The following is a 111,829-nucleotide window of genomic DNA, read 5'->3' on the forward strand; positions in this document are numbered from 1 at the left end:
GGTACTGCAGGGGGGACCCTGTGGGAGAGTAGGACACCGCCGAACAAATATTGGAGAAAGCCCCCGCACTTCGGTGCGGGGGCTTTCTTGCGTTTAGGGTATTTGTCATGCGCTACGAACTGGTGATCTTCGACAATGACGGCGTCCTCGTGGACAGTGAGCCGATCTCCAACACGCTGCTGGCCGCCTATCTCACCGAGCTGGGGCATCCCACCTCGTACGAGGAGTCCCTGCGCGACTACATGGGCGCCGCCATGCATCGCGTACACGACATGGTCGAGGAGCGGACCGGGGAGCGGCTGCCTGCCGACTTCGACGATGTCTTTCATACGCGGGTGTTCGCTGCCTTCGAGCGGGAGTTGGAGCCGGTGACGGGGGCCGTGGAGGTCCTGGAGAAGCTGGCCGCGGACGGGGTTCCGTACTGTGTGGCGTCGTCGGGGAGTCATGAGCGGATCCGGGTCGGGCATCGCAAGACCGGTCTTGACCGGTGGTTTGACGACGGGCGGATCTTCAGTTCGCAGGACGTGGGGCGGGGCAAGCCGGCGCCGGATCTGTTCCTGCACGCGGCTGAGCGCATGGGTGTGCCGCCGGAGAAGTGCCTTGTCGTCGAGGACAGTCCGCTCGGGGTGCGGGCGGCCGTCGCGGCCGGGATGGATGTGTACGGGTTCACGGCGATGACGCCGGCCGAGCGGTTGGCGGGGGCGGACCGGCTCTTCGGGGACATGGGGGAGCTGATCGGCCTGCTTCAGGGCTGACTTTCCGCCCCGCCGGCCGCCAAGTTGATCTTCCAGGGCCGGAGTTGAACAAAATTCATCTTTGAACCGTCTACCCACGAGTAAGCCGGAGCCCTACGCTGAGCCGCCATGACAGATGTGCTGCGGCGTGGCCGGGCTTCATTGGCATTCAGCTTCTTCGCCCAGGGCATCGCCTTCGCGCTGCTCGTGACACGAATCCCGGCGATCCAGGACCGGTACGGGATATCCGACGCGTTGCTGCCCGCCTTCCTGGCCGCTGTGCCGATCCTCGCCGGGGTCGGCAGTGTCTGCACCGAGCAGCTGGTGAAGAGGGTGCCGCCCAGTCACGTACTGCGCTGGTCGCAGCCGGTCGTGCTGCTGGCGCTGCTCGGGGTGGGGGCCGGCGACGGGCTGTGGGCGATCGCGCTGTCTCTCGCCGCCTTCGGGCTGGCCGTCGGATCGCTCGACGCCTCCATGAACATGCTCGGGGTGAGCCTTCAGCACAGGTACGGGCGCAGCATCATGCTCGGGTTCCACGCGGCGTTCAGCCTCGGCGGGATCGTCGGGGCGTCGCTCGCGTGGGTGGGGGCGCACTGGGACCTGGCGCTGTTCGTGTCCTATCTGCCGGTGGTCGTGGTGTTGTTGCCCGCGGCGTTCGTGGGGAGCCGGTGGTACGTCGACGGGAGCGGGCCCGAGGCCGAGGCGAAGGCACAGGGCGAGGACGGGAGCGGTGGCGGCGTCGTCGGGTTCAAGTTGCTGCTGCCTCTGTGTCTGGTGATGGCCGTCGCGTACATCGGGGATTCGACCGTCTCCAACTGGAGCGCCAAGTATCTGCAGGACGTGCTCGGCAGTTCGGAGCAGCTGGCGACCGTTCCGTACAACGTCTATATGGTCACCACGCTCATCGGGCGGGCCGTCGGGGACTTCGGGGTGCGGCGGTTCGGGGCCGTGACGGTGGTGCGGGCCGGTGCGGTGGTCGCGGCGGTGGGGTTCGCGGTGGTGGCGGGGGCGCCGGGGGCCTGGGTCGGGATGCTCGGCTTCACGCTGCTGGGCTTCGGGTTGTGCGTGATCGTGCCGCAGACCTTCGCGGCCGCCGGACGGCTCTTCCCCGGGGCTGCGGATGCGGCCGTCGCTCGACTGAATATCTTCAACTATGTGGGGTTCTTGATCGGTTCGCCCTTGGTGGGAGCCCTGGGCGATGCGTGGAGTTATCGGGGGGCCATGCTCGTGCCGATGGTGTTGGTGCTGGTGACGTTGGTGTACGCCAAGTCGTTCGCTTCTGAACCTTCCCGATACGGTGACGGGCATGAGCGGCCGCGCACAGCTGATGTGGGACGAGGCAGTAACGGGCTATGACTTCGGCCCGGATCATCCGATGGATCCGGTCCGATTGGCGCTGACCCGGCGACTGGTCGACGCCTTCGGGCTCGACCGGGAGGTGGAGGTCGTCTCGGCCAAGCCGGCCGGGGACTCGACCCTGCGGCTCGTGCACCGGGAGGACTACATCGAGGCGGTCAAGGCCGCTTCCGCGGATCCGCGGGGTGCGGACGGGGCGTACGGGCTGGGGACCATGGACGATCCCGCCTTCGCCGGGATGCATGAGGTGTCCGCGCTGATCGCCGGGCAGTCGGTGGGAGCCGCCGAGGCCGTGTGGCGGGGTGAGGCGCTGCACGCGGTGAACTTCGCGGGTGGGTTGCACCATGCGATGCCTGGCGGTGCGTCGGGGTTCTGCATTTACAACGACGCTTCCTTGGCCATTGCCCGGTTGCTGGAGCTCGGGGCCGAGCGGGTCGTGTACGTGGATGTGGACGTGCATCACGGGGACGGGGTGCAGGCCGCGTTCTGGGAGGATCCGCGGGTGCTGACCGTGTCGTTGCACGAGCATCCTCGGACCCTGTTTCCGCAGACCGGGTGGCCGGAGGAGACCGGGGCCGCGTCCGCGGAGGGGTCCGCCGTGAATGTGGCGTTGCCGGCCGGGACCGGGGACGCGGGGTGGCTGCGGGCCTTTCACTCCGTCGTGCCGGAGCTGGTCGCGGACTTTCGGCCGCAGGTGCTGGTCACTCAGCACGGGGCCGATACGCACTTCGAGGATCCGCTCGCTCATCTTGCCGTGTCGTTGGATGCGCAGCGTGCTGTGCAGGTGGCCTGTCATGAGCTGGCGCACGAGTACGCCGAGGGGCGGTGGGTCGCTCTTGGTGGGGGCGGGTATGCCGTGGTGGATGTGGTGCCTCGGTCGTGGACGCATCTGGTGGCTGTTGCCGCGGGGCGGGAGATTGCGCCGGAGACGGTGGTTCCCGAGGGGTGGCGGCAGGAGGTTTTTGCTCGTACGCGGCAGCTCGCGCCTGCGCGGATGACTGATGGGCGGTGGCCTGTGTCGTGGAGGGGGTGGGAGTCGGGGTATGACCCCGCCGACCGTCTTGACCAGGCTGTGCTGGCTGCGCGGCGGGCCGTGTTTCCGTTGCGGGGGTTGTTGGCGTAGGGCTCCGCCGGGGGGCCTGGCTTTTTTCGCCCCCGCCGCCCCTACCCGTCCCATTCCTCTGGGGCTCCGCCCCAGACCCCGTGGGGTGTGTTGTCGGGTGCGGACCCGCTGTGGCTGGTCGCGCAGTTCCCCGCGCCCCTAAAAACCTAGGGGCGCGGGGAACTGCGCAGTCTTTTGGGGGTTCGGGGGCGGAGCCCCTGAGTAAGGGATGGGGATGGGTAGGGGCGGCGGGGGCGAAAGAAAGCCTCAGCCGTCCCCTCGCCCTAGACCCCGTTACGCCAACTGTGGGGTGTTTCAGGGGTTTTGGGGGTGGGGGGTGGGTGGATGCGTCAGCATCGGGGCGTGTTGAGTAGTGGAGCGTTGCGGGCGCATTTGCTGGCGGCGAGGCTGGCGGGGACGGTGGCCACCTCGCGGGAGGCGAGTCTCAGGAGCTATCGGTTGTTCGCCGCGCGGGATCCGCGGGTGACGATCGGGCTTGACCCCGAATGGACATGGGAACAACCGGATCTGATCGCTTTGATGGCGGACAAGTGCGGGGTGTCGGCCGATCCGCGGCACACATCTGGCTTCGATGTGATCGATCCTGAGCGAACCCTGGCGGCTCTTGATGCCTTCGCCGCCCGGCTTGCGGAAGCCGCACGGAACCGCTCCCCGGTGCTGCTCGGTACCGGACACCCGCACCGGCTGATCGGTTTCTACGCCGCGCTCGCGGACGCTCTGTCGGCGGCGGGGTGTACCGTCCTCACCCCCGCGCATGGTCACTCTGTCGACATAACGACCCGGTTCGGTCTACGCACGTACAACCTTGACTACGTACGAGGAGTCGCGCTGGTGCGCGAACCCGGGGCGTGGGACCCCGGTCGTGAGACCGGCGCGCACACGCACTCTCCCCTCCCGGTTCGTACCGCTCTGGCCGTCGCTGCGGAGGCCGGCCGACAGCTCCCGGAGCTCGTGGTGGGAGACCACGGCTGGGTCTGCGGAGCAGGTCAGCTGGGGTTCGAGGCCATCGGCCTGGGTGACACCGACGATCCCGCGCTGTTCGTCGGAGAGGCAGAGGGGCGGGTGTCCGTCGTCGTTCCACTTGATGACGCTGTGCGGTCTGATTACTACCGACCGCTTACTCGCTATGTACTCAATCGAGCGTGTCTGTCACAGTAGGCCGCCGATGGCCCCTCCTCTTCCCCACTCGCATCACACGCCCCTACTCTGGGGAGTGAGCACGCAACGACGAAGTGTCACCGGAAGGGGAAGCCGGTGACCGTCGAGTGCGGAAGGTTCAGGTGTGTCATGGCTGCTGGCGAGAGGCCTCTGAACGAGGTTCAGTTCCTTACCGTGGCGGAAGTCGCCTCGGTGATGCGAGTGTCGAAGATGACCGTGTACCGCTTGGTGCACAGCGGTCATCTGCCCGCGATCCGGGTCGGGAGGTCATTCCGAGTCCCGGAGCAAGCGGTTCACGAGTACCTTCGCGAGTCCTACGTGGGGGTGGAGACAGCCTGACGGCGGTCCGGGGAGGTCCCGGGACGGCTCGATCGCGTCCCCGGGGTCTCACCCGGAACTCCTCGATTACGACCTCGGCGCTCAGGCGGGTAGGCTGGCCCCTCATAAGTCGTGTGGGCCCATGCAGCCCAGCAACGAGTAAAGAGAAGTGAGCGAGGGTAGTCGTGGGCTCTGTTATCAAGAAGCGGCGCAAGCGGATGGCCAAGAAGAAGCACCGCAAGCTGCTCAAGCGCACTCGCGTTCAGCGTCGCAACAAGAAGTAAGTCGCGACGGACAGCGGTCACCCGCCACAAGCAGGGCAGACGGTGGGCGACGACGCTGTGACAGTGCGCTCTGTGGCCCCCCACCGGCTGGTGGGGGGCCACAGTCGTATTCGCTGTTCCCCTGCCGCGTTCCTCTGCCGTGCTGTCCGGCAGGACGAACGCCGTGCGTACGTCTGGGCCTACGACTGTGCGGCGAATGGCTGGGTCTGATCGTACGTACGGGGGTGCCGTCACTTCGTGCATCGGGCGGTCATCACAGCGCAACACCGACCCGCTAACGTGGCCGTCACGGGGAACACGGCAGAGTACGAACGGCACAGTACGAGCAGCATGTCGTCGACGGCTGGAAGGAAGGCGCTGATCTTGGGGAAGGTCGTGCTCGTGACCGGAGTGGCCCGTCAGCTGGGGGGCCGGTTCGTACGACGGATTCAGCGTGACCCCGAGGTGGACCGGGTGGTCGCCGTGGACGCGGTCCCGCCGGAGCATCACCTGGGCGGCGCCGACTTCGTACGGGCCGACATAAGGCAGCCCGCCATCGCCAGGGTGCTCGCGGAGCACTCCGTGGACACGGTGGTGCACCTGGACGTGACGGCCACCCCGCTGGGCGGCGGCAGCCGGACCACGGTCAAGGAGACCAACGTCATCGGCACCATGCAGCTGCTGGGCGCCTGCCAGAAGTCGCCGACGGTCAAGCGGCTCGTCGTGAAGTCCAGTACCAACGTGTACGGGTCGGCTCCGCGTGATCCGGCCGTCTTCACCGAGACGACCCCGCCCAAGTCGCTGCCCAGTGGCGGCTTCGCGAAGGACACGGTCGAGGTCGAGGGGTACGTGCGGGGGTTCGCGCGGCGGCGGCCCGACGTCGCCGTGTGTGTGCTGCGGTTCGCGAACATCCTCGGGCCGAGCGCGGACTCGCCGCTCGCCGCGTACTTCTCGCTGCCCGTGCTGCCGACCGTGCTCGGCTACGACCCGCGGCTGCAGTTCGTGCACGAGGACGACGTGATCGAGGTGCTGCGGATCGCCTCGCACGAGCCGCGGCGCGGCACGCTCAACAGCGGCACGTTCAACATCGCCGGCGACGGTGTCCTGCTGCTCTCGCAGTGCGCGCGGCGGCTGGGCCGGCCCACGGTTCCCGTGCTGATGCCCGCGGTGAGCTGGGTGGGCTCGGCGCTGCGTACGCTGGGCATGACGGACTTCTCGCCCGAGCAGCTGCGGCTGCTCACCCATGGCCGGGTCGTGGCGACCCGGCAGATGCGCGAGACGCTCGGCTACGGTCCCAGGTACACGACCGCGGAGACCTTCGCGGACTTCGCACGCAGCCGAGGGCCCGGACTCCTGCCCCCCGAGGCCCTTGCGGGGGCCGTCGACCGCATCGCGGCACTGCCTGTACTCGGCGGTGGCCACCTCCCGACGCAGAGCGCCAACTGAGGAGCGCATCAACGATGGCGGACGCCAAGGTCATTCCGTTCGACGACGACCGGTCCCGCGGGAGCGCCGTACAGCGGCCGCCGCGGCGCCGGGGCGCGGGGAGCAGGCGCAAGGGCGAGCCCGTGGTGGTTCGTGAGGTCCAGCCCCTGCCCGCACGAACGATTCCGCAGGATGATGTTCCTGTGACGCGTGAGGAACCGGCTGCTGTGGAGAAGCCGCAGGAGGATGGCTGGGACCGGCGTATCGCCGGCGGTCTGGCTTTCCTGCGGCGGCGACTGACGGGTGAGTACGAGGTCGACGACTTCGGTTACGACCAGGAGCTCACCGACCAGGTCCTGATGTCCATGCTGCGGCCCCTCTACGAGAAGTACTTCCGTGTCGAGGTGAAGGGCATCGAGAACATCCCGTCGGAGGGCGGGGCGCTGATCGTCGCCAACCACTCCGGGACACTGCCGCTGGACGGCCTGATGATGCAGGTCGCCGTCCACGACAACCACCCCGACGGCCGCCATCTGCGGCTCCTCGCGGCCGACCTGGTCTTCATGCTGCCGGTGGTCAACGAACTGGCCCGCAAGGCCGGTCACACGCTCGCCTGCGCGGAGGACGCCGAACGGCTCCTGGAGCGCGGCGAACTGGTGGGGGTGATGCCGGAGGGCTTCAAGGGCATCGGCAAGCCGTTCAGCGAGCGCTACAAGCTCCAGCGCTTCGGGCGCGGCGGCTTCGTGTCGACCGCTCTGCGCCAGGGCACCCCGATCATCCCGTGCTCCATCGTGGGCGCGGAGGAGATCTACCCGATGATCGGCAACTCCAAGACGCTGGCCCGTCTCCTCGGCTTCCCGTACTTCCCGATCACGCCCACCTTCCCGTGGCTGGGCCCGCTCGGCGGCGTCCCGCTCCCCACGAAGTGGACGATCCAGTTCGGCGAACCGATCCTGACCGACGGCTACCCGCCGGAGGCGGCAGAGGATCCGATGCTGATGTTCAACCTGACGGACCAGGTGAGAGAGCAGATCCAGCACACGCTCTACAAGCTTCTGGTGCAGCGCAGGTCGGTGTTCTTCTAAGGGTCCTGGATACGTCCAGGACTTCTGGATACGTCGGTGGGGGCGCCCCTTGTCACAAGGGGCGCCCCCACCGACGTATCCGAAGAAGCTAGTCGGCGTCCTCGCTGTCGATTCCCAGGCCCGGGAGCAGGCCCGGGAGGAGGGGTGGCAGGGTCACGTCCGGCTCTGCCGGTGGGGTGTTCTTGCCGGACGGGGAGGCGCTCGTCTCGTCCTCGGGCGGGTCCAGGAGGCCGCCGGTGTTGCCGCCGAGCAGGCCGTCGTCCTGGGTCTTGGAGGTGGACGGCTTGGGGTTGCCGCTGCTGGAACCGGTGCCGTCGGACGAGCCGCCGCCGGTGGCGCTGGGGGCGGTCGGCCGGTCCGTACGGGACGAGCCTGTGGTGTCCGAGCTCGCGCCGCGGTGGCGGCCGGTGCCCTCCGGGGAGGGCGGCTGCGGGAGCAGCGAGCGCAGCGGTTCGACCTCTTCGTCTATGGCGTCGAAGACCGAGCTGACCTGGCGGCTGACGTCGCCGAGCTGCACGGGCAGCCGGTCGCGCAGGGCGCCCCAGGCGTCGCGGTGCGACTGGGAGAAGGCGGAGAGGGCCTGGATGGGGCCCAGGGAGTCCGGGTCCCGCTCATAGGCCTCGTGCAGCAGGCGGTGGCCCTCGGAGGCGTCGTGCTGCATGCCGGACAGCGCACGCCGGATCTCGCCCAGGGACTCGTGGTCCAGGGGCCCCGAGCGGCCGCGCTCCATCAGGCGGCGCGCCTCGCTCAGCCGGGTGGAGGCCTGGTCGAGGTAGAGCCGGCCGCGGTCGCCCTCGCCGTCGGCCATGCCCAGCTTGAGGTCCTCCATGCCGCGCTTGAGCCCGTAGAGCGAGTCACCGGGCAGGGCGTCGGAACTGGCAGCGGCGACACCGCTGAAGGCTCCGGCGGCCACACCGACGGTGAGCCCGCCCGCGGCGAGCCCCTTCGACAGCCGGGAACGCGGTCGCAATTTCCCCAGCCCGGTCGCCCGGTGCGCGCCCCGGCCCCGGTGGGAGCGCTGCTCGGGCACCGAAGGGTCCGCCGCCCCGCCTCCCGCGGCCGTGCCCTCCTGGAGCATGGCCTCCATCGCGGCCACCAGCTGGGCCCGCTGGACGACCTTGACCTCGGGGTCCAGCTCCGGTTTGGGCAGTTCGCCGAGGCCGGTCGCCAGGGACAGCATCCGGCCGTGCTCGGGCCGGTCCACGACGGCCGGAGCGGGTCCTTCGGACTGCTCGGCCGCCGTGCCCCGGTCGGGCTGCTCATCCAGGGCCTGGGCGAAGGCGTTCGCCCGCCGGTGCGCCGATACGTTCGCGATCACTGGCGGCACCTCCTCTCGTCATCACGGTCGACTCCCCAGGGGGTCCTGAGGGTTGCACACCCTGACCACGATCACTCGATCGAGTGATCGAAGTCGGCCAGGGAGTGACCACAGGGAGCCTGTATCCCGCACAACGAGCGGCTCGGCACTTGGGTTACGGACGACGGATGATCGGACCGCGAAGTCAACGGACTTTCACGGACGGTGAGTTGGGCATCGCTGAGCGTATGGAGTCATACGGAGTCGTACGGAGAGGGGGCGGGGCAGGGCCCGCCGTGTACGGGGTCTCAGCGGGCGTCTTCCGGGAGGAGCCGGGCCAGTGTGCGCACCGCCCGGTACTGGAGGGTCTTGATCGCGCCCTCGTTCTTGCCCATCACGCGGGCGGTCTCGGCGACCGAGAGGCCCTGGAGGAAGCGCAGGGTCACGCACTCCTGCTGCTGCGGGTTGAGGCGGCGGACGGCATCCAGCAGCGCCGCGTTCGAGAGGGACTCCAGGACGGAGTCCTCGGGGGAGCGCTCGACCTCGTTGGCGTCGAGCATCTCGCCGGTGGTCACTTCGAGCCGGAAGCGGCTCGACTTGAAGTGGTCCGCGACGAGGTTGCGGGCGATGGTGACGAGCCAGGCGCCGAAGTCACGGCCCTGCCAGGTGAACGTGCCGATGCGGCGCAGGGCGCGCAGGAACGTCTCGCTTGTGAGGTCTTCCGCGGTCGCCTTCCCGCCGACGCGGTAATAGATATAGCGGTACACAGTGTCGCTGTACTGGTCGTAGAGCCGGCCGAAGGCCTCGGCCTCACCGGCCTGTGCGCGCTCCACGAGGTCCATCATCCGGGCGCTGTCACTGTCTGCGGCCGGGCGGCGTGCGGTGGTGGCCGACGCGCTCGAACGACCTCGTCTGCCCACCGCCGCGCTGCCGTCGGCCAGTGCGTAGCACGGGCCGACGGGCGCGGCGGAGACAGCGAGGGCGGGGACGGCGTACGCGGTGGGGACGAAGCCGCGCAGGCGGTCGATGACCGTTGCGCGCAGCGTAGCCAGGCCCGAGGCGTCAACCCCGACGTGTGGGTACACGGGACTCCCAGAGGCAGAGCTTCCATCACGTGCAGTACCGGACCGTTCACCCGTCGTAGCGAAGAGCGGGGCCCGTCATGCGTCTGAGGAGAATAACGCTTCGTACAGGCAGTGCTACACCCAGTTGCTCAAATCATCGATTACGTCGCTTCTGTTACCGAATGACGCCTCATCAAGTGCCGGAGAGTGACCGGTTGTTGATCGAATGATTCCGTGTTCCGTCTGAGTCCGGGGCGTGTTGTGGCCGGGTGCCGTTAACGGGACTGGCGGGGGCTCTGCGCGGGTAGGACAGCACGATTGCCCGCATGTCTGTGCCGGGGGGCCGCTGGTCAGCGGGTGTTCGAGGGGTGCCGGCGACGCTGTGTCAGCGGTGGCGTCGGTGTCAGCGACGGCGGCGGTGCAGGGCGATCGCGGCCGCCGTGCCGCCGGCGACCGCGCCGACGCCTGCCGCCGCGGGAATGCCGACCTTCGCCGCCTTGCGGCCCGTGCGGTAGTCGCGCAGCCGCCAGTCGAGCCTGCGGGCGTGCTTGCGGAGCTTGGCGTCCGGGTTGATCGCGTACGGGTGCCCGACCAGCGAGAGCATCGGGATGTCGTTGTGGGAGTCGCTGTACGCGGCACAGCGGCCGAGGTCCAGGCCCTCCGCCGCGGCCAGGGCGCGTACCGCCTCCGCCTTCGCGGGGCCGTGCAGCGGTTCGCCGACGAGCTTGCCGGTGTAGACGCCGTCGACCGACTCGGCGACCGTGCCGAGCGCGCCGGTCAGGCCCAGGCGGCGGGCGATCACCGTGGCGATCTCCACCGGGGCGGCCGTGACCAGCCACACCTTCTGGCCCGCGTCCAGGTGGGCCTGGGCGAGTGCGCGGGTGCCGGGCCAGATGCGCTCGGCCATGTACTCGTCGTAGATCTCCTCGCCGATCGACATCAGCTCGGAGACGCGGTGGCCCTTCACGATGGACAGCGCCGAGTCGCGGGCGTCCTGCATGTGCTCGGGGTCCTCGACGCCGGCCAGCCGGAACCAGGCCTGCTGCCAGGCGAACCGGTAGAGGTCGCGGGACTCGAAGAACTTCCGCTTGTAGAGGCCACGGCCGAAGTGGAAGATCGCGGCGCCCTGCATCACGGTGTTGTCGAGGTCGAAGAACGCGGCGGCCTTGTCGTCACCGATGACCGGGAACTCCGGTTCGGTGCCTGCGGGCGCGGCTTCGTGCGCGAGCTCCTCCAGCTCCTGGGAGGACTTGCGCGCTGCCTCAGCCGAGGCCTCGCCTGCCAGCACGCTCCGCGCGGTGGCGGAGCGCCTACGGGGGGTGAGCCATCCGAGAGCGGCCATGGCGTGAGCATAGCCAGTTTGTTCGGTGGTTCCGGAGTCGGGAGGTTTGGAGGCTGTGAACTCTCCGCGACCGTGTCGTTAAAGAACTCATCCCTTCGGGACCGTTCTTGGGCGCATCCCGCCCCGCGCCCTTACGGGCGCAGCCGACCGGGGCGGGACAATGGAGGGTATGAGTCCCATTTTTCGGCGTGGTGAGCGTCGGGCGGAGAACAAGGTGTCGCGGGAGCGGCTGGTCACGTTGATCGGGAAGCCCGACTGCCATTTGTGCGAAGACGCACAGGAAGTCGTGGAGAAGGTCTGTGCTGATCTCGGTGTCCGCTGGGAGAAGAAGGACATCACCCAGGACGGGGAACTGCACCGCGAGTACTGGGAGCAGATCCCGGTGGTGCTGGTGGACGGGGCCCAGCACACGTTCTGGCGGGTGGACGAGGAGCGGCTGCGCAGGGCGCTCAAGGCGTAGCCAAGGGGGCGGAGTAATGGAACCGTGGCCTGACCGAGACGTCCAAGGGGTCCGGAAAGTCACTTAGGATCGAGGGCGGTTCGGACTCGGGGGCGGGGATCGTAGAGGAGAGTGTGCGGTTTTGCCCCCAACATGTGAGGAACGAAGGTGCGCGTGCGCCGGTTCCGTACGGGTGCGCCAGGGGTGCGTGACCCCGGTCACGTTGGCCGGGCAAATCGGACACCATCTTTGTGCACGCGTTCACAAAGACATAGCCTGCATTCGACGGGGCGGTCTAGGTACGTGCGACCGCCTGAAGCCCCGCGCTACCCGCAGGAGCACCGTGGCAACTGGCCGAACTCACCGACCGGCGACCCGCAGCCGAGGGATTCCCGAGGCCACCGTCGCCAGGCTTCCGCTGTACCTCCGAGCCCTCACCGCTCTGTCGGAGCGCTCGGTACCCACGGTCTCCTCCGAGGAGCTCGCGGCCGCGGCGGGGGTCAACTCCGCCAAGCTGCGCAAGGACTTCTCGTACCTCGGGTCGTACGGGACGCGCGGTGTGGGCTACGACGTCGAGTACCTCGTCTACCAGATCTCGCGTGAGCTCGGCCTCACCCAGGACTGGCCGGTCGTGATCGTCGGTATCGGTAACCTCGGCGCGGCGCTGGCCAACTACGGTGGGTTCGCCTCGCGCGGGTTCCGCGTCGCGGCGTTGATCGACGCCGATCACGAGATGGCGGGCAAGCCCGTCGCCGGGATCCCCGTGCAGCACACCGACGAGCTGGAAAAGATCATCGACGACAACGGTGTGTCGATCGGTGTCATCGCCACCCCCGCGGGTGCCGCCCAGCAGGTCTGTGACCGGCTCGTCGCCGCGGGTGTGACCTCCATCCTGAACTTCGCGCCGACCGTGCTGACCGTCCCGGACGGTGTCGACGTACGCAAGGTCGATCTCTCCATCGAGCTGCAGATCCTCGCCTTCCACGAGCAGCGCAAGGCCGGCGAGGAGGCCGAGGCGCAGGCCGGGGCCGCGATGGAGGCGGAGGCCGAGGCGGCCGCCGCGGCCAAGGAGGCCGGGAAAGGACCCGACGGGGATGTCCCCGCCGTGATGCCGGCATGAGTCTTCTTGTCGTCGGACTGAGCCACCGCAGCGCTCCGGTCAGCGTCCTGGAGCGGGCCGCGCTGTCCGCGGACGCCCAGATCAAGCTGCTCCAGGACACGGTCGCCGCCGAGCCGGCCGCCGAGGCCGCGGTGCTCGCCACCTGCAACCGGATCGAGCTCTACGCCGACGTGGACAAGTTCCACGCGGGCGTCGCCGAGCTCTCCACGCTGCTCGCGCAGCACAGCGGGGTCGGGCTGGATGAGCTCACTCCCTATCTGTACGTGCACTACGAGGACCGGGCCGTCCACCACTTCTTCTCGGTGGCCTGCGGGCTCGACTCGATGGTCGTCGGCGAGGGGCAGATCCTCGGCCAGATCAAGGACGCCCTCGCCACCGCGCAGGAACTGCACACGGCCGGGCGGCTGCTGAACGACCTCTTCCAGCAGGCGCTGCGGGTCGGCAAGCGCGCCCACTCCGAGACCGGTATCGACCGGGCCGGGCAGTCCCTGGTGACCTTCGGCCTGGAGCAGCTGTCGTCCGGCGCCCCGGTCGACGCCTGGCTCAAGGGCAAGCGGGCCCTCGTGATCGGCGCGGGCTCCATGTCCTCGCTCGCCGCGGCGACGCTCGCGCGGGCCGGGGTGACCGAGCTGGTCGTCGCCAACCGGACGTTCGACCGGGCGGAGCGCCTCGCGGCCCTGCTCGCCGAGCAGTACGGACAGCGCCCGGCTGAGCAGGACGACGTGGACGTGCTGGCCCGCGCGGTACCGATGGAGTCGGTGCCGGGCGAGCTGACACGTGCCGATGTCGTCGTGTCCTGCACCGGCGCGACCGGGCTCGTTCTGACGGCGGACCTCGTGGCCGAGGCCGTCGAGGGACGCACGGGCGCGCCCGCCGTGGAGCGCGCCGCCGACTCCGCCGCCGTACGGTCCGGCCTTCCGCCCACCAGCGTCGGCAGTGAGGACGGCTGTCCGCTGGACCTGTCCGCCGGGCAGGGTTCCGCCGTGCAGGGTTCCACCGGCTTCTCCGTCATGGGGGAGGCCGCGGTGGCCGGCATGGACGCGGCCACCCTGGAACAGCACGCCGCCTGGGTGGACAACGGCACCGTCGACCGTCGCGAGGGCCGCCGTACGCCCGAGATCGACACCGAGGCCGTCGCAGCCCTCGCCGCCGCCGCGGCCACCCTCGGGCGGGTGCCCGAGCGGCGTCGGCCCGAGCCCGTCGCCGAGGTGCCCCGGCCGCTGCCCGTGCTCTCCCTGCTCGACCTCGCCATGCCCCGCGACATCGACGCGGCCGTGCACCGGCTGCTCGGGGTGCGGCTGGTCGACATCGAGTCCCTCGCCGAGGCGTCCGCCGACGCCCCGATGGCCGCCGACGTGGACCAGGTGCGGCGGATCGTCTCCGACGAGGTCGCCGCCTTCGACGCCGCTCAGCGGGCCGCGCACATCACGCCCACCGTCGTGGCGCTGCGCGCCATGGCCGCCGATGTCGTGGCGAGCGAGATCGCCCGGCTCGACGGCCGGCTGCCCGGCCTCGACGACAAGCAGCGCGGCGAGATCACCCAGACCGTGCGACGCGTCGTGGACAAGCTCCTGCACGCGCCGACCGTACGGGTCAAGCAACTGGCCGCCGAGCCCGGCGGTGCCGGGTACGCGGACGCGCTGCGGACCCTGTTCGACCTGGAACCCGAGACGGTCGCCGCCGTCTCCCGGGCCGACGACAGCCGGGACGGGAACAGCCGGGACGAGGACAGCGCCGCCTTCGACGGCCTGGACCTCGACCGCGAGAACTTCGACAGCAAGAACTTCGAGAGCGCCGAGAACCGAGGGCGAGCATGAATGGGCAAGCACTGAGACTGGGGACCAGGCGGAGCAGACTCGCCATGGCCCAGTCCCGGCAGGTGGCGGATGCCGTGAGCCAGGTGACCGGGCGATCCGTCGAGCTTGTGGAGATCACGACCTACGGGGACACGTCCCGCGAGCAGCTCGCGCAGATCGGTGGCACGGGGGTCTTCGTGACCGCCCTGCGTGACGCGCTCCTGAGTGGTGAGGTCGACTTCGCCGTCCACTCCCTCAAGGACCTGCCGACCGCGCAGCCCGACGAGCTGGTGCTGGCCGCCGTGCCGGTGCGCGAGGACCCGCGCGACGTGCTGATCGCCCGCGACGGGCGCACCTTCGCGCAACTGCCCGACGGGGCACGGGTCGGAACCGGCTCGCCGCGTCGCATGGCCCAGTTGAACGCGTACGCGCGGAACCACGGGATGACGATAGAGACCGTTGCGATCCGCGGGAACGTCGATACGCGGATCGGGTACGTGCGCAAGGGCGAGCTCGATGGTGTGGTGCTCGCCGCCGCCGGACTGAAGCGGATGGGACGGATCGGGGAAGTGACCGACTTCCTGCCCGTCGACACAGTTTTGCCCGCCCCCGGCCAGGGGGCCCTCGCGATCGAGTGTGCCGCGGACAACGCGGACCTCGTCGCTGCGCTCGCCGAGCTCGACGACCCGTTCACCCGGGCCGCCGTGACCGCCGAGCGGTCCCTGCTCGCCGCCCTGGAGGCCGGCTGCAGTGCACCTGTGGGTGCGCTCGCCGACCTTCTGGCCGACGGGCAGATTGTCAAGGAAATGCGCCTGCGCGGCGTCGTCGGCACGACCGACGGCTCGACGCTGGTGCAGTTGTCCACCACCGGTCCCGTGCCCGAGACACATGACCAAGCAATGGCGCTCGGCCGTGAACTCGCCGCCGAGATGCTTGCCAAGGGCGCGGCCGGTCTGATGGGGGAGCGAGCACATTGAGCCCCACCACCCTTCCCGCCGGCCTCGAACACGGGCACGTCACCTTCCTCGGTGCCGGACCCGGGGATCCGGGACTGCTGACTCTGCGCGCCGTCGAGGCGCTGGCGAACGCGGATGTCCTGGTCGCCGAACCCGAAGTGATCGACGTCGTCCGCACGCACGCCAGACGAAACGTCACCGTGCTCGACACCGATACGGGCCCGAGCCCGGACACGCCTCAGCTAACGGTAGTTGACGGTGCGTCAACCACCTCCGGCGTCCCCGCGTCGAAGGACGCGGCCAATATTGTCATGGAGGCCGCGAGGGGTGGCAGGCGGGTCGTCCGTGCCGTCTCCGGTGACCCCGGACTTGATGCGTATGCCGCCGAGGAGATGCTCGCCTGCGCCGCCGCGGGTGTGCCCTTCGAGGTCGTGCCCGGTGTCGCCGCCGCCGTCGGTGTGCCTGCTTACGCGGGTGTGCCGTTGCGGGACGCCCAGGGTGCGGACGTGCGGTTCGTGGACGCCCGTACGGCGTCCACGCGTTGCTGGACCGAGGTCGGGGCGTCCGACGGGACCGTCGTCGTCTCGGCGACGCTCGATTCCGTGGGTGCCGCGGCCGGGGAGCTTGTCGCCTCGGGCCGCAAGCCCGATACGCCGATGACCGTGACCGTCGCCGGTACCACCACGCGTCAGCGGACCTGGGCCGCGACGCTCGGGACCATCGCGCAGACGCTGAAGCAGGCCAAGGTGCTGCCCTCGCCCGATGGCGGGCGGCCGGTGATAGCCGTGGTCGGTGAGCGTTCCGCCGCCGCCCAGCGCGACCAGTTGTCGTGGTTCGAGTCCAAGCCGCTGTTCGGCTGGAAGGTGCTCGTGCCGCGTACGAAGGAGCAGGCGGCTTCGCTCTCCGACCAGCTGCGGTCGTACGGGGCCGTGCCGCACGAGGTGCCGACGATCGCCGTCGAGCCGCCGCGGACGCCCCAGCAGATGGAGCGGGCCGTGAAGGGGCTCGTGACCGGGCGGTACGAGTGGATCGCCTTCACGTCGGTGAACGCCGTCAAGGCCGTGCGGGAGAAGTTCGAGGAGTACGGGCTCGATGCGCGTGCCTTCGCGGGGATCAAGGTCGCCGCGGTGGGGGAGCAGACCGCCAAGGCGCTGGTCGCCTTCGGTGTGAAGCCGGATCTGGTGCCCAGTGGGGAGCAGTCGGCTGCCGGGTTGCTGGAGGACTGGCCGCCCTACGACCCGGTTTTCGATCCGATCGACCGGGTGTTCCTGCCGCGTGCCGATATCGCCACGGAGACCTTGGTCGCCGGGCTGATCGAGCTCGGGTGGGAGGTCGACGACGTCACCGCCTATCGGACCGTGCGGGCCTCGCCTCCGCCTGCGGAGACCCGGGAGGCGATCAAGGGGGGTGGCTTCGACGCCGTTCTCTTCACGTCCTCCTCGACGGTGCGGAACCTGGTGGGTATCGCCGGGAAGCCGCACAACGTGACCGTGATCGCCTGTATCGGCCCTGCCACGGCCAAGACCGCCGAGGAGCACGGGCTGCGGGTCGATGTCATGGCTCCTGAGCCGTCCGTGCATCGGCTGGCCGAGGCGTTGGCGGACTTCGGGTTGCGTCGGCGGGCCGCGGCTCTTGAGGCCGGGGATCCCGTTACCCGGCCCAGTGAGCGTCGGCCGGGGTCCCGGCGGAGGCGTACGACGTAATTGACGTAGGTGTGTGGCAGCGCGTCGCGGTCCCTTGGTGGGGGCGCGGCGCGCTGTCGTGTGCCGGTGCGGGTCGGCTCTCGTTCAGGCTGCCGGTGGTACCGCGTGGCCGTAGCGGAGCAGGTTTGCCGGGTCGTGGGTGGCCTTGGTCCGTTGGAGGTGGGTGTAGACCTCCGGGGTCCAGGCTCGGGCCCGGTCCGCTTCGTTTCCGGGGGTGCCGTGGATGTTGACCATGGTGTGGCCCGTGCCGTAGGGGGCCATGGCCTGTTGCAGGGCTGTTGTGGCCTGTTCCACCGCCTCCGCGGTTTTCGGGTCGGGCAGGATGGCCACCGATTCCAGGAAGTACGTGGCGTCCCGGGCGCAGACCGCGTCCTGTACGGGGGCGGGGCGGGACAGTGCGCCTCCCATGTGACGGAGTTCGACGAGGAGGAGGGGGCAGTCCGTGGCTGCCGGGCCCACCTGGTCGAGGAACGTCCGGACGGCCTCCGGGGTCAGGTCGTGGAGCAGGGCGCACGATTCCCGTGCGGGGAGCGGGTCCTCGGGTTCCGCGTAGATCTGGTCCACGGCCGTGTAGTCCATCTCCGCCACCGTGTCGATCACCGGTGGTGCGGCTGCGCGTATGGGGGCCAGGAGGTCGTTTCCCTCGGCTGGGTCGCTTGTCCAGGCGACCGCGATCCGGGACCAGAAACCGCCGCGCAGGGGCTCCGGGATCTGGGGGAGCGGGGGGAGGCGGAGCAGGCTGAATGCCGTGCACATCTCCGGGGGCAGTGTCGGTGCCCATTCCGCGTAGGCGTTGAGGAGGGCCTCCGCGTCCGTGCCCGCGCAGTAGATCGCGCCGCCGAGGATGCGGGAGAGCGGGATCAGCTCGGTGACGAGGGAGGTCACGACGCCGACGTTGCCCTTGCCGCCGCGCAGGGCCCGGAACAGGTCGGGCTCGTGGGTCGCGTCGGTCTCGTGCAGGACTCCGTCGGGGGTCACCACCTGGAAGGAGCGGACCAGGTCGGATGCGTAGCCGTAGGTCCGGCCCAGGACCGGCAGGCCGCCGCCCAGCGTGTAGCCGATCACGCCCACGTCGGTCGAGGAGCCGTTGAGTGCGGCCAGGCCGTGGGGTGCGGCCGCCTCCAGGACGTCCCGCCATTTCGCTCCGGCGGACACCGTCGCGGTGCGTCCGGCCGGGTCGATCCGCACGTCGGTCATGCGACCGGTGTTGATCAGCAGGCCGTCGTCGATGGGGAAGTTCGCGCCGTGGCCCGTCGCCTGGACCGAGACGGGGGTGCCCGTCGCGGTCGCCCAGCGGAGTGCCGCGACGATGTCGTCCGTCCCCGTTGCCCCGACCACGACGTCCGGCGTGTGGCGCTGCGACAGGTTGAAGCCCGTGACCTCTGCCGCGTAGGCGGCGTCGTCGGGTCTCAGGACCGGGCCCCGGATCTCCGAGAGGGCGAAGAGGTCGGGGGTGGGGGTGTGGTGCGCGGTCGTCATCGCGTCCTCCTTCTGGCGCGTGCGTCGGTGCGCGGCGGAGGGACGGCGGCGGTTCTGTGCCCAGAGAGGCCGTCGGGGTCCTTGTTCCACCAGCTTGGACCCGGGGCGTCCCGGGCGCATGTGGGGACCGGTACGGACGTGGGGGAGGGCCGTGCGGCGCCGACGGCTCGTCGGCAAAGGGGGTCCTGGGGCGGGCGTAGCGTAGGCGTATGACGACGTACGGATCCTTCCCCGGCAGTCGGCCGCGGCGGCTGCGGACCACCCCCGTGATGCGGCGCATGGTCGCCGAGACCCGGCTGCATCCCGCTGACTTCATCCTCCCGGCGTTCGTGCGTGAGGGAGTGTCCGAACCCGTGCCGATCGCGGCGATGCCGGGCGTCGTGCAGCACACCCGGGACAGTCTGAAGAAGGCTGCCGCGGAGGCCGTGGCGGCGGGGATCTCCGGGATCATGCTGTTCGGTGTTCCGGAGGAGTCCAAGAAGGACGCGGTGGGTACTCCGGGGACCGATCCGGACGGGATTCTGCAGGTCGCCCTCCGGGATGTGCGGGCCGAGGTCGGCGACGAGCTGTTGGTGATGTCCGACCTCTGTCTCGACGAGACCACCGATCACGGGCATTGCGGTGTCCTGGACGCCGAGGGCCGCGTCGACAACGACGCGACCCTGGAGCGGTACGCCGAGATGGCCCAGGTACAGGCCGACGCCGGGGCCCATGTGGTGGGCCCCAGCGGGATGATGGACGGCCAGGTCGGGGTCGTACGCGACGCCCTCGACCAGATCGGGCGGGAGGACGTGTCGATCCTGGCCTACACCGTCAAGTACTCCTCCGCCTTCTTCGGGCCCTTCCGGGAAGCCGTCGCCTCCTCGCTGAAGGGCGACCGGAAGACCTATCAGCAGGATCCCGCGAATGTGCGTGAGTCCCTGCGGGAGCTGGCCCTCGACCTGGAGGAGGGGGCCGACATGGTGATGGTCAAGCCGGCCGGCCCGTACCTCGACATCCTCGCGCGGGTCGCGGACGCCGTGGACGTGCCTGTGGCGGCCTACCAGATCTCCGGTGAGTACTCGATGGTCGAGGCCGCCGCCGAGAAGGGGTGGATCGACCGGGACAAGGCGATCCTGGAGACGCTCACCGGGATCAAGCGGGCCGGCGCCCAGAACATCCTCACGTACTGGGCGACCGAGGTGGCGCAGAAGCTGCGCTGAGCCCCGCTGCTCACCAGGTGAGGGCGTCCGCCATCGTCTGCTGCCAGTACGTGACGGAGATCGAGTCGTCCACGTACACGCCCTTGGCGGGCAGCGACGGCTTGGCCGCGGCTCCCGCGTCCTTGTTCAGGTAGACCTCGAGCGACTTCGCCGTGTAGCCGTTGGAGCCGCTGCCGTCCGCCGCCGAGAGGAGCACGCCCGCGTAGCCCGACTCGCCAGGGGCCAGCGTGAGCACCGCCTGCGGCTTGGAGTCCTCGAAGACCGGCGGGACCGACTGCGCCTCGCCGAAGCGGACGGCCGGGTAGCCGATCACGTTGCAGTTCTTCGAGCCGGTGTTGGTGACGGTGAGGAGAAGGTGGTTCAGGGGGCGGGAGACCACCGTGGCCGCCATGCGGGTGTTGGCGGTGGTGCAGGGCGTGCGGGTGGGGCCGGGGTCCTGCGAGTCCGACGACTTCGACGAGTCCGATGAGCCCGTCGAGCCCGTCGAGTTCTGCGCGCCCTTCCCGTCCTTGGGCTTGGAGTTCGAGTTCGGCGAGGACGCCGCCTGTCCCGCGTCCGTGGTCGTCTCCTTGTTCTTCTGCGACTCGGACGTGGGCGTGGACGACGGCTGGGACGTGGTGCCCGCCGACGCGCCCTCGTCGCGTACGCCCTCTCCGTTGTTGCAGGCCGTCAGTGTCAGCGTGGCGACGGCGAGCGCTGCGGCGGCGAGGACACGGGTGCGGGTGGTGCGAGCGGACATGAGTGATCCCCCTGATGCGGTACGGGCCTTGGTGCAGGCCGCTCGACCGGGTGACGGGAGCGGCGTGCTTGGATGGCCCAAGCTTGTGCGGCGATCTGTCCCGGCCGCCACACCTGCCGGGGCTTCCGGGACGCCGGAACGCTCGTAGTGGCTCTGAACTGGGGGAACGACCTTCCCCTGGAACGTGGATCCGGGACGTGGGAGAGGGAGGAACGGTGGCGGGGGACGAGTTCTCGGAGCTCTTGGGACAGTTGAAGGAGCGGTCCGGGCTCAGTTACGGGGTGCTCGGGAAGCGGCTTCACACGAGTACGTCCACGCTTCACCGGTATGTCAACGGGGATGCCGTGCCGACGGACTACGCGCCCGTGGAGCGGTTCGCCCGCGCCTGCAAGGCCTCCCCCGAGGAACTGGTGGAGCTGCATCGGCGGTGGGTTCTCGCGGATGCGCGGCGGGGGCAGAAGGCGGGGGAGGGGGCGGTCGGTGAGTCGTCCGCTTCGGGCGGTGACTCCCGTTCGGCTTCGGCCTCTGTTTTGGCTTCGGATCCGACCACTGCCTCGGAGTCGACCACTGCCTCGGCTTCGGCGTCCGTTTCGGAGTCGGCTGTGGACGCGGCTGCCGGGGGCGATGTCGTCGGCTCAGGGGGTCCCGAGGCCGAGCGTGGAGGGGCGCCGGACGCGCCCGCCGCGCGGCGGCGGCGTACCGTCGTGCTCGCCGGTGCCGCCGTGGCCGCCGCGATCGTGTCGGCAGCCCTCGTGGTGAACCTCGTGCCGGGCAAGGACGACGACGGCGAGGGCGGGAAGCAGTCCGTGGGGGCCGCCGCCGAGACCCTCGACAGCAGTCCCGAGGCCAGTGAGTCCGGCGACGCGAAGGGCCGGTCGGCCTCGCCGTCCGCCTCGCGCAGCGGTACTCCTACGGCGTCCTCCTCCGCCTCCCGGAGCGCCGGGGCCGGTGCCGGGGCCGCGCAGGACTCCGGGGCGAAGGAGGACGCCTCCGCACCAACCGTCGCCGTCAATCCGTACAAGTGGGAGTCCCCGTGCAGTCAGCACTACCTCGTCGACCGGAAGCCCGAGCAGGTGCCTCCGCCGCCGAGTGAGTCGGACGCGCGCGGGTGGGTCAGTGCGCTCGGCGGGGTCGCCGGCGGGCAGCAGATGCTCGCGCTGACCGTGCAGGGCACCGGGCAGGCCACCGTCGTCCTGGAGGCGCTGCACGTGCGGGTGGTGGAGAAGAGCGCGCCGCTCGCCTGGAACGACTACGAGATGGGTGTCGGGTGCGGTGGCGGGGTGGAGACCACGTCGTTCGGTGTGAACCTCGACGCGGGGCGGCCCGCGACCTCGCCCAAGGCCGGGCAGCGCGACTTCCCGTACAAGGTGAGCGAGTCCGACCCCGAGGTGTTCTACATCTTCGCGGACGCCCGGGCGCACAACGTGAGCTGGTATCTGGAGCTCGACTGGTCCAGCGGGACCAAGCAGGGCACCGTACGCGTCGACAACAAGGGGCAGCCCTTCCGGACCAGCGGGAACGTGGGACGGCCCGCGTACAACTACCCGCTCGGTGACTCGGAATGGGGGCGGAACGAGTACGAGCCCGACATTCCGGGCTGAGTGCCTCTCCTTTCCCGGCCGGGCGGTCGGCAAAACCCGGCGGACGCGATTCGCACAGCCGATCTGCCGGTCGGGGCACTATCAAGTCGCCCCGAGAGTTAGGTTGTTGCTCCTTTAATGACGCGACTCTCCAGGGAGAGGCCCTATGCCCGGTGATGCTCTCAGCCAGGACCCCGCAGAGCTGAGAAGGAGGATCGACACCACCAAGGCACACCCGGCACGTGTCTACGACGTCTTCCTCGGGGGCAAGGACAACTACGAGGTCGACCGGGCCGCTGCCGCCGCCGCGCTCGCGGCCAACCCGCGCGGCTACCTGGACGTCCGGCACAACCGCGACTTCCTGCGCCGGGCCGTGAACACGCTGACGGGCGAAGAGGGCATCCGGCAGTACCTGGACATCGGCACGGGTCTGCCGACCCAGGAGAACGTCCACCAGATCGCCCAGCGGCTCGCCCCCGACTCCCGGGTCGTGTACGTCGACAACGACCCGGTCGTCCTCGCCCATGCGCGCGCCCTGCTCACCAGCGGGCCCGAGGGCCGGACCGACTACATCGACGCCGACCTGGAGAACCCGGCGCAGATCCTCGAAGCGGCCGCGAAGACCCTCGACTTCGACCAGCCGGTCGCCCTCGCGCTCGTGGCGATCCTGCACTTCGTCGAGGACGACAAGGCCTACCCGATCGTGCGCGAGCTGATCGACGCCCTGCCCTCGGGCAGCCGGCTCGTGCTCAGCCATCTCACCGAGGACCTCAACGCCGAGAACATCCGCGCGGTCCAGCGGACGTACACCGAGCGCGGTTTCACCTTCGTGCTGCGCTCGAAGGCGGAGGTCGAGCGGTTCCTCACCGAGAACGGCCTGGAGGTCGACGAGCCGGGTGTGGTCCCCGCCCACCACTGGCGGCCCGACAACGCGGCACCCGTCCCCGAGCAGCCCGAGCCCGGCTACTTCGACGGCCTCGACGACATCGAGAAGGTCAGGTACCGCGACATCAACGACGTGACGGACGCGGACATCAACGTGTACGCGGTCACGGGCCGCAAGCCCTGAGTCGCAAGCCCTGAGTCGCGAGCCCTGAATTGCGAGCCCTGAATCGCGAGTTCCGAGCCGCAAGCCCTGAGCCCTCAAGTCGGCCCGGAGTTCAGGGCCGCCCGGCTCAGTCCCACCGGAACGTCCAGGAGCGTGCGCCGAGCACCTCGTGCTCGGCGTACGTCCGCAGGGAGCCGTGGCCGCTCTGCTCGATGTTGTCCGGGCAGAACGCGTAGTGCTCGGCGGCGACCGCCTCGGCCTCGGCCGGGGTCCGGGGCGGGGCCGCGACGGAGACGACCAGCTGGTCGTAGGTCATCGCCACGATCCGTATGCCGAAGCGGTCCTCCCAGGAGCGGAGGACCGCGCACAGCGGCGCCACGTCGTCCAGGTGGTTGACCGGGCCGCACCAGCCGACGGCCGCCGGGATGTCCGCGCTGCGGCGGGCCGGCACGAGGGCGAGGTGCGCCCGCTCCAGCCAACTCCCGCCGCTGGTCAGGGAGTCGGCGACCTCGGCCGCCCGCTCGTCCGGGTCGGCGCCGGGCGGGCCCGCCGCTGCGAGGCCCGGCCAGTCGGCGTCCTCCGACTCGGCCGCGCACTCCTCCCAGAGGTCCGCCAGCACCTCCTCCGCGTCGTGGTCGCCCGGATACGACGCGAGGCCGGGATCCAGCTCCCACTTGTCCGGGTGGGGTTCGCTGTCCGCGTCGGCGCCGAGCAGCACCGGATGCAGGCCCGCCGTGCGGCGCGCGGACGCCAGCCGCAGCCAGTCGCCCGGCGCCGCCGGAGCGTCGGCCCGCCACAGCAGCGGTTCGTCCCAGGGGCCGTCGACCGTCGTGTCGAGCAGCGTCCCGGGCGGGAGGTCGAGACCGAGCGAGCGGCCGGTCGGGTCGGCCGCCAGCGTCGGCAGCTGGTTCGGAAGAGTCGCCATGCCCGTGACTCTAGGACCCGGCACTGACAACGCCCGCGGGGGCCGCCGCCGACCAGGGCCGACAGCGCGCGGCCCTTCGCGGCAGCCCCGTTCCGGGGGCCGTCAGTCGGTGCCGAACCATGTCTCGGCGAGCGCGTCCAGCGTCGGCTCCGGCGGCTCGGGCAGCATGCTCATATAGCCGGGGAGGTTGCTGTAGACGTGCAGCAGCGTGTACGCCATGAGCGTGTGCGGGTCGATCGGCGGGCACCCGTAGGCCTCGTAGAACCGCTTGAGCAGCCGGCGGTCCCCGCACGAGATGAACAGCCCGACGCCCACGAAGTCGTACGCCGGGTCGCCGATCATCGCCGGCTCGAAGTCGAACAGGCCGGTCAGGCGCCAGCCGTCCGGGTCCACGGTCAGATGCTGGCGCATGAACTCCGTGTGCAGCAGTACACGCCGTGCCGGAGGGGTCAGCGGCACCGAGCTCAGGAACCACGGGATCTGCTCCAGCCAGGTGTCCGAGAGGCCGGCCTCGCGCTGCTGCTCCACCGCGTTCGCCCGCTGCGCGTCGACGAACAGGCCCCAGTCGGAGGGGCCGATCGAGCTCGCGAGCGGCGCCGGGTTCAGTGCGTGCAGCGCCGCGAGGGTCTCGCCGGCCTCCGTGACGATACGGTCCTGCTCCGCGGCCGGAATCCGCGGCCACGCGTCGGCGAGGCTCTCGCCGGGCAGCCGGGACATCAGGACGAACGACCAGCCGTTCTTGTACGCCCCCGCCGAGTACACCTGCGGCGTCGGAACCGGCAGCCTGCCGTACACATGGCTCAGTACCCGCTCCTCGCGCCTGGCGTCGATCTTCTCGAAGGCGGGGAACAGCTTGACGACGTGCGCGGCACCGACGGAGTACACCGGCAGGGAACCCTCGATGAAGCGGATCAGCGGCTTCACGGCCACCCCGAGGCGCTCGCACAGGTCCATGACGGCGGGCCGCAACAGGGCCTCGTCGCGGACCATGTCGTCCAGCTCTTCGCCGGTCTCAACGAGTGGCAGCACGGGTCAACACCATCCAGACGGCCGGGGTGACGGAGAAGGGAAGTGCAGTGCTCATTGGGCTCCCAGTGCGGTCCAACAGGGCTCTGGATTCCCCGGAGTTGGGGTTTGCGCCCCGCAGCATCGCATACTCCGGGGTGCGCCCGAGCACCTCAACCTTTGGCCATCACTCGTACGGATTGCCAGGTCAGCGCGGACGGAGGCCAGTGGCATATGCGGGCCTCTGTCGCCGCACGGGTCACCTCTATCGCGGGGGTCCGCCTGTCGTGTACGCCTTCAACTTCCTTCACCCGAACGGGGGAAGCGGCCGGGCCGGTTGTCGTATGTGCCGAGACCCGGGCGCGGCCCCGTGGTGAGGGGCCGCGCCCGGGTCTTGGGTGGCTGCCGGTGGAGCTCGGACGACGATCAGAGGCGGTCGGGCGTCCTGATGCCGAGCAGGGCCATGCCCTGGTGGAGCGTGCGGGCCGTCAGGTCGACGAGGAACAGCCTGTTCTCGACGACCTCCTTCGGGTTCGCGTCGCTCAGCACCTGGCACTGGTCGTAGAACGTCGTCAGGTGCGACGCCAGCTGGTACAGGTACGAGGCCAGTTTGTGCGGCTCGTACCCCGACGCCACGTCCAGGAGCAGTTCGCCGAACTGGTCCAGGTGCAGACCCAGCGCGCGCTCCGCCGGGGCAAGTGCGAGCTCCGGGTGGGCCAGCGGACGCGCGTCCCCGGCCTTGCGGAGGATCGACCGGATACGGGCGTACGCGTACTGGAGGTACACGCTCGTGTCGCCGTTCAGCGACACCATCTGGTCCAGGTCGAACTTGTAGTCCCGGACGGCCGACGTGGACAGGTCCGCGTACTTCACGGCGCCGATCCCGACGTACCGGCCGTTCTCGACGATCTCGTCCTCGGCCAGGCCGACCTTCTCGGCCTTCTCGCGGACCACCGCCGTGGCACGGTCGATCGCCTCGTCGAGCAGGTCGACCAGCCGGATCGTCTCGCCCTCACGGGTCTTGAACGGCTTGCCGTCCTTGCCGAGGACCGTGCCGAAGGCCAGCTGCTCCGCCTTCGCGTCGCCGTTCAGCCAGCCCGCCCTGCGTGCCGTCTCGAAGACCATCTTGAAGTGCAGGGACTGGCGGGCGTCGACCACGTAGATCAGGTTGTCCGCCTTCAGGTTGAAGACGCGGTCCCTGATCGCCGAGAGGTCCGTGGCCGCGTAGCCGTAGCCGCCGTCCGACTTCTTCACGATCAGCGGGACCGGGTTGCCGTCCGGGCCCTTGACGTCGTCGAAGAACACGCACAGGGCGCCCTCGGACCACACCGCCACGCCGGCCTCTTCGAGGAGGCGGCACGTCTCGTCCAGCATGTCGTTGTAGCCCGACTCGCCGACGATGTCCGCGTCCCGGACCTCCATGTCCAGCTTCTCGAAGACCGAGAAGAAGTAGATCTTCGACTCGTCCACGAACTTCTGCCACGTGGCCAGGGTGTGCGGGTCGCCCGCCTGGAGGTCGACCACCCTGCGCCGGGCGCGCGTCTTGAACTCCTCGTCGGAGTCGAAGTGCGTGCGGGCGGCCTTGTAGAGGCGGTTGAGGTTCGACATCGCCTCCTCCCCCGACACCGCGCCGTCCTCGGCGGCCTCGTGGTCCAGCTCGTGCGGGTGCTCGTCCAGATACTGGATGAGCATGCCGAACTGGGTGCCCCAGTCGCCGATGTGGTGCCGCCTGACGACGGTCTCGCCGACGAACTCCAGGATCTGGACGACCGCGTCGCCGATCACCGCGGAGCGGAGGTGGCCTACGTGCATCTCCTTCGCCACGTTCGGCTGGGCGTAGTCGATGACCGTCGTGCCCGGGTTCTCCGTGAACGGGACGCCGAGGCGGTCCGCCGGGTCCGTGGCGCGGGCCGCGAGGTTCTCCGTGATTGCCCGGTCCGTGATCGTGATGTTCAGGAAGCCGGGGCCCGAGACCTCGATGTCCTTGATCACGTCACCCTTGACGAGGCGGTCGACGACCTGCGTCGCCAGGTCCCTGGGGTTGGCCTTCGCCTTCTTCGCCAGGGCGAGGATTCCGTTGGCCTGGAAGTCCGCCCTGTCGCTGCGTCGCAGCAGCGGGTCCGCGGGCGCGGTCTCCGGCAGGGCTGCCGTGAGCGCGTCCGCCAGGCGCTGGTGGACGTGGGCGGTGAGGGACGTGACCGAGGCCATGGGGTGGGTGCCGTTCTCCTCGTGGGTACGGGTGGATCCGTCCAGTATCCCATGGGGGTAAAGCGAGTTTTCGCCCCCGCCGCCCCTACCCATTCCCGTCCCTTACTCGGGGGCGCTGCCCCCGAACCCCCGCTCCTCAAACGCCGGAGGGGCTAACTACTAGCCTGTCCGGCGTTTGAGGACGAGGCCGTTCAGGCCGATGCGGGGGTCTGGGGGCGGAGCCCCCAGAGGACGGGAACGGGTAGGGGCGGCGGGGGCGGTGAAAAGCCGTTTTCGTGGATGCGGGGCGAGCTGGGAGAATGGGGCGGTCAGCCGTGCGAACCGTACCGCCGGCCAAAGACACCTCCTGAGGAAAGAAGGACGTGCCGATCGTGGCTCAGAGCACCGAGACCACCGACTGGGTCTCCCGTTACGCGGATGAGGTCATCGAGGAGTCGGAGCGTCGGGCCCCGGGCAAACCGGTCGTCGTCGCGTCCGGACTGTCCCCGTCCGGACCCATCCACCTCGGGAACCTGCGCGAGGTCATGACCCCGCACCTCGTCGCCGACGAGATCCGCCGCCGGGGCCACGAGGTCAGGCACCTCATCTCCTGGGACGACTACGACCGGTACCGGAAGGTGCCGAACGGCGTCGTGGGTGTTGACAACTCCTGGGGCGAGCACATCGGCAGGCCCCTCACCGCGGTACCCGCCCCGAAGGGCTCCCCGTACGCGAGCTGGGCCGAGCACTTCAAGGCCGCCATGGTCGAGGCACTCGGCGAGCTGGGCGTCGAGTTCGACGGCATCAGCCAGACCGAGCAGTACACCTCCGGCACGTATCGCGAGCAGATCCTGCACGCGATGAAGCACCGGGGGGACATCGACGCGATCCTCGATCAGTACCGGACCAAGAAGGCCCCGGCCAAGAAGCAGTCGCAGAAGCCCGTCGACGAGGCCGAGCTCGAAGCCGCCGAGGGGTCGGGCGCGGCGGCCGACGACGACGGCACCGGCTCCGCCGGGTACTTCCCCTACAAGCCCTACTGCGGCGACTGCGGCAAGGACCTCACCACCGTCACGGCCTACGACGACGACACCACCGAGCTGACGTACACCTGCACCGCGTGCGACTTCTCGGAGACCGTGCGGCTCAGCGAGTTCAACCGCGGCAAGCTGGTCTGGAAGGTCGACTGGCCGATGCGCTGGGCGTACGAGGGTGTTGTCTTCGAGCCCTCCGGCGTCGACCACTCCTCGCCCGGATCCAGTTTCCAGGTCGGCGGACAGATCGTCGGGAGCATCTTCGGCGGCAAGCAGCCCATCGGCCCGATGTACGCCTTCGTGGGCATCTCCGGCATGGCGAAGATGTCCTCCTCCAAGGGAGGCGTGCCCACCCCCGGTGACGCGCTGAAGATCATGGAGCCGCAGATCCTCCGCTGGCTCTACGCCCGCCGCCGTCCCAACCAGTCCTTCAAGATCGCCTTCGACCAGGAGATCCAGCGGCTCTACGACGAGTGGGACAAGCTGGAGGGCAAGGTCGCGGACGGCTCCGCGCTGCCGGCGGACGTCGCCGCGCACTCGCGTGCCGTCGGCACCGCCGCGGGTGAGCTTCCGAAGACGCCCCGCCCGATGGCCTACCGCACGCTCGCCTCCGTCGCCGACATCACCGCCGGCGCCGAGGACCAGACCCTGCGCATCCTCAGCGAACTCGACCCCGCCGACCCGCTCTCGTCCCTCGACGAGGTCCGGCCGCGGCTCGACAGGGCCGAGGCCTGGATCAACACCCAGGTCCCCGCCGACCAGCGCACCGTCGTCCGCAAGGAGGCCGACACCGAGCTGATCAAGTCCCTCGACGACCAGGGGCGCGCATCACTGCGGCTCCTCCTCGACGGCCTCGACTCGCACTGGTCGCTCGACGGACTCACGCACCTCGTGTACGGAGTCCCGAAGGTCCAGGCCGGCTTCTCCGCCGACGCCACGCCCAAGGAACTCCCGGCGGAGATCAAGGTCGCCCAGCGCACCTTCTTCGCCCTGCTCTACCACCTGCTGGTCGGCCGCGACACCGGCCCCCGCCTGCCCACGCTGCTCCTCGCGGTGGGCCAGGAGCGGGTGAGGAAGCTGCTCGGGGAGTAGGCGACCGCCAGGCCGCAGCACGGCCGTACGTGCCAGTACGTGGAGGGGCGCCCGGAGATGTCCGGGCGCCCCCTCCACGTATCCACACCGGGTTTTACGCGATGTGGTCTTCCTGCAGTTCCGCCGTGTGGCGGTTGGTGAAGCGGTTGACCATGCGGTCGGCCTCGCGCTGCGGGAGCGTCGTGCCGTACGTCGCCTCCACGTCACCCCTGAACTGGCCCGAGGTCGGGTAGCTGCCGTCTATCGACTTCTTGAAGACCAGGTAGTAGTCCTCCTCGGTCGGCTCTGTGCCGCCGCCCGCCCCCATTTCACGGGTACGGCCCGGGCCTGCCGGGATCGGGAAGGTACCGGTGTCCTCCGGAGAGGGCTCCGGGGCGGGAGCCGGCGGCTCCTCGAACTGCTGCGGGAACGTCTCCTGCTCGAACTGCCGCGGGTCCTCGAACTGCCGCGGGTCCTCGAACCGCCGCTGGTTCTCGAACTGTTCGGCCTGCTGCTCCCCGTACCACTCGGCGTACGCGGCCTCCGGGTCGTACGTCGGGTCGTAGCCGCCCTGGTACTCGATGGACTGGGGGTCCCGGGCATGCAGCCACTGATTCTGCGCCTCGGCATAGTCCGGCTGCTCGGGGGGCTCGTCGCCCTCGGGAGTGGGACGCTGCATCCGGGCACGTGCGGCGTCGTTCGGTACGGCGTACGCGGTCTCGGGGGTGTGACGGCCCGAATCCGCGTTGACCGGCTCCAGGGCGGGCTGCGGCGCCGGAGGCAGCAGCGCCGGCTCGATGCCCGCCGCGGCCAGACCGGAAGGGGCCGTCTCCGCCAGGGGCACGCCGTAACGCGCCAGCCGCAGCGGCATCAGGGACTCGACCGGCGCCTTGCGGCGCCAGGCACGGCCGAAGCGCGAACGCAGCCGGGCCTGGTAGACGAGACGCTCCTGCTCCAGCTTGATGACCTGCTCGTAGGAGCGCAGCTCCCACAGCTTCATCCGGCGCCAGAGGAGGAACGTGGGGAGCGGGGACAGCAGCCAGCGGGTGAGGCGCACGCCCTCCATGTGCTTGTCGGCCGTGATGTCCGCTATCCGGCCGATCGCGTGCCGCGCCGCCTCCACGGAGACCACGAACAGGATCGGGATGACACCGTGCATCCCGACACCCAGCGGGTCCGGCCACGCGGCCGCGCCGTTGAACGCGATCGTCGCCGCCGTCAGCAGCCACGCCGTCTGGCGCAGCAGCGGGAACGGGATCCTGATCCAGGTCAGGAGCAGATCGAGCGCGAGCAGGACACAGATTCCCGCGTCGATACCGATCGGGAAGACGTAGCTGAACTTCCCGAAGCCCTTCTGGAGGGCGAGTTCGCGCACCGCGGCGTACGAACCGGCGAAGCCGATTCCGGCGATGACGACGGCTCCGAAGACGACCACCCCGATGAGAATCCGGTGCGTCTTCGTGAGCTCCATAGGCGCGGACACCCGTACTCCCCTCCCATGACGACCTGTTGCGCGCAACAGAGTGGCACATGTGTACGGGCTCCGGGCGCGCAGTACGGCAGCGGCCCGGCCCCCAAAGAGGCCGGGCCGCTGCAAATGTCCTGGTCCGGCCGCGAGTTGGGCCCCGGCCGGATTGCCGGAACGGCCGTCAGCTCTTCTTCGTGGACGACTTGCTCGGGCTCTTGCTCGTTCCCGAATCCTTGCCGAGGTCCGAGCCCTGGCCCGCGCTCTTGCTCGGACTCGGGCTCTTGCTCGGCGCCGTACTGCCGCCGGACGCGGAGCCGCCGCCGGCCCCGTTCGCCGTCCGGACCGCCTCCACGGCCTCCTTGGCGGCCTCCTCCGCCGCCTTCGTCAGATCGGCCACCTTCGGGGCCTTGTCGCCCGCCAGACCCGCGCCGTTGTAGTCGAGCGTCACGACGACGTTCTCGACCCGCGTCACGACCGTCTGCTGCTTGAAGGTGCCTTCCTTCTTCTTCAGGTCGTACGTCACCAGCGTCGCCTCGTTGCCCATCCCCGTCAGCGGCTGCGACTTGGTGTCCTTCGCACCCTCGACCGAGCGCGCGTCCTCGGCGTGCTTGGCGAAGTACTCCGAGGCCAGCTTCTCGCCCGTACCGCGGGTCGCGTCCGACTCGAAACGCAGCAGGGACACGTTCAGCCAGCGGAACTGCGAACCGTCCACGCCGTTGTTGTCCAGGCTGTTCCAGGAGCAGTTGCCGCGCGTGTCCGCGTCGCCCGACTCGCCCTCCTTGTTGGACTTGGCGCCCTTCGGGACCATTTCCTGCAGCGTCTTCGACGAGAACACCTTGCAGGGCTCGGGAAGCTTCGCGTACGCGGCCTCCTTCACCACCGAGCCCGCCTCCGTCGCGGAGGACGACGCCGAGGCGCCTGAGTCCTTCTTCGCGTCGTCGCCGGAGTCCGAGGAGCAGCCGGAGGCGACGAGCATCATCGGGACGGCGGCCGCGCCGACAAGGATGCGGGTGAGTCGCTGACGCTGGCGCTGTGCGGGTCGGTGCATGGTTCCTTCACTCAAGACGCTGGGTGTGCGTGCGAACGGCCGCGTCCTCGGTCGGCCGCACTCGGTCGGGTCCGAGGGGCCACGGTACGCCGAACGGGACACGGGTGACTCGGGTTCCGCCCAGCCCGAAACCCCTGCCGGGAGCCCCTAGTCGTTGAACGTCCCGGCGAGCTGACCCGCCAGTTTCCGCGCTCTGTCCTGCATGTCCTTGCTGCTCGGGACGTCGGTCGTGGTCGCCGGCTGCTCGTCGTACTGGATCGTCACGACCACGTTGGACGTGCGGAACACCACAGTCACCGTGCGCTGCCGGGTGCTGCTCAGGGCGTCGTCCAGGAACGCCTCGTCGCCCAGGTCGTCGAGCGTGCGGGGCTGGAGGGCGGACGGGGTGGAGCCGTCGGAGGGCGTGGCGGAGCCGCTCTCCGCGTCCGAGGCGCTGGAGCTCGGACCGGAACCGGAGTCGCCCGAGGGGGATCCGCTCCCGTCGGAGGACGAGCCGGATGATTCGGGCGACTCGGGCGACTCGGACGAATCCGATGAGTCCGACGGCTCCGATGCCTCTGACGACTCCGACGAGGCGACCGGCTCCGGAAGGTCCGCCGACGTCTCCCGCGTCAGGTAGATCTCCGTCGCACGGTCGTCGTCGCTGACCGCGTTGTCGTACGAGACCACCCGCTCGAAGTCCACCAGCAGATGATCCGTCGCCCCGGTCGACTGCGCCTTCCAGCGGCAGCCGACCTTGCGGTCCGTGTCGTACGTCTGCGTCGCCGTGCCCTCGTACGCCTTCTCGCGCTGCTCCTCGTCCGTGACCTGCTTGATGCCCGGCAGCAGCGAGTCCAGCGAGCTGTGCGAGACGGCGGCGCACGGCTCGGGGAGCGTGCGGTACTTGCCGGGCTGCGCCGCGGTCGGCGTCGTGGCCGATTCGCCCGGCTTCGGGTCGGTCGTGCCGTCGTCGTCGCCCGATCCACCGGTGCAGCCGGCCAGCAGCACCGCGAGGAGCGCGGCGACGCCGGGTACGTACGCCTTCCGCTGCACGGTGGGGCTCCTCTCGACGGGTCGCCGCGCTGGGCGCGCGACCGGGGTGTCCTGTGGTTGTGCGTTGGTTATTCAGTTGCCGCGCGGGGGCGGCTCCTGGAGACAATGTGTATCGCACGCACTGCCGTGGACGCCGGTCCGTTGTCCCAAACGTTGACCTTGGCGCCGGTTTTGCGATTTGTGACTTCTGTTTGTTTTTCGGGGGAATGAGGACGAGATGTCGTACGTGGAAGTGCCGGGCGCGAAGGTTCCGATCCGCATGTGGGCGGACCCGGCGTCGGTCGAGGACGTGGCGATGCAGCAGCTCCGCAACGTCTCGACGCTCCCCTGGATCAAGGGCCTCGCCGTCATGCCCGACGTCCACTTCGGCAAGGGCGCGACGGTCGGTTCCGTGATCGCCATGCAGGGGGCCGTGTGTCCTGCGGCGGTCGGGGTCGACATCGGCTGCGGGATGTCCGCGGTCAGGACGTCCCTGACGGCCAATGACCTGCCGGGGGACCTTTCCCGACTGCGGTCGAAGGTCGAGCAGGCCATTCCTGTGGGGCGGGGGATGCATGACAGCCCGGTGGATCCTGGAGGGTTCCATGGGCTGGCTACTGCGGGGTGGGACGACTTCTGGGGGCGGTTCGACGGTGTGGCCGAAGCGGTCAAATTCCGTCAGGAGCGAGCCACGAAGCAGATGGGAACGCTCGGATCGGGGAACCACTTCGTCGAAGTGTGCACGGATACGACCGGTTCTGTTTGGTTGATGCTGCACTCCGGCTCCCGGAACATCGGCAAGGAACTGGCCGAGTACCACATAGGCATTGCGCAGAAGCTCGCGCACAACCAGGGTCTGGTCGATCGCGACCTCGCCGTGTTCATCGCGGACACCCCGCAGATGGCGGCGTACCGCAACGATCTGTTCTGGGCGCAGGAGTACGCGAAGTACAACCGAACGCTCATGATGGCGCTCCTGAAGGACGTGGTCCGCAAGGAGTTCAAGAAGGCGAAGCCGACCTTCGAGCCGGAGATCAGCGCGCACCACAACTACGTGGCCGAGGAGCGGTACGAGGGCATGGACCTGCTGGTCACCCGCAAGGGCGCGATCCGCGCGGGCTCCGGCGAGTACGGGATCATCCCGGGCTCGATGGGCACGGGTTCGTACATCGTGAAGGGCCTCGGCAACGAGAAGGCCTTCAACTCGGCCTCGCACGGGGCGGGCCGGCGCATGAGCCGTAACGCCGCCAAGCGTCGCTTCTCGACAAAGGATCTGGAGGAGCAGACGCAGGGTGTGGAGTGCCGCAAGGACTCCGGCGTCGTGGACGAGATCCCGAGCGCGTACAAGCCGATCGAGCAGGTCATCGATCAGCAGCGCGACCTCGTGGAGGTCGTGGCGAAGCTGAAGCAGGTTGTGTGCGTGAAGGGCTGAACTCATTGGTGGGGCCCGGGCTGTTGTCGGCCCGGGCCTCATTTTTTCATTGCGACGACGGGAACTTCCATTGCCGGCCAGTGAGTTGTTGGGTTTCCCCGCTGATGCGCGTGTCCTCATTGTCAATTGTGATGACTTTGGGATGCATCGGGGGATCAATGCCGCCGTTGTCGAGGCGATCGAGAGAGGGATCGCCCGGTCGTGCAGCTTGATGGTGCCCTGTGGTGGGACCGAAGAGGCCATGCGGTTGTTGCGGGAGCGGCCCGAGGTGTCGTTCGGGGTGCATCTCTCGCTGGTGTGTGAGGTGGGGGCGCGGAGTGGGCGGGGGCCTGTTGCGCCGCGGGCGGATGTGGGGTCCCTGGTCGATGAGCGCGGGGAGCTCTATACGCCCGAGCGGAGTTCGGAGTTGATGGCGCGGGCTCGGATCGAGGATGTCGAGGTGGAGTTCCGGGCCCAGGTCGAGACCGTCGTACGGGGTGGGCTGGAGCCGACCCATCTTGACTGGCACTGCCTGCTCGATGGCGGGCGCGGCGATATTTTCGAGCTGACCGTGGCCCTGGCAAGGGAGTACGGGCTCGCCGTGCGGGTTTGGGGGGAGGCCGGACGGCAGCGAGTACGCGGGCTGCCCGTTGTCGATCATGACTTTCTCGACAGTTTCTCGCTGCCGCTCGACGGCAAGGCGGAGCGGTACGCGCGGCTGTTGCGGGAGCTTCCGGTCGGGCTGAGCGAGTGGGCCGTGCATCCGGGGCCGGGGGACGCGCAGTCGCGGGCGGTTGATCCCGAGGGGTGGCGGGTCCGGCAGAGCGACCATGAGTTCCTCGTCTCGGCCGAAGCCCGTGAACTCCTCAGGGAGGAAGGGATCTTCGTGGTCGACTACCAGGGCGTGCGGGAGAAATGGCGTCGGGGCGGTGGCGGGTGAGGGGATCCGGTGGCTCGTCGAGGCCGGTTGAGCGGATCCGATGACGGACCGTCCGACGTCACAGGGCACCGGTCCGGGCCTACTTCGCGTGGGTCACCGCGTAGATCATCACGAACGCCACGAGGTGGATGCCGAAGAGGAAGTACGCGAGGTACCACCAGACGTAGCGTTCGTCCTTCTTCTCCTGGGCCAGGCGGCGTTGTTCCCGGTCCCGGGCGGGCGGTTCCGCGGCGGGCTGTTCCTGGGCCGGGTGGTCGGCGTCCGGCACTACAGCTCCCTGTGGACCTTCGTGTTGGAGGCCTGCGCGCGGGGGCGGACGACCAGGAGGTCGATGTTGACGTGGGAGGGGCGGGTGACCGTCCACGTGATGGTGTCGGCGACGTCCTCGGCGGTCAGCGGCTCCGCCACGCCGGCGTAGACCTTCGAGGCCTTCTCGGAGTCGCCGCCGAAGCGGGTCAGGGCGAACTCGTCCGTCCTGACCATGCCGGGGGCGATCTCGATGACGCGGACCGGGGTGCCGACGATCTCCAGGCGGAGGGTCTCGGCCAGGACGTGCTCGCCGTGCTTGGCGGCCACATAGCCCGCGCCGCCCTCGTACGTGCCGTGTCCGGCGGTCGAGGAGACGACGACCACCGTGCCGTCGCCGCTCGCGGTCAGGGCGGGGAGGAGGGCCTGGGTGATGTTCAGCGTGCCGATGACGTTCGTCTCGTACATCTGGCGCCATTCGGCCGGGTCGCCGGACGCGACCGGGTCGGCCCCGAGCGCGCCGCCCGCGTTGTTGACGAGGACGCCGATCGTCCTGAAGGCGGTGGCGAACTCGTCGACGGCCGCCCGGTCCGTGATGTCCAGCGTGTACGCCGTCGCCTGGCCGCCCGCCGCTTCGATCTCCTCCGCGAGCGCCTCGATGCGGTCCTTGCGGCGGGCGGTGAGGACGACGCGGTAGCCCGCGGCCGCCAGCTGCCTGGCCGTCGCGGCGCCGATTCCGCTGCTCGCGCCGGTGACGACGGCGATGCGGGAGGCGGCGGAGGGCGCGGCGGATGGGGCGGCGGTCATGGGCTGCTCCTCGGGGGAGGGGGCGGGCGCGGCCGTGGTGCCGGGCCGCCGCTCGCTCGTACGGTCGATTGCTTCACCGGCCAGGATAGGCGGGCGGGGTGTACGGCCGGTCGGTGACCTGGTGCACGGGGGCGGATCCGGTGGGAAAATCGAGGTGGGTGATCCCCTGCTCAGGAGGTGGATCATGGGACAGGCACGTGAGGTCATGGACCGGCTCACGGAGGCACTGACCACGAACCAGGATCTCAAGGTCATCGCCGAGCTCTACGCGGCGGACGCGGTCGCCTTCACGCCCGACGACGGAGAGATCCACGGGCGCGACAACATCGTCGAGTACTGGCGGCACATGACGGAGGCGGTCCCGGAGGCGACGTTCGAGACGGTGCACTCGTACGAGATCGGCGACACCGCCGTCGACGAGGGCTTCTTCAGTGGCAGGAACACAGGGCCGCTGGTGCTGCCCTCCGGGGAGTCGCTGCCGCCCACCCAGAAGGAGATCAGGGTTCGCGGGGTCGACTTCGCGACCGTCGACGCGGACGGCCGGATCGCCAGTTACCGGCTCTACTTCGACCAGATGGACTTCCTCGGACAGCTGGGGCTGCTGCCCGAAGAGCTGTTGGCCTGAGCGCTCCTTCCCGGCTCCTCCCGACCGCCCTCTCACCTGATGGGCGGCGCCTGTCGTGCGGCCCAGGTGGCATACATCCGTCGACGTACGGAGACACACGGGTCGACGCGGAGGACATGACACATGCGGATTCTTTGTGGGCTGGGCGCGGCCGTGGTGGTGGCTGTGGCCTCTCCGGCTGCAACCGCCACTGCTGCTGCCACTGTGGCGGCCGCGCCGGCACCTGCCGTGGCGCCCGAGGCCGATCTCGCCTATCACGGGCATCTGTCGATGACCGGCGGACGCGTGGACCTGCGGATGACCCCGCAGAACCACGGTCCCTCCGGTGTCGCGGAGGCGACCGTACGGCTGCGGTGGTCGGTGCCGCTCGCGGACGAGCAGGGGCTGCCGGCCGGGTGCGCACGGACGGAGGTGCGGACGGTGATGTGCCGGACGGGGGCGCTGCCGGCGGACGGGTGGGGGGAGACGATCACCATGACCGTACGGCTGAGGGGGGCGCCCTCGGAGGTGACGCTGGGCATCGACACGGTGTGGGGCGGCGGTGCGGTGGATCGCAACCATCACAACGACCGGCAGGAGGTGCTGGTGCTGGACACCGGGGACACGTATGTCTTCTAGCGGATTCCGGTGTCTTCCGGCGAGCTCCGGCGGGCTTGGTCCCGTACGGGGGCGGGCGGGCTTGGTCTCGTACCGGGGCGGGCGGTGGCGGTCACGACTCCGATGTGTCGTAACGCTCGCGCGCCTCGTTGACCTCCTCGATGTGCAGCTCCGCCCAGTCCTTCACGGCGGTGAGCAGGCAGCTCAGGTTCGTGCCGAGCGGTGTGAGTTCGTAGTCGACGCGGACGGGCACGGACGGGGTCACGGTGCGCGTCACGATGCCGTCGCGCTCCAGTGAACGTAGCGTCTGCGTCAGCATCTTGGGGCTGACTCCCGCGATCTTGCGGCCGAGGTCGCTGTAGCGCATCGGGCCCGCGGCGAGTGCCGCGACGACGAGGCTGACCCACTTGTCGCTGATCCGGTCGAGCAACTGGTTGGTCGGGCAGCTCTTGAGGAACGCGTCGTACTCGACCCGTGCCTGTTCGCGCCGCTCGGCCGCGGTCCTGGTCGCCATCGTCCGCTCACCTCCGGGTGACATACGCACCTTCAGGTGCCTACTTACCAAAAGAGAGTAGCTCTTCCTAGGGTTGTTGCAACAGGGCAGATAGCCCTGCAATTGCCTACAAATGGGAGAGTTCCATGCGTGCAGCAGTCGTTACGGCGTTCGGCGGTCCGGAGGCCGTGGAGCTTGTCGAGACGGACGTGCCGGAGCCGGCGGCCGGGCAGGTGCGGATCAAGGTCGCGGCCGCGGCACTGAACCCGGTCGACGCGGAGGTCCGGGCGGGCGCGTTCGGGGCAGGGGGCGGGGGCGCGGGTGAGCGGCTCGGGTTCGGCTGGGACGTCGCCGGGACGGTGGACGCGGTCGGGGCTCGGGCCGCCGGCTGGACGGTGGGCGACGAGGTGGTCGCACTCCACGAGGGTCTGTTCAAGTCCTTTGGTACGCACGCCGATTACGTCGTCGTGGACGCCGGCGCGGTGGCCGGGGCGCCCACCTCGGTCGACGCGGTGCACGCGGCCGCCCTGCCGCTGAACGCCCTCACCGCGGCCCAGGCGCTGGATCTGCTGGACGTCGGGCCCGGACAGAGTCTGCTGGTGACGGGTGCGGCCGGTGCCGTGGGCGGTTACGCGATCCAGCTCGCCGCCCGTCGGGGGATATCCGTGACCGCGCTCGCCCGGGAGTCCGACGAGGAGCTCGTACGGTCGCTGGGGGCGTCCCGGTTCACGGCGGGTGCCGTGGGGGCGGGCAGTGTGGATGCGGTTCTGGACGCGGCGGTTCTCGGCGGGGACGCGCTGGAGTGGGTGCGGGACGGGGGTGTGTACGTCGGGGTCATTCCGGGGGCCTCGCCTGCGGCCGTGCGGGGGGTGCGGGTCGGGACGGTGGAGGTTGTCGGGGACGGGGTGCGGCTTGCGGAGTTGGTGGGGCTGGTCGATGCGGGGGTTCTCACGGTTCGGGTCGCCGAGGTCGTCCCGCTCGCCGAGGTGGCGAAGGCGCATGCGCGGCTGGAGGAGGGTGGGGTTCGGGGGCGGGTGGTGCTGGTTCCCTGAGGGTTTTGTAGGAGGCGGTTGTGGTTTGGCTGCGGGTGGGTGGGGGCTGGTCGCGCCCACGCGGCGGAGTCGCATGCAGACACGGCGCCCGCGTGCCTGAAGGGGCTCACAGCCTCCGCGCCCTTGGAGAGGCTCACGGCGCCCGCGCTCCTGAAGGGGCTCACGGCGCCCGCTCCTTGAGAGGCGCCCCCGCATCCCCTCGGTGCCCTCAGTGCGTGCTCTGGGTGTACGCCGTCGGGGGTACCACCACCGTCGCGGTGAAGTCGCGGATCAGGTGGGCCTGGTCCGCGTAGCCGAGGTCTGCCGCGAGGGTGGCCCAGTCGGTGGAGGGGGCGGACCCGGCGTGCTCCAGGGCCTCGTGGATGCGGTAGCGGAGGATGATCCACTTGGGGCCGACGCCGACGTAGGTGGAGAAGAGGCGCTGCATCGCTCGTACCGTCATGCCCTGGGCGTGGGCGAAGTCGGCGACGCGGCGGATCGTGCGGTCGGTGCGGATGAGGTCGACCAGGGCCGCCGCCCGGTCGGCGCGGGGGTCGGGGGCCGGGGCCAGGCCGAGCAGGAAGGTGTCGAGCGCGGCCACGCGGTCGGTCTCGTCGGGCGGGGTGAGCACGGCGTCGAGGTCGGCCTGGGCGGTGGGGAGCGCCTCGGCCAGGGCAAGGCGTCTGCCCGTCCAGTCGGACACCGGGTGCCGCGGTGCGAAGGGGTGGAAGCCCCCGGGCCGGAACTTGATGCCGCACACCCGGCCCCGCCCCTCCAGCTTCTGTGTGAAGAGCCCGAGCTGGATGCCAGCGACCTCGACGAACGGGTCACGGCCCTCGAACTGCTGGAAGACGATGTGGACCGCGGGGTGCGGGACCACATGGGAGACGTACGGCTCGGGGAGGTCCCAGTCGATCAGCCAGTAGTGCTCCACGTGACGACGGAGGGGCCCGGCGGGCTCGGGGCGGCGGAAGTCCACGCGCGCGAGGAACTCCGCGGGGTCGACGATGCCTCTGGTGTCGCGGTCGGCGTCACGGTTTGTGTCACGGCGTGGGGCGGCCATATCGGGATGGTAGGACGGGGCACTGACAACGGCCCGGGCGCGTGTGGCCGGGGAATAGCTCCGCGGGGTTCATCGTTGGCGGGTATAGTTGAATCGTAAACAACCTGCGGAGGATGAGGCAGCCATGCAGTTCGGGATCTTCAGCGTCGGTGACGTCACGCCGGACCCCACCACGGGTCGTGTGCCGTCCGAGCACGAGCGGATCAAGGCCATGGTCGCCATCGCGCAGAAGGCCGAGGAGGTCGGGCTCGAGGTCTTCGCGACCGGTGAGCACCACAACCCGCCGTTCGTGCCGTCGTCGCCGACCACCATGCTCGGCTGGATCGCCGCGCGCACCGAGAACCTCATCCTCTCCACCTCCACCACCCTCATCACCACCAACGACCCGGTGAAGATCGCCGAGGACTTCGCGATGCTCCAGCATCTGGCGGACGGCCGCGTGGACCTGATGATGGGGCGCGGCAACACCGGTCCTGTCTACCCCTGGTTCGGGCAGGACATCAGGCAGGGCATCAACCTCGCCGTCGAGAACTACGCGCTGCTGTACCGGCTGTGGCGCGAGGACGTCGTCGACTGGGAGGGCAAGTTCCGTACGCCGCTGCAGTCGTTCACGTCGACGCCCCGGCCGCTGGACGGCGTGCCGCCGTTCGTCTGGCACGGCTCGATCCGCTCGCCGGAGATCGCCGAGCAGGCCGCGTACTACGGCGACGGGTTCTTCCACAACAACATCTTCTGGCCGGCCGACCACACCAAGCGGATGGTCGAGCTGTACCGGTCGCGGTACGCGCACTACGGGCACGGCACGGCGGAGCAGGCGATCGTCGGGCTCGGCGGGCAGGTGTTCATGCGCAGGAACTCGCAGGACGCGGTCAGGGAGTTCCGGCCGTACTTCGACAACGCGCCGGTGTACGGGCACGGCCCGTCGCTGGAGGACTTCACCGAGCAGACTCCGCTGACGGTCGGCTCGCCCGAGCAGGTGATCGAGAAGACGCTGGGCTTCCGGGAGTACGCCGGTGACTACCAGCGTCAGTTGTTCCTCGTGGACCATGCCGGGCTGCCGCTGAAGTCCGTGCTGGAACAGATCGACATGCTGGGCGAGGAGGTCGTGCCCGTGCTGCGCGAGGAGTTCGCGAAGCGGCGTCCGGCCGGGGTGCCGGAGGCGCCGACGCATGCGGCGCGGGTTGCTGCCGCGGCAGCGGCCGGTGCCGGTGCCAGTGTCGACAAGGAGGGGTCCTCGTCATGAAGCTCGTCGTCGTTTCGGCGGGGCTGAGTGTTCCGTCGTCCACGCGGCTGCTGGGTGACCGGCTGGCCAACGCGACCGCCGGGCGCACCTCGGCGGACGTCCGGGTGGTGGAGCTGCGGGACCTCGCGGTCGAGATCGCGCACAACTTCACCACCGGCTTTCCCGGGCCCGCGCTGGGTGCCGCCCTGGACGCGGTGGCGTCGGCGGACGGGCTGATCGTCGTCACGCCGGTGTTCTCCGCCTCGTACAGCGGTCTGTTCAAGTCCTTCTTCGACGTGCTGGACCCGGAGGCGCTGACCGGGAAGCCCGTGCTGATCGCGGCGACCGGGGGGTCGGCTCGTCATTCGCTGGTCCTGGAGCATGCGCTGCGGCCGCTGTTCGCGTATCTGCGGGCGGTGGTCGTGCCGACCGGGGTGTACGCGGCTTCGGAGGACTGGGGGGCCGAGGGGCTCGTTGAGCGGATCGATCGGGCCGCGGGGGAGCTGGCGGGGTTGATGACCGGGCCGGCGGCGGGCCGGGCTGCGTCGGCGTCGGCTTCTGTGCCTGCGCCTGTGCATGTGCCGGCGCAGGGTGCGGGGGATCTCGTACGTGGGGGTGGCTTCGAGGTCGTTCCCTTCGAGCAGCAACTCGCCGCGTTGCGACCCGAGTAGCGAGTAGGGCTCGTGGTGTTGCCGCACCGGCCGGCCGGGGGTGCTGGGGGCGTCCTCCGGCCGGCCGGGCGAGTCTGTGGGCACCCCGGTCTTCTTCGGCGAGGTTCCCCCCACGGGCCGCCCGCCGTGCGAAAGCGGGCGGCCCGTGGCACTGGCCCGGGAAGCCGAGCGGGCCGGTGCGGGGGCCGGGTGGTCCTGGGGGACTGGGAACCCGTGTGGGCCGCCCGGCGTACTGGATGTGACGCCCTCGTCCGGCGTCTGTTGTGAGTGACGACCGACCCCTCGGGCGCTCCGGTCGTGCTCGGAGGGCGGGACCCCCGGGCGTCACGGGCCCGCGGGTCTCGTGCTGTTGATGGTGGGGGTCCGGCCGTTCGGTGTGCGGCGGAGGCGGCGCGTCTGGCGGCGGGCCCAGCCCACGGCGCGGACCCGGCCCCGGATCCAGGCGCGGCGGGTGCGGGTTGCCGTGAGTTCGGTGAACAGGGCCTCGTAGCGGTCGACGACCGGGGCGGCGTCGTAGCGGCGGGAGCTTCGCAGCGCCGCCTCGCCCATCGCTTGGCGCAGAGGCTCGTCCGTGATCAGGTCGTGCATCGCCTCGGCGAGGGAGCGGGCGTCGCCCACGGGTGTCAGACGGCCGTCGACGCCGTCCGTGATGATCTCGGCGGGGCCCAGTGGGCAGTCCGTGCTGATCACCGGTACTCCGCAGCGCATCGCCTCGACCAGGGTCATCCCGAACGACTCGGCGTCCGAGGCCGAGACCACCATCGCCGATTTGGCGAACTCCGCCTCGATCGGCGTACGCGGACCCATGAGGCGGGCGTGCCCGGCCAGGCCCAGGCCGTCGATCAGGTGCTGGAGGTGCTCCCGCTCGGGGCCGCCGCCGAAGATCCGCAGCCGCCAGTCGGGTTCCTTCGAGGCGACCGCGGAGAAGGCCTCGATCAGCAGGTCGAAGCGTTTGCCGCGGACGAGACGGCCGGCCGCGGTGATCACCTTCGTCGTCCCGTCGCGGGTGAGGCCCTGCGGCGCGGGCACCATGTTCGGCACCGCGGCGACCCGTACGCCCGGCAGCGGCATCCGCCGCCGGTACACCTCCGCGTCCGCCTCCGTCGTCGTCACCACCGCGTCCAGCGAGCGGTAGGCGCGGGCCAGGACCCGCTGCAGCCGCTTGCTGTGCGAGTCGTGCCGCAGATGCTCCTGGGCGATGCGCAGTGCCCGGCGCGGGGCGAACCGGGCCACGTACACGTTGACGCCGGGCCGCGTGCCGATCACCACGTCCGCGTCGCAGCCCTCCAGATAGTCGCGGGCGCGCAGGTCGGTGAGCCGCGTGTACTGCTCGTAGCGCTTGTCGGAGGCGGGGAAGTCGACGGCCGGCCGGGCGTAGGACGGGTCCCTGAGGTCCCGGCTGCCGTCCCGTTCGTCCACCAGCGGGACCACCGTGATCCGCGGGTCGACGGTGAACCTCGGCTCGTCCCGGTGCCGCCTCATCGACACGATCTCGACGTCGTGCCGCCCGGCGAGCGCCGCCGCGAGGTTGAGCGTGGTGCGGACGGTCCCCCCGATGGCGTACGCGTTGTGCAGAAGGAACACGATCCTCATGCGTTCGGTGGTCTCCCTACGTTTCATGCGGTGCGCTGCCTCCCCGTCGCGGCGCTCGCCCCCGGCATCGGGGACACAGTGGCGGGGCGAGGTAAGCCACCGGTCCCGGCAGGGTGAGAGCCGGGTAAGAGGCCCGGCCGTACCCCTCTCCAGCAGGTAGTACGTTCCGCGGGGCTTGGCAGACTGGTCCCGTGCCCCAGAATCTGCTGCTCGCCGAGGACGACCGCGCGATCCGCCATGCCCTGGAGCGGGCCCTGACCCTGGAGGGATACGCGGTCACGGCGGTCGCCGACGGCGTCGAGGCGCTCGCGCAGGCCCACCGCACCCCACCCGACGTGCTCGTTCTCGATGTGATGATGCCGGGCATCGACGGCCTCCAGGTCTGTCGCGTGCTGCGTGCGGAGGGCAACCGCACCCCGATCCTGATGCTCACCGCACTCGTCGAGACCGCGGACCGCATCGCCGGTCTGGACGCGGGCGCCGACGACTACGTGGTAAAGCCGTTCGACGTCGAGGAGGTCTTCGCCCGGCTCCGGGCCCTGCTCCGGCGTACGGGCGCCCCCGTCGACGTACCCAGTGAACCGCCGCGCATGCCCGACGGCCAGATCGCCGCAGCGGGTCTGCGCATCGATCCGCAGGCGCGCCGCGTCTGGCGGGGCCCGCACGAGGTCGAGCTCACCCGCACCGAGTTCGACCTGCTGGAACTGCTCGTCCGCAACGCGGGCATCGTCCTCGACCACACCACCATCTACGACCGCATCTGGGGCTACGACTTCGGGCCCGGCTCCAAGAACCTCGCCGTGTACGTCGGCTACCTGCGGCGCAAGCTCGACGAGCCGGGCGCGCCCTCCCTGATCCACACGGTGCGTGGTGTGGGGTACGTGCTGAGGGAGGACTGAGTGCGCTCCGGCGGGCCCGGCGGCGCGCGCCTGAGGCGGTGGGTGGCCCGCGCCCGGCTGTCCTCGCTGCGCACCACCTTCACGGTGTCGTTCGCGGCGGTGGCGGCCGCCGTCACCGTCCTCGTCGGGTTCCTGTCGTACGACGCCGCCGCCCGGCTCGTACGCGTCGACCAGCAGACCGTGTTCGAGGGCGTCGTCCAGGACCTGCTCGACGAGGTGCGCCACAGTGCGCTGACCCCCGCCGACTTCGCCACCGCCGACGCCGACGGCGGTCCGCGCGACGAACTGATCAGGCCCAGCGGCACGGTCGTGCAGGTCCTCGGGCCGGACGCGTCGGTCGTCGACCGGGGCCATCCGGCACTGCCCGTCGGCGCCGACGACAGGCGGACCGCGGCCGCGCGGACGGCCGGCCAACTGGTGGAACACCGTGACGTCGACGTCGGCGACGGCATGTACCGGGTGGCCACGGTCTCGCTCGGCGACGGGCGGGGCGCGGTGCAGATCGCGCAGGAGTTCAGCGACACCGAGGACCTGCTGCGCGAACTCCAGCAGCGGACCGTCCTGCTGGTGGGGGCCGTCGTGATCGCCGCCGGTCTCTTCGGCTGGTGGCTGGCCCGGCGCATCACCTCGCGGCTCGTCCGGCTCGCCGGGGCCGCCGAGGACGTGGCCCGCACCGGGCGGCTCGGCATCCAGGTGCCGGTCGCCGGATACGACGAGGTGGCGCGGCTCGGGCGCTCCTTCGACCGCATGCTGGGCCGCCTCGCCCAGTCCGAGGAGGACCAGCGGCGCCTCGTCCAGGACGCGGGCCATGAACTCCGTACGCCCCTGACCTCGTTGCGCACCAACATCTCGATGCTCCGCCGGATCGACGAGCTCCCGCCCGCCGTCCGCGGGGAGCTCGTCGCCGACCTCGCCCAGGAGTCCCGCGAACTCACCGACCTGGTCAACGAGTTGGTCGATCTCGCGGCCGGCCAGTCGGACCGGGAGCCGCTCCAGCGGGTGGCCCTCGCCGACATCGCCGAGGACGTGGCGGTGGCGGCGCGGCGGCGGACGGGGCGGGCCGTCTCGGTGCGGGTGTCCGGCGACACGGTGGTCGACGGCCGGCCCGGCGCGCTGCAGCGGGCGCTGTCCAACCTCGTGGACAACGCCGCGAAGTTCGACCGGGGCGGGAGCGAGCCGATCGACATCGTGGTGACGGGGGCGGGGACGCCTGTGGTGACGGGTGCCGGTGCCGACACGGGGGCTGCCGTCCGCGTCGAGGTCCTCGACCGCGGGCCCGGTATCGCCGAGGAGGACCTCGACCGGGTCTTCGACCGCTTCTACCGCGCGCCGGACGCCCGGAGCCTGCCCGGCTCCGGGCTCGGACTGTCGATCGTCCGCGAGGTGGCGACCGCCCACGGCGGCGGGCCGTTCGCCCGGCGCCGGGAGGGCGGGGGGTCGGCGATCGGGTTCACGGTGAGCGGCGACGGGGGCAGCGGGGGCTGAGGCGTCCCCGTACGTCCCCGTGTGCCTTCGGACGGCTGCCCGCCACCCCGGAGCCCCTCCCGGCGGCCGGCCGGGACTCCTGCGAGAGCCCGGCGCCCGGCCAGGCGCTCCTCCGCGGGCCCCCTACCAGCCCTCCTGCAACTCGTCGTCCTCGCCCGCCTCCAGCAGGGTCGCCGCCGCGCCGACTATCCGGGGGTCCGGCTTTCCGACCACCTCGTCGTCCTTGCCCGTGTAGTCGAAGCGGGCCAGCACGCTGCGCATGGCCTCCACGCGGGCCCGCTTCTTGTCGTTGCTCTTCACCACGGTCCACGGGGCCTGCTCGGTGTCCGTCTCGCGGAACATGGCGACCTTGGCGGCGGTGTAGTCGTCCCAGAGGTCGAGGGACGCGAGGTCCATGGGGCTGAGCTTCCACTGCCGTACGGGGTCGACCTGCCGGATCGTGAACCGGGTGCGCTGCTCGCCCTGCGACACCGAGAACCAGAACTTCACCAGGTCCACGCCGTCGTCGACGAGCATCCGCTCGAACGCGGGTGCCTGCCGCATGAAGCGCCGGTACTCGTCGCCCGTGCAGAAGCCCATCACCCGCTCCACACCGGCCCGGTTGTACCAGGACCGGTCGAACAGCACGATCTCCCCGGCCGTCGGCAGATGCTCGACGTACCGCTGGAAGTACCACTGTCCGCGCTCGCGTTCCGTCGGCTTCTCCAGGGCCACCACCCGGGCACCGCGCGGGTTGAGGTGCTCGGTGAAGCGCTTGATCGTGCCGCCCTTGCCGGCCGCGTCCCGTCCCTCGAAGACGACGACGAGCCGGCGCCCGGTCTCCTTGATCCAGCTCTGCAGCTTCAGCAGCTCGATCTGCTGCAGCCGCTTGTGCCAGTCGTACTCGCCGCGCTCCATGCGCTGTTCGTACGGGTAGTTCTCGCGCCAGGTGTCCACCGCGCTGCCGTCGGGGCGGATCAGCACCGGGTCGTCGTGGTCGGTGTAGTCGACGCGCATGTCACTCAGCAGCTCGGTCATCTCTACTCCCCGGGAGGATCAGTGGAACTGCGGCACGATCAGATAGATCCCGTACGCCACCACGGCCGCGCACGAGAGGAAACACAGCCCGGCCACGCCGAGCCCCACCGGGTCGGTGCCTCCGTCGCCCTCCCGCGCGGTCTCCGCGCGGGCCAGGCCCAGCACGCCGAGGGCGAAGACGACGACCACTCCGACCGTGACTCCGGTACTCACCGCGGCGACCTCGCCGAGGGCGCTCCAGTCCAGCTGCATCGTTCGTACTCTCCTTGCTCTCCAGGGCCGGGGCGAATCAGGCGGCGGTGGAGACCTGCGTCGCGGCCGCGCCGCGGACGCTGACCTCGTGGGTCTCGTTGACGTTGGACGCGTGCACCGGGTTGCGGCGCGACATCACGACGATGAAGGTGGCGACGGCGAGCGCGAGGAGCGCGATCACCACGATGCCGAAGTTCCCGCCGTGCGTCACCACGCTCGCGGAGAGACCGCCGACCAGCGCGGCGGCGGGAAGCGTCATCAGCCACGCCGCCACCATCCGCCCCGCCGTGCCCCACCGCACCTCGGCAAGACGCCTGCCCAGGCCCGCACCGAGAATGCCGCCGGAACACACCTGCGTGGTCGACAGCGCGAAACCGAGGTGCGCGGAGGTCAGGATCACCGTCGTGGAGGCGGCCTCCGCGGCGAAGCCCTGCGGCGACTGGATGTCGGTCAGCCCCTTGCCCATCGTCCGGATGATCCGCCAGCCGCCGAGATACGTACCGAGACCGATCGCGAGACCGGCCGACGCGATCACCCACAGGGGCGGCCCCGCGTCGTGACCGAGCGCGCCGGCCGAGATCAGCGTGAGCGTGATGACGCCCATCGTCTTCTGCGCGTCGTTCGTGCCGTGCGCGAGAGAGACCAGCGACGCCGAGGCGATCTGCCCGAGCCGGAATCCCTTCGTCACCGTCTTCTGCCGGGCCCGTGCGGTGATCCGGTACGCGAGGTACGTCGCGATGAGCGCGGCCACACCCGCCACCAGCGGCGAGGCGACCGCCGGGATCAGCACCTTCTCGACGACCTTGTCGAAGTGCACACCGTGCTCGCCCGCGCCCACCCAGACGGCTCCGATGAGGCCGCCGAACAGCGCGTGCGAAGAGCTCGACGGCAGCCCGAGAAGCCAGGTCGCGAGGTTCCACAGGATCGCGCCGACCAGGCCGGCGAAGATCATGCCCGGTGTCACCAGGGTGTCGTCCACGATCCCGCCGGAGATCGTCTTCGCGACCTCGGTGGACAGGAACGCGCCGACGACGTTCAGTACGCCGCTGATCAGGACCGCCGTTCTGGGCCGCAGCGCGCCGGTGGCGATGGAGGTCGCCATCGCGTTCGCCGTGTCGTGGAAGCCGTTGGTGAAGTCGAAGGCGAGGGCCGTGACGATGACGACGGCCACAAGGAACGTGATGTGGTCCATGCCGTCGATGCAAGCAAGCGGAGGCGTACGGGCGGCGAAGCGGAGGCAAAGGGTACGCATGCGTGTGGTCATGCCCCCCACAAGTCCGCTGTTCCGGGCGGTGCGGAGCCCGGAATTGCCTCCAGGACCGGGGTTTGCCTTCGGCGGGACCGGGTTTTCCCGCCCGGACAGGTGTCGCTGAGTACACCCCCCGATACGGGTTCTGCGCCCAATGTGCCCGCCCCGCCTTCTCCGTAGCGTCTTTCGCGGGGCACAGGAAGTGCCCGACAGGGGGGCACGGACGGTGCCCGACGGAGGCTGATGACGATGTTTCGCCGAACCGATCGACGCAACCACGAGCACGGCACGGGCCCCGCCGCCGAGGCGCTGCGGCTGGTCAAGGTCACCAAGACCTACGGGGGCGAGGAGAACGCGGTGACCGCCCTGGACGGGGTGACGCTCGCCCTGCCGCGCGGCACGTTCACCGCGGTGATGGGGCCCTCGGGATCCGGCAAGTCCACGCTGCTGCAGTGCGCGGCCGGACTCGACCGGCCCGACAGCGGCATCGTCGTGGTCGACGGCGCCGAGATGACCGGCGGCACCGAGGCCGAGCTGACGAAGTTCCGGCGCAACCGGATCGGCTTCGTGTTCCAGCAGTACAACCTGCTCGACACCCTCACCGTCGCCCAGAACACGATCCTGCCGCTCAAGCTCGCCCGCCGCCGCGTGAACCGGGCGCGGGTGGAGGAGATCCTCACCGCCGTCGGCCTCGGCGACCGCCTCGGCCACCGGCCCGACCAGCTCTCAGGCGGCCAGCGCCAGCGCGTCGCCATCGCCCGCGCCCTGGTCACCGAGCCGAGCGTGATCTTCGCCGACGAACCGACCGGCGCCCTGGACACCCGCAGCGCGCGGGACGTCCTGCGGCTCCTCCAGGAGGCGGTACGGGTCCACGGCCGCACGGTCGTCATGGTGACCCACGACCCGGTGGCGGCCTCGTATGCCGACTCGGTGCTGTTCCTCGCGGACGGCCGGCTCGCCGGTGAGATGCACCGGCCGACCGTGGACGCGGTGGCCGAGCGCCTCGCGCACCTCGGCGACGACGTGATGGCGGGGGTGTGACCGTCATGTTCGCTCTGGCCATGCGTTCCATCCGGCAGCGCCCCGGGCGCTTCGCCGCGACGCTGCTGTCCGCCTTCCTGGGCGCGGCGATCATCATGACCTTCAACTCGATGCACGACACGGCGGGCGCGAAGGGCGTCGACGCCACCAGCGCCGAGACCCTCTCCACCGCGGCGGGCGTCGTCGGCGGCTACGGCACCCTCCTGGTGTTCTTCGCCGTCGCCTCCACCCTGACGGTGAACGTCCGTCAGCGCTCCGCCGAGATCGAGCTGTTGCGCTGCTCCGGCGCGACCCCGGCACAGATCAAGCGGATGGTCGTGGGGGAGTCGGTGGCCGTCGCCCTGGTGGGCGCGCTGCTCGCGATCGGCCCCGCGATGCTCGGCGGACGGCTGCTGCTCGACCTCTTCAAGGACAGCGGGCAGGTCGCCGAGTCCGTCGACCACTCCTTCGGGACGATCGCGCTGCTCTCGGGCATCGACATCACGGTCCTCGCGGCGGCGGGCGCGGCGTTCCTCGCGGTGCGCCGGGCCACCCGGAAGACCGGACCCCGGGGCAGGGGACGGACGTTCTTCGTCCGCGCCGCCCTGGTCCTCGGCGGTCTGTCGGTCTGCTCCACCTTCGCGTTCTCCTCGACCGACGCCGCACTGATGGCACCGGCCGCGTACGGCGCGATCCTGCTCGCGGTCGGCTTCGCGCTGCTCTCGCCGAAGCTGCTAAGGGTTCTGCTCGACCGGCTTCCGCTGACGGGCCCGAGCGGCTACCTCGCCGTACGCACCATGCGGGAGCGTGCCGCGCAGCTGTCCGGTGTCCTCATGCCGTTGATCCTCTTCACCGCCATGGCGACGGCGACCCTCTACATGCAGGCCGTCGAGAACGACGCCATCGACGCTTCCGGAGTCCCGAAGTCCATCGACGCCAAGAACCTCGAAACCCTGAACCTCGTGGTCGTCGGCATCATCGTGGTCTTCTCCTGCATCATGCTGATCAACTCGCTGTACGCGGCGACGACCTACCGGCGCCGGGAGTTCGGCCAGCAGCGGCTCGCGGGGGCGACCCCCGGGCAGGTCCTGGGGATGGTCGGCATCGAGTCCCTGGTCCTCACGGTGACGGGTGTCTTCTTCGGTACGGCGGCCGGGCTCGCCGGGATCATCCCCTTCACGATGGTCCGCACGGACTCGGTCCTTCCGGAGGAAGGGCTGGGGATCTGGTTCGGGATCGTGGCGGTCGCGGGGGCGGCGGTGCTGGTGACCAGCCTGACGACGGCTCGGAGGGCGCTGCGGACGCCGGCGGTAGGGGCGGTCTCGCTGGTCGCTTGAGCCTCCGGGTGGGCGGGGCTTGTTCGGCGGGTGCGGGCCGGTGGGGGCTTTCAAGGGGCGCGGGGAACTGCGCGACCAGCCCCGACCGGCCCGCACCCGCCGAACCGCATGTCCACCGGAGGCGCTCAGGAGCCGGCGCTCCACCTGCCCAGCACCGGCTCCGTCATCGTGCGGGCCGCGAAGCACAGGGTCTGGCCGTGGTGGCTGAAGAGGGTGTCGCGGGAGTCGAAGTGGCCGAGGTCCGTCCGGACCTGGGCCGACAGGTCGCAGGCCGTGCCGGGGGCACCGCAGCTCGTCGCGCCGCCCCAGTCGACGGTCGTGCGGGCCACGGCGTCGAAGAGGGTCTCGCCGCCCCGGTTGGTGAACGCGCCGTCGCCGTCGGCCTTCCCGAACAGTTCACCGATCGGCACCCAGGCCCCCTCCAGCCGGAACTCGGGCCAGGCCAGCAGCACCTGCTCGGGCACCAGCGGCTTCAGCCGGGGGAACCGCGGGTACCAGAAGACGCCGTCGACGAGCAGGCCCCGTACCCGCGTGCGGATGCCCACGGCACGGGCGACCGCCTCAAGGACCGCCATCCGCTGACTGCACGAACCGCGTCCCAGCCGCAGTGTCGTCGAGACCCGCCGCCGGTCCTCCACGGAGTACACCGGCCGGATCTCCCGCGCGATGATCCCGTGCGCCACGCGCAGCGTCTCGGATGCGGAGGCCCGCCCCCGGACCCGGTTCACCAGGGCCGTGACACCCGGATCCGTCCAGTCCAGGATCTCGGTGGCCCGCGTCGAACCCCGTACCTCCGGTGGCCGGGCCACCCGCCGTACGTCCGACCGTGCAGCACGTCCGGCGCTCCGGTACGGCATCAGCAACCGGCTGGTCATGGTCGCCACCCCCGCTTCTCTCCACGACTTCCGCCATCATCACACGCCCCGCCGGCCGGTCCGGAGCGGTGGCACACGGCCGTGCGACCGCCCTGCGCGCGGCCGCGGTACCGGGGTCGGCGCGCGAAGTGCGAAAAGCCGTACGTATCTTGGTGGTTGGACCTTGATCGGTGAATCTTGAACCTTATGTTTGTGCGTGTCCGTACACGCCTTGGATGAGAAGACGGTGCCCATGACCGACCACGAGAGCTCGACCGGCCCGGCGGCGAGGCAGAGAATCGACACCTCCGTGCCGCACTCGGCGCGGATCTGGAACTACTGGCTGGGCGGCAAGGACAACTACCCCGTCGACGAGGCGGCCGGCGACGCGTACACCGCCGTCTTCCCCGGCATCGTGACCATCGCCCGCAGCAGCCGCGCCTTCCTCGGCCGCAGCATCCGTCATCTGGTGGAGGAGGCGGGCGTCCGGCAGTTCCTGGACGTCGGTACGGGCCTGCCGACCGTGGACAACACCCACGAGGTCGCCCAGCGCATCGCGCCGGAGTCCAGGATTGTCTACGTCGACAACGACCCGCTGGTCCTCGCCCACGCACGCGTCCTGCTGACCTCCTCGAAGGAGGGGGCCACCGACTACGTGGACTCCAGCCTCTACGAGCCGGACCTCATCCTGGCGGAGGCCGCCCGGACCCTGGACCTCTCCCGCCCGACCGCCCTGATCCTCAGCGGCATCCTCGGCCACGTCGGCGACTACGACCAGGCCCGCACCCTCGTACGCGCCCTCGTGGACGGCCTCCCGTCGGGCAGCTACCTGTGCGTCAACGACGGCTCCCGCGGCACCGACCCGGCCTACGAGGTGGCCCAGGACGGCTACAACGAGACCGGCGCGGTCCCGTACTTCCTGCGTCCCGTCTCCCAGATCGAGGCGTTCTTCGAGGGCCTCGAACTCGTCGAGCCCGGCGTCGTCTCGGTCCCGCTGTGGCACCCGGAGAAGACGGACCCGGCCCCGACACCGATCGGCCAGCACGGGGGACTGGGCCGCAAGCCCTGACCCGACGGTTTCCGGAACGCCCGTGAGCCCGGGCGGTCACCTCCCGCGGGAGGTGACCGCCCGGGCTCACGGGCGTTCCGCCTCAGGTGGCTCAGAGCAGCGTCGGCGCGTGGAACGTGCCGAGGCCCGAGGTCAGGTCGCGGTCCAGCCAGTAGCGGCGCGGTTCGGCGAGCATGACGTCGACGCTGACGCCGAGGATGCCCGGGATCCGGGCGAGTTCGTTGTCGATGAAGAGGGCCAGGGCGGATCGGTCGGTGACCAGGCCGGTGGCGAGGACGGACATGTCGCTGGCCACGTGGGCGGCGAGCCGGGTCTGGGGGAGCCGGTCGATGCGGCGCATGACGTCGGGGGTCTCGCCGGGCGCGATCCGCAGCCGGAGCACGAACGGGGTCTGGAAGCCCAGCCATTCCGACACGATCTCCAGGCGCGGCTGGACCCATCGCTCGTCGAGGACCCGGCGGACGACCCGGTGCGCGGTGGAGGTGGCCAGGCCCGCGGCCCGGCCGATGCTCGCGGTGGAGGCCCGGCTGTCCTGGAGCAGCAGGGCGACGACGGTGCGTTCGGCCTCGCTGAGGGGTTTGGCGGGGGGTGTCGCGGTCGCGGTGCCCTCAAGGCGGGTGCCGGTGAGTTCGAGCAGGCCGGCCCGCTCGGTGTCGGTCAGGAACTGCGGGTCCCAGGTGATGCCCCGGCGCAGGGTGCTGAGCGCGGGCAGGGCCTTGACGCGGCGGACGCCGGGCACGGAGAACATCCGGTCGATCGCCTCGCTGGTGGCCGCCTCGGAGGGGGCGTGCACGACGGCGTAGAGCGGGTAGTCGCCCGAGATCTGTGCCAGGAGCTGGAGGTGGGGCAGGTTGCGCAGGCGGTCCAGGACGGCCAGCGGGGTCTCGCCGGTGATGTCCAGGAAGACGTGGACGGGCATCGCCGTGGAGTGCATGCCCCAGTCGGCCTGTCCGATCACGCGGACCATCCGGGCCTCGTGCAGCCGGTCGTAGCGGCGCTTCAGCGTGCCGGCGTCGGCGGCCAGGATCGCGCCGATGTCGTCCCAGGTGGCCCGGGGTGCCAGATGCAGTGCCCCGATGAGGCGCCGGTCGAGCTCGTCGAGGAGAGGGCGGGTCATAGCGCCCCACCTTAGACTGCCGATTTATCCCACCGTTACATCCAGGGTATAGAGAATCTCTCATCTGAGTGCCATTGTTCGCGGAAACATCCCTCAAATGCACGAAGAGGTACCGATGAGTGCCACCTCTGCCCAGCCACAGCCGACCGAGCCCCGGTCGAGAGCCCTGCGTGCCGCGTTCCGGAGTTTCGCGGCGATCGAGAAGGTCGGGAACAGACTCCCCAATCCGTTCTGGCTGTTCTGGATCCTCGCGGGCGTCGTCGCCGTCCTCAGCGCCGTGCTGGCGGCGGTCGGTGTCAGCGCCGTCCACCCCGGCACGCACGAGACCATCGGTGTGCAGAACCTGCTCAGCAGGGCAGGCCTCACCATGGCCGTCGAGGGCGCCGTCGAGAACTTCGCGGCCTTCCCTCCGCTGGCCACCATCCTCACCGTGATGTTCGGCATCGCCGTCGCCGAGAGGAGCGGACTCTTCTCCGCCCTGCTGCGCCGCATGGTCGCGCGGGTGCCGGGCAAGTACCTGACCTTCGCGCTGTCGATGACGGCCATGGTCAGCCATGTCGCCGGTGACGCCGCCTACGTCACGCTCATCCCGCTCGGCGCCCTGGTCTTCCGCGCGGCGGGCCGCAGCCCCGTGCTCGGCTGCGTCGTCGCCTACGTCTCGATCGCCGCCGGCTACGACGCCTCCCCGTCGCTCACCACGACCGACGTCCTGCTGTCCGGGATCTCCACGGCCGCCGCCCACACCATCGACGCGGACTACGTCGTCACCCCGGTGGCCAACTACTTCTTCGGGCTCGGCTCGTCGGTCCTGGTGGCCCTGGTGATCACCCTCGTCGTCGACAAGGTCCTCGCCCGCCGCTCGGACCTGGAGCCCGACGAGCCGGTCACCGAGCTGAACGCCGACGAGCTGGAGGCGATCGAGGTCACCGGCCAGCAGCGCCGCGCGCTGCGCGTGACCGGTCTGGTCGCCCTCGGCTTCATCGCGTTCCTGGCGGTGGCCATGATCCCCGCGTCCTCACCGCTGCGCGGCGAGGGCGACGGCATCGTGGAATCCCCGCTGATCGGCGGGATGGCGCTCGTCCTGGGCGTGTTCTTCGCCGTGCTCGGCACGGTCTACGGCCGGATGACGGGGAGCTTCTCCGCCGCCGGCGACATCATCTCCGCGATGGTCGACGGCACCCGATCGATGGCGCCGATCCTCGTCCTGTTCTTCGCGATCTCCCAGTTCCTCGCCTACTTCAAGTGGACGAACATCGGCAACATCCTTGCCGTCAAGGGTGCGGAGCTGCTGCGCGAACTGGACATGCACGGCTGGACCGTACTGGTCGGCATCGCCGTGCTGATCACGTTCATGAACCTCGTCATCACGAGCGGCTCCGCGCTGTGGGCGCTGGCCGCTCCCGTCCTCGTACCCATGCTGATGCTCGTCGGCATCGAGCCCGAGACGACCCAGGCCGTCTACCGCGTCGCCGACTCGGTCACCAACTGCGTGACCCCGATGAGCCCGTACTTCGTGATGGCCCTGGGCTTCATCCAGCAGTACCGCAAGTCCGCGGGCATCGGCACGCTGGCCTCCTTCACGATCCCGATCGCCGCCGTCGTCTGGGTCGTCTGGGTCGCGTTCTTCGTGGCCTGGTACCTGCTGGGCATCCCGTTCGGCGTCGGCTGACCCACCCCTCCGCCGAGGAACGCCGCCGCCCCCGCCTCCGTACGAGAAAGAAGATCATGACCGCATCACCCGCAGCCGCCGCCCTCACCGCCCGCGCCCAGGAGGTGTCGTCGCGGATCGTCGACGACATCCTGACCCTCGTACGCCATGAGACCAGCAGCTACGACCTCCCCGGCCTGGCGACCGGCCTGGACCTCCTGCGCGAACTGACCGTCCAGCGGCTCGGGCGGCCGGACCACGAGCTCCGCCACCCGGGCGGTGAGTGCGGGGACACTCTCACGCTGACGTACGCCGGTACCGGCACCGGCGCTGGGACGGGCGCCGGTGCCGGGACGGGCGTCGGCGCTGGGACGGGCGTCGGCGCTGGGACGGGCGTCGGGCACGTCGTGCTCGTCGGCCACTACGACACCGTGTGGCCCACCGGGACGCTCGCCGGGTGGGAGCAGCCTCAGGCGTCCGGGGACGGGCGGGAGAAGCTCGGCGGGCCGGGCATCTTCGACATGAAGACCGGTCTGGCCCAGGGCATCTGGGCCCTGAAGCTGGCCCGGGAGAGCGGCGCGCCCGTGCCCACCGTCACCTTCCTCTTCAACGGTGACGAGGAGATCGGCTCCCTGTCCTCGCGGCCGGTGATCGAGGAGGTCGCGCAGAAGGCCGACGTCACGCTGGTGCTGGAGCCGACCGCCCACGGCGCGGTCAAGACCGCCCGCAAGGGCACCGGGATCTTCCAGGTCACGGCCACCGGCGTCGAGTCGCACGCGGGGCTCGCGCCGCAGGACGGGGCGAGCGCGATCACCGCGCTGTCGGAGTTCGTGGTCGCCGCGGCGAAGGTCGCCGCGCCCGACCGGGGCACCACGATCAACACCGGGCTCTTCAGGGGCGGTTCGGCCATCAACGTCGTCGCCGGACAGGCCACCGCCGGCGTCGACATCCGCGTCAGCAGCCAGGCCGAACAGGACCGGGTCGACGCCGAGCTGGACGCCATCAAGGTGAGCGACCCGCGCGTCCGCATCGACATCGACCACGCCTGGAACCGCCCCCCGATGACCCTCAACGCCGCCTCCGCCCCTCTCCTCGCCCTCGCCCGCGAGGTCGCCCGCGAACAGGGCCGTGACTCCCTGCCCGACACCGCCGTCGGCGGCGCCAGCGACGCCAACTTCGTCGCCGCACTCGGCCTGCCGGTCCTCTGCGGCATGGGCGCGGTCGGCGACGGCGCCCACGCCCAGGGCGAGTTCATCTACCCGGACACGGTGCCGGCGCAGACGGCGCTGGTGGCGGGGGTGCTTGGGCGTCTTGTGCGGCCGTTGCGGGGCTGAACTCGGCGGCGGCGCACATCTGTGGGCGGGGGTGCGTCACTGCCCTCGCCCAGCCCCATGCGCTCGCAACACCTTTGCGTCCGCCATATCCACGCGCCCTCAGGGCGCTCCGGCCGCCCGACGCCCGCTCCCGGACTGACGAGGGCGGAGCCCGAAAGCTCCGCCCGGTTCGAAGGAAACCCGGATCGGGTCAGGGCCACACAAGGCAAGAAGGCTGATGCCCCGCCTCATGCAACCGATGGTTGAAGTCCTGCCATTCGTGTAGCGATTGAGAGCGGGAGGGAGCTGACCTGGGGTTTCGCGGCGAAATGCGCGTTGACCTGCGAAAATCCCTCGCCGTAGTTCTCACCGGTCAACGCCGTTTCCCAGGCTCATGTGCCCTGGATGTGCCCTCGCCAGCGTGCGCGGCTCGTAACAGTCAATTGTGGTAGAGCGTCCGCGTTTGCACGACACCGTACGGACGATCAACCCTTTGAAGGTCGTCGTCGGGCGCCGTTGTCCGTCGTATCTGCCGTCGAGCTGGACCGTTGTACCAGCTCCCAGAGAGTGACGACTCCTGGAACCGGGCCATGACGGAGCGCGGTGCGAACGTCCCTCTCTCTTCGATGGCCCGTCGTCGGCGGGTCAACAACCGGAACACCCATCTGGCGAGGCCGAGTGCGAGCAGGCAGCCGACGGCCAGGTAGATCCACGGCGAGGTTGACGTCCGGAAGGGGACCGACTGCCGGAGGTATGGGAGCAGGCCGAGCTGGGCTGGGAGCTTGCGCCGAGGCGTCGATGTGGGTGTTCCTGCCCTGCATCTGGCCGCCGGACGTGCGGAGGGTGCCTGACCGGTCCACGCGGCGGGAGGTCGTCATCGCCTTCGATGTCGGCGGACAGGTGATCGCCGCGGAGCGCCGGCTGCTGTCGGAGGAGGAGTTGCAGGAGTGGGATGCAGCGGCTGACTCGGGATTCAGCTGTTTTGGGAGTTTCCCTTCGGCCGTGGCCTGCGGATACGTCGACCGTAGCGGGCCGGGACTGGGAAAACTCCTCTCCCTAGCCCTCGCGTTTTCCCGGGCTTTTCCGTAGGTATCTGCCTAACCGGCCCCCGATTTCGAACATGGCACACCCATCGAACCCGATACCTGGCTTGTGCGGGACAGTTGAGTGCGAGCGGCACCTCGACCCAAACCAGCGGGAGCCAGCCCTTCCGTGAGCTAGTTGCTGTGGGCGGTGCTTGCCGCCTGGAGGAGGGGGTCACAGAAAGCGCAGGTTCATCCAGGATGGCAAAGCACCGGCACCCCGAATGCGATCACTTCCCGCGGCGATGTAGAGCTCTCGCAGATCGTGCAGTTGAGCCAACGGTGAAATGTCGATGTCGCCTTCCGCCGTCATGTCTCCCGTGAACTCGCATGAGAGCAACCGGGGAAACGCTTCGGACAGTCGATTGACCGCTGCTTGGACGACTCGTTCCCCGCCGCCACCGCTGAGAGACAGGCTGGTGACGTTCGCCAGAACCGCGGTTGGCGGAAGGGTCTCGAGTGACGCGGCGCTCGCGCTGAGGCCGGTTAGCGCTGGTAGGCCGGAGATCTCCCGCCAGTCATCGGCTGAAGCCGGGCTGGACGCTTTGTTGAGTCCGAGATCCGTGAGTTGGGAAAAGCCACTGAGCCCTTGGAGTCCGCCCAACGGCCTCGCCCCGTCCGACACGCGCAGGCTGCCCAGCGGAGCGCGGCTCGGAAAATATTCCGGGGACCAGCTCTGGCTGGATGGTCCGCTGATCACCAGTGATTCCAGGACCGGCAATCGTGAAACCGGGCGCAAGTTGATGTTGGAACCGGTGGTGGTGATGTTTAGGTGCCGAATGGGGAGTCCGCTGATGGCGGAAAGATCCTTGAGATTCGGGCAATCATCGATAACGAGCGATGTCAATGTCATTTGCTCGGCGAGGAATCCCAAGTCGAATGTCTCAGCGTTCGACAGCGTGAGTTGCGCGAACGTGTGCTGGGAAGCATACGAGGCTAGTGCTCCCAGGGACACACCTCCCCTGATATCCAGAATATCCGGCTGCAGTTCCAGGCGCTTCAGGTGATGCAGTTGTTCGTCGGACTGGATGGTGTAAGCGAGGGCGCGCGCGTCGAGGTGCGCGACGACCTCCTCGGCGTACTGAGCGCTGTTGAAGCGTGGCCAGGCCCACAGAAGCTGGGCACGGACCGGAAGAAAGGGATGGCGGACGAACTGGGACAGAAACGCGATGGCAGCATCGGACTTGACGTTGGAAGCTGCGATGGTCACGTGATAGGCGGCCACTCCGTCATCGAGTTCCTCTGGGCCGGGGAGGAGATGGAGGATCAGGGGTCCGACCTCCGCTAGGGCGTGTGCCTCTTCCTCGTTTCCCGGGGGAATCAGGGTGGCGGTGCGTTGCTCGACCTCCTGGCGTACGGAAGGTTCGAGGGACGTCGCGTATTCCAGGCAGGCCGCGGCGAGCAGGTAGACGCGGGCCTGGACGCGCTTGTCGGAGATGCGGTCCCCCACGTCCACGAGTTCCCGGAAGATCGTGACACGTTCCCGGGGGCGGGCGAGAGCGACCGCCATGCGGATGACGTCCTCCCACTGGTCGTCCGCTGCATGCCCGACAAGGAGTCCGAAGTCGGCTTCCTCGACGGCGGCTCGAGCGCCGAGGAAGTCCTGGAAAGTGCGGTGGATGAAGTCGACTGTGTCGGGAGCGGGTTCGCGGAGGAGGCCGCTCCGCTGGAGGAAGTGTTCGAAGACGGTTGGCGCATCACCCAAGGTAGCCACTTCGGGGACCGAGGGGAGAGCCCGAGCGATGATGCCCTCCGCGCGGGAACGGTCCATCTCGGTACGGCCATTCTTGATCAGCCAGTAGGCGAGTCGCTGGAGCAGATCGAGCTGGGGCTCCTCGCGGAGTCCGGGGCTCACCATGTCCCGTTCTCGGTCGCGTCGGCTGAGCAGCATGGAGAGCGCGGCCTCGTAGAGGTCCTTACGGCCATGGGGGAGATAACCCCGCCGGTCTCGATGGAGGGCGCAGATGAGCCCGCACATCAAAGGGTTGGTGGCCAGGCGGCCGATGTCGGACTCGGTTCGGACTGCGGCGAGGAGCTGCCGCTCGTACTCGTCGAGGTCGGCAGCGTCATCGGCATCGATTCGTGCGGCATGGTGCCACTGAGTGATGAAGGTGGCGATGTCCGGGGGGTTCATAGGCGACAGTGTCAGCTCGGTGAAACCGTCCTCGGTGAGCCAGTCCTGGCCCACAGCCGATGGGCGGGAGGTAACCAGCCATCGGTTGTCACGGTCGTATGTTTCGATCAACTCCAGCAGCCACCTCCGGGTCCGCTCGCGCTCGTGGTCGGGAATCTCGTCGATGCCGTCGATGAGGATTAGGCCGCGCCCGGCGCCGAGGACCCGGTTCTCCCAGCCGTCAGGCTGAGTGCCGGTGAGCGGGCAGCCAATGGCAGAGAGAAAGTCCTTGGGGGCCGGGAGGCGCTCGCCATGGCGCGTGAGTGTGCGCAGCGGTAGAACGAAGGGGATGCGGTCGTAGAGGTACTCGATGCGATCGGGGAGGTCCTGGCCAGCTGCGGCGACAGCCAGCCACTGGACGAGTGTGGTCTTGCCCGAGCCGGCTTCGCCGCGTAGTAGGACTCGGTGGTTGGCTGCCAGGGCTTGGTCCGCGGGCTGGGCTGCGAGCGGATCGCGGATCAATCGAGCGGCGTCGTAGGTGAGCCACACCTTGTCGGCATGCATTTCGTCACCCTGGTGGGGCCTGGCCTGTTCCTCGAACGGGAGGAGGCTGTCCAGGTTTTCAGGAGACTCCTCGGCTCCGGGCTGACGGAGATCGTCCAATGTGCCTTGCGTCGACAGCGCAGCGTAGAAGGAGTGACGTTGGGACGGGGTGAGAGTCGAGAGATCACCATCCTCTAGAAGGCCGGCGCGCAACAATGTCCGGAACCTTTGCCAGTGCCCCGACAACGGTGAAGCCTCTAGATTCAGATACGCCACGTTCAGCGGCCACCGTCTTGGGGAATTGTTGAGATCGATCCCATAGATCGTGAGCTTGCCGTGTTTCTTGGACACGTGCTCCAGGTATGCCTGCTCGAATGCGGCGTCCTCGCCACCGGCCAGCGGATTGCGGCGGATCAACTCGTCGACCTTCGCGATGAGCTCGTCGACCGCTCGGGCCTGTACGACCAGGGTGCGGGCGACGAAGGTCGAGCGTTGCGTGAAGAAGTTGAGGATGTGGAGGCATGCGGTTTCGAGCAGGCCCTCGTAGAAGTACGTGGCATCGGCTGTGAGGTGACGCTCGGGACTGCCGCTCGCGCGACGCAGTTCGCGGGCCAATGCCGAGTGGCCAAGGCGTACGGCTTCGAGGTCGGTGAGGGTCAGGTCACCGAGGGCGTGGAGGGTGCTGGCGAGGGCATCGGTGACGGCTTGCTGCTCGTCATTGGGGAAAGGGCGTTCACCGGAACGCAGGGCTTGTCTCACCAGCTTGGCGGCGAGGTCGCGCACGTCGGACTCGGTGAGGGTGCGCTTCTCGCCCTTGAAGGATACGTAGCTGGAGATGCGGATCGGCTTGTCGACAAGGCCAGCCCCGGGACCTCCGGTGATGAAGAGTTTTTTGACGAGAGGTCCAATGACGGCCGAGGCGAGTCGGGTGCCGATGGCTGTGGGTTCCACGCTTACCCCCGTAGATCCGTACCGATGCCCTCGGATCCTAAAGCGCCCAGGGCCCCGACCTGCCCAACTGCTTGAAGACGGCGGGCTGTCGTGGCCACTGGTCAGCGGATGGCGCGGATCATCACGGTGAGTACCGGCGAGGCCGGTGACGGCTGGCTCTGCCCGATGTCTTCGTACTCCCACGACTCGTAGAGCGCGCGGACCTTTCCGTCGCCAGCGGCCGGGTTGACCATGAGCGTGGCGTACGGCTCGTCGCGGGTGGCGAGGAGGGCGTCGTGGATACGGCGGGCGGTGCCGGTCTTCCGCCAGGTTGGTCGGACTCCGATCTCCTTCAGGGCCACGGCCGGACGCTTGGTGTACTTCTCCGCTGGCTCCGGGCTGGTGCGCTGCCAGTAGCGGTCGCCGTGCTCGATGGTGTTGCCGTAGGCGTAGCCGACCGGATATCCGTCCGCGTATGCGAGGACGGCTGTGAACCCCGGTTCGGCGCCGTGCCGGTCCAGGCGCTCTCCGAACGCGGTGACCGCGTAGTTCGGCAGGTGGAGCAGCGGGGCGCGTACGTCGGCGTACACGTCAAGGAGGTCGCCGCGGGCGGTGTCGAGCGTGGTGAACGTGCGCAGTTCGACGGCGGGTGCCTTGGTCATGCGGCCATCCTCCAGGTGGCGGCGTGCTCGGTCCAGGTCTGCACGCTGGAGCTGCCTGGCGCGGTGGCGCGGAGCGCGGCCCCGAACTCCTGCAGCATGCGCGTGACCCGGGCGTGCTGGGTAGCGGCCTCGGCAGGGACCTTCATCGCGGTGGCTGTGGCAGCGTCGGCGGCGCCCTGCGCGAGCTGGGCGTGTGCAAGCCGGGTGGTGGTGATGGCGAGGGACCGGATCATGTGGGGCCGGAGGGCGGACAGGCAACGGTGGGCGTGGAACTCGGCGGTCGGGTAGTCGCCGAGCGCCAAGTACCCCGACAAGGCCAACGAGTCCAGCTCGGCCTGGTCGTAGAAGGCCAGCAGCCACACCGGCCGGTAGTCGGCGGGGTCGGCGCGGAGCATGGCGTCCTGCGCCTGCTCGAACGCGCGGCGGGTGCCGGTGCGGTCCTGCGCCGCGCCGTGGATGGCCCCCTGCCGGGCCAGGCCGAGAGACGCGAACAGGGGATCTCGGCGTGTGAGGTGCAGGTTGCGGGCGACGTCGTTGGCGGCGAACGCGTCGGCGGGACGGCCCATGTGTCGGTACATGGTGCCCGCGTGACTCCAGATGCGGAACTTGATCGCCTGATCGCCGGACATCTCGGCAAGGGCCTGGGCCTCACGCATGTGCGACTTGGCGATGTCGTAGCGGCGACCGTCGATGGCGGCCCACATCGCCGAGGAACGGAACGCCGCTGCGGAGGCATAGAGACTGCTCCGTACACGCTGGCTGGCGCTGCCCGCGTTCTGGAGGTTCAGGGCCTCGTCGGCGAGCGCGGTAGCCCGCTGCTCGATGCCGAGTTGCCCGCCGTGGCGGTGGTCGCTGGCGATGATCTCGGCGAAGCGCTTCTGCAAACGGTCGACGTCACTCATGCCGATACGGCGCGGCGACGCGGTGCCGGGAGCAGCGGCTGCTGCGGCAGCCGCTGCGATCCCGCCGACGAGGGTACGGCGCTTCATGTCGGGGTCCTCCTGCTGCGATGCGGCCGGGGCGGACGAAGGCCGGCCCCGTGGCACGAACCCTAGAGCGATGGCAGGCAGACCACTGACGTCCTCAAGTGCCTTGCGGGTAGCCGATTTGGGCCATGTGACCCGGCCTGCCTTCCAGTCCCGGACCGATGAGCCGTCGAGGCCGCCATGCCTCCCGGTCAGCTGCTCTAAAGCCCTGTTCACAGCGTCAGCAAGGCTGTTGGAGCTGTAGCCGTGTTCGGCCATCCACGCCTCAAGAACGGTGTTGCGCGTGGTGTCCATGACCGCACGGTAGCTCTCACTCCCCCTCCCACACCAGGTAAAGGGAAAGTCAAATCGCCCTAGGCTCTTCGGTTGTAAGGACGGCTGATCGCCCTAATCACCTTGTCCCGAAAGGGAGTTGTCTTGTTGTCAGTCGCCCGCCACTCCCCACCGTGCGGACGACTGTTGACGGCCCGGCCCGCCTCTGAGGTTCCCCCGCGGAAGTGGGCCGGGCGCCGAGACAACCCGAAAGCCCCCCAATGACGAGTCTCACTACGCAAGTTCGCGTCGCCTCCGTCGGCCACCCCGCCTACAGCCAGACCTTCCCTTGCGAGCCGTCCACGGCCGAGATCGGCCGTCATCTCCTCCGGGACGTCCTCGGCATATGGCACCTCGACAGCCTCACCGACCACGCCGCGCTGATCATCACGGAGCTGATCGCGAACGCCTCCAGGCACACCCCGTGCCACGAGGTCCGCCTGATGGTCGAGCGTCCGAGCGCGACACGGCTGCGTGTCGGGGTGTTGGACCGGGCGCCGGCGAGCTTGCCGATTCTCAGCCAGGCCGATGACGATGACGAGTCGGGCCGCGGGTTGTTCCTCATCGACGCAGTCGCCGACCGCTGGGGCTACGACCTGCATGGCTCGGGCAGGCGCCCGTGGGGCAAGGAAGTCTGGGCCGAACTCCGTGTCAAGGACGGCGCGTGAATAGCCCGGCTACGGCGAGCCCGCCGCTCCAGCATGTCGCCCACCTCCGCCCCGCCAGCAGATGGCCATGGGCTATGCCCTCTGCGCCCGCCCGCTGGGAGCGAGCGGCCGGGTGCAGGGGATGGGCAACACGCCACCTTCTACGCGTTCGAGCCGTGCCTCGACCGCCTCAAGCTCAGGCACTCGGCGACGACATGGAGCGGCGACCGGCGACCGCTTGATCAGACTCCCGGCACACGACTTCCCGGTGCGAGGCAGGCAGCCCGCGAGGAATCCGTCGCGGGTCACGTCCCCTCGTGCCGGGTGGGCCAGGAACCGTCCGGGGAGCAGGCCGTCCGGCGGCGCTCCGTGTGATGGGTCCTGGTGAGCACCACGGTCCAGCAACACACCAACGATTACTAGGAGTTGGAGCATGACCCGTAACCGCGTAGTTCCCGGCCGTACCGAAGTGCACCCGCAGAGTCCGGGATCATCGGACGGCTTCGACCTCGACGTTTCTCTTGTCGAGATCGCCGACCCGGCGGGCCTGGTCAATCTGACCGACGACGGCTGCGGTTCCACCTGTGGAGCCTGCACCACCAACGTCGCCTGACCCGGAACTCAGGTCACTCCGGGCTGGTGCCGCCGCGCCCCGGCGTGGCGGCACCAGCCGCCCGTCCCCACGCCCTACGGAGGTAGTTGGTGATTGCTCCGCCCGCAGCGTTCCGAACCGGCACAACAGCTCTCGTGCGCGCCGTAGCCCGGCCGTCACTGCCGGTTCCTCCGTGCCCTGACCTCGATGACCGCTCGCCCAGCAGCTTGGCGGCCTGGGTTACGTGGCTGCGTGCGGTCTGGGCGAACCAGGATGTCGCCGAGGCACTGCAACACTCCAGCCCAGTCCTGGCCGCGCAATTACAGATCATGTGCAAGGCCGAGCGGCCTCCTCTGCGGGACGTACGGCGCGCGGCGCAGTCCGTGGCCCGCTATCTGCTGCGGGCCGAGCACCGGGCTACGCCGTTCGGCCTGTTCGCCGGCGTGACCACCGCAGAGTTCGGTCCACAGGCGAGTTCGGGCTGGGGCGCAGGGCATGTAGCCGTCGGCCGCGCGGGGGCTGAGTGGCTGGCCGCCGTGGTCGACCGGCTGGAGTCGTGCCCGGACCTCCTCGAACGGCTGCCCGTCGTCGTCAACAACACCGTGTCCAGCCGGGGAGACCGGCTCATCGTGCCGTTCCAGCCTGACGTCCAGGACGACCGGACTCGCGCGGTCGAAACGTCCCTGGCCCTGACCGTACCGGTACGCGCGGTCCTCGCCGTGGCCCGGGCGCCGATCCAGGTCGGAATGCTCGTGAACAAGCTCCGGGCAGAGTTCCCCGAGGCAGGGGCGGAGAGGGCGCGTCATCTGCTGGCGGAGCTGATCCGGCGGCGGGTGCTGATCACGAGCTTGCACGCGCCGAGCACCGAGACCGACGCCCTCGGCTATCTGCTGGGCCAACTCGATGCGATCGATGCCGGAAACCTCGCTCCGGTCACAGAGACAGTGCGTGACGTTCGCGCGGTCCGGGCGGGACTGGAGGAGTGCGCCACGCGCGGTGGCCGGGACAGCGTCGCAGCACGGATGCGGGCCCTCGTGCCCGGCCTGCGCCGCCACCCCGTCGCCCTCGACCTGCGCCTGGACGCGCAGATCGTTCTGCCGGACGAAGTGGCCCGGGAGATCGAGCGTGCGGCCCTCGTCCTGACCCGGGTGAGCACCCGCCCGTACGGGACCGCGGCGTGGGGCGAGTACCACCAACGGTTCTACGAGCGGTATGGCATCGGCACGATGGTGCCGCTCCAGGAGGTCGTGTCGGACAGCGGCACCGGATATCCCGACGGCTACCCGGGCAGTCCGGCCGACGCGCGTCGCCCTCGCCTCTCCGCCCGGGACGACGCCCTCGTACGGCTGGCGCAGGCCGCCGTACTCGACGGCCGCGACGAGGTGCTACTCACCGACGAACTGGTCGCGACCCTGGATCTGGGGCCCGAAGAGCCCCGGCTGCCGCCGCACTTGGAGGTGGGTGTGCGGGTGCACGCGGCCAGCCTCGGAGAGTTGCAGCGCGGGCGGTTCCGGCTGGAGGTCGTGAGCGTGTCCCGAGGTGCCGGCGTCTCCACGGGCCGGTTCCTCAGCGTGCTGACCCCCGCCGACCGCGAGGCCCTGACCACAGAACTCGCCGACCTTCCAGCTGCGGACGGCAATACCGTGCCCGCGCAGCTTTCTTTCCCGCCGCTGCTCCCTGAGAGCGCCCACGTCACTCGCGCCCCGCAGGCCCTGCCCACCGTGATCAGCCTCCAGGAACACCGCGCATCGGAGGACCCCGTCCTCACCCCGGAGGACTTGGCAGTGGGGTGCGACGGCCGCCGCATGTACCTGGCCGCCCCTAACCGCGGCCACCGTGTCGAGGCTGTCGGGGTGCACGCGTTGAACCTGCTCACCCACACTCCGCCGCTGGTGCGGTTCCTCACGGAACTGTCCCGCGCGCAGTGCGCGCAGGTCACCGTGTTCGACTGGGGCGCCGCCGCGGCGATGCCGTTCCTTCCACGTCTGCGGTACGGGCGCACGGTGCTGGCCCCGGCACGCTGGCGGCTGGAGACGTCCGAGCTGCCCGGCCGCGCCCGCCCCCGGGCCGAGTGGGACGCCGCCCTCGCCGACTGGCGGGCCCGGCGGCGGCTGCCTCGCCGCGTCCACCTCGTGGAGGACGACCGACGCCTCTTCCTCGACCTCGACGAGGCCGGCCACCGGACGATACTGCGCCAACACCTCGACCGTACGGACCTGGCCGTGCTCGTCGAGGCCCCGGAACCGGAGGCGTACGGCTGGTGCGACGGGCGAGCCCACGAGGTCGTAGTGCCCCTCAAGGCGACCCGACCGTCGACATGGCCGCCCCTGCCCGCCCCCACTCAGGCCCGCATCCTCTGCCCGGCCCAGATCCAGACCCCCGCTTCCTCCCCCGTACTTCTTGCCACTCTGTACGGAGATGCCCGGCGCCAAGACGCCCTGCTTTCCCAGCACTTGCCTGTCCTCCTCGAACAACTCGGCAACCCACCGTGGTGGTTCATCCGCTTCCGCGACCCGGACCAACACCTTCGCGTACGCATCGCACTCCCCGTCCCTGAAGCCTTCGCCGAGACGGCCCATGCGGTGAGTTCCTGGGCCGACGAGCTGCGCAACGTCGGCCTGCTGGCCGATCTGCGGTACTCCACCTCGTACCGCGAGATGGGCCGCTGGGGCTCCGGCACCGCATGGGAGGCGGCCGAGGAGGTGTTCCGGGCGGACTCACGCGCCGTCCTGACCCAGCTCGCGCAGCCGCAACGCCCCGGCCCGCGCACGCTGGTGGCGGCCCATACCGTCGCCGTCGCCTCCGCGTTCCTCGGCAGCACCGAAGTGGCGATGCGGTGGCTGATCGACCACATCCCGCCGACAGCCCCCGTGCCCGTTCCGCGCCCGCAGTTCACCGAGGCCGTACGGCTCGCCGACCCGTCCGACGACTGGGCAGCGCTACGCCATGTCCCAGGCGGAGACGCCATCGTGTCGGGGTGGGCAGACCGGGATACGGCACTCGCCGGGTACCGGCAGCACCTACCGGGCCCGGACACCCAGGGCATCGCCATCGACGACGTCCTGATCTCCCTGCTGCACGTCCACTTCGTGCGGCACATCGCCGTGAACTTCCCCGAGGAAGAGGTGTGCCTCTACCTGGCGCGCGCCACCGCCCTGGCCTGGACCGCCCGCACTACCGGGAGGACCTCATGACCGCCCACCCCGCGCTCGATCTGATCGACGCCATCGCTGCCCAGCTCGCCGACCCCTACACGGCGCCCTTCGCACTCCGGGCAACGTCCTCGGACCGGCAGCACCTCGCTTACGGGCCTCCCGGTATCGCGCTCCTGCACATCGAGCGGGCCGCGAACAGCCTGGGACCGTGGCAGCGCGCCCACGACTGGCTGGCCGCCGCCTCGCGGGAGCCGTTCACCAGCGGTCCCGACAGTCATCCCTTCTACGGGGTGCCTGCCTTCGCCCACGCCCTGGCCTGTGCCGCCGACCACCTGCCCGGCTCCTACCAGCGCGCCCTTAACGCGATGGACCGGCAGATCGAGATCGACGCCGTACACCGCCTCGACGCCGCACATCGACGCATCGATGCCGGACGCCTGCCGGAGCTCGCCGAGTTCGACACCATCCGCGGCCTCACCGGGTACGGGGCCTATCTCCTGCGCCGTGACCCCGGCAGCTCCACGATGCGCGCCGTCCTCGACTACTGCGTGCGCCTCACCGAGCGGATCACCCGCCAAGGCGAGACCCTGCCGGGCTGGTGGACGGAGACAGGCCCCTCTGGCAGCCCCGACGACGACCGGTTCCCTGGCGGACACGCCAACACCGGCATGGCACACGGCATCGGCGGCGTGCTCGCGCTCTTGGCCCTCGCCGCCAGGAACGGCGCCCTCGCCGAAGGCCACCACGCAGCACTGCGCACAATCCTGGCGTGGCTGGACCACTGGCAGGAGGAGACCGGTCGCGGACCGGCCTGGCCGTACTGGGTCACCCAGGACGAGCTGCGTACCGGGCGCCTCGCCCCGTCCGCGCTCCGGCGGCCTTCCTGGTGCTACGGCACCGCCGGCCTCGCCCGCGCCCAACAACTCGCCGCACTCGCCCTTGGCGACACCGACCGCCAGATCGACGCTGAGAACGCGCTCGTGGCCGCCCTCACCGATCCCGACCAACTCAAGGCCACCACGGACAACGGCCTGTGCCACGGCCTCGCTGGCCTCGCCCACATCGCCGCCCGTACGGCCGACGACGCCCACCCCTCGACCGTGGGCCAGCTCCGCGCCGTCATCCCAGCGCTCCTGGCTGCGGTCCACCTGCCGGGCACCGACCCCGAACTCACCGCCACGGCGCTCATCCAGGACGAGGAACGAGGCCCCGGTCTACTCGACGGCGCCACCGGCACAGCCCTGGCGCTCCTCGCGCCCAGCACCGCCGAACCGCCCCGGTCCGCCTGGGACGCCTGCCTGCTCATCGCATGATCCGCCGACCGAAGGACCCACATGGCCTCCGACCGCTGGCAGCAGCACAACATCACCTTCGTCGACCGCGAGAGCGCCCGGCGCGTCATCACCGAACGCATCGGCCCAGCTCTGATCACGGCTCAGGCCGACGGGCAGCTCACCGGCTGGTGGTTCATGAACAAGCACCCCTGGCCGCTGCGTTACCTCGCTGAGGAACCCTCACCGGTCATCGAGTCGCTGCTGAGCGATCTCGTCGGCGACGGCGTAGCCGTGTCGTGGCTGCCCTGCATCTACGAGCCCGAGGTCGACACGTTCGGCGGCCCGGAGGCCATGGACGCCGCCCACGAATTTTTCCACCGCGACTCCCACCACCTGCTTACCTACCAGCCGAACCTGGATCACCTGGGACGCCGGGAGACCGCCGTCCTGCTGGCGAGCGCCATGATGCGCTCGGCCGGACTCGACTGGTTCGAACAGGGCGACGTGTGGGCGAAGGTCGCCTCCCTCCGGCCGGCCATCACCCCTCTACTACCCGAACGAGCTGCCGAGTTGGTCTCGGCCATGCGGAAGTTGATGACCGCCGATGCCCACGACCTCTGCCGTCAGGACGGCCCGCTCTACGCATACGACGAATGGGTGGCCGCCTTCGAACGGACGGGAGCCACGCTCGCTGACCTCGCCAACTGCGGCGCCCTCACCCGCGGCCTGCGCGCCGTCATCGCCCATCACGTGATCTTCCACGCCAACCGCGCCGGTCTCCTCAGGGACGACCAGAGCGCCCTGTCCAACATCGCACGAGAGGTAGTCGTGGGAACGAGCGACAACACCGCATCGCCCGCCGAAGCCACGGTCGGCGCCGATAGCGTCGGCACGGTGAACACCGACACAATCGCCACCCCCACGGCGGACGCCGAGCGCCTCCGCAACGCCCTGGTCGACCAGCTCCGCGCGGAAGGTCACGCCCGCACGACCGCCGTCGAGACCGCGTTGCGCACTGTGCCCCGCCACCTGTTCGTGCCCGAAGCGTCACTCGAAGACGCCTACGCCGACGCACCGGTGCACATCAAGTACGACACCGACGGCACGTCCATCTCGTGCGCCTCCCAGCCGGGCGTCGTCGCCCTCATGCTGGACCAGCTCGACGCCCGGCCCGGCAAGCGCGTTCTCGAACTCGGCGCCGGCACCGGCTACAACGCCGCTCTGCTGGCCCACCTGGTCGGCGAGAGCGGGCAGGTGACCACTCTGGACGTCGACGACGACCTCGTGGAAGGTGCCCGCGCGCACCTCGCCGCCGCTGGGATCACCAACGTCAAGGCCGTGACCCGCGACGGGGCCCTCGGCTACCCCGATGGAGCACCGTACGACCGGATCATCGCCACCGTGGGCGCGCACGGCGTGCCGCACTCCTGGCTGCAGCAACTCGCGCCCGGCGGACGGCTCCTCGTCCCCCAGCGCCTCAAGGGCAGCGTCTCCCGCTCCATCGCCTACGAGCGGCGCGACGGCCGATGGTTGTCCCTCGGCAGCGAGATGAACACCTTCATGCCGCTCCGGCGCGGCATCGCCGACGACGACCGCCGACTCGTCCCGCTCAGCGCGGACGGCACAGTTCGGCTCCAGGCCCCCGCCGGGCAGAACATCGACGCCGACGCCCTCGCCGGTGTCCTGGACCAGCCGCGCACCGAGGAGTGGACCGGCATGACGGTCCGCGCCATGGAATCGCCGGAGTGGATGGAACTGTTCGTCACCTGCTCCCTCCCCTCCGGCCTGATCCGGATGCTGTTCCCCCAGAGTGCCAAGGGCACTCTGCTCACCGACGACCCCTACCCCTCCTCAACTGCGGCCGTCGAAAAGGGTGCCGTCACCTACCTGGCGCGGCGCCTGCCGGAGGAGAAGTCCCCCGAAGGCGGCAAGCTCTGGGAATTCGGCGTCATCGGCCACGGCCCCGGCAGCGACGAACTGGCCGCGAGGGTCGCCGACGCCATCCGCACCTGGGACCGCGACTACCGAGGCCGCGAGGCCACGTTCGAAATCCAGCCCCTCGACGCTCCGGCCATCGAGCATCGCCCCGGCCTCTTCGCTCTCGACACCCCGCTGAACCGCATCGTCGTCGACTGGCAGTGACGACCCATACGTAGCGGACGGTGCCCGTCGTCGTACGGCTGGCGGGCACCGTCGCCTCAGCAGTTCTCACTCACGCCCCGGGGGATCCATGGACCCGCACGGACCCGTAGCCCAGCGCTTCCCGCTCGTCGCCCGATTCCGGCCCGCTTGTCTGCCCCTGCCTGAGCGCGTGCGCGCGCTCGTCGACCTGGCCGACACCGCGGTGAAGAAGACCGACCAGGGGCGCGCATCGGCCGTCTACAACCAGGCCGCGCTCATCGCCTCCGATCTCGACCTTCCCGACCTCGCACGCGAGATGTGCCACCAGCACGCCGCTGCCTACCTCCACGCCTGCCCCCTGCCCGGCATGAGCGCAATCCGAGGACTGGAACCCGTCGTCAATCTCGCCCGCCTCAGGATCCGCGCCGGCCGCGCCGATGAGGGACGTCAGCGACTGCTCGACCTGTATGAGGCCGTCGAGGCGGGCGCGGCTGCTCGGTTCGATGGTGTCGCGGTACCGGCGGACCTCACTGCGACCGGCGAAGACCGCCACGAGGTCCGCGCGTGGCTGTGGCGCGTGCTCCTCGCCGACGGCACACGCACGCTCACCACCGGGGGACGTTGGGCCGAGGCCAGAGCACACATCGAAGCTCACCGCGGCGTGGGCAAGCGGATGCTCGACGGTCGCCAAGTCGCGGTACTCGCCGCTCTCGTCGCGGGTGACACTGCAGGGGCCGCTGTCCTCCTCGCCGATACGATGCCCGGCGCCCCATGGGAGCAAGCCGTCACGGCATGCCTGATCGTCCTGTGCCGCCGCGGCGCCGGACAGTCGATCGCCAGCCACCTGGCGGACCTGGTGACGGCCTACTCCGAGCGGAAGCCCGAACCCGGGATGACCGTCTTCGACATCCGGCTCGGACTTACCGTCCTTGACGCGATCGGTTCCGCCGAGGCGCCCGGCGCGCGTCGCATCGTCGAGGATCTCCACCGCAGGACGACGGACGCCGAAGATGGCTACGCGGCACGCGAGAACCTGGCGCACCCGCTGTTCGCCGCGCTCGCCACGGACCGGCAAGCACAGGAATGCTGCGCTCTGGTCCGTGCCTGTGCCCTCGGGGCAGGGGCCGTCCCCGATGAACTGCGAGGACAACTGACGGCTGCTCTACGCGCCAGCGACAGCGTGATCCGGGAGAGTCTCGCGCGCCCCTTCGAGCCTGAACGTACAACCTCTTTGGCGAGAGCCTGATGGACGCACGAGCCTGGTGACACCGTGAAGACCACGCGTACTTGAGGTCGATGATCTGCGTGAGTGATCAGTCTGACAAGCCGTTCCTCCCGGTCGTGGTCTGGGCGGCTGGTGTTGTCGCCGACGTCGGCAAACTGATCACCGCAGCCCATGAGCAGCCTTGGGACGTCGGTGTCCTCGCGACCCCACAAAGGCCTCGGCTTCCTTGATGGGGAGGAGGCCGAGGCCCGGACCGGGCGTGGGGAAGCTCGCCCGGGCTGTTGCCTGCGTGATCTTTACCCGCGAGCGTGGCGCGCTCTACCTCCAGGCGGCTCCGGAAGACGGCATGCACGCCCTCCGGTACGCCTACGCCCCCGTACTCCTGGAGGCGGGGAGAGCATCAAGGCGCCCTCCGAGTACCTCGGCCACTCGGACCCAGGCTTCATGCTGCGGGCGTATACGTACCCGCTGCCGTCCAGCGAGATACGTACTCGCAGGGCGATCGACGACGTCTTCACCGAAGCCGAAGCGGAAGACAGCCGCGACCCGTCCGCCGCCCACCCAGGGCGTATCAGTACCTTCGCCCAAACTCATGTGCCCTGGCCGCCTGACGGCCCCTCTCCGGCACTGAAAAGGGCGAGGCCCGAAGACCCCGCCCGATACCAGCGAAACCCCAGGTCAGGGCCAAACCAAGCAGTACGGCTGATGCCCCGCCTCATGCAGCCGATGCGAGAAGTCCTGCCACTCGTGCAGCAGCTGGTACACGTTGTACGCGTCTCGTGGGCCGCCGCGGTCCGGGACCGTCGACCAGATGAAGGCGGCCGCGCCCACGGCCTCCTCGCCGATGCCGCGCAGGGGGTCGACGACGGTCATGGGGAGCTTGACGACGGCGTAGTCGGGGTGGAGGACGACGAGTTCCAGCGGGGGCACCTTGTGCAGAGGTATGCCCTCTATGCCGGTGAGGACCATCGCGGCCATCGTCTCCGGCTTGATCTTGGTGAACATGCCGTTCATGCCGAGCTCGTCGCCGCCGAGTTCTTCGGGCCTCATGGAGATCGGAACGCGTGCGGCGGTCGCGCCGTCCGGGGCTCCGAAGTATTTGTACGTCACCCCCACCCGGCCACCATTCCCGCTTCCTGCCCTGAGCTGGTCCGCCCCGCGGTCTGTGTAGTCCATACCGTCCATACGGCTCGACGGGTCGTTCCGCTCAGGTTCGCCCTGCGATCCCTGTGCCTGACGTGTCTCGGCCGCTTCCGCCTCGCGTCGGTGCTTCCCCCGCCGGGCACGCCGAGGACCCAGGTCATCGGTCCCCTCGCCCAGTCCGCCACCGCGATGCATATCTCCACCCGACTGCTTTTCTAAGGCGCGCGACCCCCGCCACGCAACCCGATCATCGTGAGAGTGACCTCCCCCACGACCGCCCGCCGAAACGTGCGTTGAAACACTTGTCCGTCGCCGTGGAGAGACCCCACGCGTGTGAAGTCAACTATCCCCGAGAACGGCACCTTCAGGGAGTCTAGGTAGTTCGCGCTCGCGGTGACCAACGAAGAGTGGAGCGGCGCGCGGTATCGCGTCACAGCAGGGTATACCGTTCCCGAGCCGATTAGCAGATATCGGTGAAATCGGGCATCCGGAGTCAGGGGTTCGGGCGGGAGCCCCCGTGGTCGGAGACCAAAGGGGCAGAGCCTGGGCGACCCGCCCCTGGCCGTACGCTGAAGGGCATGGCAGAGGCGAACAACATCTCCGGCGGTGCGTCACCCGAGGTGCCCGAAGTGGGGGAGGCCGTCCCCTACCCCTATGAGGCCCCGGTCTCGCAGACCCTTTTCGACCGTGCGGCGGCCGTCACGCCCGGTGGCGTGAACTCTCCCGTCCGCGCGTTCCGGGCCGTGGGCGGTACGCCCCGGTTCATGGTGTCCGGCAACGGTCCCTACCTGACGGACGCCGACGGGAGGGAGTACGTGGACCTGGTCTGTTCCTGGGGGCCGATGATCCTCGGCCATTCCCGTCCCGAGGTGATCGCGGCGGTCCAGGATGCCGTGTCCCGAGGCACTTCCTTCGGTACGCCGGGGGAGGGCGAGGTCGCACTCGCCGAGGAGATGGTCGCGCGGATCGAGCCCCTCGAACAGGTGCGGCTCGTGTCCAGCGGGACCGAGGCCACCATGTCCGCGATCCGGCTGGCCCGCGGCTTCACCGGCCGCGCCAAGGTCGTGAAGTTCGCCGGCTGCTACCACGGGCACGTGGACGCGCTGCTCGCCGCGGCCGGCTCCGGCGTCGCCACCTTCGGGCTTCCCGACACCCCGGGCGTCACCGGTGCCCAGGCCGGGGACACCATCGTCCTGCCGTACAACGATCTCGACGCCGTGCGCGAGGCCTTCCGGGCCCACCCCGGTGAGATCGCCTGCGTCATTACGGAGGCTTCGCCCGGGAACATGGGTGTGGTGCCGCCCGGCCCCGGGTTCAACCAGGGGCTCAAGGACGTCTGTGCCGAGGGCGGCGCGCTGTTCATCTCCGACGAGGTCATGACCGGCTTCCGGACCAGCAGGGCCGGCTGGTACGGCGTGGACGGCGTCACCCCCGACCTCATGACCTTCGGCAAGGTCATGGGCGGCGGCTTCCCGGCCGCCGCGTTCGGCGGGCGGAGGGACGTGATGGCGTACCTCGCGCCCGCGGGTCCCGTCTACCAGGCAGGCACCCTGTCCGGGAATCCGGTCGCGACCGCCGCCGGGCTCGCGCAGCTGCGGCTGCTCGACGACGCCGCGTACGTCAAGGTCGACGCGGTGTCCGAGCAGATCCGTACGCTCGTTGCGGACGCCCTCACCAAGGAAGGTGTGGCGCACCGGCTGCAGAACGCGTCCAACATGTTCTCCGTCTTCTTCACCGAGACGGAGGTACGCAATTACGAGGACGCGAAGGCGCAGGAGTCGTACCGCTTCACCGCCTTCTTCCACTCGATGCTGGCGCAGGGTGTCTACCTGCCGCCGTCCTCGTTCGAGTCCTGGTTCGTGTCGACGGCGCACGACGAACGGGCGGTTCAGCGGATCGCCGACGCCCTTCCGGCGGCGGCACGGGCAGCAGCGGAGGCCACGGCAGCATGAGTGACATCACCGTCGTACACGTGATGCGGCACGGCGAGGTCGCCAACCCGGACGGGGTTCTGTACGGGCGACTCCCGGGCTACCGCCTGTCCGAGCTCGGGCAGCAGATGGCCGAGCGGGTCGCCGAGCACCTCGCCTCGCGGGACATCACCCATGTCGTCTCCTCGCCGCTGGAGCGGGCGCAGGAGACGGCCACACCGATCGCCAAGTCGCACGGCCTTGAGCTCGCGACCGACGGTCGGCTGATCGAGGCCGAGAACATTTTCCAGGGCAAGACCTTCGGGGTCGGGGACGGTGCGCTGCGCCGGCCCGAGAACTGGAAACACCTCGTCAACCCGTTCAAGCCCTCCTGGGGTGAGCCGTACGTGGACCAGGTCGTGCGGATGATGGGGGCGCTCGATGCCGCGAAGGACGCGGCTCGGGGGCATGAGGCCGTGTGCGTCAGCCATCAGTTGCCGATCTGGATCGTGCGGTCCTATGTGGAGCGGCGGCGGTTGTGGCACGACCCGCGGAAGCGGCAGTGCACGTTGGCGTCGCTGACGACCTTCACGTACCAGGACGACAGGATCGTGTCCGTCGGCTACAGCGAGCCTGCGCGGGACCTTGTGCCTGCGCATCTGCTGGCCGGGGCCAAGCCGGTGAAGGGTAAGTCCAAGGCCTTCGGAGCGTAGGCACTCCGTGCGTCGGCCGGTATGTGATGTGCGGGTCGGTGGGGCTTGTTGCGCCCCGCGGCGGAGCCGCAAATTGTCACAGCCCCGCGCCCCTAACGGGCGCGCCAATGCCCGAGCCCGCCGATAAGGAGCCGTCTTGCCGAGACGGTGAATCGGTCCGTCGCGTTCCGGTGTGTCCGTTACAGGTTCATCTTCGGATAGTCACCGAAATATGTGCGTGTGACCGGGAACCCCCGTGTTCGTCGTGCCCTCTAACCCGGTGTCCATTCGACATGGGCACAGGGCACGACGAATGGGGACGGAATGCGCGACATCAGCCGAAGGGGAGCGCTGGGGCTCGGGGCCGGGGCCGCGGCCGCGATGGGACTCGCGGGCTGCGGTACCGCACTGGGAGACGGCTCCGGCGGGGTCGGGGGTTCCGGAAACCGTGGCAACGGCGGAAACAAGCGTGGCGAACGCCCCGTACGCCCCATCGGTGACGGTTCCACCTCCTTCACCGGGAAGCAGCCGAAGCAGCCCGGTAGGCCCCGGCCCCTCGAACCCGGCGAGACCCCGCCGCAGTTCGTCGTCTTTTCCTGGGACGGCGCGGGTGACGTGGGCAACGGCCTCTTCGAGCGATTCCTGAAACTCTCCGAAGAGCACGACGCGAGCATGACGTTCTTTCTCTCCGGCCTCTATCTGCTTCCCGAGTCGAAAAAGCGCAAGTACCTTCCGCCGAACAACGCGCCGGGCGCGTCCGACATCGGTTATCTGACGGACGACCACATCAGGTCGACGCTGAAGAACGTCCGGCGGGCCTGGCTTGACGGCCACGAGATAGGCACGCACTTCAACGGTCACTTCTGCGGCGGCAGCGGCACGGTCGGCAACTGGACGCCCGCCCAGTGGAAGAGCGAGATAGCCCAGGCGAAGTCCTTCGTGAAGGAGTGGCGTACGAACACGGGCTGGAGCGAGGCCGAGGTGCCCGCGCTGCCCTTCGACTACGAGAAGGAACTCATCGGCGGCCGCACGCCCTGTCTGCTCGGCCAGAGCAACCTGCTGCCCACCGCCCGCGAGCTCGGCTGGCGCTACGACGCCTCCTCGCCCGGCGGTACCCAGGTCTGGCCCAGGAAGAACGGCGGCCTCTGGGACCTGCCGCTCCAGGCGATCCCCTTCCCCGGCCACACCTTCGAGGTCCTCTCGATGGACTACAACATCCTCGCCAACCAGTCGGTCAACTCCACACAGGCGCCGCCCGCCAACTACCCGGCCTGGCGCGAGCAGGCGACCAACTCGTACATAGCTGGCTTCAAGCGGGCATACGAGACGAATCGCGCCCCCTTCTTCGTCGGCAACCACTTCGAGGAGTGGAACGGCGGCATCTACATGGATGCCGTCGAGGGCGCGCTGAAGCACATCGCCGGCAAGAAGGACGTACGCCTGGTGTCGTTCCGGCAGTTCGTGGACTGGCTCGACGCGCAGAACCCGGCCGTCCTGGAGAAGCTGAGGTCCCTTGGTGTGGGGCAGGAACCGGTCGGTGGCTGGAACGGGTTCCTCGGCGATGTCGGCACGAACTCCGCGAACGGGTCGGAGAAGGGCTCGCACAAGGCCGCCTGACGGCCGCCGGGGCCAGTGCTCGAAATGGCGTCTGACATGCGGGTTTCCGCCTGCGAGGGGGGTGGGCAAGATCCTCGGAACGGACATGCGAAACTTTTCACATGAGTGCCGCCAGCCGCGCCCCCCAGCGCTCGATCCGGACCCCTCAGCGCACGAACCGTACGAACCGGGCCCACGGCCGTGGTCGCAGCCAGAGCCGCAGCCGTAGTCATGGCCGCGCCGTCCTGCTGACCGGCGGGGCCGTCGTCGCGGCGCTGCTGCTGTCCGCGTGCGGCTCCGGGGGCAAGTCCGGAGGGACCGGCAACACCGGCTTCGTCACCGGCTCCGACGGCATCGCGACGGTCAAGCAGGGCAGCCGGGTCGTGGCTCCCGAACTGTCGGGCAAGACCATAGACGGCAAGCAGCTCGACGTCGCCGACTACCAGGGCAAGATCGTCGTCCTGAACGTCTGGGGCTCCTGGTGCGGCCCGTGCCGCCTGGAGGCGAAGAACTTCGTCAAGGTCTCCGAGGACCTCAAGGACCAGGGCGTGCAGTTCGTCGGCATCAACACCCGCGACACCAGCACCAGTCCGGCGATCGCCTTCGAGAAGGCGCACGGCGTCACGTACCCGAGCCTGTACGACCCGACGGGCAAGCTGATGCTCCGCTTCAAGAAGGGCACGCTCAACCCGCAGACGATCCCCTCCACGCTCGTGCTCGACCGGGACGGCAAGGTCGCCTCCCGCTCGCTGTCGGCGCTCAGCGAGGCGAGCCTGCGCAAGATGCTCAAGCCGATCCTCGCGGAGAAGTGACGGCTCGTGTCCCTTCTCGTAGCCGCGGGCACCGACCCCAACCAGACCGTCCTCACCGGGGCGCTGGTGCTCGCCATCCCGATCGCCGTACTCGGCGGGCTCGTCTCCTTCTTCTCACCGTGCGTACTGCCGCTCGTGCCCGGTTATCTGTCGTACGTCACCGGCGTCGGCGGCACCGACCTGGGTGACGCCAAGCGTGGGCGGATGGTGGCGGGCGCCTCTCTCTTCGTGCTCGGCTTCTCCGCCGTGTTCGTCTCCGGCGGTGCCCTCTTCGGGTACTTCGGGTCGACGCTGCAGGAGCACCAGAGCGTCCTCTCCAAGGTGCTCGGCGGACTCATGATCGCCATGGGCATCTTCTTCCTGGGCCTGATGCCCTGGCTCACCCAGCGTGAATTCCGCTTCCACAAGCGGCCGGTGGCCGGTCTCGTCGGGGCCCCGGTACTCGGCGCGCTCTTCGGGATCGGCTGGACGCCCTGCATCGGACCGACGCTCGCGTCCGTGAACGCGCTCGCGTTCGACCAGGCGAGCGCCGGGCGTGGGGCCATACTGACGGTCGCGTACTGCGTCGGTCTGGGCGTGCCCTTCGTCCTCGCGGCCGTCGCGTTCCGCAAGGCGCTCGGCGCCTTCGGCTGGGTCAAGCGCCACTACGTGTGGGTGATGCGCGTCGGCGGCGGAATGATGATCGCGACCGGTCTGCTGCTGCTGACCGGCGCGTGGGACAGCATCGTGCAGGAGATGCAGGGCTGGTCCGACGGCTTCACGGTAGGGGTCTGATCGATGGGCACGACACGGGACACGGACGTGCGGACCGGTGAGGCGGCCGGTCGGACGGCCGGTGAGACGACCGGTCAGGAGAACGACGCCGCCGCGACCGACACCGCCGCGGCTCGGGACGCGGGCGAACTCGGCGCGGCCGGGGCGCAGCTGTCCACCGCGCCCCGGGACACGGTCGTACCGGGCTCCTTCGGCGGTGTGCGCGCCCCCGGCGCGGCGGGATGGCTGGCGTGGACCGGCCGCGAGATCGTCGGCTGGACCCGCTGGTTCTGGCGGCAACTGACCTCCATGCGGGTCGCGCTGATCCTGCTCTTCCTGCTGTCGCTCGGCGCGATCCCCGGGTCCCTGATCCCGCAGACGGGCCAGGACGAGACCAAGGTCGCCGACTTCATGAGCCGGCACGAGACCCTGGGGCCCATCTACGAGAAGCTCGGCCTCTTCAACGTCTACAGCTCGGCGTGGTTCTCGGCGATCTACATCCTGCTGTTCATCTCGCTCATCGGCTGCATCGTGCCCCGCACCTGGCAGTTCGTGGGCCAGCTGCGCGGCAGGCCGCCGGGCGCCCCGCGACGGCTGAACCGGCTGCCCGCGTACACCACGTGGCGCACAGAGGCCGAGCCCGAGGCGGTCCGCGAGGAGGCCCTGAAGCTGCTGACGCGGCGGCGCTTTCGCGCGCATGCCGCCGGGGACGCCGTCGCCGCCGAGAAGGGCTACCTCCGGGAGGTCGGCAACCTCGCCTTCCACATCGCGCTGATCGTGATGCTGATCGCCTTCGCCTGGGGCCAGCTGTTCAAGTACGAGGGCAACAAGCTGATCGTCGAGGGCGACGGCTTCGCCAACACCCTCACGCAGTACGACGACTTCAAGTCCGGCAGCCTCTTCAGCACGGACGACCTGGAGCCGTTCAGCTTCGTCCTGGACAAATTCAACGGCACGTACGAGCCGAGCGGGCCCAACAAGGGCACCCCGCGCACGTACGAGTCCGATGTCACCTACAGCGAGGGTGCCGACGGCAAGGAGAAGCAGCGGACGATCAAGGTCAACGAGCCGCTGAACATCGACGGCACGAAGGTCTACCTCGTCAGCCACGGATACGCGCCCGTCGTCACCGTCCGGGACGGCAAGGGCGACGTCGTCTACCGCCAGGCCGTGCCGCTGCTGCCGCTCGACTCCAACGTCACCTCCACCGGTGCGATCAAGGTCATGGACGGCTACCGCGACGCCCGGGGGAAGAAGGACCAGCTCGGCTTCCGGGCCTTCTTCCTTCCGGCCTACGGCGGGGCGAACACCGCGGTGGTCTCGCAGTTCCCGGCGCTGCTCAACCCGGTGCTGAACCTGGAGGCCTTCCACGGCGACCTCGGCGTCGACTCGGGCCTCCCGCAGAGCGTGTACCAGCTCGACAAGAAGAACATGAAGGGCTTCAAGGACTCCAAGGGCAAGCAGCTCAGGGAGAACCTGAAGCCCGGCGAGACCATGAAGCTCCCGAACGGCGCCGGCTCGATCACCTTCGAGAAGGAGATCAAGGAGTGGGCCGGCTTCCAGGTCACCGAGCAGCCCGGCTCCGGCTGGGCCCTCGCCGGAGCCCTCACCGCCATCTTCGGCCTCGCCGCCTCCCTCTTCATCCAGCGCCGCCGCGTCTGGGTCCGCGCCACCGCCGGTCCCGACGGCGTCACCGTCGTCGAGATGGCCGGCCTCGGCCGCAGCGAGTCCGCCAAGGTCCCGGAGGAACTGGGCGACCTGGCCGGGATCCTGTACGACCTGGCCCCGGGCGCACCGGACACTCCGGACGACACGTCCGACGACACCCCGGACACCGACGCCGACACGGCCGCCAACACCAAGTCGGAGCCGGACTCGGAGCCGGACTCGGACCCGGACCCGGACCCGGACCCGGACCCGGACTCGGACCCGGAAACAAAGACCTCCACCCCCGAACCCCCCGCCGTACCTGCCGCCGAAGGGGCTGAGACCAAGTGACTCTCGCCGCCGCAACCGAGCTCGCCGCCGCGACCAACGAAAACCTCGCGAACCTCAGCAACACGCTGATCTACTCCGCGATGGCCGTCTACACGCTGGCCTTCTTCGCGTACATCGCCGAATGGCTCTTCGGCAGCCGCAGCAAGGTCGGCCGGACGGCCGCCGCGCTGACCGCGGACAAGGACGCCAAGAAGGCGGCGGCTCCCGCGGTCACCGTGAAGAACGCGGGCGGAACCGCCGTACTGGAACGGCCCAAGGTCGTCACGCGGGCCGCACCCGGCTCCCGGGACGTGCCGGACGGGCCCGGCGCGCACGGCGGGGACGAGCAGGGGGACCTCTACGGTCGTATCGCCGTGTCCCTGACCGTGCTCGCCTTCCTCATCGCGTTCGGCGGTGTGCTCGCACGGGCTCTGTCGGTGCAGCGGGCGCCGTGGGGCAACATGTACGAGTTCAACATCACCTTCTCCACCGTCGCCGTCGGTGTGTATCTCGCGCTGCTCGCGATGAAGAAGAACGTCCGCTGGATGGGCCTCTTCCTGGTGACCACGGTCCTCCTCGATCTCGGTCTCGCCGTCACTGTCTTGTACACCGCCAGCGACCAGTTGGTTCCCGCCCTCCACTCGTACTGGCTCTACATCCACGTCTCCACCGCGATCTTCTGCGGTGCCGTCTTCTACGTGGGCGCGGTCGGCACGATCCTGTACCTCTTCAAGGACTCGTACGAGAACAAGCTGACGACCGGCGGAAAGCCCGGCCGTTTCGCCACGTCCGTCATGGAGCGGCTGCCCGCGTCGGCGTCGCTGGACAAGTTCTCGTACCGCGTGAACGCCGCCGTCTTCCCGCTGTGGACGTTCACGATCATCGCGGGCGCCATCTGGGCGGGCGACGCGTGGGGCCGCTACTGGGGCTGGGACCCCAAGGAGACCTGGTCCTTCATCACCTGGGTCGCGTACGCCTGCTACCTGCACGCCAGGGCCACGGCCGGCTGGAAGGGCCGCAAGGCCGCGTACATCGCGCTCATCGCCTTCGCCTGCTGGCTGTTCAACTACTACGGCGTGAACATCTTCGTCACCGGCAAGCACTCCTACGCGGGCGTCTGACACCCTCGTACGACCCGAGGCCGGTTCCATGTGACGCACGTCACGGGAACCGGCCTTCGTCGTACGGACAGGTGGGGGACGTGGAGACGAATCAGGGGGACCGCCCGAGCCGGCGGGAGTTGCGCACTCGCATACGGGCAGGGGACGCGGAGGCGTTCGGCGGGCTCTTCGACGCGTACGCGCGCTCCGTCTACAACCACGCGTTCCGGCTGACGGGGGACTGGTCGGGGGCCGAGGACATCGTGTCGCTGACGTTCCTGGAAGCCTGGCGGCTGCGGGAGCGGCTGGACGCGGAGGGCGGTTCGCCGCGGCCGTGGCTGCTCGGCATCGCCACGAACGTGGCCCGCAACACGCGCCGGGCCGCCCGGCGTCACACGGCGGCGGTGGCACGGCTGCCGCCCGCCGAGGCCGAGCGCGACTTCGCCGACGAGGTCGCCGCCCGGATCGACGACGCGGAGTACCTCAGGTCCGTACGCGTCGCCGTCGACCGGCTGCGCCGACCCGAGCGCGAGGTGCTCGCGCTGTGCGTCTGGGGCGGCCTCGACTACGCGGCCGCCGCGGAGGCGCTCGGCATCCCGGTCGGCACGGTGCGCTCCCGGCTCTCCCGGGCGCGTACGAAGCTCGCGGCGGAACTCGCCGACGGGCGCGGACAGGTGAGGGATGGCCACCCGTCCGTGGCCGGGCCCATCCAGGAGGGGAACCAGTGAGCACGATTCCCGAGAAGGACCTCCCGCCGGGCCGTCACCGCGTCCTGAGGGAGCATCTGATGCGCGAGATCAACGGGGAGACCCCGCCCGAGCCCGTACGAAGGATCTGGCGCCGCCCGGCCTTCGTGGCCCCGGTGGTGGCCGCGGCCCTTTCGGTCGCCGTCGTCATCGGGGCCAGCGTGACCCGGGACGCGGCCTCGGACGGGCCGCCCAGGCCGCACTCCGGGGCATCGGACCGCCCGGAGCGCAGGAGTTCGGAGAGCCCGGCCCATCTGCTGGAGCGGGTCGCCGTGGCCGCCGCGAAGCTGCCGACCGGGGTCGAGGGGGACGAGTTCGTCTACACGAAGACCGACAACTACCACTGGAAGATGGACCCCGACAAGACGGTCTCGGACTGCCCCAGGACCTTGGAGGGCCACGACTACGGCGTACGGGAGCGCTGGGAGTCCGTCGACGGTCAGCACGTGGGCCTGTCGCGGGAGCACAAGTCCGGCGGCGGTGTGGTGGAGCGGCCGATCGCCGAGCAACTGCCCGGGAAGCACACGGTCAACTTCTACGAGCAGGCCGAGGAACTCCCCACCGACACGGAGGGGATGCGCCGCTGGCTCTACGGGCTCGACCCCGGTGAGAAGCCCTCCGGCAAGCGGGCCGCCGACGTGGCCGCCTTCAAGAAGGCCGGCGAACTGCTCACCGGCAGCCTCCTGCCGCCGAAGACCGCCGCCTCGCTCTACCGGGCCGTCTCGAAGATCCCCGGGCTGATCGTCCTCGAAGGAGCCCGGGACGCGGCGGGCCGCACGGGGGTGGCCGTCGCCATGGACGGAGTCGCCGCCATCGGCTTCGGTCAGGGCGAGTCCCGCTCCGAGCTGATCTTCGACGAGAAGACCCTCGACTACATGGGCGAGAGCACGGTCAACCTCGCCGCTCCGAAACACCGGTGCGACTCCCTCGCGGCGGGCGACCTCGTCGGCTCGGTCGCCATCCTGGAGCGGGCTGTCGTCGACAGGAAGGGCGAGCAGCCGTAGGACTCGGGGGACCGGCACCCGCTCCCCCTCACCGCCCGCCCTCCACAGCCTGTGGAGAAGGTGCGGCGGGCGGCGGCAGCGGTACGAGCAGGGCCCGGGACGAGACCGTGCCGCCGGGCTCCCAGCCGGTGGCGCGGGCCACCTCGGGCAGGGCGCGGCGCGCGGCGTTGCGCAGTGAGGGGTGGCCGTCGCCGCGCAGGCCCGCGAAGAACGCCACCCGGTCGGCGATGCCGTCGGCCCGGTCCCGCAGTACCGGGCCGATCAGCCCGACACCGGCCATGGCCTGGACGTTGTCGACGAGGACGACCGGACGTCCGGGCCGGTGCGTGCGCTGTACGGCACCGGTGTAGGCGTCGTCGAGGTCGGCCAGCATGGCCCGTACGAGATACCGCTCGGCGTGGGTGCGGGAGTCGCCGCCCGCCCTGAAGTGCCCGGAGAGCAGGATGAGCCCGAGCTTCGGGTTGCCGCCCGCGCTCGGGCAGTCGCGGTACCAGGTGGCCGCCTTCCTCAGTCGGCGGTGGGTGGGCGTGACGCCCTCCGAGAAGACCTCCAGGGTCGCCTCGATGATCGGCTCGACGACCGACCCCGCGCCGGACAGCGCGTCGACCAGTCTGGTCGACACCCGGCCGACCCGGCGGCCGGTGAATCCGGCGGCCCAGGAGCCGGTGTCGTTGAGGAGCAGGATCCGCTCGGCCTCCTGGCGGATGCGGGGCAGGTCCCGGTCGCGCCAGCCGCCCGCGGCCACCGCCAGCAGCCCCGCCGTGAGCCGCGGGAAGGCGATCCGCCCGGCGCCCGCGACCGGCTCGGCGAGCTGCTCGGCGATCGTCAGGACGGCCTGCGAGACGGGCGACCAGGCCTCGCCGGGCCGCCGCGCCGGGGGCCGCGCGAAAAGCTCGTCCTCGCAGTCGATCAGCGCGAGGGGCGTGTGCCCCTCGTAGGCGGCGCGGAGTTCGCCGAGCACCGCGCTCTTGCCGAGCCCGGGCCCGCCGGTGAACACCACGAACGGCGGCTCGTTCGCGTACTCCAGAGGAGTCGGCCCGTGCTGGAACGGGCACAGGCCCACGAGCCGTGCGACGAGGCCGGGCGGATGCGTGTCGAACAGCGCCCCTCGGCCGTGCAGCCCACTGTGCACCGCATCTCCCCCTGGGGCGGTCCGGTTCTCCGTGCTGTTGAGAGGTGTATCAACAGCAGCGCGGAGAGGGGGAGTTGATTCGGACTAGGCCGCATGATGTCCGTCGGCTTGCGAAAGTGTCGCCGCGGTTGGCGGAGAGTGATCGCGGAATCGGTTGTCAGACCACTGTGATCGAGTCCAGTTTCGCCCGCAGATACGTGTGCGAGTCCACCGGCTCGTGGGCCACCCGTCCCACCGGTGCCGGGACGGACTCGACGACGGTGCCCGGGGTGCACTCGCCGAAGTAGACGAGGGACATCAGCTCCTCGGCGGGGGCGTCGGCGGGCGGCGGCAGCACGCGGTGACGGCCGGAGCGCCACCGGTCTCCCGTCCAACGGGCCATCAGGTCACCGATGTTGATGGTGAAGGCCTCCGGGTCGAAGGGTGCGTCCTCCCAGCCGCCCTCGTCCGTGTAGACCTGCAGGCCGCCCTTGCCGGCCTGGCGGTCGAGGATGGTGACCGTGCCGAAGTCGGTGTGCGGGCCGATGCGGAACTGGCCTTCCTCGGGCTCGCCGACGACCTCCGTACCCGGGTACCAGTTGATGTTGAAGCCGTAGGTCGGGTGGTCCATGTGCCTGGTGAAGAAGTCGGGCTCCAGGCCCAGGGCTTCGCCGAGCAGGGCGAGGAGGTGGTTCTCCAGCTCGGCCATCCGGACCAGGTACTCCTCGCACAGCGCCCGGAGCCCGGGTGCCTCCGCGGGCCAGACGTTCGGCGCGCACCACTCCGCGTCGATCTCCGGGTCGCCGAAGGGCTCGTCGGTCGCGAAGGACAGGGACTCCTTGAGGTCGGGCGGGGTCTCCGTGCCCTCCGAGTAGCCGTTGGCCTCGGCACCCGGGCCGAGCCAGCCGCGGCCACCGACCTTGACGGCGTACGGCTGCTTCACCTCGGCGGGTAGCCGGAAGAAGGTGCGGGCGGCCTCGCGGATCTCCGCGCGGAGGGCGGGATCGACGCCGTGGCCGGTCACCAGGAGGAAGCCGGCGGTCTGGAGCGCGGAGTCGACCGTACGCGCGATCTCCTCGCGAGCCGCCGGGTCGCCGGAGACCCAGGGCCTCAGATCGACGGTCGGGATTCGGGGCGTACCGGGTGTGCGGGGCGTACCGGGGGTTCGGGGCCTACCAGGGGTACGGGGACCAGTGGGGCTACTGGGACTGCCGGGGCCGCTGAGACCGCTGGGGGTGGTGGCGTCACTCACCGATGTCCTCATTCCACAACTCGGGTCGGTCCTTGATGAAGTCGCGCATCAGGGCGGTGCACTCGGGGTCGTCAAGGAGCACGATCTCGACGCCGTGCTGGGCGAGCCAGTCGTGCCCGCCGTGGAAGGTCTCGGCCTCCCCGACGACGACCCGCGAGATCCCGAACTGCCGGACGAGACCGCTGCAGTACCAGCAGGGGGAGAGCGTGGTCACCATCGTCGTGCCCCTGTACGTACGCTGCCGTCCCGCGTTCCGGAAGGCGGCAGTCTCCGCGTGCATCGACGGGTCGCCGTCCTGGACGCGCCGGTTGTGCCCGCGCCCCAGCAGGGTGCCGTCCGCTCCGTACAACGCGGCCCCGATGGGGATACCGCCCTCGTCAAGCCCCGTGCGTGCCTCCTCGACAGCGGTGACCAGCCATGCGCGTGCCTGTGCCTGATCCATGTCTTCCACTCTCCTTCGGCCGGTATACCGGGGCAACGTGCGGAAAGTACCCGGTGGGCGACCAAAGTTGCGGACACGGAGACCATCGGCCGACGACCGGAAGGTCGTGCCGCTGGGCCTGCTGCTCGGGTTCACCGCCGTGTACGAGTCCCTGACGGCGCGTATCTCCGACAGCGGTGTCGTCCTCACCGTCAAGGACGTGGACCGGGAGTTCACGCACGACGAGATCGCCCTGGCGTGCCGGGACGGCAAGCAGCTCGTGCTGGTCGCCCCGGACGGCGGGGAACGCCCGGGAGAACTGCGGCCTCCCCTGGCGCCGCCTCGCTGAGGCCTTCACCGCGCACGGATACGACTGGGGGGCGCCACAGCGGTCCTAGGGCGCCGGAGCCCCCGCCGCGAGCGGAGGAAGGAGCAAGGAGCAAGGGGGAAGGGGGAAGGGGGAAGGGCAGGGGCAAGGAGGAAGGCTATACACCGCGCGTATACGTCGTGTGTATAGTGCGGGCATGTCTACCGGAACCGTGCCCCGTCGCGACACCTCCGCCGGCGTCCTCACCGCTACGGCGACCATGACCGCGACCGCTGCCTTCGGGCTGCTGCTCGGCTGGGCGACGTACGGGCTGCACGGGACGACGCCCCTGCTGGAGCGGGCGACCAACTCGGTGTCCACCTGGATCATCTGGACCGCCGCGGCCGGTGCCCTGATACGTACCCGGTCGCTCGCCGTCTGGGGCGGGGCGTTGATGATGCTCGCCACCTGCGGCAGCTACTACGCGGCGTCCACGCTCGGGGACACGTTCGGGGCCGGAGGGCTCGGAACCGCCGCCGTGTGGTCGGTGGCGGGGCTGGCCGGAGGGCCGTTGCTGGGGTGGGCCGGGTGGACGGTCCGGCGCGGGCGGGGAGACGTGCGGGCGGTGGCCGGGGCGCTCGTCCCGATGGTGGTGCTGGGGGAGGGGCTCTGGCTGGGTCTGGCGCTCGGCTACTGGGGAGAGGCGGTCGTCTTCCTGGCTGTCGGCGCGCTGCTCACCGCTCTCCTGACCGTCTACCTGGCGCGCGCCGGGGTGCACCGCTACTGGCTGTGCGCCGTGCTAGCTCCCTTGAGCGGTCTCGCCTTCTACCTCGCCGAGAAGGTCGTCCTCGACGGCCTTCTCGGATCGGTGTGACCGCGTCCGACGCCGTCTGACTCCGTACGACTCTGTACGACGCCGTACGACGCCGTACGACTCCGTCCGCTCCGCGCTCTAGGCGGGCCTGGTGATGACCGAGAACTCCACTCCGAAGGGGTCCTTGAGGGTGGCGCTCCGGCCGTACGGGGTGTCCTCGGGGGTGTCGGCGGTGCCGCCCGCGGCGACGGCACGCCCGACGACGGCATCCGTGTCGGCCACCTCGAACGTGGTCGCCCAGACGGACCTGGGGGCGACCGGGAAGCCGAAGATGCCGCCGATCTCGTGGCCGTCCGGGCGGCGCAGGAACGTGAAGTCGAGGTCCGGGAGGGTCTTGTTGAGGTCCAGGGTGTAGTCGAACACGGCCGTGTAGAAGGCCCGGGCGGGTTCGGGGTCCGGGGTGACCAGGTCGTTCCGTACGAGCGAGTCGGGCTCGTTGACGACCTCGCAGCCGACGTGGGCCCGCGCCTCCCAGAGGCCGAAGCGGGCCCCGACCGGGTCCTCGGCGAGGGCCGCGCGGCCGTGTTCCCCGATGTCCGTCGGAGCCGTGAGCACGGATCCGCCCGCGTCGGCGACCCGCTTGGCGGTGCCGTCGCAGTCCGCCGTCGCGAAGTACATGGTCCAGCCGGGGTTCGGGGTGGCCGGGGCGGCCTGCGCGATGGCCGCGACCGGGCGTCCGCGCAGCAGGCACACCGTGCCGAGGCCGGTCTCCGCGGAGTCCGGTGCGTACTCCCATCCGAAGAGCGCGTTGTAGAACTCCAGCGCGCGTTCGAGGTCCGGCACCCGGAGGTCGATCCACGTGGGCGTACCGTCCGGCTGGATGGTGGTGACGAGGCTCATCGGGGGCTCCCTGGTCGGTCGACGGAGTCGGTGAGCCCGACGATAGGAGCCGTGTAGGCCAGATCATGTCCTACACGGCCGGCCAGGACTCATGCCAGCCGCAGATCGATCCACAGCGCGCTCTCGCCCGGCAGGGTGTACCGGTCGAACTCGACGAATCCGTGCCGTTCCGCGAACCGCAGTCCTTCCGTGTTGGCGGCCAGGACGACGGTCTCGATCCGCCGGGCGCCGAGTTCGCGGGCTTGCCCGAGCGCCCGTACGTAGAGCTGCTCGCCGAGTCCCTGGTGGCGGTGGCCGGGGAGTACGCGGGCGATCACGGTGGTCGTCGCCGTGTCGTCCGTGGGCGGGCGCACCGTCGTACACCCGACGAGAACGCCGTCGAGGTAGGCGACCTCCAGGTGATTCCGCCCGGCCCGTTCCCGCACCTCGTCGAGGTCCATGGCGGCCGGCGGCACGATCACGTTGTGAACGTGCCGCCAGTCTTCGAGCAGGGGCTCGGTAGTGTCGACCCGCTCGATACGAAGATCAGTCATGGCAGCAGAGAATCCCCGCGAGCGGGCAAGCGTCAACCGGGTTCTTCGCCCTCGCCGCCCCTACCCGTCCCGTCCCCTGGGGGCTCCGCCCCCAGACCCCCGTATCGCGCTGAACGCGCTCGTCCTCAAACGCCGGACAGGCTGGTAGTCAGCCCCTCCGGCGTTTGAGGAGCGGGGGTTCGGGGGCCGGCCCCCGAAAAGGGACGATGGGGGTCCCCCCGCTCGAGCGAAGCCGAGAGTGGGGGAGGGTAGGGGCGGCGGGGGCGAAAAAGGTACTCGCCTTACGCCGGCGTCGGTGCACCCTCAGGCAGCAACCCCGCCGTCTTCACCGCCGTCCAGAAGTCCCCGGGGACAGGGTGGTTGAAGAGAGACACGGTGTCTGCCACCTCCGCGGGCGAGCGGGCGCCGACGACCACGCTCGTGACCGCGGGGTGGCCGAGCGGGAACTGGACGGCCGCCGCGAGGGGCGGGACGTCGAAGGCCGTGCAGATTCGCCTCAATGCCCCGATGCGCGAGGCCAGTTCGGCCGGAACCGACGCGTACCCGTGCGGAGCACCCGGCCGGGGATCGGCCAGCAACCCCGACTGGTAGACCCCCGCGGCCATGACGGCCACCCCCCGCTCGGCACACAGCGGCAGCAACTCGTCGAGCCCCGACTGGTCGAGGAGGTTGTACCGCCCGGCCAGCAGCACGCAGTCGGGCCCGGGCGCAGCCGCCTCCCGCAGGAAACGCGCCGCCACGGGCGCGTGGTTGACGCCGAGGGAGACCGCGCCGACGACACCCTCGGCCCGCAGATCGGCCAGCGCGCGATACGCCTCGCCCACCGCGGCCCCGAAGTCCTCGTCGGGATCGTGGACATGGAGGACGTCGATCCGGTCGAGCCCCAACCGCCCCAGGCTCTCCTCGACCGACCGCAGCACCCCGGCGTACGAGTAGTCGAGCCGCGGCCCCACCCCGGCCGGCGGGTCCGCCCAGATCGGCTGGGTGTCCGGCCCGCCCGGTTCGATGAGCCGCCCCACCTTGGTGCACAGCACGTACGCGTCACGGGGCCGCGACGCGAGGGCCGCGCCCGTACGGGTCTCCGAGCGGCCGTACCCGTACACGGGAGCCGTGTCGAAGAGTCGTACGCCCGACTCCCAGGCGGTGTCGATGGTGGCGGCCGCCTGTTCCTCGGGCACCGGCTCGAACAGGCCGCCCAGGGAGGCGAGTCCCAGCCCGAGTCGGCTGACCTGAAGTCCCGTGCGTCCCAGTGGTACGAGGTCGTCGGCTCTCATCACCAACCTCTCCCCACGACACGACCCGTCTAACGCAACACGCCTACCAACACGCCTACCAACACACCTACCAACACACCTACCAACACACCTACTGGGACAGCGCGGTCACCACCGCGGGCAGGCGGCCCATGGCATGCGCCACGCCGAGTCCGTCCATGTAGTCGCGGACATGTGTGATCAGGCCGTCGTGGACCCGGATCACCAGCAGGCCGGGGAAGCTGAAGGACCGGCCGGTCGTGGTCACGGTCCCGGTGACGACCTGCTCGACGGTGATCACCTCGGGGTCGGTGCTGTCGTGCACGACGACGTCACGGATCTCCCGCGGTCGCGCCGGGCTCGCGCCCCAGGCCGCCCGGTAGCCGGCACGTACCTCCTCGCGCCCCTCGTACCGCTCGGGCATGCCGGGGAAGAGGAACGGGAACTCGTGGACGGCGTCCACCGCGTAGAGGTCGGCCAGGTCGTCCGCGGAACTGTCGAGCATCGCCTGCTGATAGCGGGCCAGGACCTCGCGGGGGCTGGGGCTGGGGCGGGGGCCGGAGCCGGGGGAGTTCACGGCTGCTGTGTCCGGCATGGCGTCGGTCTCCGTTCGTTCGGGTCTCCAACCAGTCTCCGGTCTCCGACGGTCACGCCGCGTCGGTCTCGCCGATCTCGCCGAGGACGCCGACAGGGCGGCGTACGCCGACGTGGTGTCGGAGTGCGCCGCCCTGGGGCGGGACGAGTTGCGGGAGGTGGCCCGCGCTGTCACGGCGGTTACTTCGGGTCGCTGTTGAACTTCGCGGTCGACCAGAAGTAGCCGAGCACCGCGAGACCCAGGCACCACCCGACGGCGAGCCAGCCGTTGTGGCCGATCTCGGTGCCGAGCAGCAGGCCCCGCAGGGTTTCGATGGCCGGTGTGAAGGGCTGGTACTCCGCGATCGGTTGGAACCAGCCGGGCATGGAGTCGACCGGGACGAAGGCGCTGGAGATCAGGGGCAGGAAGATGAGCGGCATCGCGTTGTTGCTGGCGGCTTCGGCGTTCGGGCTGATCAGGCCCATGCCGACCGCGATCCAGGTGAGTGCCAGGGCGAAGAGCACGAGCAGTCCGAACGCCGCCAGCCACTCCATGGCGGTCGCGTCCGTGGACCGGAAGCCGATGGCCACGGCGACGGCCCCGACGAGGACCACGCTGATGACCGACTGCAGCACGCTGCCCACGACGTGTCCGACGAGTACCGAAGGGCGGTGGATCGCCATCGTGCGGAAGCGGGCGATGATGCCCTCGGTCATGTCGTTGGAGACGGACACCGCGGTGCCGATGGTCGTGCTGCCGATGGTCATCAGCAGCAGACCCGGGACGAGATACGCGATGTACGCGGACCGGTCCGGGCCGCCGCCACCGCCTATACCCGCGCTCATCGTGTCGCCGAAGACGTACACGAAGAGCAGCAGCAGCATGATCGGGGTGAGCAGCAGGTTCAGGGTGAGGGAGGGGTAGCGCCGCGCGTGCAGGAGGTTGCGGCGCAGCATCGTGGACGAGTCGCGTACGGCGAGGGAGAGGGGACTCATCGGGCGGTCTCCTTGGTCTGGGCGGGCAGAGCGCTCTGGGCGGGCTGGGCGTTCTAGGCGCTCTGGGCGGGCTGGTTGGGCTGGTTGGGGACGTTGGCCGGGCCGGTGAGGGCGAAGAACACGTCGTCGAGGTCGGGGGTGTGCACGGTGAGTTCGTCGGCCTCGATGCCGGCCGCGTCGAGCCAGTCGAGGATGGAGCGCAGTTCGCGCTGGCTGCCGTCGCTGGGGATCTGGAGGGAGAGTGCCTCGTCGTTCCGGGTTGCCTCATGCAGGGCGAGGGCGGCGGTCTGGTACGTGTCCGGGTCTTCGAAGCGCAGTCGTACGTGTCCGCCGGGGATGAGGCGCTTGAGTTCGTCGGCGGTGCCTTCGGCGGCGATCCTGCCGTCGTTGAGGACGGCGATGCGGTCGGCGAGTTCGTCGGCCTCTTCCAGGTACTGGGTGGTGAGGAAGACGGTCACTCCGCCCGTGACGAGTTCGCGGATGATCTGCCACATGTTGTGGCGGGAGCGTGGGTCCAGGCCGGTGGTGGGTTCGTCGAGGAAGATGATTCTCGGGTTGCCGACCAGGGTCATGGCGATGTCCAGGCGGCGTTTCATGCCGCCGGAGTAGGTGGAGGCGGGCTTCTTCGCGGCTTCCAGCAGGTCGAAGCGTTCCAGGAGTTCGGCGGTGACCCTGCGTCCCTCCTGCTTGGACAGGTGGTGCAGGTCCGCCATGAGGAGCATGTTCTCCTCCCCGGTGATCAGGCCGTCGACTGCGGAGAACTGGCCGGTGACACCGATCGCCGCCCGCACCGCCTGGGGGTCGGCGGCCAGGTCGTGGCCGCCGATGTGGACGTCGCCGGTGCCCGGGCCGGCGGAGATGAGGGTGGAGAGGATCTTCACGGCGGTGGTCTTGCCGGCGCCGTTCGGGCCGAGCAGGGCGAAGACCGTTCCTTCGGGGACGGCCACGTCGACGCCGTCGAGCACGGTCTTGTCGCCGTAGGACTTGCGCAGCCCGTTCGCCGCGATGGCCAAGTCGGTCATGATGATTGCTCCTTCAGAGCTGCGGAGGGTGAAGTCGTCCAGGGACAGCGGATGTTGATGTCGTCCAGAGGCTGCGGACGATGTGGTCGCTCAGAGGCTGCGGGCGGTGATGTCGCCGTAGGCGGTGGTCGCGCGGATGGTGAGGGCGGCGTCGGCGCCGTCGGTGTTCTTGAGTGCGTTGTTGATCCGGCCGTAGGTGGTGCCCGCGTCCAGGGAGGCGGAGACTCCGCGTGCGGCGCCGACCGAGATCTCGCCGGCTTCGGTGCGCAGCTCGACCGTGCCGCGTACGGCCTCGGCGATGTGGATGCCGCCCTTCTGGGTGCTGATCTCCGCGTCGCCGCCCAGGCGGCCGACCGCGACGTCGCCCGCGAGGAGGGTGAGTCGGGCGCTCGCGGTCTCGTCGAGCTTGACCGAGCCCTGCGCGCCCTCGAAGGCGACGTCACCGAGCCGTCCGACGCCCCGGAACTCGGCACTGGCCGTCTTCGCCTCGACACGGGAGCCGACGGGCAGCTGGACGGTCACCTCGACGGATCCGGAGTGGCCGAGGATCCGGTTCTTCGCCGGTGAGGCCTTGATCCGCAGGACGCCGTCGTCGCCGTACGCGACCTCGGTCTGCTCGGCCGCTTTCAGGTCGCGGCTGTTCGAGGCGTCCGCCGGCAGGACCTCGACCGTGGTGTCGGCCCGGTCGGCGGCGATGAGCCGGATGCGTCCCGCGGGGATGTCGAGAACGGCGGAGATCGCGGCGGGGGTGTCGAACTTCTGCATGGTGTTCTCCTCTTGCGCTGCTGGTTTCTGACAACCGAAACGCTACGTTGCGTTCATGAATCGCGCAATGAGGTTGTTGCACTTGAATCGCATCAGTGCAGCTGAGAGTGTAATTATCGTTGCAACGGCCTGAGATTTAATGCAACGCAAGCGGTATTGCTCGTTGCATTGGGCTGCGAGTGAACGCTATGCTGGAGGCGTCAAGGAAGCATGAAAGGGGACCGCGATGCCGGGAGGCAGACTCACCCAGCAGGAACGTCAGCAGATCGGGCTGGGGCTGGCCGACGGGCTCGCCTACGCGGAGATCGCCAGGCGTCTGGACCGTCCGACCTCGACGATCACGCGCGAGGTCATGCGCAACGGCGGCCCCACCGCCTACCGCCCCGACCTGGCACACCGCGCCACCGAGCGCCGCGCCCACCGGCGCAGGCCGGCCGAGCCCCGGGGGTCGGAGGCGCCCCCGCAGGCCCATGGGCGCGACGCGGAAGCCGTGCGCGAGTACGAGGAGACGTTCACCACCGTCTTCATGCAGCAGGGCCTGCCCAAGATGATGTCCCGGGTGCTGGCCTGCCTCTTCACCAGCGACGCGGGCAGCCTCACCGCGTCCCAACTCGTCCAGCGTCTCCAGGTCAGCCCGGCGTCCATCTCCAAGGCGATCACGTTCCTGGAGAGCCAGGACCTCGTCCGCCGGGAGCGCGACGAAAGCCGCCGCGAGCGGTACACGGTCGACGACGACGTCTGGTACCAGTCGATGGTGGCCAGCGCCCGCGGCACCATCCAACTCGCCGAGACCGCACGGCAGGGCGTCGGCATCCTCGGCCCCGACACCCCGGCCGCCGCCCGCCTCGAAAACATCGCCCGCTTCCTCGACTACGTGAGCGAGAGCCTCATCCGCGCCGCGGACCAGGCCCGCGAGGTCCTCCACACGAAACCCGAGTCGACCGTTCCTGAAGGCTGAGCGGGAGCCCGGTCATGCGACCCGCAGCAACAGCTTCCCCGTGCTCGTCCGCCCGCCCATCAGCCGGTGCGCCTCGGACGCCTCCTCCAGCGGGAACTCCGCGGTCACCGGCAGGGACACGACTCCCTCCGCCACGGCCGCGAACGCCTTCTCCGTCAGGGCCCGCAGAGCGCCCGGCGCCGTCTGGGCCAGGGTCAGGATGGAGAAGCCGGAGACCGACAGGCCGGTCGGGTACAGCTCCGGCTGCCCGACCCGCCACGGCTCGGCCGAGCTCGCGTTGCCGAACGACACCAGGCGCCCGAAGACGGCCAGGGAGGCGAGGGACGCCCTGAAGGTCTCGCCACCGACCGGATCGAGGGCCAGGTCGACGCCCCGGCCACCCGTAGCCGCACGAACCTCGTCCACGAACCCCGCGGAGGCCGTGGAGTTGGTGGAGTTGGTGGACGGGGCGACGAACACATCGTCGTAGCCGTGGTCCAGCGCGTGCTTCGCCTTCGCCGCACCCGACACCACCCCGAACGCCCCGGAGGCCCCTGCCGCCTTCGCCAACTGCCCCACCGCCGTGCCGACTCCGCCCGCCGCGCCCTGTACGAGCACCGTCTCACCGGGCTGCAGCCGGCCCACCGCGTGCACGAGGGCGTACGCGGTCGGCAGGACCGTGGGCAGCGTCGCGGCCGTACGGAGGTCCACGCCGGACGGCAGCGGGAAGACCGTCGCCGCGTCGGCCACCACCACGTCCGCGTACGCGCCGCCGTTCGTGAGGGCCGCCACCTCCTGGCCCACCTCGACACCCGACACGCCCCGGCCGAGCGCCCGGACCCGGCCCGAGACCTCAAGGCCGGGGACGAACGGCAGCGACGGTACGCGGTAGCCCTCGCCCCGCGCCTTGAGGTCGGCGAAGTTCACCCCCGTGTACGCCACGTCCACGCTCACCTGGCCGGGGCCCGGCTCGGGTACCTCCGTCTCCACCGTCCTGAGGACCTCGGGACCGCCGTACTCCTGGACCTGAACCGCGCGCATGCCACACTCCCCGGCCGACTGTTCAATGAAAAGCGAACACTCCGGAGTGTATGGTTTTCGTCGAACACTCGGCAAGGCGGAAACGACCTTGCTCAACGGGGACCTTGCTCGACGGGGAGGCGGACATGGTGGAACGCGTCAGTCACCGGGCGGCCCCCGAGCACACCCACCCCGAAGAGGTCCCGGTCCTGACCGCCCTCGCCGCCCTCTCCGATCCCGTACGCATCACGCTCGTACGGGAGCTGGCGGGGTCCCCCGTCTGGACGCGCAGCTGCGGAAGCTTCGACGTGCCGGTCGGCAAGGCGGCCCTCAGCCATCACTTCTCGGTGCTGCGCGGCGCCGGACTCGTGGAGCAGCGCGACGAGGGGCCCAAGCGCGTCAACCGCCTCCGCCGCGAGGAGTTCGACGCCCGCTTCCCGGGGCTCCTCGCCCTCGTCCTGCGCGAGGACTGACCCGTACGTCTTCCCGCGCGAGGGCGGCCCGGCGGCCCACCCGATGGGCGGTCGGTCAGTCGGTCGTCGCAGGCAGGCGCAGCCGGGCCCGGTAGCCGCCGTCCGCCGTCGGGCCCGCCTCGAAGGAGCCGTCGAGGTTCTCGGCCCGTTCGCCCAGGCCGATCAACCCCTGTTGGGATCCGGGCAGTTCGAGGGTGGGACGGGTCGGCGGGGTGTTCGTGACGGTCACGCCCAGCTCGTCGCCGAGGTGCCACAGCTGTACGGTCGCCGTCGCACCGGGCGCGTGTTTGCGTACGTTAGTGAGGGCCTCCTGCACGGTCCGGTAGACCGCGCGCTGGACCGGGGCCCCGATACCGGGCGGCAGTTCGCCCTCCAGGCGCACCTCGATACCGCTCGTGTCGATCAGGTGCCGCAGGTCCGCGAGTGTCGGCTGCGGGGTCAGCTCGGTCGTACGGCCGCCCGAGGCCCTCAACAGCGTGACCATGTGCCGCAGTTCGTCGAGCGTCGTGACGCTGAGCTCGCGGATCGCCCGGGCGGCCTCCCGTGTGCCGGGGTCCGGCGCACCGACCTGCAGCGCCCCGGCCCGTACGGCGATGAGGCTCACCTGGTGGGAGACGACGTCGTGCATCTCCCGGGCCAGCTGGGCCCGTTCGCGGGCCAGCACGTTCTGGGCGTGCAGCAGCCGCTCGTGCTCGCGTGCCTCCTCGATCTCGACCAGCCGGACCGCGGAGTCGCGCCGGGCCTGGACCAGCTGGCCCAGGAAGACCGGGGCGGCCGCGGTGGCCAGCAGGTAGACGAAGTTGACGAAGGTCCAGGTGCGGTCGTCCGAGGCGTACTCCGACAGCGGCCACGGCATGGCGGAGGCCGCCGCCGACGCGATGGCGCAGACCGTCAACAGGCGGCGGTCCCGGCTGCGTTCGGCCAGCGTGTAGAGGGCGGCCAGGGGTGCCACCACGACCGACGAGAACAGCGCGGCGGGCAGCGACAGCAGGAAGACGGGCAGCGGGAAGCGCCGCCGCACCGCGAGGGCCGCGCAGGCGGCGACCGAGAGGACCACCTCGACCGGGGTGTCCCGGTCGAGCTGCCACCACACGTCCAGCGCCGCGAGGGTGACGAGCAGCGAGTCTGTGAGCCGGGCCGTCCACGCCGCACGCGGACGCCCGGTCATGAACCGCCAGTTCCCCTTGCCCCTCGCCTTTACCGTCAACGCCCTGCTTCCCCGTGGTCGGCACGATGCCCCTGACGGTGCATGTCTTCCACCCCGGCCGCACGCAGATGCCGTCTCAGCAGTACATCGGCGTCTGTCTCCGCGCTGCGGTCGCGCCAGGCGCGGGCGTCGTCACGGCGTATCGCGAGCTCCGTGCACGCCGGGCAACCGGGGACGGGTACGGGCGGACGGCTCAGGTCTTCTTCCTCCATGGCCTGACGAACCCTCACAGTGCCCTCCCCGAACGCATGTTGGCGGCCTTGAGGGCCGCCGCCAGCCGTTCGTCGGCGGTCGCAGGGCGGATCCGTTCCGGGTCGGCCTGCCACTCCCGGCCGCCGCCCACCGGGCGGAGCATCGCGTACGGGCCTGTCGTGTCCCGGTACTCGCCGACGCGTTGCGTCACCGTGTCGTAGACGAGGGCTCCGCGTTCCGGCGCTGTTTCTGCTTCCACTGACGCTCCGTACGTTGGCTCATTACTCTGGGTGCATCAAGCGTTGCTGAACGGAGCAGCCCGTTTCAACGCATGACTCGTGCCACTGGCGCACTGTCACGGAGGGGGGAACGGACGCCGTGAGTCGACGCAACGCCGAAGGGGGTTCGGCGGTCACGACCGCCGCCGTGTTCGGGGAGGTCCTGAAACACTTTCGCGAGACCGCCGACCTCACCCAGGAGGGCCTGGCCCGCCAGATCCCGTGCGACCGCTCGCACGTGGCCCGCGTGGAGGCCGGTACGCGCGTCCCACAGGACACGTTCGCCAAGTCGTGCGACGAACTGCTGGGTACGGGTGGGGTGTTGATGCGGTTGTGGGGCCGGATCGACTGGTATCCGCAGGTGGAGCATCCGGATTGGTTCCGGCGGCGGGCTGAGATGGACGCGGTGGCGGTCGCCCTGCGTGCGTATCACGAGCGGGTCGTGCCAGGCCTGTTGCAGACCGAGGACTATGCGCGGGCGCTGTTCGCCGGCCGAATCGAGAGCCCCGACGAGGTGGAGGAGCGGGTTCGGGCCCGAATGAGCCGACAGCAGCGCTTTCTTGACCCCGGCGGCCCGTTCTACGCCGTCGTGCTGGACGAGAGCTGCCTGCGCAACGCGATGGGGAGCTCGGCCGTCATGCGCGACCAGTGCGTGCACCTGTTGCGTGTCGCGCGGCACTCCAACATCCACATCCAGGTCGCTCCGGCCGGTTCCTTCGGACTCGACCGGCCCAGCGGCACGATGTCGTTGATTACGCTCCCCGACGGGCATCAATGGGTCTACGCGGAAGCCCTCGATCGCGGCCATTTCAACGATGATCCGGCCGTCTGTGCGCGCTATGCCAAGACCTATGATGTGCTCAGGGCGGACTCTCCGTCAGCCCGCGAATCCGCCGCTTTGATCAGCGACGCGATGGAGGGGTACGAGGAGCATGGACAAGCACGAGCTGAGCGCGGCGACTTGGACCAAGAGCACCTACAGCGACGCCAACGGCGGAGACTGCATCGAAATCGCCCCCGGCATCCCCGGCATCGTCCCCGTCCGTGACAGCAAGAACCCCACCGGCCCCGTTCTGCTCATCGAGCGAAGCGCCTGGGCGGTGTTCGTGGCGGGCGTGCGGTAGGAGACGCCAACTCCTCTGGTGGGGCTAGCTGTACCTCCACTTCGGGAGGCCGCTTCATGGTGGTGGGGAGCGGGCGGCGGGATGGTTGAACCCAGACGCTCCCGGAGGTTCACAGCCTCTCCGCCCGGAAGGAAACCGCCATGAACATCCCCGCCACCCCCGCCACCGTCGTCGCGGCCCCCGAGAGTGAGCTCGGGCCGCTGCTGGACGCGTGGGACCAGGCGCACACGGCCGCCACCGGTGATCCCGAGTGGCGGCATCTGCTGGACGAGATGGCGCATCCGCGCACGACGCAGGCGTTCTACCGGCTGGCGGCGGGGCGTTGATCGGGGGCCTTTTCATCGCCCCCGCCGCCCCTTCCCGTTCCCGTCCCTGGGGGCTGCGCCCCCAGACCCCCGCTATCGGCCTGAACGGCCTCGTCCTCAAACCCCGGACGGGCTGAAGTTGTCGGCCCGGGCTGCGAAATCTTCAGCCCCTCCGGCGTTTGAGGAGCGGGGGTTCGGGGGCGGAGCCCCCGAGGAAGTGACGGGAATGGGTAGGGGCGGCGGGGGCGAGAAACGTCATCGGGCGGGCCGATGGCCCCATCGGGAGGACGCCCCGGTGGGGCGTGGACCCGTACCGGCGGCGCTCGTAGCTTCGGGGCATGGCTACAGACAGCTCGTCCGAGCGCAAGGGCACCGTTCAGCTGACCGCCGCGATGGTCCTCTCCGGAACCCTCGGCATCTTCGTCGTGGAGTCGGGCGCCTCGCCCTTCAACGTCGTGTTCTTCCGCGTCCTCTTCGGCGCCCTGGCACTCGCCACGTACGCCGTCGCCCGCGGCTACTTTCGGAACCACGGACTCACCCCGCGCAAGCTCGGACTCGCGGCCCTCGGCGGCCTGTTCATCGTCTTCAACTGGGTCTTCCTCTTCCAGTCGTACGAGAACACGTCGATCTCGGTCGCGACCGTCGTCTACCACACGCAGCCCTTCTACGTGGTGCTGCTCGGCGCCCTCCTCTTCCGCGAACGCCTCACCGCCGCGAAGGCAGGCTGGATCGCGCTCGCCTTCGCGGGCCTGATCCTCGTCTCCGGCGTCAGGCCGTCGGACTTCACGGGCGGCGACGGCACGTACCTCCTGGGCGTCGGCCAGGCCCTCCTCGCCGCGCTCCTCTACGGCCTCTCCACCCTCGTCACCAAGCGCATCACGGGCGTACGCCCGCACCTCATCGCCCTCGTCCAGGTCGTCGTCGGAATCCCGCTGCTGCTGCCGTTCGCCGACTTCGGCTCGATGAGCGGCACGGGCGCCGACTGGGGCTGGCTGGTCGGCCTCGGCATCATCCACACGGGCCTGATGTACGTCCTGATGTACGCCGCCTACGCCCAGCTCCCGACCGCCAAGATCGCCGTACTCGCCTTCACCTACCCGGCGGTGGCGATGTTCGCGGACTGGGCGGTGTACGGGCACCACATCGGACTCGTCCAGGCGCTCGGCGTCCCGCTGATCGTGGCCGCGAGCCTGAAGGTCACCCTTGCTCGGCAACCAGCTTCCGCGCCTGCTCCACGAACAGCCGCGCGTGCGCCGGAAGCCGCTTCCCGGACCGCCACGCCAGTTGAGTACTGAGGGTGAAGGGCGGCTCCCAGTTCAGGGCCACGAGCCGGCCGTCGGCAAGCTCCTCCGCCACCGTCACCGCGGGCAGGAGGGCGATGCCGAGGCCGGCCGCCGCCGCCCGCTTGGTCGCCTCGATCGTGCCGAACTCCATGAACGAGACCGGCTCCGCGGATCGGGTGTTGAGCTCCTCCTCGAACAGGTCCCGGTAGGCGCAGCCCGGTTCGGTGGCCAGCAGCGGCTCGCGTACGAGATCGGCGGTCGAGACGGCCGACACCGCCGCTCCCGCCAGGGGATGGCCGGGCACCGCCACCAGCGCCAGCGGCTCCTCGGCGAGCAGCGTGACCTCAAGACCCGCGTGCTCCGTCTCCCGCTCCATCAGGAAACCCACGTCGTACGTGCCCTGCCGCAGCGCCTGCCGGGTCTCGTCGCCCAGCGTCGGACGCATGGACAGCCGGACCCCGGGATAGCGGTGGTGGAACATTTCGAGGAGCGGGGACAGACGGTAGGACGTCAGCGACTCCATCGTGCCGACCGTCAGCGTGCCCGAGGGCTCCTCCGTACCGACGACCGCCGCCCGTGCCTCCTCGCTCAGCTCGATGATCTGCCGGGCGTAGGGGAGGAGCCGGTCGCCCGCCTCGGTCAGCCGGATGTGGCTGCCGAGCCGGTCGAAGAGCTGCACCCCGAGCGAGGACTCCAGGGCGCGGATCTGGCTGGTCACGCTGGACTGGGCGTACTTGAGCTCGGCCGCCGCCTGCGTGAAGCTCAGCACGGTGGCGACCTTCTCGAAGGTGACCAGCAGACGGATCTCCATCTCAGGGCTTCGGCGGAGCCGAGTCGTCCGGGCCGTCGCCCGAACCGCCCTCCCGCCGCTTCAGCTCCTCCTCGCGGCGGCGGAGGTCGTCCTCCCAGTTCTTGAGGTGCGCCTCGTCGTCCGTCACGGCGTCCGTCGGACCGTCGTCGCTGCCGCTGCCGCTGCCGCTGCCGCTGTCCTTGCCCTCGCCCCTGTCCTTGTCCTTGCCCTGGTCCTTGCTGTCGTCCTTCAAGGACTTCAGGAACTCCGGGTTGTCGTCGGGCGCGACCCAGCCGCCCCGGCCGCCCCGGCCGGAGGAGAGGCCGCGCGGTTTGCGCTGGTGGCCGACGATCAGCCAGGAGACGGAGCCGACGAGCGGGAACAGCAGCACGAGGATCGCCCAGAGGGGCTTCGGGATGTAGCGGATGTCCTTCTCGTCGGTGGTGATGCAGTCGATGAACGCATAGATGCTGAGCCCCAACGGCACCAGAATCATCAGCACCCGAAGCATTCGGCGGTCCCCCTGCGTGTGGAGAGTGGAGATGCGTGCGAGATCGGGGCCGGGTGAGCGGCCCCCCTTACAGGTTCAGCGTAGCGAGTAGCCGATACTGGAACGCATGGCTTACGACGATCTTCGCTCCCTGCTCCGGGCGCTTGAGCGCGAGGGCGACCTCAAGCGCATCAAGGCCGAGGTGGACCCGTATCTGGAGGTCGGGGAGATCGTCGACCGCGTCCAGAAGGCGGGCGGCCCGGCCCTGCTCTTCGAGAACGTGCGCGGGTCGGCGATGCCGCTGGCGATGAACGTCTTCGGGACGGACCGCAGGCTCCTCAAGTCGCTCGGCCTGAAGTCGTACGAGGAGATCAGCGAGAAGATCGGCGGACTGCTCAGGCCGGAGCTGCCGCAGGGGTTCATCGGGGTGCGCGAGGCCTTCGGGAAGCTCGGCGCCATGACCCACGTACCGCCGAAGAAGATCAAGTCCGACAACGCGCCGGTGCACGAGGTCGTGCTGCAGGGCGACGAGGTCGACCTGGACCGGCTGCCGGCCCTCTTCACCTGGCCGAAGGACGGCGGGTCCTTCTTCAACCTGGGCCTGACCCACACCAAGGACCCGGAGAGCCGCATCCGCAATCTCGGGCTCTACCGCCTCCAGCGCCACGACAAGCGCACCATCGGCATGCACTGGCAGATCCACAAGGACAGCCGCAACCACTACCAGGTGGCCGCGCGGAAGGGCGAGCGGCTGCCCGTCGCGATCGCCTTCGGCTGTCCGCCGGCGGTGACGTACGCGTCCACGGCCCCCCTTCCCGGTGACATCGACGAGTACCTCTTCGCCGGGTTCGTGCAGGGCAAGCGGATCGAGATGGTCGACTGCAAGACGGTGCCGTTGCAGGTGCCGGCGCAGGCCGAGGTCGTACTGGAGGGGTGGCTGGAGCCCGGCGAGATGCTCCCGGAAGGCCCCTTCGGCGACCACACCGGGTTCTATACGCCGCAGGAGCCCTTCCCCGCCCTCACCATCGACTGCGTGACGATGCGCAAGCGTCCGCTGCTCCAGTCGATCGTGGTCGGCCGGCCGCCGACGGAGGACGGTCCGCTGGGCCGGGCGACGGAGAGGTTCTTCCTCCCCCTCCTCAAGATCATCGTGCCGGACATCGTGGACTACCACCTCCCCGAGGCGGGCGGCTTCCACAACTGCGCGATCGTCGCGATCGACAAGAAGTACCCGAAGCACGCCCAGAAGGTGATGCACGCCGTCTGGGGCGCCCACATGATGTCCCTCACCAAACTGATCGTGGTCGTCGACTCCGACTGCGACGTCCACGACCTGCACGAGGTCGCGTGGCGCGCGCTGGGGAACACGGACTACTCCCGCGACCTCACCGTCGTCGAGGGACCTGTCGACCACCTCGACCACTCCTCGTACCAGCAGTTCTGGGGCGGCAAGGCGGGTATCGACGCCACGAAGAAGTGGCCCGAGGAGGGGTACACACGGGACGGCGGCTGGCCCGACATGGTGCTGTCCGACCCGGAGACGGCGGCGAAGGTCGACCGCCGGTGGAAGGAGTACGGACTCTCGTGAGCAGCGCATCAGCCGCGATCCCCCAGCCTCAGCCGGGGCGCACCAAGGCGTTCCTGCGCCTCGTCATGATCGAGCACTCCGTCTTCGCGCTGCCCTTCGCGTACATCGCGGCGCTGACGGCGATGTTCACGGTGGACGGGAACATCCACTGGGGCCGGCTGCTGCTGGTGACCGTCGCGATGGTCGGCCTGCGGACGTTCGCCATGGCCGCGAACCGGATCATCGACCGGGAGATCGACGCCCGCAACCCCCGTACGGCCCATCGCGAGCTGGTCACCGGCGCGATGAGCGTGAAGCACGCGTGGACGGGCGCGCTGGTCGCCCTGGTGTTCTTCCTCGGCGCGGCGGCCCTGCTCAACCCGCTGTGCCTGGCGCTCGCGCCCATCGCGGTCATCCCGATGGTCGTGTACCCGTACGGCAAGCGGTTCACGAACTTCCCGCAGGCCATCCTCGGTCTCGCGCAGGCGATGGGGCCGATCGGCGGCTGGCTGGCGATCACCGGTGAGTGGTCCTGGGACGCGGTGATCCTCGGCCTCGCGGTCGGCATCTGGATCGGCGGCTTCGACCTCATCTACGCCTGCCAGGACGTGAAGACGGACCGCGAGATCGGCGTCCTGTCGGTCCCGGCGCGCTTCGGCATCCCGGCGGCGATCTGGGGCGCGCGCGTCTGCCACACCCTCACGACGGGACTCTTCGTCTGGTACGCGCTGGCCACCGACGCGGGCACCTTCTTCTGGGTCGGCCTGGTGATCGTCGCGGGCGCGTTCCTGTACGAGCACTCCATCGTCCGACCGCACGACCTCTCCCGGGTGAACCGCGCCTTCTTCAGCGTCAACGGCTTCATCGGCATCGCCCTCTTCGCGTGCGCGCTGCTCGATCTGCTGGTGCGCGGTCTGACCGTGTGAGCGCCGCGTGAGTGCCGGGTGAGCAGGGTGCGGCCCGTGGACCGCCCGCAGGCGCGGCCGGTCCTGAGCTCCGGGCGGCCCGCCGGTAGGCTCAGGGTGTGAACGCAGGAGAAACTCAGCGTCGGCCTTGGATCGTGGGGGTCTCCGGCGCGTCCGGAACGCCGTACGCGGCGGCCGTGCTGCGTGCCCTCCTCGCGGCCGGTGAGAGCGTCGACCTGGTCGTCTCGCGGGCCTCACGGCTCACGCTGCTCGACGAGACCGGGATCAGCTTCCGGGACGGCCACTGGCAGGAGGACCTACGGGAGTGGCTCGGCCGGGGGGCCGACGGCAAGCCCGGCGCCTTCGCGGTGGACGTCGACGACGTACGGCACTGGAGCGCGGGGGACCTGGCGGCGGGGCCGTCCTCGGGTTCGTACGCCTCGAAGGGCATGCTGATCGTGCCCGCCTCCACCGCCTGTGTCGCCGGGGTCGCGCTCGGCCTCTCGAAGGACCTGTTGCAGCGCGCCGCGAGCGTCACGCTCAAAGAGCGGCGCACGCTGGTCGTCGCCGTCCGCGAGACGCCGCTCAACGGGCAGACGCTGCGGCACCTGGTGACACTGGACGACGCGGGCGCGACCGTACTGCCGGCCTCCCCGGCGTTCTACGCGGGGGCGACACACATCCAGGACCTGGTGGACTTCGTCGCCGGGCGCGTGCTGGACGCGGCGGGCGTCGGGCACACGCTCTACCGCCGCTGGGAGGGCGAACTCGGCGGCGGCTCACGCACCACCTGAGCAGCATCCGAGCAGCACCTGAGCACGACGTTCGACCCGTACGACCCGTACGACCCGTACGACCCGTACGACCGAGATGTACCACTGAGCAACGCGCAGTACCCACACATCACTTCAGGAACTTCTCAGCGGAAGGCTATCGATCGCATGGACGCGGTGGACAGGCAGCTCATCCAGGCCCTCAGGGAGAACGGCCGGGCCTCCTACGCGGAGCTGGGACGCCTCGTCGGCCTGTCGGGACCCAGCGTCACCGACCGCATCAACCGCCTTGAGGCCGCCGGTGTCATCACCGGCTACCGCGCGACGGTCGACGCGACCTCGCTCGGCCTCGGCGTCACCGCCCTCATCGGCATCTCGCTCTCCGATGCCACCGACCACGAGGACGTGGCGCACCGGCTCAAGGACCTCAACGAGATCGAGGACTGCTGGTTCATCGCAGGCGACGACTCCTACATGCTCAAGGTGCGGGCGCCCGACGTGGACGGCCTGGAGAAGACCATCCGGCGGCTGTCGGGGACGAAGGGCGTCTCCCGGACGCGTACGACCATCGTGCTCTCCACGAAGTGGGAGAACCGGGTGGGTGAGCTGCCCGAAGAGGAATAGGGCGCGAGGCGTACGGTTGGGTGGGTTGGTCACTTACGAGAGGTAGAAGCAGCATGGATGTCGGGCTCAAGCGCGAGCTGGAGGACAAGGTCCGGGCCGGTGAGCGGCTGACCCGCGAGGACGGCATCGCGCTGTACGAGTCGGACGACCTGGCCTGGCTGGGCGGGCTCGCCCACGAGGTGCGGACGCGGAAGAACGGCGACGTCGTCCACTTCAACGTCAACCGCCACCTCAACATGACGAACGTGTGCACCGCGTCCTGCGCCTACTGCTCCTTCCAGCGCAAGCCGGGCGAGAAGGACGCGTACACGATGCGCATCGAGGAGGCCGTCCGCCTCGCCAAGGCGATGGAGGGCGAGAACCTCACCGAGCTGCACATCGTGAACGGCCTGCACCCGAACCTGCCGTGGCGCTACTACCCGCGCTCGCTCAGCGAACTGAAGAAGGCGCTCCCGGACGTCTCGCTGAAGGCCTTCACGGCGACGGAGATCCACCACTTCGAGACGATCAGCGGTCTGTCGGCGTCCGAGATCCTGGACGAGCTGATCGACGCGGGTCTGGAGTCGCTCACCGGTGGCGGCGCGGAGATCTTCGACTGGGAGATCCGGCAGCACATCGTCGACCACCGCACCCACTGGGAGGACTGGTCGCGCATCCACCGCCTCGCGCACGAGAAGGGTCTCAAGACCCCGTGCACGATGCTGTACGGCCACATCGAGGAGCCGCGTCACCGGGTCGACCACGTCCTGCGTCTCCGTGAGCTGCAGGACGAGACCGGCGGCTTCCAGGTCTTCATCCCGCTGCGCTACCAGCACGACTTCGTCGACGTGAAGGACGGCAAGGTCCGCAACCGCCTCCAGGCGCGTACGCAGATGGCGACGGGTGCGGAGGCGTTGAAGACCTTCGCGGTGTCGAGGCTCCTGTTCGACAACGTGCCGCACGTCAAGGTCTTCTGGGTCATGCACGGCGTCCAGACCGCCCAGCTGGCGCTCCAGCACGGCGCGGACGACATGGACGGCTCGGTCGTCGAGTACAAGATCACCCACGACGCCGACAACTACGGCACCCCGAACAAACTGACCCGCGAGGACCTCCTCGACCTGATCCGCGACGCCGGCTTCCGCCCGGTCGAGCGGAACACCCGGTACGAGATCATCCGCGAGTACGACGGCCCCGACGCGGGGCGCCGCGAGTCGCCTCAGCCGATGAGGGTCTGAGGCTTTCGCGTGAGTGGTCGGGTGGGAGTGGGCGGGGGCTGGTTGCGCAGTTCCCCGCGCCCCTGAGGTCTTTCAGCCCGTCCGGCGTTTGAGGACGAGCGTGTTCAGCGCGATGTTGGGGGTCTGGGGGCGGAGCCCCCAGAAAGGGACGGGAATGGGTAGGGGCGGCGGGGGCGAGAAGAGCGCGTGACGTATGTGACGTCGGAACCTGCTTGAGGCCGGCGTGGCGTAATGGTTAGCCTCTCCGTATGGCCCTTACCTTCGCTCTCGATCCGGCCGTGACCCCCGAGGTCCGAGACGGCCTCCTCGACCTGTGGACGGACGTCTCCAACGCGGGCGGCGCAGTCGGCTTCGTCGCACCGGTGGACCGCGAGGTCATCCGCCCGGAGCTGGTGAAACACTTCGCGGCGATGGCGGAGGGCCGCGCCCGCCTCCTGGCCGGGTTCGACGACGAGGGACAGGTGGCCGCGGCGGCCTTCCTCACCTTCAACACACACCGCCTGATGACCCACTGGCTGTGGCTCTACACGGTGATGGTCCACCCGAAGCACCAGGGCAAGGGCTACGGCCGGGACCTCCTGACCGCCGCCGCGGACGCCGCCCGCACCCTCGACGGCATCGAGGCGATCCGCCTCACCTGCCGCGGCGGCCTCGGCCTGGAGCGGTTCTACGGCTCGTGCGGATACAAGGAGGTCGGCCGCATACCCGACGCGATACGGGTCGCGCCCGGCGACGACCGCGACGACGTTTTCATGCTGCTGCCGCTCGCCTGACTCCCCGCACCCCCCTGCAAGATCCGGTGCCGGGCGTGCTTCACTGGACGGTGCCCTTTGGGAATGTCGGGGACTTTACGACCCCTTCGGACCCGTTCGCCACGGAAGAGTGGATTGAGATGCTCCGCTACACACTGATGCGCCTAGGAATCCTCGCGGGCTGCCTCGTGGTCGTCTGGGGCCTCGTCTACTCCGGTGTCGCCCCGCGAGGGCTCGGCGACTCGAACGGCATGTGGATCATCCTGCTCTCGCTGCTGATCTCGGCCCCCATCAGCTTCGTCGTCCTGCGCAAGGAGCGCGACCGCGCCTCGATCCAGATCGTCGAGCGCGTCGACCGCGTCAAGTCCAACCTGGAGGCCAACCGCAGCCAGGAGGACGACGTGGTGGACGAGGTGTCGCGGGCCCAGGGCCGTACGTCGTAACTGATCAGGAGCACTTTTCGGCGCCGGCCGACATTTTCAGCCCGTCCGGCGTTTGAGGACGAGGCCGTTCAGGCCGAAGCGGGGGCCCACAGCTCCGCCTAGCCGTCGGCAGACAACTCGTACTCTTGCTCGTATGGGTGCAGTGAAGAGCAAGCGGATGCCGCGTGCCGTGCGCGAACAGCAGATGCTGGACGCGGCGGTTCAGACCTTCGGACAGCGGGGATACCGGGCCGCGTCGATGGACGAGATCGCCGATCTGGCGGGTGTGTCCAAGCCGTTGGTCTATCTGTACCTGAACTCCAAGGAAGACCTCTTCACCGCGTGCATCCGGCGCGAGGCCGCCGCCCTGACCGCGGCCGTGCGCGCGGGTGTGCAGCCGGACCTGCCCGCCGACCGTCAACTGTGGGACGGGCTGCGGGCGTTCTTCACGCACACCGCGCAGAACCCGGACGGCTGGGCCGTGCTGCACCTCCAGGCGCGTACGCACGGGGAGCCGTTCGCCGCGGAGTTCGCCGCGATGCGCGAGGAGATCGTCGCGTTCGTCACGCAGCTGATCGTGGTGGCCGCCCGTGAGGCGCACCGGGACCCGTCGCTGCCCGAGCGCGAGGTCGCCGGACTCGCGGAAGCCCTCGTCGGCGCCGCCGAGTCCCTCGCCGCCTGGGCCAACGCCACCCCCGGCGTCTCCGCCCGCCAGGCCGCCACGACGTTGATGAACTTCGCCTGGGCGGGCCTGGGGGACCTGATGGAGGGGAGACCCTGGTCGGAGCGGTAGCGCTCCGCGGGGTGCGGTGAATGAGCCTGCGGGCCGGTGGAGGCCGGTCGTGCCCACGCGGCGGAGCCGCACATCGACACAGCCCCGCGCCCCTTACGGGGCTCGCCCGTGCCGTCGGCGTCTCAGAGCACCGGAAGTACTTCCCCGGCCAGGTGCAGCCGGCCGCCCGCCCCGCGCAGCTCGAAGGCGGCACCCTCCGCCCCGTACGACACCGTCCCCGGCAGGAGCACCGGCGCCCTGAACTCCGCCCGGACCACGGCCGCTTGAGGTGTCCCGTGCTCGGCGAGGCAGCGTGCCACGGTCCACATGCCGTGTGCGATGGCCCGGGGGAAGCCGAACAGCCGGGCGGTGAGGGGGTGGAGGTGGATCGGGTTGCGGTCGCCGGACGCGGCCCCGTACCGCCGCCCCACATCCCCGGCGAGCGCCCACTCGGCCACGGCGGGCAGCGGCTTGCGCTCCTCGGGCGCGGCCGGCCCGCCCGTGCTCCCCGCCGAGGCGCGGTGCCGCGCCAGATACGTACTCCGCGACTCCCACACGAGCTCGCCCCCCGCCCGCATCTCCGTCACGACGACGGCCTCGGTCCCGCGCCGGTGGGGCACCAACTCATCGACGTACACCGCGAGTTCGTGCTCACCGGTCGCCGCCGTCGCCTTCCGTCGGGTGATGCCGATGGACGTGTGCACCAGCCCGAGCAACGGCAGCGGAAAGGCCCGCTCACCCATCAGCCGCATGGCCAGAGGGAATCCGAGAACGTGCGGATAGGTGATGGGCAACTCGTCAGCCCCCACCCCGAATCCACAGGCCCGCTCGTACGCGGCGAGCTTTCCCAGATCGATACGAAGACCTGGGAGGACCAATCGGGTTCGGGGCGCGGTGACTCCCGTCCGAGGCCGCTTGAAAGGCGAAAGGAAAGCACCCCGGGCAAGCAAGGGCCAGAGACGCGGCGAACCATCGAGAACGTAGGAGTGCATGGGCCCCTTCACGTCATCCAACACTGACTCCCCTTCTGGGCTGGGCACGGATTTTTTAGGGGCGCGGGGAACTGCGCGACCAGCCCCCACGCACCCGGACACAACTAACCGACCCCTCACGATCCCAACAGGCTCTGCCCGCAAACCCGAACAACCTGCCCATTCACCGCCCCCGACCCTGGATTCGCGAACCAGGCCGTCGTCTCGGCAACATCAACCGGCAACCCACCCTGCGCAAGCGAGTTCATCCGCCGCCCCGCCTCACGAATGAACAACGGCACGGCCGCAGTCATCTTCGTCTCGATGAATCCGGGCGCGACCGCATTCACCGTCACCCCGTATTCCGAGAGCGCCCGAGGCGCAAGCGACCGCACAAGCCCGATAACCCCCGCTTTGGACGCGGCATAGTTCGTCTGCCCGGCGTTCCCCGCGATTCCGGAGATGGACGCGGTGGTGACCACCCGCCCACCCGCTCGGAGCGCGCCGGCGGACAGCAGCGCATCGGTCGTACGGAGCACACTCGCGAGGTTGACGTCGAGCACCGAACCCCACCGCTCCGCGGCCATGTTGACCAGCCTCCGGTCCCGAGTGATCCCCGCGTTGTGGACCAGGACGTCGAGCCGCCCGCCGGGCAACGCGTCCGCGATCCGCGCCCCCGCGTCCTCCGCGGTGATGTCCAGGGGCAGCGCGATCCCGCCGAGCCGCTCGGCGACGGCGGTGAGATCGCCCCCGGCGGAGGGCACGTCGAGGCACACCACCAGAGCCCCGTCCCGCGCCAGCGTCGCGGCGACGGCCTCACCGATCCCGCGGGCGGCCCCGGTGACGAGCGCCGTACGCCCGGCAAGAGGCTTCTCGGGATCCTCGGGCCCGGTCGGCTCAGCGCCCCCGTCGCCGCCCTTGCCACCGCCACCACGACCGGAGACACCGTGGCCGCCCACCTCGATCACCTGGCCGCTGACATAGGCCGACCTCGGCGACAGCAGAAAACGCAGCGTCGACTCGGCGGCCCCCGCCTCCAGGAGCCGTACGAGATTCACCGTCCGCCCGCGCCCGATCTCCTTGCCGAGGGACCGTACGAACCCTTCGAGGGCCTGCTGGACGGCGGCCTGGTGATGGTCGGCGGGGTCCAGGGGCGCGCCGAGCACCACGACCCGCCCGCTCTCGGCGACCGACCGTACGACGGGGTGGAGAGCCGCGTGCACCTCGGCCAGGGCGTCGACGTCACGGACGCCGGTGGCGTCGAGGACGACGGCGACCGGCTCCTGGGCGCCGTCTGAGCGCGGGCCCGACCGGGCCAGGACGGGTGCGAGGTCCAGCTCGGACTTGCCCGCGGTGAGATGCAGCAACTGGCCCTGAAACGAGGGCTGTTCGGCGCTCCGGCGCCGCAATCGCACCGGCTGCGGCAGCCCGAGCCGACGGGTCAGGAACCGGCCGGGGGCGGTGCCGGTG

The 111,829-nt window shown here is 69.9% G+C and carries 104 protein-coding genes and 3 pseudogenes (1 of these 107 cut by a window edge); 65 read left to right on the forward strand and 42 right to left on the reverse strand.

Features of this window, described 5'->3' with window-relative positions; all coding sequences use genetic code 11:
* The first annotated feature begins 107 nt into the window (after positions 1–107).
* The 8 genes from ACZ5VQ_RS20595 (at position 108) to ACZ5VQ_RS20630 (ending at position 7,462) form a co-directional block, all read left to right on the forward strand.
* Positions 108–755 (forward strand): HAD family hydrolase, encoded by a 648-nt coding sequence (locus ACZ5VQ_RS20595; protein ID WP_469106151.1) that lies wholly within the window; start codon positions 108–110, stop codon positions 753–755.
* Between the two features lie 108 nt (positions 756–863).
* Positions 864–2,090, forward strand: a complete 1,227-nt coding sequence (locus ACZ5VQ_RS20600; RefSeq protein WP_469106152.1) for an MFS transporter — start codon at positions 864–866, stop codon at positions 2,088–2,090.
* Positions 2,041–3,213 (forward strand): acetoin utilization protein AcuC, encoded by a 1,173-nt coding sequence (locus tag ACZ5VQ_RS20605; RefSeq protein ID WP_469106153.1) that lies wholly within the window; start codon positions 2,041–2,043, stop codon positions 3,211–3,213. Before ACZ5VQ_RS20600 ends, ACZ5VQ_RS20605 begins: the two co-directional genes overlap by 50 nt.
* A gap of 342 nt (positions 3,214–3,555) precedes the next feature.
* Positions 3,556–4,371: a phosphatase gene (locus ACZ5VQ_RS20610; RefSeq protein WP_469106427.1), complete on the forward strand. Its 816-nt coding sequence runs from the start codon at positions 3,556–3,558 to the stop codon at positions 4,369–4,371.
* A gap of 129 nt (positions 4,372–4,500) precedes the next feature.
* A complete protein-coding gene (locus tag ACZ5VQ_RS20615; RefSeq protein ID WP_093781815.1) occupies positions 4,501–4,710 on the forward strand; it encodes a helix-turn-helix domain-containing protein in 210 nt (69 codons plus the stop codon).
* 164 nt (positions 4,711–4,874) lie between these two features.
* Positions 4,875–4,973, forward strand: a complete 99-nt coding sequence (locus tag ACZ5VQ_RS20620; RefSeq protein WP_003948845.1) for a 30S ribosomal protein bS22 — start codon at positions 4,875–4,877, stop codon at positions 4,971–4,973.
* 363 nt (positions 4,974–5,336) lie between these two features.
* The gene (locus ACZ5VQ_RS20625) at positions 5,337–6,398 is read left to right on the forward strand and encodes an NAD-dependent epimerase/dehydratase family protein (RefSeq protein WP_143644173.1); all 1,062 of its coding nucleotides are present in this window, start codon (positions 5,337–5,339) and stop codon (positions 6,396–6,398) included.
* A 14-nt stretch (positions 6,399–6,412) separates the two neighbouring features.
* Positions 6,413–7,462, forward strand: coding sequence for a lysophospholipid acyltransferase family protein (locus ACZ5VQ_RS20630; protein ID WP_469106154.1), 1,050 nt, complete (start codon positions 6,413–6,415; stop codon positions 7,460–7,462).
* Between the two features lie 88 nt (positions 7,463–7,550).
* Here the strand turns inward: ACZ5VQ_RS20630 and ACZ5VQ_RS20635 are convergent, their stop codons facing one another.
* The 3 genes from ACZ5VQ_RS20635 to ACZ5VQ_RS20645 form a co-directional block, all read right to left on the reverse strand.
* Positions 7,551–8,780: a DUF5667 domain-containing protein gene (locus ACZ5VQ_RS20635; protein WP_469106155.1), complete on the reverse strand. Its 1,230-nt coding sequence runs from the start codon at positions 8,778–8,780 to the stop codon at positions 7,551–7,553.
* A 287-nt stretch (positions 8,781–9,067) separates the two neighbouring features.
* A complete protein-coding gene (locus ACZ5VQ_RS20640) occupies positions 9,068–9,844 on the reverse strand; it encodes an ECF subfamily RNA polymerase sigma factor, BldN family (RefSeq protein WP_055616602.1) in 777 nt (258 codons plus the stop codon).
* 382 nt (positions 9,845–10,226) lie between these two features.
* Positions 10,227–11,165, reverse strand: a complete 939-nt coding sequence (locus ACZ5VQ_RS20645) for an HAD family hydrolase (RefSeq protein ID WP_362086216.1) — start codon at positions 11,163–11,165, stop codon at positions 10,227–10,229.
* 160 nt (positions 11,166–11,325) lie between these two features.
* On the opposite strand from ACZ5VQ_RS20645, the gene ACZ5VQ_RS20650 reads away from it, so the two are divergent.
* The 5 genes from ACZ5VQ_RS20650 (at position 11,326) to ACZ5VQ_RS20670 (ending at position 17,179) form a co-directional block, all read left to right on the forward strand.
* Entirely contained in the window at positions 11,326–11,625 is a 300-nt protein-coding gene (locus tag ACZ5VQ_RS20650) for a glutaredoxin family protein (RefSeq protein ID WP_362086213.1), read from the forward strand.
* A gap of 322 nt (positions 11,626–11,947) precedes the next feature.
* Positions 11,948–12,724: a redox-sensing transcriptional repressor Rex gene (locus ACZ5VQ_RS20655; RefSeq protein WP_469106156.1), complete on the forward strand. Its 777-nt coding sequence runs from the start codon at positions 11,948–11,950 to the stop codon at positions 12,722–12,724.
* A complete protein-coding gene (locus ACZ5VQ_RS20660) occupies positions 12,721–14,541 on the forward strand; it encodes a glutamyl-tRNA reductase (RefSeq protein ID WP_469106157.1) in 1,821 nt (606 codons plus the stop codon). Before ACZ5VQ_RS20655 ends, ACZ5VQ_RS20660 begins: the two co-directional genes overlap by 4 nt.
* Positions 14,538–15,497, forward strand: coding sequence for a hydroxymethylbilane synthase (hemC, locus tag ACZ5VQ_RS20665; RefSeq protein ID WP_362086204.1), 960 nt, complete (start codon positions 14,538–14,540; stop codon positions 15,495–15,497). The genes ACZ5VQ_RS20660 and hemC overlap by 4 nt, the downstream gene beginning before the upstream one ends.
* Positions 15,494–17,179: a bifunctional uroporphyrinogen-III C-methyltransferase/uroporphyrinogen-III synthase gene (locus ACZ5VQ_RS20670; RefSeq protein ID WP_469106158.1), complete on the forward strand. Its 1,686-nt coding sequence runs from the start codon at positions 15,494–15,496 to the stop codon at positions 17,177–17,179. Before hemC ends, ACZ5VQ_RS20670 begins: the two co-directional genes overlap by 4 nt.
* A gap of 84 nt (positions 17,180–17,263) precedes the next feature.
* Here the strand turns inward: ACZ5VQ_RS20670 and ACZ5VQ_RS20675 are convergent, their stop codons facing one another.
* The gene (locus ACZ5VQ_RS20675) at positions 17,264–18,658 is read right to left on the reverse strand and encodes an FAD-binding oxidoreductase (RefSeq protein ID WP_469106159.1); all 1,395 of its coding nucleotides are present in this window, start codon (positions 18,656–18,658) and stop codon (positions 17,264–17,266) included.
* Positions 18,659–18,867: 209 nt separating this feature from the next.
* Here ACZ5VQ_RS20675 and hemB point away from each other — a divergent pair, with 209 nt between their 5' ends.
* Positions 18,868–19,860 carry a porphobilinogen synthase gene (gene hemB / locus ACZ5VQ_RS20680; RefSeq protein WP_469106160.1) on the forward strand — a complete coding sequence of 331 codons (993 nt, stop codon included), beginning with the start codon at positions 18,868–18,870 and terminating at the stop codon, positions 19,858–19,860.
* Between the two features lie 10 nt (positions 19,861–19,870).
* Here hemB and ACZ5VQ_RS20685 read toward each other — a convergent pair whose 3' ends face one another.
* Positions 19,871–20,599 (reverse strand): DUF4232 domain-containing protein, encoded by a 729-nt coding sequence (locus ACZ5VQ_RS20685; RefSeq protein ID WP_469106161.1) that lies wholly within the window; start codon positions 20,597–20,599, stop codon positions 19,871–19,873.
* Between the two features lie 215 nt (positions 20,600–20,814).
* Between ACZ5VQ_RS20685 and ACZ5VQ_RS20690 the strand changes: the two genes are divergently transcribed.
* Both ACZ5VQ_RS20690 and ACZ5VQ_RS20695 read left to right on the forward strand, forming a co-directional pair.
* The gene (locus ACZ5VQ_RS20690) at positions 20,815–22,200 is read left to right on the forward strand and encodes a helix-turn-helix domain-containing protein (protein WP_469106428.1); all 1,386 of its coding nucleotides are present in this window, start codon (positions 20,815–20,817) and stop codon (positions 22,198–22,200) included.
* A 145-nt stretch (positions 22,201–22,345) separates the two neighbouring features.
* Complete coding sequence (locus ACZ5VQ_RS20695; RefSeq protein WP_469106162.1) at positions 22,346–23,248, forward strand: SAM-dependent methyltransferase; 903 nt, start codon at positions 22,346–22,348, stop codon at positions 23,246–23,248.
* Between the two features lie 106 nt (positions 23,249–23,354).
* Here the strand turns inward: ACZ5VQ_RS20695 and ACZ5VQ_RS20700 are convergent, their stop codons facing one another.
* The 3 genes from ACZ5VQ_RS20700 to argS form a co-directional block, all read right to left on the reverse strand.
* Positions 23,355–24,152: a DUF4253 domain-containing protein gene (locus ACZ5VQ_RS20700; protein ID WP_469106163.1), complete on the reverse strand. Its 798-nt coding sequence runs from the start codon at positions 24,150–24,152 to the stop codon at positions 23,355–23,357.
* Positions 24,153–24,254: 102 nt separating this feature from the next.
* Positions 24,255–25,181, reverse strand: a complete 927-nt coding sequence (locus ACZ5VQ_RS20705; protein ID WP_469106164.1) for a phosphotransferase family protein — start codon at positions 25,179–25,181, stop codon at positions 24,255–24,257.
* A 402-nt stretch (positions 25,182–25,583) separates the two neighbouring features.
* Positions 25,584–27,365 (reverse strand): arginine--tRNA ligase, encoded by a 1,782-nt coding sequence (argS, locus tag ACZ5VQ_RS20710; protein WP_469106165.1) that lies wholly within the window; start codon positions 27,363–27,365, stop codon positions 25,584–25,586.
* Between the two features lie 362 nt (positions 27,366–27,727).
* Between argS and lysS the strand changes: the two genes are divergently transcribed.
* Positions 27,728–29,470, forward strand: coding sequence for a lysine--tRNA ligase (lysS, locus tag ACZ5VQ_RS20715; protein ID WP_469106166.1), 1,743 nt, complete (start codon positions 27,728–27,730; stop codon positions 29,468–29,470).
* A 94-nt stretch (positions 29,471–29,564) separates the two neighbouring features.
* Here the strand turns inward: lysS and ACZ5VQ_RS20720 are convergent, their stop codons facing one another.
* The 3 genes from ACZ5VQ_RS20720 to ACZ5VQ_RS20730 form a co-directional block, all read right to left on the reverse strand.
* Positions 29,565–30,920, reverse strand: coding sequence for a DUF2637 domain-containing protein (locus ACZ5VQ_RS20720; protein ID WP_469106167.1), 1,356 nt, complete (start codon positions 30,918–30,920; stop codon positions 29,565–29,567).
* Between the two features lie 178 nt (positions 30,921–31,098).
* Entirely contained in the window at positions 31,099–31,965 is an 867-nt protein-coding gene (locus tag ACZ5VQ_RS20725) for a DUF3558 family protein (protein ID WP_469106168.1), read from the reverse strand.
* A gap of 147 nt (positions 31,966–32,112) precedes the next feature.
* Positions 32,113–32,997: a DUF3558 domain-containing protein gene (locus ACZ5VQ_RS20730; RefSeq protein WP_469106169.1), complete on the reverse strand. Its 885-nt coding sequence runs from the start codon at positions 32,995–32,997 to the stop codon at positions 32,113–32,115.
* A 217-nt stretch (positions 32,998–33,214) separates the two neighbouring features.
* Between ACZ5VQ_RS20730 and ACZ5VQ_RS20735 the strand changes: the two genes are divergently transcribed.
* Together ACZ5VQ_RS20735 and ACZ5VQ_RS20740 are read left to right on the forward strand one after the other, a co-directional pair.
* Entirely contained in the window at positions 33,215–34,408 is a 1,194-nt protein-coding gene (locus tag ACZ5VQ_RS20735) for an RtcB family protein (protein ID WP_469106170.1), read from the forward strand.
* Positions 34,409–34,478: 70 nt separating this feature from the next.
* Positions 34,479–35,327 (forward strand): carbohydrate deacetylase, encoded by an 849-nt coding sequence (locus tag ACZ5VQ_RS20740; RefSeq protein WP_469106171.1) that lies wholly within the window; start codon positions 34,479–34,481, stop codon positions 35,325–35,327.
* Positions 35,328–35,406: 79 nt separating this feature from the next.
* Here ACZ5VQ_RS20740 and ACZ5VQ_RS20745 read toward each other — a convergent pair whose 3' ends face one another.
* Entirely contained in the window at positions 35,407–35,595 is a 189-nt protein-coding gene (locus ACZ5VQ_RS20745) for a hypothetical protein (protein WP_469106172.1), read from the reverse strand.
* Positions 35,595–36,380 carry an SDR family NAD(P)-dependent oxidoreductase gene (locus ACZ5VQ_RS20750; RefSeq protein WP_469106173.1) on the reverse strand — a complete coding sequence of 262 codons (786 nt, stop codon included), beginning with the start codon at positions 36,378–36,380 and terminating at the stop codon, positions 35,595–35,597. Before ACZ5VQ_RS20750 ends, ACZ5VQ_RS20745 begins: the two co-directional genes overlap by 1 nt.
* Before the next feature lie 184 nt (positions 36,381–36,564).
* Here ACZ5VQ_RS20750 and ACZ5VQ_RS20755 point away from each other — a divergent pair, with 184 nt between their 5' ends.
* Together ACZ5VQ_RS20755 and ACZ5VQ_RS20760 are read left to right on the forward strand one after the other, a co-directional pair.
* Positions 36,565–37,005, forward strand: coding sequence for an ester cyclase (locus tag ACZ5VQ_RS20755; RefSeq protein ID WP_469106174.1), 441 nt, complete (start codon positions 36,565–36,567; stop codon positions 37,003–37,005).
* 123 nt (positions 37,006–37,128) lie between these two features.
* Entirely contained in the window at positions 37,129–37,623 is a 495-nt protein-coding gene (locus ACZ5VQ_RS20760; protein WP_469106175.1) for a hypothetical protein, read from the forward strand.
* 91 nt (positions 37,624–37,714) lie between these two features.
* Here the strand turns inward: ACZ5VQ_RS20760 and ACZ5VQ_RS20765 are convergent, their stop codons facing one another.
* The gene (locus ACZ5VQ_RS20765; protein ID WP_469106176.1) at positions 37,715–38,116 is read right to left on the reverse strand and encodes a winged helix-turn-helix transcriptional regulator; all 402 of its coding nucleotides are present in this window, start codon (positions 38,114–38,116) and stop codon (positions 37,715–37,717) included.
* A gap of 125 nt (positions 38,117–38,241) precedes the next feature.
* Here ACZ5VQ_RS20765 and ACZ5VQ_RS20770 point away from each other — a divergent pair, with 125 nt between their 5' ends.
* Entirely contained in the window at positions 38,242–39,147 is a 906-nt protein-coding gene (locus ACZ5VQ_RS20770; protein ID WP_469106177.1) for an NADP-dependent oxidoreductase, read from the forward strand.
* A gap of 208 nt (positions 39,148–39,355) precedes the next feature.
* Here ACZ5VQ_RS20770 and ACZ5VQ_RS20775 read toward each other — a convergent pair whose 3' ends face one another.
* Positions 39,356–40,189, reverse strand: a complete 834-nt coding sequence (locus tag ACZ5VQ_RS20775) for a DUF6597 domain-containing transcriptional factor (RefSeq protein WP_469106178.1) — start codon at positions 40,187–40,189, stop codon at positions 39,356–39,358.
* A gap of 124 nt (positions 40,190–40,313) precedes the next feature.
* On the opposite strand from ACZ5VQ_RS20775, the gene ACZ5VQ_RS20780 reads away from it, so the two are divergent.
* Together ACZ5VQ_RS20780 and ACZ5VQ_RS20785 are read left to right on the forward strand one after the other, a co-directional pair.
* Entirely contained in the window at positions 40,314–41,432 is a 1,119-nt protein-coding gene (locus ACZ5VQ_RS20780; protein ID WP_469106179.1) for an LLM class flavin-dependent oxidoreductase, read from the forward strand.
* Positions 41,429–42,082, forward strand: a complete 654-nt coding sequence (locus ACZ5VQ_RS20785) for an FMN reductase (RefSeq protein WP_469106180.1) — start codon at positions 41,429–41,431, stop codon at positions 42,080–42,082. Before ACZ5VQ_RS20780 ends, ACZ5VQ_RS20785 begins: the two co-directional genes overlap by 4 nt.
* A 324-nt stretch (positions 42,083–42,406) precedes the next feature.
* Here ACZ5VQ_RS20785 and ACZ5VQ_RS20790 read toward each other — a convergent pair whose 3' ends face one another.
* A complete protein-coding gene (locus ACZ5VQ_RS20790) occupies positions 42,407–43,675 on the reverse strand; it encodes a glycosyltransferase family 4 protein (RefSeq protein WP_469106429.1) in 1,269 nt (422 codons plus the stop codon).
* A 191-nt stretch (positions 43,676–43,866) separates the two neighbouring features.
* On the opposite strand from ACZ5VQ_RS20790, the gene ACZ5VQ_RS20795 reads away from it, so the two are divergent.
* Both ACZ5VQ_RS20795 and ACZ5VQ_RS20800 read left to right on the forward strand, forming a co-directional pair.
* Positions 43,867–44,574: a response regulator transcription factor gene (locus ACZ5VQ_RS20795; RefSeq protein ID WP_055610892.1), complete on the forward strand. Its 708-nt coding sequence runs from the start codon at positions 43,867–43,869 to the stop codon at positions 44,572–44,574.
* Entirely contained in the window at positions 44,575–46,059 is a 1,485-nt protein-coding gene (locus ACZ5VQ_RS20800; RefSeq protein ID WP_469106181.1) for a sensor histidine kinase, read from the forward strand.
* Between the two features lie 123 nt (positions 46,060–46,182).
* Here the strand turns inward: ACZ5VQ_RS20800 and ppk2 are convergent, their stop codons facing one another.
* The 3 genes from ppk2 to ACZ5VQ_RS20815 are packed head-to-tail and all read right to left on the reverse strand — an operon-like array spanning position 46,183 to position 48,520.
* On the reverse strand, positions 46,183–47,076 hold the full coding sequence (gene ppk2, locus ACZ5VQ_RS20805) for a polyphosphate kinase 2 (protein WP_469106182.1): 894 nt from the start codon (positions 47,074–47,076) through the stop codon (positions 46,183–46,185).
* Between the two features lie 18 nt (positions 47,077–47,094).
* The gene (locus tag ACZ5VQ_RS20810) at positions 47,095–47,328 is read right to left on the reverse strand and encodes a hypothetical protein (RefSeq protein ID WP_469106183.1); all 234 of its coding nucleotides are present in this window, start codon (positions 47,326–47,328) and stop codon (positions 47,095–47,097) included.
* Positions 47,329–47,365: 37 nt separating this feature from the next.
* Complete coding sequence (locus ACZ5VQ_RS20815) at positions 47,366–48,520, reverse strand: inorganic phosphate transporter (RefSeq protein WP_469106184.1); 1,155 nt, start codon at positions 48,518–48,520, stop codon at positions 47,366–47,368.
* A gap of 300 nt (positions 48,521–48,820) precedes the next feature.
* On the opposite strand from ACZ5VQ_RS20815, the gene ACZ5VQ_RS20820 reads away from it, so the two are divergent.
* A complete protein-coding gene (locus ACZ5VQ_RS20820) occupies positions 48,821–49,618 on the forward strand; it encodes an ABC transporter ATP-binding protein (RefSeq protein ID WP_398896560.1) in 798 nt (265 codons plus the stop codon).
* A 5-nt stretch (positions 49,619–49,623) separates the two neighbouring features.
* Positions 49,624–50,934 carry an FtsX-like permease family protein gene (locus tag ACZ5VQ_RS20825; protein WP_469106185.1) on the forward strand — a complete coding sequence of 437 codons (1,311 nt, stop codon included), beginning with the start codon at positions 49,624–49,626 and terminating at the stop codon, positions 50,932–50,934.
* A gap of 125 nt (positions 50,935–51,059) precedes the next feature.
* Here ACZ5VQ_RS20825 and ACZ5VQ_RS20830 read toward each other — a convergent pair whose 3' ends face one another.
* The gene (locus ACZ5VQ_RS20830) at positions 51,060–51,809 is read right to left on the reverse strand and encodes a transglutaminase domain-containing protein (RefSeq protein ID WP_469106186.1); all 750 of its coding nucleotides are present in this window, start codon (positions 51,807–51,809) and stop codon (positions 51,060–51,062) included.
* Between the two features lie 232 nt (positions 51,810–52,041).
* On the opposite strand from ACZ5VQ_RS20830, the gene ACZ5VQ_RS20835 reads away from it, so the two are divergent.
* The gene (locus ACZ5VQ_RS20835; protein WP_469106187.1) at positions 52,042–52,857 is read left to right on the forward strand and encodes an SAM-dependent methyltransferase; all 816 of its coding nucleotides are present in this window, start codon (positions 52,042–52,044) and stop codon (positions 52,855–52,857) included.
* Between the two features lie 91 nt (positions 52,858–52,948).
* Here the strand turns inward: ACZ5VQ_RS20835 and ACZ5VQ_RS20840 are convergent, their stop codons facing one another.
* A complete protein-coding gene (locus ACZ5VQ_RS20840; RefSeq protein ID WP_362088089.1) occupies positions 52,949–53,974 on the reverse strand; it encodes an Lrp/AsnC family transcriptional regulator in 1,026 nt (341 codons plus the stop codon).
* Positions 53,975–54,089: 115 nt separating this feature from the next.
* Here ACZ5VQ_RS20840 and ACZ5VQ_RS20845 point away from each other — a divergent pair, with 115 nt between their 5' ends.
* From ACZ5VQ_RS20845 to ACZ5VQ_RS20855, 3 genes are all read left to right on the forward strand, one after another.
* Positions 54,090–55,643 (forward strand): AbgT family transporter, encoded by a 1,554-nt coding sequence (locus ACZ5VQ_RS20845; RefSeq protein WP_469106188.1) that lies wholly within the window; start codon positions 54,090–54,092, stop codon positions 55,641–55,643.
* A gap of 56 nt (positions 55,644–55,699) precedes the next feature.
* Positions 55,700–56,956 carry a M20/M25/M40 family metallo-hydrolase gene (locus tag ACZ5VQ_RS20850; RefSeq protein WP_469106189.1) on the forward strand — a complete coding sequence of 419 codons (1,257 nt, stop codon included), beginning with the start codon at positions 55,700–55,702 and terminating at the stop codon, positions 56,954–56,956.
* 732 nt (positions 56,957–57,688) lie between these two features.
* The gene (locus ACZ5VQ_RS20855; RefSeq protein ID WP_469106190.1) at positions 57,689–58,024 is read left to right on the forward strand and encodes a DUF5956 family protein; all 336 of its coding nucleotides are present in this window, start codon (positions 57,689–57,691) and stop codon (positions 58,022–58,024) included.
* 168 nt (positions 58,025–58,192) lie between these two features.
* On the opposite strand, the gene ACZ5VQ_RS20860 is transcribed toward ACZ5VQ_RS20855, so the two are convergent.
* The 3 genes from ACZ5VQ_RS20860 to ACZ5VQ_RS20870 all read right to left on the reverse strand — a co-directional run bounded on the left by ACZ5VQ_RS20860 (position 58,193) and on the right by ACZ5VQ_RS20870 (position 63,545).
* A complete protein-coding gene (locus tag ACZ5VQ_RS20860) occupies positions 58,193–61,624 on the reverse strand; it encodes an NACHT domain-containing protein (protein WP_469106191.1) in 3,432 nt (1,143 codons plus the stop codon).
* 101 nt (positions 61,625–61,725) lie between these two features.
* Entirely contained in the window at positions 61,726–62,265 is a 540-nt protein-coding gene (locus tag ACZ5VQ_RS20865; RefSeq protein WP_469106192.1) for a GNAT family N-acetyltransferase, read from the reverse strand.
* On the reverse strand, positions 62,262–63,545 hold the full coding sequence (locus ACZ5VQ_RS20870) for an XRE family transcriptional regulator (RefSeq protein ID WP_469106193.1): 1,284 nt from the start codon (positions 63,543–63,545) through the stop codon (positions 62,262–62,264). Before ACZ5VQ_RS20870 ends, ACZ5VQ_RS20865 begins: the two co-directional genes overlap by 4 nt.
* A 239-nt stretch (positions 63,546–63,784) precedes the next feature.
* On the opposite strand from ACZ5VQ_RS20870, the gene ACZ5VQ_RS20875 reads away from it, so the two are divergent.
* The 8 genes and pseudogenes from ACZ5VQ_RS20875 to ACZ5VQ_RS20910 all read left to right on the forward strand — a co-directional run.
* Complete coding sequence (locus tag ACZ5VQ_RS20875; protein ID WP_469106194.1) at positions 63,785–64,231, forward strand: ATP-binding protein; 447 nt, start codon at positions 63,785–63,787, stop codon at positions 64,229–64,231.
* Positions 64,232–64,643: 412 nt separating this feature from the next.
* Positions 64,644–64,823, forward strand: a complete 180-nt coding sequence (locus tag ACZ5VQ_RS20880; protein WP_469106195.1) for an FxLD family lanthipeptide — start codon at positions 64,644–64,646, stop codon at positions 64,821–64,823.
* 206 nt (positions 64,824–65,029) lie between these two features.
* Positions 65,030–67,996: a lantibiotic dehydratase gene (locus tag ACZ5VQ_RS20885; protein WP_469106196.1), complete on the forward strand. Its 2,967-nt coding sequence runs from the start codon at positions 65,030–65,032 to the stop codon at positions 67,994–67,996.
* Positions 67,993–69,270 carry a lanthionine synthetase C family protein gene (locus ACZ5VQ_RS20890; protein ID WP_469106197.1) on the forward strand — a complete coding sequence of 426 codons (1,278 nt, stop codon included), beginning with the start codon at positions 67,993–67,995 and terminating at the stop codon, positions 69,268–69,270. The genes ACZ5VQ_RS20885 and ACZ5VQ_RS20890 overlap by 4 nt, the downstream gene beginning before the upstream one ends.
* 21 nt (positions 69,271–69,291) lie before the next feature.
* On the forward strand, positions 69,292–71,373 hold the full coding sequence (fxlM, locus tag ACZ5VQ_RS20895) for a methyltransferase, FxLD system (RefSeq protein WP_469106198.1): 2,082 nt from the start codon (positions 69,292–69,294) through the stop codon (positions 71,371–71,373).
* Positions 71,374–71,461: 88 nt separating this feature from the next.
* Positions 71,462–72,598 carry a hypothetical protein gene (locus ACZ5VQ_RS20900; RefSeq protein ID WP_469106199.1) on the forward strand — a complete coding sequence of 379 codons (1,137 nt, stop codon included), beginning with the start codon at positions 71,462–71,464 and terminating at the stop codon, positions 72,596–72,598.
* 59 nt (positions 72,599–72,657) lie between these two features.
* Positions 72,658–72,853, forward strand: a pseudogene (locus tag ACZ5VQ_RS20905) (flavoprotein); the annotation flags it as partial.
* Positions 72,834–73,208: pseudogene (locus ACZ5VQ_RS20910) on the forward strand (site-specific integrase); the annotation flags it as partial. The pseudogenes ACZ5VQ_RS20905 and ACZ5VQ_RS20910, both read left to right, overlap by 20 nt.
* Positions 73,209–73,255: 47 nt before the next feature.
* Here ACZ5VQ_RS20910 and ACZ5VQ_RS20915 read toward each other — a convergent pair.
* A complete protein-coding gene (locus ACZ5VQ_RS20915; protein WP_189844889.1) occupies positions 73,256–73,915 on the reverse strand; it encodes a hypothetical protein in 660 nt (219 codons plus the stop codon).
* Between the two features lie 383 nt (positions 73,916–74,298).
* Here ACZ5VQ_RS20915 and hemL point away from each other — a divergent pair, with 383 nt between their 5' ends.
* From hemL to ACZ5VQ_RS20960, 9 genes are all read left to right on the forward strand, one after another.
* Complete coding sequence (hemL, locus tag ACZ5VQ_RS20920) at positions 74,299–75,672, forward strand: glutamate-1-semialdehyde 2,1-aminomutase (RefSeq protein WP_469106200.1); 1,374 nt, start codon at positions 74,299–74,301, stop codon at positions 75,670–75,672.
* Positions 75,669–76,343 carry a histidine phosphatase family protein gene (locus tag ACZ5VQ_RS20925; protein WP_469106201.1) on the forward strand — a complete coding sequence of 225 codons (675 nt, stop codon included), beginning with the start codon at positions 75,669–75,671 and terminating at the stop codon, positions 76,341–76,343. Before hemL ends, ACZ5VQ_RS20925 begins: the two co-directional genes overlap by 4 nt.
* Before the next feature lie 303 nt (positions 76,344–76,646).
* A complete protein-coding gene (locus ACZ5VQ_RS20930) occupies positions 76,647–77,939 on the forward strand; it encodes a polysaccharide deacetylase family protein (protein WP_469106202.1) in 1,293 nt (430 codons plus the stop codon).
* A gap of 101 nt (positions 77,940–78,040) precedes the next feature.
* Positions 78,041–78,730 (forward strand): TlpA family protein disulfide reductase, encoded by a 690-nt coding sequence (locus ACZ5VQ_RS20935; protein WP_469106203.1) that lies wholly within the window; start codon positions 78,041–78,043, stop codon positions 78,728–78,730.
* Between the two features lie 6 nt (positions 78,731–78,736).
* Positions 78,737–79,504, forward strand: a complete 768-nt coding sequence (locus ACZ5VQ_RS20940) for a cytochrome c biogenesis CcdA family protein (RefSeq protein ID WP_469106204.1) — start codon at positions 78,737–78,739, stop codon at positions 79,502–79,504.
* 3 nt (positions 79,505–79,507) lie between these two features.
* On the forward strand, positions 79,508–81,481 hold the full coding sequence (gene resB, locus ACZ5VQ_RS20945) for a cytochrome c biogenesis protein ResB (protein WP_469106205.1): 1,974 nt from the start codon (positions 79,508–79,510) through the stop codon (positions 81,479–81,481).
* Positions 81,478–82,581, forward strand: coding sequence for a c-type cytochrome biogenesis protein CcsB (ccsB, locus tag ACZ5VQ_RS20950; protein ID WP_362088109.1), 1,104 nt, complete (start codon positions 81,478–81,480; stop codon positions 82,579–82,581). The genes resB and ccsB overlap by 4 nt, the downstream gene beginning before the upstream one ends.
* 80 nt (positions 82,582–82,661) lie before the next feature.
* On the forward strand, positions 82,662–83,288 hold the full coding sequence (locus ACZ5VQ_RS20955; RefSeq protein ID WP_469106206.1) for an RNA polymerase sigma factor: 627 nt from the start codon (positions 82,662–82,664) through the stop codon (positions 83,286–83,288).
* The gene (locus tag ACZ5VQ_RS20960) at positions 83,285–84,310 is read left to right on the forward strand and encodes a CU044_5270 family protein (protein ID WP_469106207.1); all 1,026 of its coding nucleotides are present in this window, start codon (positions 83,285–83,287) and stop codon (positions 84,308–84,310) included. Before ACZ5VQ_RS20955 ends, ACZ5VQ_RS20960 begins: the two co-directional genes overlap by 4 nt.
* A 28-nt stretch (positions 84,311–84,338) precedes the next feature.
* Here ACZ5VQ_RS20960 and ACZ5VQ_RS20965 read toward each other — a convergent pair whose 3' ends face one another.
* From ACZ5VQ_RS20965 to ACZ5VQ_RS20975, 3 genes are all read right to left on the reverse strand, one after another.
* Positions 84,339–85,442 (reverse strand): hypothetical protein, encoded by a 1,104-nt coding sequence (locus ACZ5VQ_RS20965; RefSeq protein ID WP_469106208.1) that lies wholly within the window; start codon positions 85,440–85,442, stop codon positions 84,339–84,341.
* 157 nt (positions 85,443–85,599) lie between these two features.
* Positions 85,600–86,550 (reverse strand): isopenicillin N synthase family dioxygenase, encoded by a 951-nt coding sequence (locus ACZ5VQ_RS20970; protein WP_469106430.1) that lies wholly within the window; start codon positions 86,548–86,550, stop codon positions 85,600–85,602.
* A 115-nt stretch (positions 86,551–86,665) separates the two neighbouring features.
* On the reverse strand, positions 86,666–87,115 hold the full coding sequence (locus tag ACZ5VQ_RS20975) for a nucleoside deaminase (RefSeq protein ID WP_469106209.1): 450 nt from the start codon (positions 87,113–87,115) through the stop codon (positions 86,666–86,668).
* Positions 87,116–87,182: 67 nt separating this feature from the next.
* Here ACZ5VQ_RS20975 and ACZ5VQ_RS20980 point away from each other — a divergent pair, with 67 nt between their 5' ends.
* Positions 87,183–87,443 (forward strand): YqeB family protein, encoded by a 261-nt coding sequence (locus tag ACZ5VQ_RS20980; protein ID WP_469106210.1) that lies wholly within the window; start codon positions 87,183–87,185, stop codon positions 87,441–87,443.
* A gap of 175 nt (positions 87,444–87,618) precedes the next feature.
* Positions 87,619–88,275, forward strand: a complete 657-nt coding sequence (locus ACZ5VQ_RS20985) for a DUF6518 family protein (protein WP_469106211.1) — start codon at positions 87,619–87,621, stop codon at positions 88,273–88,275.
* A gap of 78 nt (positions 88,276–88,353) precedes the next feature.
* On the opposite strand, the gene ACZ5VQ_RS20990 is transcribed toward ACZ5VQ_RS20985, so the two are convergent.
* The 7 genes from ACZ5VQ_RS20990 to ACZ5VQ_RS21020 form a co-directional block, all read right to left on the reverse strand.
* The gene (locus ACZ5VQ_RS20990; protein WP_469106212.1) at positions 88,354–89,115 is read right to left on the reverse strand and encodes a VOC family protein; all 762 of its coding nucleotides are present in this window, start codon (positions 89,113–89,115) and stop codon (positions 88,354–88,356) included.
* 89 nt (positions 89,116–89,204) lie between these two features.
* The gene (locus ACZ5VQ_RS20995; protein ID WP_469106213.1) at positions 89,205–89,648 is read right to left on the reverse strand and encodes a GNAT family N-acetyltransferase; all 444 of its coding nucleotides are present in this window, start codon (positions 89,646–89,648) and stop codon (positions 89,205–89,207) included.
* A gap of 281 nt (positions 89,649–89,929) precedes the next feature.
* Positions 89,930–90,922: an aldo/keto reductase gene (locus ACZ5VQ_RS21000; RefSeq protein WP_469106214.1), complete on the reverse strand. Its 993-nt coding sequence runs from the start codon at positions 90,920–90,922 to the stop codon at positions 89,930–89,932.
* A 91-nt stretch (positions 90,923–91,013) separates the two neighbouring features.
* Positions 91,014–91,496, reverse strand: a complete 483-nt coding sequence (locus ACZ5VQ_RS21005) for a nuclear transport factor 2 family protein (RefSeq protein WP_469106215.1) — start codon at positions 91,494–91,496, stop codon at positions 91,014–91,016.
* Positions 91,497–91,675: 179 nt separating this feature from the next.
* Positions 91,676–92,470, reverse strand: coding sequence for an ABC transporter permease (locus ACZ5VQ_RS21010; protein WP_469106216.1), 795 nt, complete (start codon positions 92,468–92,470; stop codon positions 91,676–91,678).
* 53 nt (positions 92,471–92,523) lie between these two features.
* Positions 92,524–93,492: an ATP-binding cassette domain-containing protein gene (locus ACZ5VQ_RS21015; RefSeq protein ID WP_469106217.1), complete on the reverse strand. Its 969-nt coding sequence runs from the start codon at positions 93,490–93,492 to the stop codon at positions 92,524–92,526.
* A gap of 90 nt (positions 93,493–93,582) precedes the next feature.
* Complete coding sequence (locus tag ACZ5VQ_RS21020) at positions 93,583–94,257, reverse strand: DUF4097 family beta strand repeat-containing protein (protein ID WP_469106218.1); 675 nt, start codon at positions 94,255–94,257, stop codon at positions 93,583–93,585.
* Positions 94,258–94,483: 226 nt separating this feature from the next.
* Between ACZ5VQ_RS21020 and ACZ5VQ_RS21025 the strand changes: the two genes are divergently transcribed.
* Positions 94,484–95,215, forward strand: a complete 732-nt coding sequence (locus ACZ5VQ_RS21025) for a GbsR/MarR family transcriptional regulator (RefSeq protein ID WP_469106219.1) — start codon at positions 94,484–94,486, stop codon at positions 95,213–95,215.
* A 12-nt stretch (positions 95,216–95,227) separates the two neighbouring features.
* Here the strand turns inward: ACZ5VQ_RS21025 and ACZ5VQ_RS21030 are convergent, their stop codons facing one another.
* A complete protein-coding gene (locus ACZ5VQ_RS21030; RefSeq protein WP_469106220.1) occupies positions 95,228–96,235 on the reverse strand; it encodes a quinone oxidoreductase family protein in 1,008 nt (335 codons plus the stop codon).
* Positions 96,236–96,360: 125 nt separating this feature from the next.
* Here ACZ5VQ_RS21030 and ACZ5VQ_RS21035 point away from each other — a divergent pair, with 125 nt between their 5' ends.
* Complete coding sequence (locus tag ACZ5VQ_RS21035; RefSeq protein ID WP_362087980.1) at positions 96,361–96,687, forward strand: ArsR/SmtB family transcription factor; 327 nt, start codon at positions 96,361–96,363, stop codon at positions 96,685–96,687.
* A 55-nt stretch (positions 96,688–96,742) separates the two neighbouring features.
* Here ACZ5VQ_RS21035 and ACZ5VQ_RS21040 read toward each other — a convergent pair whose 3' ends face one another.
* Together ACZ5VQ_RS21040 and ACZ5VQ_RS21045 are read right to left on the reverse strand one after the other, a co-directional pair.
* Positions 96,743–97,855, reverse strand: coding sequence for a sensor histidine kinase (locus ACZ5VQ_RS21040; RefSeq protein ID WP_469106221.1), 1,113 nt, complete (start codon positions 97,853–97,855; stop codon positions 96,743–96,745).
* A gap of 35 nt (positions 97,856–97,890) precedes the next feature.
* A pseudogene (locus ACZ5VQ_RS21045) lies at positions 97,891–98,249 on the reverse strand (hypothetical protein).
* 215 nt (positions 98,250–98,464) lie between these two features.
* Between ACZ5VQ_RS21045 and ACZ5VQ_RS21050 the strand changes: the two are divergent.
* From ACZ5VQ_RS21050 to ACZ5VQ_RS21065, 4 genes are all read left to right on the forward strand, one after another.
* Entirely contained in the window at positions 98,465–99,412 is a 948-nt protein-coding gene (locus ACZ5VQ_RS21050) for a helix-turn-helix domain-containing protein (protein ID WP_469106222.1), read from the forward strand.
* Positions 99,375–99,488 carry a DUF397 domain-containing protein gene (locus tag ACZ5VQ_RS21055; protein ID WP_469106431.1) on the forward strand — a complete coding sequence of 38 codons (114 nt, stop codon included), beginning with the start codon at positions 99,375–99,377 and terminating at the stop codon, positions 99,486–99,488. Before ACZ5VQ_RS21050 ends, ACZ5VQ_RS21055 begins: the two co-directional genes overlap by 38 nt.
* A gap of 140 nt (positions 99,489–99,628) precedes the next feature.
* Entirely contained in the window at positions 99,629–99,814 is a 186-nt protein-coding gene (locus tag ACZ5VQ_RS21060) for a hypothetical protein (protein ID WP_469106223.1), read from the forward strand.
* Positions 99,815–100,131: 317 nt separating this feature from the next.
* Entirely contained in the window at positions 100,132–101,088 is a 957-nt protein-coding gene (locus ACZ5VQ_RS21065) for a DMT family transporter (protein WP_469106224.1), read from the forward strand.
* On the opposite strand, the gene ACZ5VQ_RS21070 is transcribed toward ACZ5VQ_RS21065, so the two are convergent.
* A complete protein-coding gene (locus ACZ5VQ_RS21070) occupies positions 100,991–101,887 on the reverse strand; it encodes a LysR family transcriptional regulator (protein WP_469106225.1) in 897 nt (298 codons plus the stop codon). The two genes, ACZ5VQ_RS21065 and ACZ5VQ_RS21070, sit on opposite strands and share 98 nt — an antisense overlap.
* 1 nt (position 101,888) lies before the next feature.
* Entirely contained in the window at positions 101,889–102,377 is a 489-nt protein-coding gene (locus ACZ5VQ_RS21075) for a PLD nuclease N-terminal domain-containing protein (protein ID WP_469106226.1), read from the reverse strand.
* Between the two features lie 106 nt (positions 102,378–102,483).
* Between ACZ5VQ_RS21075 and ACZ5VQ_RS21080 the strand changes: the two genes are divergently transcribed.
* The 8 genes from ACZ5VQ_RS21080 (at position 102,484) to ACZ5VQ_RS21115 (ending at position 109,409) form a co-directional block, all read left to right on the forward strand.
* Entirely contained in the window at positions 102,484–103,944 is a 1,461-nt protein-coding gene (locus ACZ5VQ_RS21080) for a menaquinone biosynthesis decarboxylase (RefSeq protein ID WP_469106227.1), read from the forward strand.
* Positions 103,941–104,849 carry a menaquinone biosynthesis prenyltransferase MqnP gene (mqnP, locus tag ACZ5VQ_RS21085; RefSeq protein ID WP_469106228.1) on the forward strand — a complete coding sequence of 303 codons (909 nt, stop codon included), beginning with the start codon at positions 103,941–103,943 and terminating at the stop codon, positions 104,847–104,849. Before ACZ5VQ_RS21080 ends, mqnP begins: the two co-directional genes overlap by 4 nt.
* Before the next feature lie 98 nt (positions 104,850–104,947).
* A complete protein-coding gene (locus ACZ5VQ_RS21090) occupies positions 104,948–105,622 on the forward strand; it encodes a UbiX family flavin prenyltransferase (protein ID WP_469106229.1) in 675 nt (224 codons plus the stop codon).
* Positions 105,623–105,769: 147 nt separating this feature from the next.
* Complete coding sequence (locus ACZ5VQ_RS21095; protein ID WP_055616806.1) at positions 105,770–106,225, forward strand: Lrp/AsnC family transcriptional regulator; 456 nt, start codon at positions 105,770–105,772, stop codon at positions 106,223–106,225.
* Between the two features lie 53 nt (positions 106,226–106,278).
* Positions 106,279–107,442 (forward strand): aminofutalosine synthase MqnE, encoded by a 1,164-nt coding sequence (gene mqnE, locus ACZ5VQ_RS21100; protein WP_200397580.1) that lies wholly within the window; start codon positions 106,279–106,281, stop codon positions 107,440–107,442.
* Positions 107,443–107,690: 248 nt separating this feature from the next.
* Positions 107,691–108,215 carry a GNAT family N-acetyltransferase gene (locus tag ACZ5VQ_RS21105; RefSeq protein ID WP_362087999.1) on the forward strand — a complete coding sequence of 175 codons (525 nt, stop codon included), beginning with the start codon at positions 107,691–107,693 and terminating at the stop codon, positions 108,213–108,215.
* 119 nt (positions 108,216–108,334) lie between these two features.
* Positions 108,335–108,637, forward strand: coding sequence for a DUF4229 domain-containing protein (locus ACZ5VQ_RS21110; protein ID WP_469106230.1), 303 nt, complete (start codon positions 108,335–108,337; stop codon positions 108,635–108,637).
* Positions 108,638–108,770: 133 nt separating this feature from the next.
* Positions 108,771–109,409 (forward strand): TetR/AcrR family transcriptional regulator, encoded by a 639-nt coding sequence (locus tag ACZ5VQ_RS21115; RefSeq protein ID WP_469106231.1) that lies wholly within the window; start codon positions 108,771–108,773, stop codon positions 109,407–109,409.
* A gap of 122 nt (positions 109,410–109,531) precedes the next feature.
* Here ACZ5VQ_RS21115 and ACZ5VQ_RS21120 read toward each other — a convergent pair whose 3' ends face one another.
* Complete coding sequence (locus ACZ5VQ_RS21120; RefSeq protein WP_469106232.1) at positions 109,532–110,380, reverse strand: MaoC family dehydratase; 849 nt, start codon at positions 110,378–110,380, stop codon at positions 109,532–109,534.
* A gap of 116 nt (positions 110,381–110,496) precedes the next feature.
* Positions 110,497–111,829, reverse strand: the 3' portion of a protein-coding gene (locus ACZ5VQ_RS21125) for a 3-oxoacyl-ACP reductase (protein WP_469106233.1). It continues 23 nt past the right edge of the window; only the last 1,333 of its 1,356 coding nucleotides appear in the window; the start codon falls outside the window, past its right edge — the gene reads right to left on this strand; it ends in the stop codon at positions 110,497–110,499.

The sequence above is a fragment of the Streptomyces sp. NPDC033178 genome, assembly GCF_055577685.1.

What these genes read in the sequence shown, in the direction of transcription:
- ACZ5VQ_RS20595 (WP_469106151.1), top strand. Translation starts at nt 108, where the DNA reads ATGCGCTACGAACTGGTGATCTTCGACAATGACGGCGTCCTCGTGGAC.
- ACZ5VQ_RS20600 (WP_469106152.1), top strand. Translation starts at nt 864, where the DNA reads ATGACAGATGTGCTGCGGCGTGGCCGGGCTTCATTGGCATTCAGCTTC.
- ACZ5VQ_RS20605 (WP_469106153.1), top strand. Translation starts at nt 2,041, where the DNA reads ATGAGCGGCCGCGCACAGCTGATGTGGGACGAGGCAGTAACGGGCTAT.
- ACZ5VQ_RS20615 (WP_093781815.1), top strand. Translation starts at nt 4,501, where the DNA reads ATGGCTGCTGGCGAGAGGCCTCTGAACGAGGTTCAGTTCCTTACCGTG.
- ACZ5VQ_RS20630 (WP_469106154.1), top strand. Translation starts at nt 6,413, where the DNA reads ATGGCGGACGCCAAGGTCATTCCGTTCGACGACGACCGGTCCCGCGGG.
- ACZ5VQ_RS20645 (WP_362086216.1), bottom strand. Translation starts at nt 11,165, where the DNA reads ATGGCCGCTCTCGGATGGCTCACCCCCCGTAGGCGCTCCGCCACCGCG.
- ACZ5VQ_RS20650 (WP_362086213.1), top strand. Translation starts at nt 11,326, where the DNA reads ATGGAGGGTATGAGTCCCATTTTTCGGCGTGGTGAGCGTCGGGCGGAG.
- ACZ5VQ_RS20660 (WP_469106157.1), top strand. Translation starts at nt 12,721, where the DNA reads ATGAGTCTTCTTGTCGTCGGACTGAGCCACCGCAGCGCTCCGGTCAGC.
- hemC (WP_362086204.1), top strand. Translation starts at nt 14,538, where the DNA reads ATGAATGGGCAAGCACTGAGACTGGGGACCAGGCGGAGCAGACTCGCC.
- ACZ5VQ_RS20675 (WP_469106159.1), bottom strand. Translation starts at nt 18,658, where the DNA reads ATGACGACCGCGCACCACACCCCCACCCCCGACCTCTTCGCCCTCTCG.
- hemB (WP_469106160.1), top strand. Translation starts at nt 18,868, where the DNA reads ATGACGACGTACGGATCCTTCCCCGGCAGTCGGCCGCGGCGGCTGCGG.
- ACZ5VQ_RS20685 (WP_469106161.1), bottom strand. Translation starts at nt 20,599, where the DNA reads ATGTCCGCTCGCACCACCCGCACCCGTGTCCTCGCCGCCGCAGCGCTC.
- ACZ5VQ_RS20695 (WP_469106162.1), top strand. Translation starts at nt 22,346, where the DNA reads ATGCCCGGTGATGCTCTCAGCCAGGACCCCGCAGAGCTGAGAAGGAGG.
- ACZ5VQ_RS20700 (WP_469106163.1), bottom strand. Translation starts at nt 24,152, where the DNA reads ATGGCGACTCTTCCGAACCAGCTGCCGACGCTGGCGGCCGACCCGACC.
- argS (WP_469106165.1), bottom strand. Translation starts at nt 27,365, where the DNA reads ATGGCCTCGGTCACGTCCCTCACCGCCCACGTCCACCAGCGCCTGGCG.
- ACZ5VQ_RS20720 (WP_469106167.1), bottom strand. Translation starts at nt 30,920, where the DNA reads ATGGAGCTCACGAAGACGCACCGGATTCTCATCGGGGTGGTCGTCTTC.
- ACZ5VQ_RS20725 (WP_469106168.1), bottom strand. Translation starts at nt 31,965, where the DNA reads ATGCACCGACCCGCACAGCGCCAGCGTCAGCGACTCACCCGCATCCTT.
- ACZ5VQ_RS20735 (WP_469106170.1), top strand. Translation starts at nt 33,215, where the DNA reads ATGTCGTACGTGGAAGTGCCGGGCGCGAAGGTTCCGATCCGCATGTGG.
- ACZ5VQ_RS20750 (WP_469106173.1), bottom strand. Translation starts at nt 36,380, where the DNA reads ATGACCGCCGCCCCATCCGCCGCGCCCTCCGCCGCCTCCCGCATCGCC.
- ACZ5VQ_RS20755 (WP_469106174.1), top strand. Translation starts at nt 36,565, where the DNA reads ATGGGACAGGCACGTGAGGTCATGGACCGGCTCACGGAGGCACTGACC.
- ACZ5VQ_RS20760 (WP_469106175.1), top strand. Translation starts at nt 37,129, where the DNA reads ATGCGGATTCTTTGTGGGCTGGGCGCGGCCGTGGTGGTGGCTGTGGCC.
- ACZ5VQ_RS20765 (WP_469106176.1), bottom strand. Translation starts at nt 38,116, where the DNA reads ATGGCGACCAGGACCGCGGCCGAGCGGCGCGAACAGGCACGGGTCGAG.
- ACZ5VQ_RS20770 (WP_469106177.1), top strand. Translation starts at nt 38,242, where the DNA reads ATGCGTGCAGCAGTCGTTACGGCGTTCGGCGGTCCGGAGGCCGTGGAG.
- ACZ5VQ_RS20775 (WP_469106178.1), bottom strand. Translation starts at nt 40,189, where the DNA reads ATGGCCGCCCCACGCCGTGACACAAACCGTGACGCCGACCGCGACACC.
- ACZ5VQ_RS20780 (WP_469106179.1), top strand. Translation starts at nt 40,314, where the DNA reads ATGCAGTTCGGGATCTTCAGCGTCGGTGACGTCACGCCGGACCCCACC.
- ACZ5VQ_RS20785 (WP_469106180.1), top strand. Translation starts at nt 41,429, where the DNA reads ATGAAGCTCGTCGTCGTTTCGGCGGGGCTGAGTGTTCCGTCGTCCACG.
- ACZ5VQ_RS20790 (WP_469106429.1), bottom strand. Translation starts at nt 43,675, where the DNA reads ATGAGGATCGTGTTCCTTCTGCACAACGCGTACGCCATCGGGGGGACC.
- ppk2 (WP_469106182.1), bottom strand. Translation starts at nt 47,076, where the DNA reads ATGACCGAGCTGCTGAGTGACATGCGCGTCGACTACACCGACCACGAC.
- ACZ5VQ_RS20810 (WP_469106183.1), bottom strand. Translation starts at nt 47,328, where the DNA reads ATGCAGCTGGACTGGAGCGCCCTCGGCGAGGTCGCCGCGGTGAGTACC.
- ACZ5VQ_RS20815 (WP_469106184.1), bottom strand. Translation starts at nt 48,520, where the DNA reads ATGGACCACATCACGTTCCTTGTGGCCGTCGTCATCGTCACGGCCCTC.
- ACZ5VQ_RS20820 (WP_398896560.1), top strand. Translation starts at nt 48,821, where the DNA reads ATGACGATGTTTCGCCGAACCGATCGACGCAACCACGAGCACGGCACG.
- ACZ5VQ_RS20825 (WP_469106185.1), top strand. Translation starts at nt 49,624, where the DNA reads ATGTTCGCTCTGGCCATGCGTTCCATCCGGCAGCGCCCCGGGCGCTTC.
- ACZ5VQ_RS20830 (WP_469106186.1), bottom strand. Translation starts at nt 51,809, where the DNA reads ATGACCAGCCGGTTGCTGATGCCGTACCGGAGCGCCGGACGTGCTGCA.
- ACZ5VQ_RS20835 (WP_469106187.1), top strand. Translation starts at nt 52,042, where the DNA reads ATGACCGACCACGAGAGCTCGACCGGCCCGGCGGCGAGGCAGAGAATC.
- ACZ5VQ_RS20840 (WP_362088089.1), bottom strand. Translation starts at nt 53,974, where the DNA reads ATGACCCGCCCTCTCCTCGACGAGCTCGACCGGCGCCTCATCGGGGCA.
- ACZ5VQ_RS20845 (WP_469106188.1), top strand. Translation starts at nt 54,090, where the DNA reads ATGAGTGCCACCTCTGCCCAGCCACAGCCGACCGAGCCCCGGTCGAGA.
- ACZ5VQ_RS20850 (WP_469106189.1), top strand. Translation starts at nt 55,700, where the DNA reads ATGACCGCATCACCCGCAGCCGCCGCCCTCACCGCCCGCGCCCAGGAG.
- ACZ5VQ_RS20855 (WP_469106190.1), top strand. Translation starts at nt 57,689, where the DNA reads ATGGGAGCAGGCCGAGCTGGGCTGGGAGCTTGCGCCGAGGCGTCGATG.
- ACZ5VQ_RS20865 (WP_469106192.1), bottom strand. Translation starts at nt 62,265, where the DNA reads ATGACCAAGGCACCCGCCGTCGAACTGCGCACGTTCACCACGCTCGAC.
- ACZ5VQ_RS20870 (WP_469106193.1), bottom strand. Translation starts at nt 63,545, where the DNA reads ATGGACACCACGCGCAACACCGTTCTTGAGGCGTGGATGGCCGAACAC.
- ACZ5VQ_RS20875 (WP_469106194.1), top strand. Translation starts at nt 63,785, where the DNA reads ATGACGAGTCTCACTACGCAAGTTCGCGTCGCCTCCGTCGGCCACCCC.
- ACZ5VQ_RS20880 (WP_469106195.1), top strand. Translation starts at nt 64,644, where the DNA reads ATGACCCGTAACCGCGTAGTTCCCGGCCGTACCGAAGTGCACCCGCAG.
- ACZ5VQ_RS20890 (WP_469106197.1), top strand. Translation starts at nt 67,993, where the DNA reads ATGACCGCCCACCCCGCGCTCGATCTGATCGACGCCATCGCTGCCCAG.
- fxlM (WP_469106198.1), top strand. Translation starts at nt 69,292, where the DNA reads ATGGCCTCCGACCGCTGGCAGCAGCACAACATCACCTTCGTCGACCGC.
- ACZ5VQ_RS20900 (WP_469106199.1), top strand. Translation starts at nt 71,462, where the DNA reads ATGGACCCGCACGGACCCGTAGCCCAGCGCTTCCCGCTCGTCGCCCGA.
- ACZ5VQ_RS20915 (WP_189844889.1), bottom strand. Translation starts at nt 73,915, where the DNA reads ATGCATCGCGGTGGCGGACTGGGCGAGGGGACCGATGACCTGGGTCCT.
- hemL (WP_469106200.1), top strand. Translation starts at nt 74,299, where the DNA reads ATGGCAGAGGCGAACAACATCTCCGGCGGTGCGTCACCCGAGGTGCCC.
- ACZ5VQ_RS20925 (WP_469106201.1), top strand. Translation starts at nt 75,669, where the DNA reads ATGAGTGACATCACCGTCGTACACGTGATGCGGCACGGCGAGGTCGCC.
- ACZ5VQ_RS20930 (WP_469106202.1), top strand. Translation starts at nt 76,647, where the DNA reads ATGCGCGACATCAGCCGAAGGGGAGCGCTGGGGCTCGGGGCCGGGGCC.
- ACZ5VQ_RS20935 (WP_469106203.1), top strand. Translation starts at nt 78,041, where the DNA reads ATGAGTGCCGCCAGCCGCGCCCCCCAGCGCTCGATCCGGACCCCTCAG.
- resB (WP_469106205.1), top strand. Translation starts at nt 79,508, where the DNA reads ATGGGCACGACACGGGACACGGACGTGCGGACCGGTGAGGCGGCCGGT.
- ACZ5VQ_RS20975 (WP_469106209.1), bottom strand. Translation starts at nt 87,115, where the DNA reads ATGGATCAGGCACAGGCACGCGCATGGCTGGTCACCGCTGTCGAGGAG.
- ACZ5VQ_RS20985 (WP_469106211.1), top strand. Translation starts at nt 87,619, where the DNA reads ATGTCTACCGGAACCGTGCCCCGTCGCGACACCTCCGCCGGCGTCCTC.
- ACZ5VQ_RS20990 (WP_469106212.1), bottom strand. Translation starts at nt 89,115, where the DNA reads ATGAGCCTCGTCACCACCATCCAGCCGGACGGTACGCCCACGTGGATC.
- ACZ5VQ_RS20995 (WP_469106213.1), bottom strand. Translation starts at nt 89,648, where the DNA reads ATGACTGATCTTCGTATCGAGCGGGTCGACACTACCGAGCCCCTGCTC.
- ACZ5VQ_RS21000 (WP_469106214.1), bottom strand. Translation starts at nt 90,922, where the DNA reads ATGAGAGCCGACGACCTCGTACCACTGGGACGCACGGGACTTCAGGTC.
- ACZ5VQ_RS21005 (WP_469106215.1), bottom strand. Translation starts at nt 91,496, where the DNA reads ATGCCGGACACAGCAGCCGTGAACTCCCCCGGCTCCGGCCCCCGCCCC.
- ACZ5VQ_RS21010 (WP_469106216.1), bottom strand. Translation starts at nt 92,470, where the DNA reads ATGAGTCCCCTCTCCCTCGCCGTACGCGACTCGTCCACGATGCTGCGC.
- ACZ5VQ_RS21015 (WP_469106217.1), bottom strand. Translation starts at nt 93,492, where the DNA reads ATGACCGACTTGGCCATCGCGGCGAACGGGCTGCGCAAGTCCTACGGC.
- ACZ5VQ_RS21020 (WP_469106218.1), bottom strand. Translation starts at nt 94,257, where the DNA reads ATGCAGAAGTTCGACACCCCCGCCGCGATCTCCGCCGTTCTCGACATC.
- ACZ5VQ_RS21025 (WP_469106219.1), top strand. Translation starts at nt 94,484, where the DNA reads ATGCCGGGAGGCAGACTCACCCAGCAGGAACGTCAGCAGATCGGGCTG.
- ACZ5VQ_RS21030 (WP_469106220.1), bottom strand. Translation starts at nt 96,235, where the DNA reads ATGCGCGCGGTTCAGGTCCAGGAGTACGGCGGTCCCGAGGTCCTCAGG.
- ACZ5VQ_RS21035 (WP_362087980.1), top strand. Translation starts at nt 96,361, where the DNA reads ATGGTGGAACGCGTCAGTCACCGGGCGGCCCCCGAGCACACCCACCCC.
- ACZ5VQ_RS21040 (WP_469106221.1), bottom strand. Translation starts at nt 97,855, where the DNA reads ATGACCGGGCGTCCGCGTGCGGCGTGGACGGCCCGGCTCACAGACTCG.
- ACZ5VQ_RS21060 (WP_469106223.1), top strand. Translation starts at nt 99,629, where the DNA reads ATGAACATCCCCGCCACCCCCGCCACCGTCGTCGCGGCCCCCGAGAGT.
- ACZ5VQ_RS21065 (WP_469106224.1), top strand. Translation starts at nt 100,132, where the DNA reads ATGGCTACAGACAGCTCGTCCGAGCGCAAGGGCACCGTTCAGCTGACC.
- ACZ5VQ_RS21070 (WP_469106225.1), bottom strand. Translation starts at nt 101,887, where the DNA reads ATGGAGATCCGTCTGCTGGTCACCTTCGAGAAGGTCGCCACCGTGCTG.
- ACZ5VQ_RS21075 (WP_469106226.1), bottom strand. Translation starts at nt 102,377, where the DNA reads ATGCTTCGGGTGCTGATGATTCTGGTGCCGTTGGGGCTCAGCATCTAT.
- ACZ5VQ_RS21080 (WP_469106227.1), top strand. Translation starts at nt 102,484, where the DNA reads ATGGCTTACGACGATCTTCGCTCCCTGCTCCGGGCGCTTGAGCGCGAG.
- ACZ5VQ_RS21095 (WP_055616806.1), top strand. Translation starts at nt 105,770, where the DNA reads ATGGACGCGGTGGACAGGCAGCTCATCCAGGCCCTCAGGGAGAACGGC.
- mqnE (WP_200397580.1), top strand. Translation starts at nt 106,279, where the DNA reads ATGGATGTCGGGCTCAAGCGCGAGCTGGAGGACAAGGTCCGGGCCGGT.
- ACZ5VQ_RS21105 (WP_362087999.1), top strand. Translation starts at nt 107,691, where the DNA reads ATGGCCCTTACCTTCGCTCTCGATCCGGCCGTGACCCCCGAGGTCCGA.
- ACZ5VQ_RS21110 (WP_469106230.1), top strand. Translation starts at nt 108,335, where the DNA reads ATGCTCCGCTACACACTGATGCGCCTAGGAATCCTCGCGGGCTGCCTC.
- ACZ5VQ_RS21115 (WP_469106231.1), top strand. Translation starts at nt 108,771, where the DNA reads ATGGGTGCAGTGAAGAGCAAGCGGATGCCGCGTGCCGTGCGCGAACAG.
- ACZ5VQ_RS21120 (WP_469106232.1), bottom strand. Translation starts at nt 110,380, where the DNA reads ATGCACTCCTACGTTCTCGATGGTTCGCCGCGTCTCTGGCCCTTGCTT.